The sequence below is a fragment of the Marinoscillum furvescens DSM 4134 genome, assembly GCF_003386095.1.
GTDB classification, from domain to species: Bacteria; Bacteroidota; Bacteroidia; order Cytophagales; family Cyclobacteriaceae; genus Marinoscillum; species Marinoscillum furvescens.
In genome coordinates this window covers 56,462-159,593 of the sequence record NZ_QREG01000008.1, presented here as the reverse complement: position 1 = coordinate 159,593, position 103,132 = coordinate 56,462, and the positions used below count along the sequence as shown (strand labels likewise).

Sequence of the window (103,132 nt, the reverse complement as noted above, 5' to 3'; positions counted from 1 at the left end):
AGAAGTGGTATATGAGGGGGGATCGTTTTATGGTTATGGCATATCATTTGGCAACAACACCGTTCATCGATTAAGCTTTGGATCATCGCTAATGCAGAATCCTATTTCTATGGATAGTTATGCATTTACTGAGTTAGATGGTCCGTTGGATATTGCCTTGGCTAATGAGGGGTCATTTTACTACGGGTTAGTGACAAGCAGCAATGGTGGTGATTTGGTCAGATTATCGTTAGGGGAGGTATCAGCAGAAGAAGATGTGTCTGTGACAGCTATTCCATCCAGTCCGGCATCTCAATCTATAACGATAGTCGAAAACGGCACCTCATACATGGGTTTTTCGGTTGATGGTTCAGCTACATTGTCATCATTGTCCTTTGATGCAGGTTGCACATCTAACGTATATACTTCATCAGAATTTGAACCAACAGATGTTTATTATTCAGGATCAGGAGGGTTTGTTATTGCTTTAACAGCCACAGATGATGTAGGGGTTAGACGAACATCACTGGATACCGTAACGGTCATATCAGATACAGCGCCAGATGCGAGCTTTACTATTGATGAAAACAGATGTATATCCAATGCCAACACCTTCACTCCAGCCATTACAGGTCTTACTTCTTACTCGTGGGATTTTAATAATGACGGGATCGAAGACAGCAATTCGGAGAGCCCTCAGGTTTTATTTGACACATTGGGAGGAACAGGAACATACACAGTCAGATTAGATGTGATTGATGGAAGCTGTGATAATTTTCATGAAGAGGAGATTACCATTTACCCGGAGCCACCTGTTCCAAGTTTTACTGTTACCACTTCCGGAGCCTTTTGCACGAACAACGAATTTACACTAACAAACACTACTGATGAGACGGGATATGATGATGTTCTTACCTATCAGTGGGTGATTGATGGAGATGTAGTGAATCAAAAAGATACGGTTTATACGTTTTCAACATCGGGGATCAAGACGATCACATTACAAAGCTTTTTACCAGGATGCAGTTCTACGGTTACTAGTGAAGACATAACTATCGATGAAGGTCCTGAAGTAAGTTTTAATTTTACTAATAATTGTTTTGGAGAAGCCATATCGTTCACAAGTGAGGTTGTAGGGGAGAATATCACTAGATATGTCTGGGATTTTGGTGATGGAGAAGGGACAAGTACTGCACAAGATACGGCGTATCAATATTCAACCGCAGGTGTCTATACGGTTAGTTTATCAGTAACGAATGCGAGCGGATGTACAACCACATTTACCCGCGAACTTGAGGTAAATAATCAGCCATTGGCGGACTTCACATTTGGAGAAGCAATAGAAAACCTGCCGGTGGATTTTAATGGTACGGATTTGACCTTAACATATGACTCAATTGTATCCTGGGAATGGGATTTTGACGGATTGGGGTCAGCTACAGAACGATCTACTTCCTTTACATTTAATACTGGTATTTATGATATAACTCTTTCGGCTGAGACGGTTCAGGGTTGCTTAGAAGTAATAACGAAATCTTTGGAGGTTGTAAATGCGTCTTACCCTACACCACAGTTTTCTGTACAATCGTCATTGTGTTCAGAGGAACGTCTTTTATTGTCAAATGAATCGGTCAATGCGGTTAGTTATGAATGGGATTTTTGTTTCGGGGACTTAGCCTCTACTCCAACAGTATCAACATTAATGAGTCTTAGTGGTGTTAACAATCCTCAGCGGATAAAAATCGTAGAAGATTCGGGGAAGTGGTATGGGTTTGTAACTTCCAGGAATCAAAATTCATTGGTGCGTATTTCATTCGGTGAAGCACTTGATAATCCATCTTTAGTAGTTACCAGCATCCCGATCAGCGGTCTTAGTAATGGAGATGGATTTGTTCTTGAGGAAGAATCAGGCGAGTGGGTAGGTTTCTTGTTGAGTTCAGGTAATAATAAGCTTTTTCGGTTGACCTTTGGTTCAGACCTTGCTAATTCGCCCTCCATAGAAGATTTAGGAGGGATAGGTTCAATCAGTTCACCACGAGGGTTAGATTATGTAGCGGCAGAAGGAGTTCATTATCTGATAGCTTCTAATATCGCCACTGATACTTACACTATTTTAAATTTCGGGTCAAGCGTAACCACGGATAGTGCTAATATAACATCCTTTACATCAGATGCTCTTGCAGGCGCAGATTTATTAGCAGACCTGGAAGTGGTATATGAGGGGGGATCGTTTTATGGTTATGGCATATCATTTGGCAACAACACCGTTCATCGATTAAGCTTTGGATCATCGCTAATGCAGAATCCTATTTCTATGGATAGTTATGCATTTACTGAGTTAGATGGTCCGTTGGATATTGCCTTGGCTAATGAGGGGTCATTTTACTACGGGTTAGTGACAAGCAGCAATGGTGGTGATTTGGTCAGATTATCGTTAGGGGAGGTGTCAGCAGAAGAAGATGTGTCTGTGATAGCTATTCCATCCAGTCCGGCATCTCAATCTATAACGATAGTCGAAAACGGCACCTCATACATGGGTTTTTCGGTTGATGGTTCAGCTACATTGTCATCATTGTCCTTTGATGCAGGTTGCACATCTAACGTATATACTTCATCAGAATTTGAACCAACAGATGTTTATTATTCAGGATCAGGAGGGTTTGTTATTGCTTTAACAGCCACAGATGATGTAGGGGTTAGACGAACATCACTGGATACCATAACGGTCATATCAGATACAGCGCCAGATGCAAGCTTTACTATTGATGAAAACAGATGTATATCCAATGCCAACACCTTCACTCCAGCCATTACAGGTCTTACTTCTTACTCGTGGGATTTTAATAATGACGGGATCGAAGACAGCAATTCGGAGAGCCCTCAGGTTTTATTTGACACATTGGGAGGAACAGGAACATACACAGTCAGGTTAGATGTGATTGATGGAAGCTGTGATAATTTTCATGAAGAGGAGATTACCATTTACCCGGAGCCACCAGTGCCATCATTTACGGTCACTGCGTCTACTTTCTGCGAAGGCAGCACGATCAATATTTCCAATACTACTGACGATTCGGCTTACGGAGAGGCTATTAGCTACCATTGGACGGTCACGGGTATTGGTGACACCACTACATCTGCAGATCTCAATCTGGTATTTGATCAGTCTGGAGAAAAGGTGATCACCGTCTACTCGTCAATTCCAGGGTGCAGCTCAGATACCTTCTCCGATACTATCACCATACAGGATCAGCCACTCGTTGCATTTGATGCATCGGCTACTTGTGATGGCGAACTTACCACCTTCACGAATACTTCTGAAGGCGTGACCTTCTCGTGGAATTTTGGAGATGGTTTTACCTCCACCGCCAAGAGCCCCGATCATTTATATGATGCTGCCGGGAGGTATGATGTCGTTCTGAATATTGTAGACGCGAATGGGTGTACCAATCAGCTTGTCAAAGAGGTGGTAGTGGATGCCTTGCCACAGGCGGAGTTTGAATACAGCATAGTGTGTGAGGAAAATACTACCACGCTTCGTGACGTCTCTTTAGTAAATGGTGCTGATATCGTGGCCTGGGAGTGGTATGTGGAGGATGAACTCGTGACCACTGGTGAGAGTAGTCCGGAAATCACTTTTGCGGAAAGCGGAAAGCAAATTGTACGTATGGAAGTCTATGCCTCCAATGGCTGTGATGCTTCTTATTCAGAAGTGGTAGAAGTTCTGGCTAAACCAGTGATAAACTTCGGTATTACGCCAGACTGCATAGGTCAGCCTACCACATTTGAAGATTTCACGGCACCCGAAGAAATTTTAAACAGAGTTTGGGCGGTAAATGGAGAGGAGCTAGGCGATACAGGAGATGAAGTATCGATGGTGTTTGATCAGCCGGGCACCTATGAGGTTTCTCTGATGGTAGAAAACGAAAATTTCTGTTCGGATCAGCTTACAAAGACATTCGAAATACTACAGGCACCATCGCTTGGCTTTTCGGTGGAGGGGAACTGTGCCAATGAAAACATTGTGGTTTCGGATACATCTCTTGTTTACAATGACTCCATTGTTTCTCGCAGCTGGTATTTGGATGGAGCGCTTGCGGGTAATGGCCGGGAGGCATTGTTGCCAATAAGCGGCAACGGCACCGCCAACGTAGAGTTGCGAGTAGCCACCGAAAGTGGGTGTGCTTATTCGTCGGAGCAGCTCTATGACATTTACGAAGTGCCAGTCCCAGCATTTACTCCGTCCAATGATTTTGGTGTACCGCCTTTTAGCCTTGATTTTACCAACCAATCAGAAGGAGCTTCAGCTTTTCGCTGGCTGGTAGATGGAGAGGAAGTCTCTACAGAGCACTCACCTACCTTATTTTTTAATGAGCCAGGCACACGAGAGGTTGTGCTTGAGGCCATTACCGACAGAGGGTGTGTCGCAACCACCTCCACTACAGTCTTGTCCGCCCTGCCAGACGTAGACCTGTCTATTGAGAAAATGCAGCTGGTAGAAGATAAGTTCGGCCAGCAAATACTACTCGAAATTCAAAATGAGAGTAACCTGCCCATAGAACAAATCAGAGCCGAGGTTGAATTGCAAAATGAATACGTGATCGGTGAAATCATTTCAACACGTATCAACCCAGGGAGCTCTGCTGTGGTTACGATGCAGGTTACACTGCCGCTGGTTACCGAGGTGCAGTATGTGTGCGTACGCATAGCATCTGTGTACAACTCTACAGATCGAAGCCCGGACAACAATGAAAACTGTATCGCTGTGCAGCCGGAGGCCACCTTAGAGCCCGCCTTTCCAAACCCTACAAGCAATCGGAGCACAGTGCGTGCCATTTTGTCAAAGCCTGGCAATGTCACTATGACAATTCTGGATTTAGCCGGACAAATTTTGGAAACTAAAAAAATTACAGAACTTCCTGCGGGTCTCAATTCATTTACCATAGACTTGTCCACACTAGATGCAGGAACCTATTTCGTTCAGATGGAGCATCCAGATGGCATTTTTCAGTTTCGCGTAACAAAACAATAACCATCTATAATTAAGGGTTTTAAGCAAAGAGATTGTTTGGGATAATAGAATTCTTGGAATGAATCCAAATATTTATAATTGTTATTACCTTTGCAGCAAATAAAATTTGGAATGAAGTTAAATTCACTACACTTAAAGTTAGACGAGATCGATCGCAAGATTTTGGAGATCCTCCAGTCAAATGTAAAGATCACTAACGCACAGTTGTCAAAAGATATAGGGCTCTCCCCGGCTCCCACTTTAGAGCGAGTGAAGAAGCTGGAAAACTCCGGCATCATCAAGAGCTATCATGCCAAGCTGGACACCGAGCGTATCGGACTTGGAGTACATACATTCGTACAGGTAACCCTTAAAGGACACAACAAGAAAAACATTGACCTATTTTTAGCTGAGATCAACCAAATCCCAGAAGTGATCGAGTGTCATCACATCACAGGGTCGGGAGACTTTATCCTAAAGGTGATCTCTAAAGACATTACGTCCTATCAGCGTCTCATGCTCGAAAAAGTAAGTGAGATCGAAGTGGTAGATGGTCTACAATCTATGGTGATTCTTTCTACCTTTAAGGACAGCAAAGTAATGCCCATACCCAATACATGAACGAGCAAAAACTCATCCTTGAAGCAAGTCAGGTAACACAAATCATTCGAAGAATAGCCTTTGAGATCTATGAAAACAATTTTGAAGAAAGCGAAATTGTCGTAGTAGGTATATATGACAAAGGCTATTTCCTCGCTGAAAAGTTGCAAGCAGAGCTTACTAAGATTGTAGATGGAGTGACCATTTCACTTGTTCGTCTGGAGATCGACAAATCCGACCCGGCAGCCTCTGATGTAAAACTTGGACAACCCGTGGATTTTCTGGCTGGTAAGACAGTGGTATTAGTCGATGATGTGCTCAATACAGGCAAAACGCTGGTGCACAGCATGAAAGCGCTGTTGGATGTAGACCTGAAAAAGTTGCAAACAGCAGTACTGGTCAACAGGAGTCATAAACAGTATCCTGTGCTGGCCAACTACATGGGCTATGAGCTGTCTACCACACTAGATGAGCATGTAGAAGTAAAAATGGAAGACTCTCCAGAGGTCTACCTGTATTAGGGTTTGTGTTCTTTATAGAGGTCAGGTTTGCGAGTGAGCATGTCCAGGCTCAGGGATACTAGCTCACCCATACTTTGGCAGGCCAAAAACTCACGCTCCTCATAAAACTCCGCCAATTCTACGCCCAGTTGTTTTACGTTGGTGTCGGTGGATAATTCATCGTGTACCATGGCACTCAGCAGGTCATCTATACGTATGCGCTCCACTTTCACCCGGTTGGCGATCAGTGACCTTTCTTCTCGCTGGTATTGCCGGACGGTTTCAGAGGTCATGGATTTGAGCCCTATTTGGATGATGGGGTTGTTTTGTTTGAAGTACTGAGGCAAGTAGATATTTCTTCTGCCTTCGTATGATTGCTGGTCAAAATCTATGGCTCTAAGTCGATAGTCTACTTCTTCGAAATCTGGAGTGACATCTATCACAAAGTTGCTCGAGTGCATATCCCCCAGAAGTCTGACGAAACATCGTTCGTTAAATTTTACAAACTCTTTGGCCAGGCGCGTAGGATTTAGATTAGGGTCATCCAGGTGGTTTTTTATAAACTGCTCTGCAGGTATGCCTACTATGTGCTCCTCTATCAGGGTGTGATCATCCACCAGGTAGCTTAAGCGATTAGGTGAAAGGAGGTGTTCGAGTTCCAGGCCGTAGATTCTGGAAGCATCTGCATTCTTTATATAGAAATAGTCAAAGTTGTCATTGATTCGGTTTACTACTCGTACTCGAAACGGCTGTGTGTTGCCATAGACACACAGGTCCACACGATCTATAAACAGATGGTCCATGACACCTACATCTCCATCTGCTTTCATGATAGAGTATATTTTTTTCAGGGCGTGATAGATATCATCCATATCATCCTGTGGGTAAAAGACCGTCTCCCATAGGGTGTCTTTTCCGTTTCGGTCATACAGCGGAATGGAATTGTTGTACCTAAGCAAATCACTGTAAGCTATGGGGAGTGAAATGCTCCGGTCATAGTTGATGAGGTATTCGCGTAGGCGCGAACTGATTTTATACGGTATTTTTTTCTTGCTGATAATTGCCATAACCCCGGGTTATGTTAGGTGCTGTAAAAAATACGTTTTGGCCTGGTCTGCCCACTGCTGAAAACGATCCGAAATGTCTACATGTTCAGGTAGATATTCATAGAGCTTTTCTATGGTGAAATTTTCGCTGGTGATTCCTGCACCAGCTTTCACTGCGTCTACGGCATTGCAGGCTTGCTCATAATGACCTGCTACTGGCACCATGAGCACAGGTTTACCCAGGTACATGGCTTCACATACACTCTCGAATCCCGCAGTAGTCACATAACCTTTTGCGGTAGCCATTTTTTTAATGAATTTTTGATCATCGAGCTGATGAAAGGTCAGGTGGTCATCTATGCGATGTACGGCAGGCATGTCTTTTTTGTCCCAAAAGCAATGGAGCGGTTGATGGGGGTGTTTTTGGTGAAATTGCTCTACGTCCTCTGCATAGCCGGGGTTTACCATGTACACCAGAAAGTGATCTTCCTTCGCAGTAGGCATATTCTTCACTTCTTCTCGCAGTAGTGGGGGTACTACATAAAGTTTTTTGCGAGGCTGATCGTCAAAATGCTGAAACGACAAACACAAAAGCTTGTCTGCTCCAAGGCTAGCTATTTTATTCCCAATCTTCAATGAGAGTTTGTCCAGGTGCCGCTTTGGCGGAAAATCAAAATCAGGGTGACCAATGAGAAATTGGTGGGCTACACAAACGAACCTTGCCTTAGGTCTTTTGGAAAAATTGTATAGCCCGCCTAAAAAGTCGTAAAAATTAATAATGACATCAGGGCGATCTTCAGACACGATGCGGTCTATCCTGTCTATCGATTTTTTGTACCGCGGCGCCTTCAAGAAGGAGTAGATAATTGTGCGGAGGGGTTTTACAGACTTTTGGTTTTTATCCGTTTCGAAATTCGGACTGTCCAGATGTTCTATAGGAGCACCAATTTTATTGGTAAAAAACGCAGGGATACTACGTCTTTTGCTTTTGCCCACGATCACTCTACTAATCTCATGGCCGCTATCTCGGAGCATGCCGGCCAACGATAGCGCTTGAGTCATGTGTCCGCGACCCTCGCCCTGAATGATGAAAATGTACCTCACACTTTAGCTTTTGATCCGATGACAATTTAAAGGATTGGGCTCTTTTCCATAGTAGGAAAGCAGCATTTTAGTGCCAAAGGCTATGATGAAAATCGCAGGGTAAACTCTGTACCCTCGTTGATGACAGATTTTACAGAAATGTTGCCCCGGTGATTGCGCATGATTTGTTTGGAAAGACTCAAGCCTATGCCTGATCCACTTTTTTTAGTAGTAAAAAACGGGATGAAGATCTTTTTGAGCGCTTCCTCTTCTATGCCAGGTCCATTGTCTTTTACCGAAATGGTGGCTCCTCCATTTTCTCTTGGTATAGACCTGATCCATAGTTTTTTAGGGCGCTCCATGTCATCATTTTCTGTTAAAGCTTCAGAGGCATTTTTTACCAGATTGATGAGCACCTGCTCTATTTGCTGCTCGTCTATGTCTATACAGATTTCTTCTGCTATATCCACGTTTACAGTGATTTCAGCTTCTTGTAAATTGTTTCGGAGCAGGTTGAGCACGTGTTCTACAAGCTCTTTTACACACACTTTGGAGAGGTTGGGGAGTGTGATACGAGTCATGTTCCTAAAGTCGTTGACGAACTTGATCAGGCTTTCGCTGCGCCGGTGGATGGTATGGAGAGCCATGTGAAAATCCTCTACCTGGTCATTGGTGATTTGATTGATGTCCTGACCGTTTTCCAACCACTCTTCCATTTCGGCTTCTACAGTTCGCGCGAGTGATGAAATGGGTGTTACTGAGTTCATGATTTCATGTGTAAGTACACGAATCAGGTTCTGCCAGGCTTCCATTTCTTTTTCTTCCAGCTCACTCTGGATGTTTTGAATACTGATGAGTTTAAACTCTTTGCCCTGAAGGGAAAGCTCTATGGCATAAACTGCCAATTGGATTTCATCTTCGTCACTTTTAGTGATTTTTACCAGGTCTCTACCACCTGTGCGTAGTTCCTTGAGCACCTGCACCAATGGCTCGCTGATGACTCTGAGCTGCTTGATGTTTTTGAGGTGTTTTACCCCGAGCAGTGATCTGGCTGCGGAGTTGATGATTTGCACTTCACCAGATTTTTCAAAAGTGATGATGCCTATGCCCACATGCTGAACAATAGTTTTCAGGTACTGGTAGTGAGCTTCTTTTTCGGCTCTGATCTCACGAAATTTCCTGATTACGCTGTTAAATTCAGCATAAAGTTCATCCAGAGAACTGCCTTCTCTCCGTTCGGGGTAGGTGTGCGAAAAATCATCCCACTCGATGCTTTGTAGAAAGCCGATTATTTCACGGTTTGACTTTTCTAAAAAATGGTAAAGGTAGTACCCCTGTACTACCACCAGTCCCAATATGAGCAGCTTAGTGAAGGTATAGCTGTCCGTGTAGTAAAGCGTAGCTAGCAAAAAGATACTTGCTGCCAGAAGCGCAATACGACCGATAAGCTGGTATCTGAATTTCTTAGAGCCCATATTTTTCTAACCTGCGATATAGCGACGCACGGGTGAGTCCGAGCTCCTTGGCAGCTTTGGAAATGTTGCCGTTGTGTTTATTTACTGCACGTTGAATTACGGTTTTCTCTACTTCGTCCAGGTTATAGCTGTCTGTTTCCATGGTGCTACCACTGTCGGGCTTTTGCGACAAAAAGAAAAAATCATCGGGCTCCAATGTTTCATTGTCCGTCATGATGATGGCTCGCTCCAGGGCATGTTGTAGCTCGCGGATGTTGCCAGGCCAGCTATATTGTTGGAGTTTTTTGATAGTGGCCGCAGAAATTTTGGAAACGTTTTTACGGTATTTCTGATTGTAGAGTTTTAAGAAGTGATTGGCCAATAGCGGGATGTCACTTAGTCGGTCCCGCAGTGGAGGGAGGTGGATTTCTACGGTGTTTACGCGGTAGACCAAATCCTGGCGAAAAGTGTTTTCGGCTACCATATCATAAATCGGCATGTTGGTGGCACAAATTAGCCGAATGTCTATCGGCATGGCTTTGTTGGAGCCAATGCGTGTCACTTCCCTTTTTTGTAGAGCCGTCAGTAGTTTGGACTGAAGCGGAAGGCTTAGATTGCCTATTTCATCAAGGAAGAGGGTTCCATTATTGGCTATTTCAAACCTTCCTGCACGGTCCTCCTTGGCATCAGTAAATGCTCCTTTTTTATGGCCAAATAGCTCGCTTTCGAAGAGGGTTTCGGTAATTGCGCCCATATCTACACCAATAAAAACCTTTTCTTTTCGCAGGGACTTTTGGTGAATGGCGCGGGCAATGAGCTCCTTTCCCGTACCGTTTTCCCCTAATATCAAGACATTGGCATCTGTGGCGGCTACTTTGTCTATGATTTTAAACACATCTTTGATAGCGTTGCTTTCACCTATGATGTTCTTAAAAGCAAGGTTGCTATCCTCCTGTAGCTGTTTGCTGGTTTGCTTCAGTTGAGTGACTTCCTTGTAGGATTCCTTGAGCTTTGCAGCACTGTTGAGGGTAGCGATAAGTTTTTCGTTTTGCCACGGCTTCAAGACAAAGTCTGTGGCTCCTGCTTTGAGCGCTTTCACGGCCATCTCTACATCACCAAAAGCAGTGATCAATATCACCACGGCCTGGGGGTCTTTATCCAGGATTTGTTCTAGCCAGTAAAACCCTTCTTTTCCTGATGTTATGTCTTTGCTGAAGTTCATGTCCAGCAGGATCAGATCATATGTGTCGTTGTTGAGGAGAAAAGGGATTTTTTTTGGGTTCTTTTCTATCAGTACTTCTTTTGCGTGTTTTTTTAGGAGCATTTTCGCTGCTAATAAAACATCCTCATCATCATCTATGATTAGTATTTTGCCGAGTTGTTTTTCCACTTGATTTATCATTTGAGGTGCAGGGGTTCAGAAATGATGCCAACCCGCTCATTTGGCATTCCAAGTGAGTTTTCACTTGGAAGTGTTCGTAAATGTACACCTTATTCCGTAGATATTGTTCTTATTCGTACACCTGCAAATAGGATAAATCAGGCAGTCCGGCCGTGTAGGGTAGTTGTACTTTTTGCTTTTCAAACTTGACATAGGCCTCCAGGTATTTGATGTTGGCCTCCAGTAATTTGTTCTGCTGAATGTTAAGCTTGAATAGGTCGCTTTCGCCATTTTCCAGGTTGATGATTTCAGCCTGGTAAAGACGCTGGTAGTTTTGTGACATCAGCTGGTACTGGGTACGGAGGGTTTGTAAGGTGAGCAGTTCGTTGTATTCAGCCAATATTTGATTTTCGACAGCTTTTCTCGTTAGCTGCAGGTCCAATTCTACTTGCTCTTTATATACACGGGTTTTTTGGAGTTTTCCTCGCTCTTTGCGTAAGAGCAGTGGAAAGGAAAAGTCCATGCCTAATTTGTAGTTTTCGTCCCATTTAGGCGTGCTGATGCCATCCTGACTAAACGGCGCATCAATTAAAGAGTAGCTCAGGTTTATTTCAGGCTTAAGGCTTTCCTTGTTCCATGACTGTTCTACATCCAGTTGGCGGGATTTCCCGGCTAGTTTGATTACTTCAGGGTGGTTTTCAGTAGCCCAGGATACGAGCCGTTGTACTGAGGTGTCTGAAGGAACCACACCAAATGTCTGGTTAGGAACTGGAAAAGCCAATTCTGATAACTCGAGGGGGATGCCTTCGGCTCCCCACAGGTGAATGGAAAGTGCCAGTCTGGTTTGGTTCCAGTCGAGCTGGGCTTTGGTGTAGTCGGCCTGACGGGTCTGAAAAGTTATCAGAGCCTGAACAGTGTCCACCACTGCCGCCTCACCATATTCGTAATCTGTAAGTACTCGATCATAGATGTCAGCGGCCAGTTCCTGAGCAGAGATGGCTAGCTTGAGCTTTTCGCTGGCCAGGTACCAGTCCCAGTAGCTTTTGATGATGGTAAATAAGGCCTTGTTGGCGAGTTTGATCTGCTCTGCTTCTGCCAGGCTTCCGTAGATTTTGGCTTGCTTGATAAGCATTCGTCGTTCGTCTATAAACAAACCCTTGCCTACAGGCAAGCTGACGCCTGCAGTGACTTGCCAGTGGTCTGTAGCGGAGCTTACGTATGATTCTGGGTTCAGGTAGGAGCCTTCATTTCTGTATACTTCCACTTTTGGGTCAATTGGAAACCATACAGGGATTTTGAGTGCATTGTAAAATTTGTCGTAGTAGGTTTTGTCTTTGAAGTTTTTGAGCTGATAACTAGACTCTATTTTAGGGTCGAGCGTGCCTCGGGCCGTACGCAGTTGAGCATCAGCTAAATCTGACTGGAGTCTGGCCTGCGCCAAAAGTGGATGGTTCGAACGGGCCATTTCCAGTACTTCCTCCAGAGCAAGGTAGACGGTGTCTGTTTGGGCGGTAGCCACATTCACTATGAGCAAGAATAAGATTCCTACCAGTTTTTTCATATGCTATTTATTGAGCTCTGAATTGTCATTTTGTAGCAGACGTAATTGCACTATTTTTTCTTTTTGGCGTCTTTTGGAGGAGTATCCTCAGCAAAGTTGTAGATGTTCGGAGGGAATCCATTGAGTTGTCTCCAGAGTTCGTACCAGATAGGAACATCGTCTAGCATCACCCATCCTTTTACTCCCGAGCCCATGCGTAGTTTTTGAGGCCATGGCTCTTCTCCTTCTTCTGGAGTAACCAATATCCTAAACGTACCAGGCTTGGACTCTACTCGGTCTATGACTTTTACCTCACCTCCAAATGTACCTACCGAGACAGTAGGCCAGCCAGAAAACTGTAATGCTGGCCATCCATCAAACTCGATGCGGACTTTTCTGCCTTCTGAGATAAAGGGCAGGTCCATAGCCTTGATGTAGATTTCGGCAGCTTTGTCATTGGTCTCCGGCATGATGGTTACTACGGCTTCAGTTTCTTTGATGGTCTCCCCAATACCTGCGCGTAGGGCTTTTACCACATACCCAGACTGTGGAGCTATGATTACATATTGCTCCTGTCGTATTTCCATGTTGGCAAACTCATTTTGGAGTTTGGCTATCTGAGCTTCACTATCGGCCAGGTCTGAGAGTGTAGTAGATATCGAGCCTTCTGTTTTGGCAATTTTATCCTGATACTCTGCATCTACAGCAGAGAGCTCTACTCGCATATTAGCTACTTCCATTTTGCTTTGATTGTACTTATTGGAAGCGCTCAGTAGTTTGGCTTTGCTTTGTTCGTATTTGCTTTCTAACTCCTGAAACTTCGTTAGCGGAATGTTCCCAGCCTCGAATCTCCTTTTGTTTCGCTCGAAAGTATTCTCTGTATTGGCAAAATTTATTTTTTGAGCTACATATGCCATGCTATCGCTCTCTCGCTTTAGGAGTGTTTGCTCTAGTTTGGTCTGTGTTTGTTGTAGCTTGAGTCTACGCCCTTCTTGCAGTGCTGATAGCTGGTTTTTGGTTGCCGCTAGTTTGGCTTCTTTTGCCACAAGGCTTCTCTTTTTGGCTTCTAGCTGCTCACCCAGGCGCATCATTAGCTGCGGGTCGAAGTATTTTTCTTTGATCTCAGTGAGTACCAGCAGCGAATCTCCGGCCTCTACGTATTCACCCTCTCTTACCTTCCAGTCGGCGATGCGTCCTGCTATCGTCGTGTTGACGGTTTGCGGGCGGTTCTCAGGATTGAGTGCGGTGAGTTTTCCGGTGCCACGGATGTTTTGCTGCCAGGGCAAAAACAATGAGGTCACCAATATGAAAAACACGACCATCAGCACCCGGGCGAGTAGGCGACCCATTCCGGGAGTTTTGAGTGTATGCAGGGAGTAGAGCTGATGCTTCTCCAGCAAGTCTTCGGTCTTATTGTCGGAGATGTTTAGCATGTCAATAGATGTTTTTTACTACCTGTTCTAGTTTTATTACTTCTTCAAAGCTGCCATCAGCCAGTACCTTGCCGCTTTCCAGATATATCACTCGATCTACCGCAGCCATTACCATGGGGTCATTGGAGACTACTATGAGCGTCCAGTTGTTTTCTGGATGAGTTAGCATTTCGATCAGTTTCAGCCTTTCATGTTTTTGAAAGTTGCTAAAGAAGTCATTGAGTATGAGCAGACTCGGTTTTTTTGCCAAACATCTCGCCAGGATCATTTTATTGATAAACGAGCTGCTAAATCCCTTGCCAGCACTTAGAATCTGTGTTTCCAGTCCTTTTTCCAGCTGGTATACTTCCTCAGAGAGTCCTACTTTTTCGATTGCCTGTATGGCCGCATTCATGTCTGAAAAGGGCTTGCCTACCAGGATGTTGTCCAGGATAGACCCTTCAAAAATATCCTCCTGCGATACGTTCTTGCCTATCTTATCCCGAAGATGTGTCATGTCGAGATCTTTCAGGTTGTATCTGTTGTAGGTAACGATACCGTCGTATTGGGTGTGAATCCCTGAGATCATCGAGGTTAATGTGCTTTTACCCGAGTTGTTCCCTCCAGAGATACATATGAGTTCCCCCGCGTTGATTTTGATGTTGATATCTTCCAGTGCTGGTTTTTTAGCATCCGGGAAGGTATACGTGAGGTTCTTTAGTTCTACAGTTAGTCCTTTTTCCTGCAGCTGACTTTCAGGAATGTCGATCCCACCAGAGTCTTCCAGCGGGAGGTCTGTGACATGTGCTATTTTGTCCACGGCTGTGAGCATGTCGTACACCACATCCATGTACATGATGATTTTTTCTACTGAGTTGAGAATCAGGATGATGATTACCTCTGATGCTACAAACTGCCCCAGGGTGATTTCTCTATTGACCACCAAAATGGTACCGATGATGAGTAGACCGCCGGTCACTACGGCTTTGAAAAGTAACACATAGGCGTACTGACCGATTAGTACTTTGAAGTGTGTGCTACGGTTTTTAAGGTAATTGTTGACATTGTAGTCTGTTTTCTTAATTGGCAGGCTGGTATTGCCTGACAATTTGAACGAATACAAGGTGCGCGCCATCTCCTCTAGCCAGTAAACGACTTTGTACTTGTATTTAGACTCTGTGATAGAGGAGCGCAGGCCTTTGGGGCCGGTGAGGTAAAAAATGGTAAATAGAATGGCGAGCAAAAAGATGCCAAAGAATACGAAGAACGGGTGGTAAAAGGACAGGAGCAGTAGCCCGAAAATTATCTGAATTACGCCTGTAGAAAGGTCTATCAGTAGTTTTGGTAATCCTTTTTGAAGTGTGAGAACATCAAAAAAGCGGTTCATGAGCTCCGGCATGTGTAGGTTGAGGACCGATTCCATACGGATACGCGGCACCCGATATGCAAACTCAAAGGCGGCTTTGGTAAAAACCCTTCGTTGTAGGTACTCTACTATGGTAACCTGAAAAACCTGTAGTGCTCCTGTGCCCATTACGGCCAGAATGATGAATGCTATCAGCACATATACCGAACTGAAAACTACTCCACCACTGATGAGCTCTACTGCGGCTTGAATACCCAGCGGCAAAGTCAAACTCAAGAGTCCGATCAGCAGTGCGTATACATATACATAAAAAATGTCCTTCTTTTCGGCTGCAAGCAGTTTATAAAGTCGCAGTACTGGTGATATTTTTTTGTGCTCACCATTTATTTTTTCATCACTTACCAGACTCTGGTATTCAAATACTGATAAGAAAATCACTTCCAAATGCTCAGTGCATGCCAGGTCGAGCTTATTGAGGTCCGGGTGGTTCCAACGCTCTATTTCATTTTCCCGAATTTTAATAAACTCATAGTGTTTGCCCTTTTTTGTGATCAAAACAGGACAAAGCTCATCATCCTTGTCAAAGACTACTACCGGAGATTCGTGGTTGGCAACAAACTGATGAAAAGCTTCCTCTTTTAGGTGCTTTTCAAATAGAATCATACCACATTCACTGCTCGCCTCTACCAGATCTCTTACAAACTCTACCAGTTCTTCATTGGCATAATGTCTGTCAAACCGGTCCAGGCTAGCAATAGCATCACTATCGATCTCCACCTTGATCAGGCGGGCACATTCATAGAGCGTATCAATGATTTGTTGGTTTTTCATGCGGACGTATCGATGGTTTGGAAGATTAGCTCTTGCAGAAAATTATAATTTGAAACATACGGGTCTTTGGACTGGCTGACTTCAGATAGCGAAGGTAAATGCTCCGCGAAAAATAATTGCTGTGTTGACGCCTCTAAAACTGTGCTGGCGAGTGCATGAGGGTATTTATAACTGGGGTTTATCTCTGAAATGAGTCTGGCCAGATAGCTGCACAGTGACTTGTAACCCCGAAAGAGCCCATCTTCATTGTACTGATCTACTTGTTTGATCCGATAGGTCTTGTCCGATTCGGCTATTACGATTCGGTTGAGTGCATTTTCATCAATATCCGGAAAGCTGTCATCTTGCTGGTGCCTGTTGGTGATTTCTTTTAAAACAGCCTTTAGCCGGTCAGTAGGCTCGGGTAGGTTTTGAGTGACTAGCTGTATCCTGTATTCTAGCCAGCTCCAATACCAGGTGATCAGATAGATCAATAAGCGATGTTTGTTTTCGAAGTAACGATAGATCGAAGCCTCTGTAGAGTGAATAGCCAGCGATAGCTTTCGAAAAGTAAATGCCTCAAAACCCAGCAGGTCTATTTGCTTAATAGCCTCTGCGACTATTTTTTTACCAAGAGTTGAGCTTTGAGGGTCCTTTATGTAGAGGTTTTCATGTATACGGAGCTGTAGAACCGTCATTTAGCTAGGATTGCTATGATTTATGATAGTATTACTATCAACGTACGAGCGCACTCAATGTTATGTTTCCTTTGATTTCTCATAAAAAATCTTAATTTTGATTATCTATTAGTCCTTTTATTTTGAGTTTTTGACCTTTAGGTTCGGCCCGGGAGCGGGTTGAACCTTTTTTATTTTCTGCCGGTCTTATTTTTCTTCCTTGTACTGTCCGTTTATGTACACTTCTTGTACCTTTCTGTACAAGAACCAACTGGTTTAGCATAGAGAGTAATGTGTATCACGCTGGTATTCAGTGTGATAACATCATTGGCACCTTAATTGGCATAAGGAGTGCAGATTCGAAATAAACTATGGACCGAAAGATTAAAAAGAAGAAATGGACGCTCAAGCGTATACTGACCTGGGGAGGCGCAGGTTTATTCCTACTGTTTATCCTTTACAGTTTTGTTTTTGCGGACGGAGGATCGCGGCTCAATGTGGAGCGTGAAAAAGTAAATATTGCTACTGTTCGCGAAGGAGAGTTTCGAGAGTTTATCCCCGTGGATGGATCTGTTTTGCCTATCAAGACTATCCGGCTAGATGCCATAGAAGGAGGAGTGGTAGAACGCAAATACTATGAAGGAGGGATTTTGGTGGACAAAGGAGATACAATCCTTAAGCTTTCCAACAACGACTTGCTGCAAAATTTTGTACGCGAAGAAACTCAGGCCTTTATACTCGTCAATAACCTCGAAAACACGAAGCTGAGCCTAAAAAGAAATCAATTTGATCTAAAAAGGTCGTTGATAGAGCTAGACTACCAAATAGATCAGGCCAAAGATGCCTACGAACGTGGAAAGGAGCTTTACAAAGAAAAAATCATCTCAGAGCAAGAGTACCTAAACCTAAAGCGGGAGTTTGACCGATTGACGGACAGCAGGGAAATACAGATAGAGTCTACGAGGTTTGATTCGCTCAATGCCCGCCTTCAAATAGCTCAGGCAGAGGCCACCCTTCAGCGAACACGAGACAATCTGGAGATGATTAAAAAGAACCTGGACAACCTCTACATAAAAGCCCCAATTTCTGGACGATTGAGTACAGTGAATGCAGAAGTAGGAGAGTCCATTTCTACCGGTCAGAATATCGGACAGATCGATGACCTCAATGGCTTCAAAGTAAGAGCGTCCATAGATGAACACTACATAGCTCGTATATACGAAGGCCTGAAGGGTACTTTTGATTTCGCTGGAGGTACTTACGAGCTGGAAATTGCTAAAATATATCCGGAAGTGGCAAATGGTCTTTTTGCGGTAGATATGGCATTTACGGACACCATCCCAGACGGCATACGCCGTGGACAGACACTCCAAATCCGTTTGCAGCTGAGTGAAAATATTCGTGCGGTACAGATACCACGCGGTAGCTTTTACCAAACTACAGGTGGCAATTGGATTTTTGTAGTCACAGAAGGTGATGGGATGGCTGTGCGCCGGAACATCCGCCTGGGGAGACAAAACCCTCGCTACTATGAGGTGCTGGAGGGACTAGAGCCAGGAGAAAAAGTGGTGGTGTCTTCTTATGAAGGCTACGCTGATAAAGACAAACTGATTTTCAAATAAATACTGCTGACCTTAAAATCTAACAAAATATGGAAAATGCCAAAGCATTAATCAAGACGGTAGGACTTAAGAAGTTTTACTACACAGACGAAATTGAAACTACTGCACTGGCAGGAGTAAACCTGGAAGTGAAAACCGGTGAATTTGTAGCCATCATGGGACCTTCAGGATGTGGCAAGTCTACTTTGCTCAACATCGTAGGCCTTCTGGATAATCCATCTGAAGGAGAGTTTCACTTTACCGATTTGGAAATTTCATCCTACTCAGAGCGCAAGCGTGCAGAGCTTCGAAAGGCCAACATTGGTTTTGTGTTTCAAAGCTTCAACCTCATCGATGAGTTGACGGTATATGAAAACATCGAGCTTCCGCTGATCTACCTTAAATACTCATCAGCTGAGCGTAAAAAACGTGTGGAAGAGGTGATGGAGCAGATGAAAATCATGCATAGAAGAAACCATTTTCCTCAGCAGCTTTCTGGCGGGCAGCAGCAGCGTGTGGCCATTTCCAGAGCCGTGGTGGCCAAGCCAAAACTGATCCTTGCCGATGAGCCTACAGGAAACCTGGACTCAGCAAATGGGCAAGAGGTAATGAACCTCCTTACCGAACTCAATGAAAATGGAACTACCGTGGTAATGGTGACGCACTCACCGATAGATGCTGAGTATGCGCACCGGGTGATTCATCTTTTTGATGGCCAGATTGTATCTGAAAATAAAAACGCTAGAGATAACGCTCTGGTGTAATGACGAACCCTGACTCGGGAGAAACTTCTCCCGGGGCTTTAGACAATCATACAATACAACTCAAAATGAGGAATTTGATTTTTGTAATGCTGGCATTAGTGTGTCTTGGGCTTCAGGCTCAGAGCCCTGAAGTGCTCACGCTGGACGCTTGTATTTCTACTGCTTTAGAGCGAAATATTGAAGTGCAAATGGCCAAAAACAATGCACAAATTGCCAGATCCAATAAGGTGCGAGCCATGATGAGCTTTATGCCAAATTTGCAGGCTCAGTGGAACTATAATTTGTTGTTTGGCACGTTTTGGGATAATGTGGCGGCCCGTCAGGTTACACAGCAGCGCAGCTCTAACCCCAATGTAAGTTCTTCTGTTGGTTTGTTTCAGGGGATGAGCCGCATCAATGATATAAAGCGAAGTACTTATGCAGAGCAGGCAGCGACTCAAGGCATAGAAAGCACAAAGCTCAATGCCAAAACCAATGTGCTGTCTGCATTTTTGGCAACAGCTCTTGACAAAGAAAACATCAAGATATCAGAGGAAAGAATTGCTCTACTTGAGCAGCAGTTGGAGCGTGAAGTAAAACGTGAGTCTGTAGGAGTAGGCAATATGGAAACGGTTTATAACTTTCGCTCGCAAGTTGCCAATGAACGTCTCACACTTACGAATCTGCGCAATCAGTATCGGAGTGACTTACTGCGCCTGGTGCAGTTGCTCAGAGGGGACGTGGGTAAGGAGTATGTGATTGAGGATGTTGCCGTTTCTGAAGAGCAGCTCTCTGTAGGGATGGCGTCTTTTCAGGAAGTGCTGAGTGAGAGTTTTGCTTATGCACCAGCAGTAAAAAGTGCTGAAGCAGCTCGGATGGCGAGCATTCATGAGTATAAGTCTTCCAGGGCCAATGTATTGCCATCTGTAAACTTATATGGGGAGTTGGGTTCTAGGTATTCTTCCCAGGGGGCAGCCAACCCCAATAATGACCTGATCCCGGAGAAAGCGCCCTATTTTGATCAGATGAACTGGAATCAATATGAATTTATCAGTTTGTCAGTGAATGTCCCCATCTTTTCCAGATACCAAAACAGTAACGTAATCCAAAACGCCAAGCTGAACATGCTCAATGCTGAGTTGGCAGAAGAACAGGCGCGTCAGCAGTTTACCAATGCGGTGCAGCAGGTTTATCTGGATTTAGTAGCGTCTCAGGAAAACTACCGGACAGCTGTAGAGAACCTGGAAGCTCTTGAGCAATCGTTCGATTTTGTGAAAAAACGATACGAAACGGGGAATACAGATTTCTATACCTATATGGAAAGCCTCAACAACAAAAACAGAGCTGAACTTCAGCTGGCAAATGCCAGACTGAGTATTGTTTTCAGAAAAAAAATCCTGGATCTCTACAAAGGCGAATAAAGCGCTATTTGATCAGGGCTTATAAAAGCATAGTTACCAACCAAATCTAAAACTGCACTAAAAGCTCCTTCTGGAGCTTTTAGTCTTTCATGGCTATAGGGCTGAAATAAGTCTACCCTGTGTACTTGCCCCTTTGCATAAAAAAGTAGTTGTCCGTCTATGATTTGAAAATGGTGTACGCCCTTTTGGTTGATTTTGTGTTGGAGGTTGGCATATTGGTCAAAAATGAAAATGCCAGTTTCTTTATCCGAGACAAGTAGTAAGTTTTGATATGCCCTAATATGAGTGACTTCTTTAAGGCTTTGCTGCAGCGGTAGCGCTGTGATCAGTTCACGTGTTTGGAGATTGTATTTTCTTAGTTCGTGGTAAGCAGTGCTCAGTGCCCAGAGACTATTGTCTATGCCCGGGCTACACTGCCAGATCAGGTCATGAGTATAGCTTTCTAGCTGATTGATTTTGGGCTGAGCCGTAAATCGATCTAGAAAAGCGAACTGCTGGTCGTCTTGAAAAAAGACAAAAACCCTCAACCTGTTCCAAGCAGCTATTGAGGTTACCGGGAAATTGGCCAAATCGCTGTAGAGCTCTCGGGACAGCAGCGACGGGGCGTATTTTATCACATTGCCAGCAGCAGTACCTACATACAGATTTCCTTGAGGGTCTGCGTCAAATGCGGTAATTGGCACGTCCGTTTTTATAGAAATCACCTGCCTCCACTCCTGTGCCTCTGTGAAATGGACGATAAGTGCCAGTATTATGGTCCAACTAGCTTTCAAATGATCTAAGTTTTATTGCCTCATTACTAATCTCCAAATAGGGAGCATCAGTCATCCACTCCCCCAGATTGTAGTAAGTAGCACCCTCGTCTATGGGCATCTCCAGTTTGAGATGTCGGTGGCCAAATACATACGCATCATGTGAGGTGTGGCTGTGCACGTCCCGCGCATACTGCAAGATGCGCTCATTTTCACCAGCAAAAGGTTCGTCCTCGCGTTCTTTACTGCTACCACTCCAGGTTTGAGCTATGGCCACACCTATGTCTGGGTGTAGCCACCTAAATGCCCATTTAGCCGCAGGGTTAACAAATATTTTTTTGAAGAATTTAAACTTTCGGTCTCCCGGACCTAAGCCATCGCCATGGCCCACATGCACGCGATGTGGACCTATTACAAACGAAGTAGGACGATACAGTACTGGGATGTCTAGCTCTTCTGGGAAGTAATCAGCTAGCCACAAGTCGTGGTTTCCAGCGAACAACAGGATAGGTATGCCACTGTCACGTAGTTCGGCTAATTTGCCCAAAAAACGGACATATCCTTTTGGGATTACTTTTCTATACTCAAACCAAAAGTCAAATACATCTCCCACCAGCATGATGCCAGCTGCATCTGGCGCAATGGTGTCCAGCCAGCGGATGATTTTGCGTTCCCGCTTCAGACTGCTTTCCTGATTAGGGACACCGAGGTGAAAGTCACTTGCCAGGTAGACTTTCTGGTCGTCAGCTAGCTGAGCAAATTGTGAATCCATAGAATCGAAGTAGCCTTGTGGTTTAAAATGGCCTTCAATTTATAGAGATACTACGACTTGTTCCGATTTTAATCAAACCTTAGCGTCCGAGTGGGTTTGCCAGCCTGATAAAAAGTAACTTTAGCTACATGTGATGTCGCGGCAATTGTGCGTGAGGATTGAGAAAAATACCCCGAACCATAGGGCAGTTCTCGCCGTTCGGTTTTGCCATTTTTATAATTGATTATGGCTACAGACTCTAAGGGTTTGGCGTGGATTATCTTTTCAAATTTCGAGGAGGTAAGGTGACTTTTGAGGGAATCATTGTTTTGAGATGCCAGTACCAAAAGCCTTTGATCGGGCATGGTGAGCTTTACCAGGGCTTTAGCATCTCCACGCAGGTAGAGTCCAGATTTGTTGGCGGTTGAGGTTTCGTAGCTTTTTGAGTCTGTTCTGCGAATTACGGTGCCCGTAAAGGCATCTTGCCACCCAGAAAAGATTTCTTGAGCAAACGAATTGCCGATCAGGGCCACTTCATTGTGTGGGTTTCCAGAGAGATTTTCGGCCAGACTACCATAGACAGGTCCGACTTGCGCGTGGTTGGGCAGCGCCTCTAATGTAAACCCAGATTGTCCATCATTGATTAGCAGTGCGTTTTGCAGATAGGTACATGTGAGCACCAAAGCATCATTGAGTGATTCCTCTGGAAATAGGTCTTGAATGGTTGCATGGGCATATGCTTCGTATGTTTTTACCCGCTTTTTTAGTTTTACCAACTGGCGGATCAAATCGTCTCGCAGGTGGGTAGGTACTTCACGTCCATCCCGTATTTGAGTCATGATGGGGTCTATTTCGCCATTCTCATCAAAGTCCTTCGCATAGAGGCGTAGCGGCTCAGAGGCTGAGGCCTTATAGCGGCTATTAAGCCCCATGTTTCCCAATACATAATCCATGTCACCATCTTGGTCTATGTCGGTGCTTGTTATGCTATTCCACATTCCCGTTTGGTCGGGTAGGTGGATGTCTTTATTGCGGAGAAGTGCTCCTGCTTCGTTTTTGAAAACGATTATGGGCGTGTATTCTCCCACTACAAATAGGTCTTCCCACCCATCATTGTTGTAGTCTGACCACAGAGCGCTCTTGATGATACCCAGTGTACCCAGAGGCTCAATGATAAAGTTTACCGCCTCTGCAGTACTTTCATTGATTAGCAAATAGCTTTCGTGGCTTAGTGGATACTCATTGGGTTTGGATGCGCCACCTACAAAAAGATCGAGATCTCCATCCTGGTCAAAATCAGCGGCCACTACGGCAGAAGTATTTACAGAAGGGAGCTGCCCATTGTAGCGCACAAAATCGGACCCCTCGTTTAGATAGAGTCGATCTTCATAATATCGGCTTTTTTTACCGTAGGCCACTCCGCCGCTTGCCACGTAGAGGTCCAGGTCATTGTCTCCATCTACATCAAGCCAGAGGCTGGCACCATCCTCATAGGGCTCGCTATCTGGTAGTGGCATAGGCCGAAAGGATGATCCTTCATTGAGAAGGAGCTGGCCTGGGAATCCTTTAGAGCCACCCATATAGACATCCTCCAGTCCATCACCATTTGCATCGCCAACAGCCAGGCACGGGCCTGCCTGAGAAAGCTTGTGAGGGAGGAGGCGTTGGTGATCAAAATCGTTGAAATAATTCTCATCGTGTTTCGCCAATATGAGTTGGTCAGGGGCTTTGTCCAATATTGGCTGGGTAGTTGTCTTGGGTGTTGGAGGAGGTGATGCCTCTTTGTAGATGTGATGTTTTTTATTGACTGAAAGCTCCGGGTAGGTTTGAAATGAGACATCTGGCCAACGTATGGTTACGTCCCTTATGAGCGTATCTGTACCAACCCCGAAATGCATCACTGGGCTGATGGCTGACATGAAGCCACGAGTCAGGTAGTTTTCGTGAGACTGGATGCCTGCTGAGCATGCAAAAGAGACCTTGGCACCGATGGCTCTCAGATTGGGTTTTTCGCCGTGGAGTTCTATTTCTACCCAGTTGGCTGATGTGTTGTTTTGATAGACAAAGGCAGGGGCATTGATATTGCTTATGACAAGATCCAGATCACCGTCATTGTCCAGGTCGGCATAGGAGGCACCATTCGAATAGCTCGCATCTTCAAAGCCCCATGAGGCGCTTTGATTGGAATAGGTCAGGTCTTGCTCATTTCTAAATATGTAATTGGGCAGGTGGATGCCTTGCTGATCCTCCAGGGACTCCACATAGGATGCTCCATCAAAGCCCTGGCGCTCAAAAGGAGAGGAGGAGGTTTGGTAATTGATAAAGTCCAGATCATTGACATCTTTAGTAAAGCCATTGGTAATGAATACATCACGCCACCCATCCATGTCAATGTCAGGCATCAAGGCTGACCAGCTCCAGTTGGTGCGAAAGACGCCAGCCATTTGCCCTATTTCACTAAATCCTCTGTTTGTTCCATTGTTGAGCTGTAAAGTGTTTCTGAAGTACTGGTCCACATAGTTGGATTTTTGCATAAACTCATGGCTGATATTGTGCGAAGCAGCGTACATGAGTTTCATTTTATCGTCTTTTTCTGGTAGCATATCCACTACCAGGATGTCTTGTAGTCCGTCATTGTTTGCATCCGCTATGTCAATGCCCATGCTTGAGTAGCTCGTGTGATTTACGAGGCTACGGATGTTGTCGGTAAAAGTGCCATCGCCATTGTTGATGTAGAAAATATCATTGGTTACGTAATCGTTAGCTACGTAGATGTCAGGGTATTGATCGTCATTGATGTCGGTGATGGCAAGTCCCAGGCTGTAGCCTTCGAGGGTAATTCCTGCTTCTGTAGATACTTCGGTAAATGTTGGGTGTCCGGCTGTAGAAATGCCGTCATTTCTATAGAGTCTATCGGTACGGTTTCTGTCACCAATTTTTTTAAGTGCTACGATCCTGTTTGCCTCGGCATCCAAATATCCCACGGGATAATTTACAATCATAAAAAGGTCCAGGTCGCCATCCAGGTCATAGTCAAAGAAGGCGGACTGTATGGTATGTGTGGTATCGGCTATACCGTATGGTTTTGCGCTTTCGCGAAAAGTAGGAATACCAGACTCATTCACACCTTCATTGATAAACAATAGGTTTCCCCTGTCGGAGCCTTTACCATTGGCTACACTGCAGTAGATGTCTACCAGCCCATCCTGGTTGATATCCACGGTAGTCACACCGTTTACCCATTTATTGGTAGCAAATCCACTACGCTCGTCAATGGCTTTAAACGCAGGTTTATTGCTATTACCAGTATTTAGGTAAAGCTGACTGCTCACCATATTCCCTCCAAAGACAATATCCTGAAATCCGTCGTTGTTGAAGTCAGCTACGGCTACTCCCGAGCCGTTGTACATATTTACATAATCCAGGATGTTTACAGACTTTTCATCTATAGCATTGGTAAAGTCTACACCGCTGGACTGAGGAGATAGCAGCGTTAGTTGCTTTGGAGACTTACTGCAAGCAAAAGAAAGGAGTGCGAAAAGGGTAAGGTAGCGTAGTGCAGTCATGACAGTTTGCGTTTAGCGTTAAGCAAAAAAAGCTGCCTCGAAGTGAATGATTTATCGAGGCAGCTCCCGGTTGGTTAGATAGGGCTAGTATCCTGGTTTTTGATCATCAGCACTTAGTGCAGGGTTGTTATCGATTTCGTCAATAGGGATCGGCATAAACTCATGTTTGGATTCATAGTTTTCATGAGGTTTCGTGGTGATTTTTCCCTCTCGATACCATCTTTTTACATCTCGAGCGCGGCACTGCTCAGAGCATAGCTCTACCTGGCGCTCGTGCACGATGGCGGCAAAAAGCTCCTCTTTGGTGGATGTAGGGTATTCTGCCGTAGGCAAAGGAGGCATATCTACACGATCTCTTACCATGTTCACATAGTTGATCGCAGTGGCAGAAGGACCGTTGAGTTCATTTTCGATCTCGGCCATCATCAGCAGTACGTCCGCATAGCGAATGACACGGTGATTGATACCCGACCACAGCGACTCGGTAAGCTGCTTGTAGGCATTGCCATATTTCCGCCAGTGCGTATTCTCCTCACTGTTACCTTGTGCTACCTTTTCTGCCGTGAAGACTGAGTCTACTCCCGGCCCACCATAGGTGTCTCCGTACTCTATAAAGCACAGTTTGTAGCGTGGGTCACCCGACTCAAAAGCAGCCTTGAGTGTTTCCGAAGGAAGGGTGTTGTGCCAGTCGAATGGCGAATACTCCTGGCCACGCATGGCTTGAAGTTTGAATCCATCTCCATTTCCAATCCATCCTTGCCAATCTCCGCCATCTCTCAATAGCATAAACTGGATTTCCCAGATAGACTCCACGTTGTTCTCATTCTCTTCTCTGTGGTTGACTTCATAGTTATCGGCCAGGGCATACTCTCCCGAGTCTATCAGGCGCTGCAATACGTCTCTGGCCGCGGTATAGTTGCCACGAAATAGCTCCACACGGCCTAGCAAGCCCTGAGCTGATCCTTTGGTAGCTCTGCCTAAATTGGAAGTACCTCTATAGGCAGATGCCAGCGGCAGGTTTGCTTCCGCTTCTGTGAGGTCTGCTACGATCAGGTTGTAGATGTCTTCTACAGATTCAGCAAGCGGCACACCTTCAGTGTTGGTGACGGGCTCGGTGCTAAATGGCACATTGCCAAAGTAGGTCACCAGCTCAAAATAACAGTAAGCTCTCAAAAATTTAGCCTCGGCTACTATCAGGTCAATAGACTCCTGTGAGAGTTCTGGATTGGCCCGTCCTGGCAATGTATTGATCACCAGATTGGCTCGGTGAATCACACGATACACTCCTTTGAAAACAGCTGAAAAGAGTGGGTTGGTCGCATCAATATTGTAATTGAGCAATGCGGCTCTGTGTGCTTCCAGGTTAGCTCCGGCTGTTTTGGTTTCGTCTGAAAGCATATCCGGCAGCCACCAAAACTCTCTGGCCCAAAAGTCATTGGACTGAAAGCCAGAATAAGCAGCATACAGCCCTTGCAGAGCTTCTACTTCAGTATTGAAGGAATTCTCCACGCTCGCGGCAGTAGGATTACCTTCTGTCAGGAATTCATTGTCGCAGCTAAAGGTCATGAACATCCCCATGACCAGCAGAACGAGAATTTTATGGTCCATAAAACGTACGTTTTGTTTATTGATTTTCATAATGAGTTTTGATTAGAAGGTTACTTCAAGACCGAGAATAAACGTGCGAGGATTTGGGACCATACCATCATCCACACCATTGTAGAAAATAGGGTTGTCTCCATTCTCACCGGCATTGGAATTGTAGCTTGGCTTACCCTGCACTTCTGGGTCATACCCGGTGTACTTGGTAAAAGTCAGCAGGTTTTGTGCCTGGCCGTAGATACGGATGGTAGAAGTACCCGGGATCTCTGGTAGTGTATAGCCTACCGTCAAAAACCTTAAGCGGACATAGTCACCTTTCTCTACCCAGCGATCAGAAAGTCGGGCATTGTTGGTGCCCGCCTCAGCATTGGCTCTTGGGATGTTGGTGTTTTTGTTATCCTCAGACCAGGCATCGAGTACTTCTGTACCCATATTGAAAAGCCTCGTCATGCCTTCCGTATAGTAGCGATTGGCGTGTAGTAGCTCAAAGCCGAACGCGCCGGTGATGTTCATGCTCACGTCAAAGTTTTTGTAGCTAGCTGATCCATTGATGCCCAAAGTCCAATCTGGCAAATAGTGTCCGATGTTGGTTCGGTCATCACCATCGATGATGCCGTCTCCGTTGAGGTCTTTGAATCTGATATCACCAGGAGCAATGTCCGGCCCCTGTCGCGTAGCACTAGCATCTCCTGTTGCATCAGCAGCAGCCTGATTGTCTGCGTTGATTTCTGACTGATCCTGATAGATTTTATCCACTTTCCATCCGTAGTAAAAGCCGAGCGGCTCTCCAGCCTCAGCACGCGTGGCGGGTGAGGAGGTGTTCCAAAATACAGGTCCAGAAACGTTGGCCTCTTCATCCACACCGATTTTCTTCACCTCATTACTGATATAGGATGCGTTTACATCAAGATTCCATTTTACGATGCTTTTTTGATCGGTTATCCCAAACGCTACTTCAAATCCCTGGTTGTCCACATCACCGATATTGGATAATGGGCTTACCTCTATCCCTGTGGAGTAGGAAACTGGAACACGAACGATGAGCCCGTCAGTTGATTTTCTGAACCACTCCAGTGATCCATAGATGCGACCCTGAAGCAATTCAAAATCAAGACCGATGTTGGTCATTTTGGTTTCCTCCCACCGCAGACGCTCATTGAAAATTGCATTGGTAGTGAGTCCTTGTACTATTTGATCATCAGCCAGGTTGTAACGGATGTCAGTAAATGTAACCGGATCCCAGGTATAAGCCGGAAGGGCGGTGTTTCCTGTGATACCCCAACTAGCTCTAAACTTTAGGTCAGAGAACAGGCCGCTGGCTGGCGTGAAAAAGGACTCTTCGCTTACTCTCCAGCCAAAGGAGGCCGAAGGAAAGTAGCCTACATTATAATCCGGAGCAAATACCGATGATTGATCCCTTCTGATGGAAGCACTCAGTAAGTATTTGTCTTCAAAGTCGTAGTTTACTCGTGAAAACCAGGAGATGATTCCTTTGCGTTGTACATATCTGCTAGAGGTCTGGCTCTCTATCGGAGCAATCGCCGGGTTCAAGATGCTCTCGTTGGGAAGGAGGTTGGTGCCTGAAGAAATGGACTCCAGGTCCTGAATTTGACGTTCGTATCCAGCCACAGCATTAATGGTATGGCTACCAAAACTCTGGTTGTAATTGAAAGTACCAGTGAGTATAGGCGACAAATAGATCTGGTCGGTTCGTCCAAATCTGGCGGACTCATTTACATTAAAAAGCACCTGACCTGCATCAAATGTTGGCACAAAATTGCGCTTTTGGGTCAGTGAGTTTTCGAGTCCCGCCTGAAACCTAAAACTTAAAGGCTCGAGAATTTTGAAATCCGCAAAAGCCGTAGTGAGTAGCTTGGTAGCTGTCTCTTCATCATCTACGATTGATGAGTGTAGCACTGGCTGGAAGGGGTCTGCATTCTCCGCAAAATCAGGACCTCTAAAACCTCCTTTTCGGCTAGCATCATATACGGGTATGTAAGGCATCATTTGTATGGCCTCAATCACCGGTGTGCGAAAATCCTGATTGCTGACGCTTCTTGACAAAATCATGGATTGACCGATTTTTAATCTGTCGTTCACTTTAGCCTGGATATTGGTGTTTAGTGAAGCTCTGCGGAAGTAGGTGTTTACGAGCATCCCATCCTGATCGAAATATCCACCACCTACCGAGTAAGAGATCTTTTCAGTGCCTCCTTGATAATTGAGGTAATAGTCCTGAATCGGCCCGCCAGGGAGTACTGCATCCTGCCAGTCTGTTTCCACACCGATAAATTCTTCGCTAGGTGTGCCAGGTTTGAATGACTTGCTACTAAAATCATAATCGTCAAAACGAGGAGCAGAAATACCATAAGTATTTTGTGCAAAATTGATGTATTGATCTGTATTCAGGAGGTCGTATTTCTTTGACTCTGGGAGGCTTTGCCATCCGTAGTATGCGCTAATAGATAGCTTGCTCATGCCTGGAGTTCCCTTTTTGGTAGTGATCAGAATCACACCATTTGCTCCTCTAGATCCATAGATTGCTGTACTCGCGGCATCTTTGAGTACCGAGATGTCTTCGATGTTATCCGGGTGGATCTCATTCAAAGCATTTTGCCCAACAATGATTCCATCTACGACAAAGAGAGGATCACTCCCCAAGGCAGAACCAATACCTCTAATTCGTACGGTTGGGTTTCGGCCTGGTGCACCTGAGCCAGAGATAAACACACCACTTACTCTCCCCTGCAGGGCCTGGTCTGCACTCGTGACGGGCAGCTTTGCCACGTCTTCACCGGCCATCCGCGACACAGCAGTGGTGACCTTGCTGCTTTTTTGGGTACCATACCCTACCACTACTACCTCGTCGAGAGACTGCACATCGGTTTCCAGCTTTACATCTATCACCGAACGCTGGTCAATGGATACTTCCAGTGTATTAAACCCAATGAAGCTAAACGTGAGGAGATTGGCACCCTCAGCTACACGTATGGAGTATTGACCATCAAGATCAGTGACTGTACCCGTAGCTGTGCCGGGTACCGCTACCGTGGCTCCAGGAAGGGGTGAGCCTGTGTCATCGAGGACTGTACCTGTGATCTCCCGCTCCTGAGCAGTAGCTGCAAAGGAACTTATCGCTAATACCATCGATAGCAGAAAATTCTTGCTTCGATGTTCGTTTAAATCAAAGATTAAACGTTTAACCAAATGGAAAAGTTTGATCATAATGTGACTAATTAGTTAGTGAAAATTCAAATGAAAAATACTGTTGTTACATCGTGTGTTGTCGTCTACTGTTACCAGAAGCTTGCTACTGGTCTATGTGCCCCATTTCTCACTATGTTTCCACCTGACTGGTGTGGGCGGAATTTTTCATAATGTGATCTTAAATGTATGATTAATCGTTTAAATAAAAAAATTAAATTGCGAATTGAGCTCGAAAATGGGATAGTTGGGCATAAAAAAAGGTGCCTGGTAGGGCACCTTTTATATGATTTATGGTGGAGTAAGCTTATTTCTTGTCTTCTACTTCCTCTTCCTTAGGAGAGTCTTCTGTTTTATCTTCTTGCTCCACTTCTGATTTTACGCTGCTTTTGAGCTTGTCTAGCTCACCGTCTGCAGCAGCTTCTTTGTCCTTTGCTTCTTGCTCGTCTTTTTCGTCATTCGCGTTGGTGTTGTTGGTAAACCGCTGATAAGTAGTTTCATTTTCAAACGGGCGTTTACCAATCAAACGCTCCAGGTCATTTTGGAAAATAATTTCTTTTTCCAGCAGTTCCTTGGCCACGGTTTCGAGCTCATCACGACGAGCAATCAGTAGCTCTTTTGTGCGCTCATATGCCAGCTCCACAAGTGCCTTTACTTCCTTATCTATCAGCTCCGCTGTAGCGTCAGAGTACGGTTTGGTAAAGTTGTACTCAGACTGCTTGCTGTCATAGAAGGAGACATTACCTATTTTGTCATTCATACCGTAAACAGTCACTATGCTGTAGGCCAGTTTGGTAATACGCTCCAGGTCGCTGAGTGCTCCAGTAGAAATTTTACCGAATATCAGATCCTCTGCAGCACGTCCACCCAGCGCCATGCACATCTCGTCCATGAGCTGCTCCGTCTGGTAGAGAAACTGCTCTTTAGGTAGGTATTGGGCATAGCCTAGCGCCGCAACTCCTCGAGGTACGATACTTACTTTCACCAATGGATCTGCATGCTCTAAAAACCAACCTGCCACAGCGTGACCAGCCTCATGATAAGCCACAATTTTCTTCTCCTCAGGAGAAATGATCTTGTTTTTCTTTTCTAGTCCGCCAATCACCCGATCTATCGCATCCTGAAAGTCCTGCATATCCACACTTTTCTTGTTGCGACGTGCGGCGATGAGGGCAGCTTCATTACATACATTGGCTATTTCAGCACCGGCAAATCCCGGCGTTTGTGCGGCCAGTTTTTTAGGGTCTACATCCTCATGTAGTTTGATAGGCTTCAAGTGTACCTTGAAAATAGCTTCACGCCCTACAATGTCCGGCTTGTCTATACTAATCTGTCGGTCAAATCGCCCGGGTCTTAGTAGTGCCGAGTCCAATACATCTGGACGGTTGGTAGCTGCCAGTATGATCACACCAGAGTCGGTGCTGAATCCATCCATTTCCACCAATAGCGAGTTGAGCGTGTTTTCACGTTCATCGTTAGAACCAGGCATTTGTCCTTTTCCTCTTGATCTACCGATCGCATCGATCTCATCGATAAAGACTATACAAGGAGCTTTTTCTTTCGCTTGCTTGAAAAGGTCTCGTACCCGAGCGGCACCTACACCTACAAACATTTCTACGAAATCAGAGCCCGACAAAGTGAAAAACGGAACGCCCGCTTCTCCTGCCACGGCTTTCGCTAATAGGGTTTTACCTGTACCAGGAGGGCCCACAAGTAAGGCGCCTTTTGGAATTTTACCACCCAGGTTGGTAAACTTGCCAGGGTTTTTCAGGAATTCAACTATTTCTTTGATCTCCTCTTTTGCTTCTTCCAGCCCGGCAGCATCATTAAAGGTTATTTTTACTTTATTTTCCGCATCAAAAAGGGCAGCACGGGATTTTCCGATATTGAAAATCTGCCCGCCAGGGCCTCCGCCGCCAGTCATTCTTCGCATCAAAAACCAAAAACCAAAAATGATCAGGAATAAGAATCCCCAGTTGAAAATGATGGAGGTGAAATCCTGCCGTTCATCTACCTCATATCCCACACGCTGGTCTTCTGGGAGTTCAGACATCAGCTGGTTAAACTCCTCATTGAAAATGGTAATATCTACAATGTTAAACTTGTAGTGTGGTCCTGTGTTGGTGGAGAATGGAGATTGCTCTTCCAGCTCTATCTTATATTTTGTGTTTTGCAAAGCCTCTGGCTTTAGCGTAACCTCTACCTGGTCTTGATTTTTGATCAACACAACGCGTTTTACGTCGTTGGCCAAAATCATCTGCTCAAATCGCTTTTTAGAGATAGTGATTGCAGAGTTGGTTCTGCTAAAGTATGTGAAACCAAACACCACAGTGATCAATGCTACGATCACCATTAGCTGGTAATTCGGCTTGTTTGGCTTGCCGCCACCCATGATGGGTTTTTTCTGTCTCGGTTTATCCGCCATTATTTATTTTCCTCAAGTTTAAATCTTACAACGCTGTAGGAGTGAATTAGTTCTCGCTATCGAATCTAGTGATTTTAGCATCACCCCAAAGCTCTTCGAGTGCATAAAATGCACGCTTGTCTTTGTTGAAAACATGTGCCACCACATCCACATAGTCTATGATGATCCATTCGTTGTTTTCTTTCCCTTCTCGTCTCCAGGGGTTTTGTTGGGAGTGCTTGTGGACTTGTTCTTCTATAGAATCGGAGATAGCATCAATTTGTGTGTCCGAATTTCCTGAGCATAGTACAAAAAAATCTGCGATGGCATTTTTTACCTCTCGCAAGTCCATTACCACGACATCAGAAGCCTTCTTTTCTAACATTCCCTGCACCACTAACTCACTCAGCTTTTTAGAATTAATTGCTTCTTTTGCTACTTGCTGCATTCATTCACGTTTTATCCTAGTTTTAACTTCAAAAATACGAATATACTTTGCATAAATACTTTGCCAAAACACTATTTCTGGCCAAAAAGATTGAATTCCTGCCAGAATGTCAGAGTACCAATGATGAATTGATGCGCAGAGCACGCCAAGGCACTGTGTCTGAAGGCTTTTTGCTGTGGGCAGATCATCAGACGGGAGGCAAGGGCCAAAGAGGCAATACGTGGGTGAGCCCAAAAGGGCAAAACCTGCTCTTTTCTCTTTTGCTAAAACCCCGGAAACTTCTGCCAAAAGAAGCGTACCTGATCAATGTCCTGGCGGGTTTGGCTGTACACGAAGCATTAGAGAAATTTTTGGACCTCAAAAATGTGTCCCTAAAATGGCCAAACGACATTTACCTTGGCGGGAAAAAAGCAGGAGGAATACTACTGGAGGCTGGTGTGACCAATTCTACTATCGACAAGCTGGTGATAGGCATAGGTCTCAATGTCAACCAAACCGATTTCGAATTAGACACAGCAACTTCTCTGAAAGGAGTGATGGGATACGATGTGAATAGGGAAGAACTGCTTGAGCAAATCATTTGCGCGCTCGAACGATACTACCTACTGCTCAATGCAGGAAGTAAGGACACCATCCTGCGTAAATACCATGATGTGATGATGTGGAGGGGAGAAGTGCACTGGTTTAGATCAGGTGACGAAGACTTTGCAGGAGAAATCATCGGGATCGATCAGCAAGGTCGGCTGGTTGTCAAAACAAACGAACAAACACGGCGTTTTGAGGTGAAAGAAATCTCATTTGTGCGCTAGCAACTAGAAAAAGGATTATTTGACTAATTTTGCGCTTAATAAATCTAACGACATGATCGAGGAAAAATTGAATTACAAAGTCAAAGACATTAACCAGGCCGAATATGGCCGAAACGAAATTAAATTAGCTGAGGCTGAGATGCCTGGGCTGATGGCTCTTCGCGAAGAGTATGGCGAAAGCAAGCCGCTAAAAGGAGCACGTATAGCTGGATGTTTGCACATGACGATCCAGACCGCAGTTTTGATAGAAACGCTCGTAGAACTAGGAGCAGAAGTAACCTGGTCTTCATGTAATATTTTTTCCACCCAAGATCATGCAGCTGCAGCCATAGCAAAGGCAGGGATACCTGTATATGCATGGAAAGGCCTTACAGATGAGGAGTTTGATTGGTGTATAGAGCAGACTTTGTTTGCTTTTGAAGGTGGTAAGCCACTCAACATGATTTTGGATGATGGGGGAGACCTTACCAATATGGTGTTAGACAAATACCCTGAGCTAGTCAAAGACATCAAAGGGCTTTCTGAAGAGACTACAACGGGTGTGCACAGATTGTACGAGCGCATGAGAAACGGGACACTGCCAATCCCAGCCATCAATGTAAATGACTCAGTTACCAAGTCTAAATTTGATAACAAATACGGATGTAAGGAGTCTTTGGTAGACGCTATCCGCAGAGCTACAGACATTATGCTCGCTGGTAAAGTGGCGGTGGTTGCCGGGTACGGCGATGTAGGAAAAGGATCAGCAGCATCACTTCGCGGAGCTGGTGTGCGTGTCATTGTGACAGAGATAGACCCTATTTGCGCCCTTCAAGCTGCTATGGATGGCTATGAAGTAAAGAAAATGGTAGATGCAGTGCCGAGAGCAGACATCATCGTAACAGCGACTGGTAACAAAGACATCATCCGAGGCGAGCACTTCAAGTTGATGAATGACAAAACGATCGTTTGTAACATTGGCCATTTTGATAACGAAATAGATGTAGCATGGCTCAATGACAACTTCGGTGCCTCTAAAGTAGAGATCAAGCCTCAGGTAGACCTTTACAATGTGGATGGCAATGAAATCATCCTATTGGCAGAAGGTAGACTAGTAAATCTGGGATGTGCTACCGGACACCCTTCGTTTGTTATGTCCAATTCCTTTACGAACCAAACATTGGCTCAGATAGAGCTTTGGAACAACTCGGACCAGTACGAAAATGCAGTGTACACGCTGCCTAAGCATCTGGACGAGAAAGTTGCAGCACTGCACCTCGCCAAAATTGGTGTGGAGTTGGATGTGCTTTCAGAGGATCAGGCTTCTTACATAGGAGTGACTCCTCAGGGACCTTTCAAGCCTGAGCATTACAGATACTAATTATTTTAAGAATAGTATTCACAGACAAAAGCTGCCATATTGGTGGCTTTTGTTGTTTCTAACCCCATGAAGATACTCTTTACCACCCATCAGGGGAATCTGGCAGGAGCCACTTTTTCTCTTTTTTACCTGGCTACTGGCCTGGCCAAAAGGGGACATGAGGTGAGCTGTGCGTGTGGTGAAGACACATTGCTGAGGCAGATGCTTGCCAAGCAAGGTATTGTAAAAACCCATGATATCTCATTTAAGAGTTATCTGGACTTCCGTTCCTTTCAGATGTTGGGATCTTTAGCAACAGCGGAAAAATATGATGTAATATGTGCGCAAGGCGGAAGAGACCGTAACCTCACCATCATGGCCAAGTGGATCTACCGGCTGCAGAGTTTTATCATCTTTACGCGCAGGCAGCGCCCCAGAAATGAGCCCTGGATCAAGCGATGGTATCATATAAAGGGTACAGCGGCCATCGTGATGGTCAGCCATGGACTGAAAAAGCTATTTGTGAGCAAAGGCTATCCACCTAAGCACTTGCCAGTAATTCACAATGGTGTGGCTGATGAGCAGGTAGACCCTGATCTCGTGGAGCTGCTACGCAAAAAATATCAGTTGAATGGAAGGTTAATAGGCTGTGTAGCTCGAAAAAAGCGTCAAATTGATCTGATACGTGCACTCGAGTATTTACCCGAAGCATGTAAGTTACTGCTGGTAGGTGTAGATGAAAAAGACTTCTCAGATGTGGATGCTTTTGTGAACAATAGAGGCAGAATCGTTTGTACTGGGTTGGTGTCCAACACTGAAGCCAGAGCTCTACTTTCACTTATGGATGTTCATGTGCTCCCTTCGCACATGGACGGTTTTGGGCTGTCTACGGTAGAGGCTATGCTGCTAAAGGTACCGGTCATTGGTTCTGATTTTGGGGGTATCCCTGATGTAATTAATGACGGAAAAACGGGATTGCTTTACCAGAATGGCGATGTAGAAGGCCTTGCGTCTAAAATAAACTCCCTTCTAGGTGATATAGAGCTGAAAAAGAGGTTGGTGGAGGAGGCTTATGTAGCAGCCAAATCTTCATTTAATCTGACCAAAACCGTGACGGCTTATGAAAGCCTGTTTCAATCGCTATTGAGTACTTCACGGTAAAGGTGCATGTATTTTTCTGCCATTTTATCAGCTGCAAAATTCTCCACTTGATTTCTGGCGTTTTTAACCAGACTTTGTCTCAACTCCTGATGATCTGTCAACTGGAGGGAGTAGGAAATCATGCTTTTAAGATCTTCCGCCGGACATAATAGTCCGGTTTTTTCATGTGAAATAAGCTCCGGAATCCCACCAGTATCAAAGGCAATAACCGGCACTTCATGATAAAATGCATCCAAAATAGTGGTGTTGAGTCCTTCTGACCTGGACGGTACAAGGAGACAGTAAAGTGAATACCAAAGTGCTGAGAGATCATTTCGAAAACCGAGGAAACTCACATTTTCGCCCCACTTGGTGGAGCTGCACTTTTGCTTTAGGCTGTGACCGAGAGGCCCTTCACCGATCACCACAAAATGTATGGCTGATCGTTTTTGACTAAGAGTTTGAGCTACTTTAAGGAAAAGGTCAGGTCCTTTTTCAGCAGAAAGAGCACCCACAAAAGCAAATAGTTTAGTTTCATATGGGATTCTCAGTTCGCTGTGCAGGTCAATGGTGTGAGCTGCAGGTGCCAACTTCACACCGCTATAGATCGTCTCGATGTGCTGCGCAGGGGCAATGGTTTTTAACTTTTCCTGAATCGCTTGAGATATCCCCACTAATCTTTTTATCTGAGGGTGTTGGTATTTCCAGCGTTGGAGTAAACCACCAATACGAGGCATGGATCTTCTCGTGACCACCATGGGGATAGACATTCCCAGGAGTGAAGCAAGCAGGCAAACCAAGTGCGCTCTGGAGTCGTGAGCATGGATGATGTCAAAGTCTGTTTTTTTGATGACTTTCAGTAAGTGTAAAACGTGCGCTGATTTTCTTTTGGATTTGAAAGGACGCATTTTATTGTGCGTCGTTTTTTGAAACAGCGAACTATCGCCAGGGCAAAGCAAATGCGAATTCCATTGGTTGGATAGGAGACTTTCGTGTAGCAGGTGTACTTGTCGCTCACCGCCCCGCCAGTCCATTTCTGTACTCACATGCAGTATGCTATTGCCTCTTGTTGAGCTCATACAGCTTTTTGTATTTCAGGTACTTACCTTTCATGGAATACCACGCGATCAGCCATCCCGACTTTCCATCCCGAAAACCACCTCTGAAAATATAGTCTCGGATACCTTTTATCAATGCGCTCAGCACACCTCGTAGTATTGAGCTAGATTTTCCTTCAGCATACAAAGCCTCAGCACCAATTTCGGCATAATTAGTTATCCGTTGTTTATGCTCCGCTATCGTTTCAAACCCATAGTGCAACAAGTGCCCTTGCAACCGTTTCACTTCCTTTATTTCTTTTGGGAAAACCTGGTCATGGGGATTTCTACCACCCCATTTAGCTTTGGATTTATTCCACAGCCGTAACTTCCAGTCCGGATACCACCCCCCATGCTTGATCCACGTGCCAGCGTAGTAAGTGATTCGGTTCATTTCATATACGCCTGCAGGAAACCCCTGCTTTTTTTCTCTAGCTATAGATTGAATTAACTCCTCTGTGAGTTGCTCATCAGCATCTAGTGCCAGCACATGCTGATGGCTGGTTTTGGTCAGAGCAAACTGTTTTTGCTCTACTTGCCCCTTGTACGCATGTTCAAAAACGATTGCGCCATGACGTAATGCAATGTTTTTGGTGTCGTCAGTCGAGAAAGAATCCACAACGATGAGCTCATCAGAAAGACCAGCAACGCTCTGCAAACATGCTTCGAGTCGGAGTTCTTCGTTATGCGTAATCACTACTACAGAAAGTGGAGTATCCATGCTAATAAGCGCAAGCTAATAGAATTTTATCCATTTGGGAGAAGTTAAGCCCAGTAGGCGAAAAACTCTAGTCTTAAGTCCAACTAAAGAATGATAATAACGTAAAACTATGTGCATACATGTAGTTGAAAAACAATCTGGATGTATTATTCCTTTTAATAAGAGAGCATGCGAGAGGTGATAAATAAGACAATGGAGGAGGATAAGCCAATAAGACGTAAGTATACAGACCTGGAGCGAAAAGATATTTTTGACAATGAATTTTTGCCCCACCTGGATGCCATGTACAATTTTGCGTACAGGCTCACATTCGATCAGGATGATGCTAAGGACCTGGTACAGGATACCTATATGAAGGCTTATCGCTTTATCAACTCCTTCCAGCAGGGGACTAACGCTAAAGCCTGGCTCTATAGAATTCTGAAAAATAGCTTCATAAATGACTTCAGAAAGAAAAGTAAGGAGCCCGGAAAGGTAGATTATCAGGAAGTAGAGAACTTCTACAATTCAGATAATGTTGATGAAAGCAAGACTGTAGATTTGCGGATAGATACGGTGAAAGACATGATTGGTGATGAGGTCACCAATGCATTAAACTCACTGGCAGTAGACTTCCGCACAGTGATTATTTTGTGTGACCTGGAAGGTTTTACTTATGAGGAAATGGCCAAAATTCTAGACATACCCATAGGTACAGTTCGGTCGCGTTTACACAGGGCAAGAAATCTTCTAAAAGAAAAACTCAAGTCCTATGCGGAAACTATGGGCTACAAGTAAATTTTATTTATTTAGTTTGTGAATTAATACCAACAAACCATGTCGGAAACCCCTGCTAAGAAAGGAAAAAGTGATTGCGTAGAATTTGACAAATGCTTGAAAATACTTCACCTGATGCTGGACAATGAAGCTAGCTTGGAGCAGGAAAATTACCTCAAGCAGCACATCGAAAAATGTATGGTCTGCTTTGAACAATATGAAGTAGAGCGGCAAATTAGGCAATTGCTAAGAAACAAACTGACTAATCAGCAGGTGCCCTCCGACCTGGCACAATCTATTAGAAATAAAGTATTCGAATCAGCCTAATATGACTGGCAAGGCCATTATTTTTTGTGCACCCTCAGGTGCCGGCAAGACGACCATTGTAAAACACCTTATTAAAACCATTCCTTCACTTAAGTTTTCCATCTCAGCTACCACCAGAGCACCACGTGGAGGAGTAGAAGAGCATGGGAAGGATTATTACTTCCTTAGCGAACAGGAATTTCAATCTAAACTTGCTCAAAATGAATTGCTGGAATGGCAAGAAGTCTATGAGGGTACCTATTATGGCACGCTCAGGTCTGAAGTAGAGCGTATTTGGCTGGCGGGAAATCATGTGATTTTTGATGTGGATGTAATCGGCGGTATCAACCTTAAAAAGGCGATTGGTGATCGGGCACTTTCTGTGTTTGTAAATGCTGAAAGCGTGGAGGTTTTGCGTGAGCGGTTAGAAAATCGAAACACCGAATCGGCTGAATCTCTGGAAAAGCGAGTGGGAAAGGCGGCCGAGGAAATGAAATACGCGGACCAGTTTGACTATGTCCTTATCAATAGAGAGCTCACTGACGCATTTGCAGAAGCCGAACAGGTTGTCAATCAGTTTATCTCCTCTTGATGCGATAAAATAGCTTAAAACGATGAAAGTAGGACTCTTTTTCGGATCGTTTAATCCCATACACATGGGGCATCTGATCATAGCCAATATCGCCCACCAAAGCACGGACATGGATGAGGTCTGGTTTGTAGTTTCTCCTCAAAACCCCTTCAAGAAAAATAACAACCTACTGCATGAGTTTGACAGATACAACCTGGTGCAGGCTGCTATAGCTGATGATTTTCATTTTCGCGTGTCAGATGTTGAGTTTAACATGCCACGCCCGAGCTATACAGTGGATACCTTGGCGGTTTTGTCAGACAAGTATGATCATGAGTTTTCATTGATCATAGGCGGAGATAACCTGGAGTCTTTCAAAAAATGGAAGAATTACCAGGTGATACTTGAAGAGTTTGGGCTGGTGGTATATCCTCGTCCCAGTTCTTCGTTAAACGAGCTGGCAGATCACCCCAATGTTCAGGTAATAGAAGCTCCGGAAATGGATATTTCCGCTACACTGATCAGAAAAATGATTCGAGCAGATCAGTCTGTGAAGTACCTGGTTCCGGAGCCTGTAGAAGCTCAAATTCGAGCTCAAAATTTGTTTAAATAGGAGTCAACACTGACGATTAAATCGTCATAATGTCTTTTTCTTTTGTCTCCAGCAGTGCGTCGAGTTTCTTGGTATGCTCATCAGTGATTTTTTGCACCTCTTCCTCGGCACCTTTGATCGCATCTTCAGGAGCTCCATCTTTCAAGAGTTTTTTGAGAGCATCCATCACTTCTTTTCGTGCATTACGAACACTTATTTTCCCATTTTCGGTTTCCGCTTTGGCTTGCTTTACCAGACCCAGTCTACGCTCCTCAGTCAATGGTGGGATATTGATGCGTATGAGCTCTCCATCATTCTGAGGGTTGAGTCCCAGGTTTGCATTGATAATGGCACGCTCCACATCAGGAATGATCTTCTTTTCAAAAGGCTTAACACTGATAGTACGAGCGTCAGGTGTAGATACAGAAGCTACCTGGTTTAGAGGTGTCATGGCTCCATAGTACTCCACTTCCACACCGTCAAGCATACTAGGCATTGCTTTTCCAGCACGAATCTTCGCCAATTCAGCATTTGTATGAGAGATGGCCTTGTCCATCAGCTCCTGGGCATGTTCGAGATAAAAGTCTATATCTTCCATTCTATTTATTTACTTAATTAAAGTACCTACTTCTTTTCCTTCTACAATGCTTTCCAGATTGCCAGGCTTGTTCATGTCAAACACTATGATAGGCAGGTCATTTTCCATACATAGGGTAAAAGCCGTCATATCCATAATGCTGAGCCCTTTTTCATAAGCTTCCTGGAAAGTTACATTGGAATATTTCTTCGCATCTGGGTCTTTTTCAGGGTCGGCAGTGTAAACACCATCTACCCGGGTACCTTTTAGTACTACATCGGCCTCTATTTCAATAGCACGCAGGCTTGCTGTAGAATCAGTCGTGAAATACGGATTGCCAATCCCGGCACCAAAAATCACTACTCTACCTTTTTCCAAATGCCGAATGGCCCGTCTACGAATGAAAGGTTCGCATACCTGCTCCATTTTAAGACCAGACATGAGCCTTGTGTACATCCCGTGTTTTTCCAGTGCACTTTGCAAAGCCATGGCGTTGATTACAGTCGCCAGCATGCCCATGTAGTCACCTTGCACCCGGTCTATGCCAGACTTTTCTCCATCCACTCCTCTGAAAATATTGCCACCACCTATGACAATCGCGAGCTCCAGGCCCATATCTCTTACCTTTTTGATTTCTTGGGCATATTGTTCGAGCCTGTTTGAATCAATGCCATGTTGTTTATCACCCATTAGGGCTTCACCACTTAGCTTGAGGAGTATCCTTTTGTATTTCATGCAGAGGTTGCTATTGTTTTATCAGTTAAAATCTCACAAAAATATAAAGTTTCATCTACGATGCTTTGTCACTTATCAAAAAGATATGAGGAGTTGGTTTTTTTCTACATTATCACCCTTGCCAACATGTACTTCAGCGATTGTTCCTGCTACCGGAGATTTAATAATGTTTTCCATTTTCATAGCCTCCAGGATCAGTAGTGCATCACCTTCGTGTACTGTATCTCCGGCCTTCACATTAATATCGATGATACCTCCGGGCATGGGAGCAGTTATTTCATTCACCTGAGCACCTTCGCTCACATCCATCCCCAATTCTTCTAATATTTGGGTAATGTGATCTTTGATTTCCAAATGCACTGGCGCACCATTGATAGACAACTCTAACTCGGCACCTGCATCGTTAAGGACATTTATTTGATAAGCCTTTTGGTTATAGTGTAATACAAATTCGTCCTTTGCTACTTGTTTTAACGAATAGTCAATAGAGGATTCATTTACCAGAAGAGTACCATTACGGTCCTTCACTTCAAATAAATGATCGTTGTTTACAGAAATTTTCAGATTCATTTTAGGGTTATTTTTGGAGCCACTATTATAAATAAAATAAGCCATGTGTATGGCTTTCAATGACTTGAATCGGGTGACTTTTTGGTGATAAAAAATCATTGTGAAAATCATTTCCAGATTTAGTGGTAAAAATTTGATTAAAATAAAAAAGCGTATAATTTTGCATTCCCTTTTTCAGGGACAACCTGACGAAAGGAATACTTTGAGAGAGTGAAAAATCTAGTTGGGGGGATACCAAAGCGGCCAACTGGGACGGACTGTAAATCCGTTGACTTATGTCTTCGCAGGTTCGAATCCTGCTCCCCCCACTTCTACTCGTAACAGTGCGAGACATCAGAAAATGATCTGGTGGTTTTGAATATAATGAAATAAGATTCATACTGGAGGCTTCCAGTATAGAAGCGGGTGTAGCTCAGTTGGTAGAGCGACAGCCTTCCAAGCTGTAGGTCGCGGGTTCGAGCCTCGTCACCCGCTCTGAAATTCAGAGCGGACAGTTTCGTTGCTGAAAAATCGGGTTTAATCCTGAGTTGTCAGGAGCGATACTCGTTCGAGAGATTTAAAGCTCTTTGATTTCCCAGAAGCCGATGTAGCTCAGGGGTAGAGTGCTTCCTTGGTAAGGAAGAGGTCACGGGTTCAAATCCCGTCATTGGCTCTTGTTTTGTCAAAGGGGACTTGGGGTGGCTTGGACATCCCGGAAAGAGTATTAATTTTGATTAAACTATAATTATTTATTTAGGAATTAAACCGAGGATTATCAGACATGGCTAAAGAAACCTTTGATCGTTCAAAACCGCACGTTAATATCGGTACTATTGGTCACGTTGACCATGGTAAGACTACATTGACTGCTGCAATCTCTGCTGTTCTTTCTTCTAAAGGACTTGCTGAGATAAAAGACTTTTCTTCAATTGACAATGCTCCTGAAGAAAAAGAAAGAGGTATTACTATCAACACCTCTCACATCGAATACCAAACAGAAAACAGACACTACGCACACGTTGACTGTCCAGGTCACGCCGATTACGTGAAAAACATGGTAACTGGTGCTGCGCAGATGGATGGTGCTATCATCGTAGTTGCTGCTACTGATGGTCCTATGCCACAAACGCGTGAGCACATCCTTCTTTCACGTCAGGTAGGTGTACCTGCTCTTGTTGTTTTCATGAACAAAGTAGATTTGGTAGACGATCCTGAGCTTCTAGAGCTTGTAGAGATGGAAATCAGAGAGCTTCTTTCTGATTATGACTTCCCAGGTGACGATATCCCTGTAATTCAAGGTTCTGCCCTTGGTGCACTTAATGGTGAGCCTAAGTGGGTAGAAAAAGTAGACGAGCTTATGGCTGCTGTGGATGAGTACATTCCTCTTCCTGAGCGTGCTGTAGACAAAGACTTCTTGATGCCTGTAGAGGATGTATTCTCTATCACAGGTCGTGGGACTGTTGCTACTGGTAGAATCGAGCGTGGTGTGATCAACTCTGGTGACCCTGTAGATATCATCGGTATGGGTGCTGAAGATCTTAAGTCTACTATCACTGGTGTGGAAATGTTCCGTAAGATCCTCGATAGAGGTGAGGCTGGTGATAACGTAGGTCTACTTCTTAGAGGTATTGAGAAGAGCGAGATCAGAAGAGGTATGATCATCTGTAAGCCTGGTTCTGTAACTCCTCACGCTCACTTCAAAGCTGAAGTTTACGTATTGTCAAAAGAAGAAGGTGGACGTCACACTCCATTCTTCAACAAATACCGTCCTCAGTTCTACCTAAGAACGACTGACGTAACTGGTGAAATCAAACTTCCTGAAAACGTGGAAATGGTAATGCCAGGTGATAACGTAACCATCGAAGTAAACCTGATCAACCCTGTTGCCCTTGAAAAAGGTCTTCGATTTGCGATCAGAGAAGGTGGACGTACAGTAGGATCAGGTCAGGTAACTGAAATCCTTGACTAAGACTAACAAACAATGCGATCTAAATTAAATTTAGGTCGCATTTGTTTATAAATATTGATTCATCTAACTTTGCAGTCCTTTTGGGGACTGCATGGTTTTTATACGGGTGTAGCTCAATTGGTAGAGTAGTGGTCTCCAAAACCATTGGTTGGGGGTTCGAGTCCCTCCTCCCGTGCAATCTTATAACTAACGATGGATAAAGTAGTATCTTTTTTCAAAGAGGCGTATGACGAGTTGCTTCACAAAGTGACCTGGCCTAAGTACTCAGAGTTACAAAACAGCAGTATTTTGGTGTTAGTAGCTTCTTTGATCTTCGCTCTGATGATTGGTCTTTTCGATCTTGGTTTCGAAAACGCCATGAAATGGTTTTATAACGAATTTTAGAGAATGTCTGAGTTCAAGTGGTATGTAGTGCGGGCAATTAGTGGTCGTGAAAAAAAGGTAAAGAACTATCTGGAGCAGGAGGTAGCCAGAAATGGTATAGAACAGCTCGTACCACAGGTGCTAATCCCATCGGAAAAAGTTTACGAAATGAGAAACGGGAAGAAGCGAGTTCGTGAGCGCAACTTCTTTCCTGGATATATACTCATCCATGCTGACCTTAGTAACGGTGAGACTCAGCATATTATAACCAATACACCTGATGTAATTGGTTTCCTTGGTGAAGGCTCTACCAGTGCTTCCAAAGATCCTGTGCCACTTCGTCAAAACGAAGTGAATCGAATCTTAGGTAGAGTAGACGAAGCTGAGGAGTACGAAGAGAAACTTGATACACCTTTTATTGTCGGAGAATCTGTTAAAGTAATGGATGGTCCGTTCAGTGGTTTTACAGGTACTGTAGAAGAGGTGTTCGAGGATCGTAAGAAGCTAAACGTTACAGTTAAAATTTTCGGAAGAAATACTCCTGTAGAGTTGAATTACATACAGGTAGAAAAACAAGAATAATCTAATGGCTAAAGAGATAACAGGTTATTTAAAGCTCCAGGTTAAGGGTGGAGCGGCTAACCCTTCTCCACCAGTAGGACCGGCACTTGGTGCCAAAGGTCTGAACATTATGGAGTTTTGTAAGCAGTTCAACGCGAGAACTCAGGAAAAGCAGGGTCAATTGCTTCCAGTAGTAGTTACAATCTACTCTGACAAGTCATTTGATTTTGTAATTAAAACTCCTCCAGCGCCAGTGCTGATCATGGAGAAAGCGAAGATCAAGAAGGGATCATCTGAGCCAAATCGTGCTAAGGTAGGATCTATTTCTTGGGACCAGGTAAAAGAAATAGCAGAGATTAAAATGCCTGATTTGAATGCTTTCAAATTGGAGTCTGCTATGAGACAAGTAGCTGGTACAGCACGTAGCATGGGAGTAAAAGTTTCTGGTAAAGCGCCTTGGGCTAACTAAGATAGTACAATGGGAAAGATTACAAAAAATCAAAAGAAGGCTGCAGAACTCGTAGATAGCGAAAAGCAATACTCATTGGAGGAAGCTGCTGAGCTAGTGAAGAAAATCACGTTTACGAAGTTCGATGCATCTGTAGATATTGATGTACGATTAGGAGTAGATCCACGAAAAGCTGACCAAATGGTTAGAGGTGTGGTGGCCCTTCCTAATGGTATTGGTAAAGATGTACGTGTATTGGTACTTTGTACTCCAGACAAAGAGGAGGAAGCCAAGGCTGCAGGAGCAGATCACGTAGGACTTGATGACTACATAGCTAAAATTGAAGATGGATGGACTGATATCGATGTGATCATCACCATGCCTACAGTTATGGCTAAGGTAGGACGCTTAGGTAGAGTGTTAGGGCCAAGAGGTCTTATGCCAAACCCTAAGTCTGGTACGGTAACTATGGATATCGCTCAGGCGGTAAAAGAAGTTAAAGCCGGTAAAATCGACTTTAAAGTAGATAAAACTGGTATCATCCACACGAGTATTGGTAAAGTGTCTTTTGATGCGCAAAAGATTCAAGAGAATGCTGCTGAGATGATTCAGACTATTGCAAAGCTAAAACCAGCTTCTGCAAAAGGAACGTACTTTAAATCAATCTCTATCTCTAGTACAATGAGTAAAGGGATTGCAATTGATAAAAATAGCATAGCTGGACTATAAGACGTTATGACTAGAGAAGAAAAAGCACAATTGATAGCTGGTTTAACTGAGAAGTTCCAGCAGACAGATCACTTCTACATCACTGACACTTCAGGACTTACTGTTGCAGAAATCAACAAGTTCCGTGAGATGTGTTTCAACAAGGGTGTTGAATACAAAGTGGTAAAAAATACTTTGATCAAAAAAGCATTGGATGGCATAGAAGGAGATTACTCCGAGCTGGACAATGTACTTAAGGGATTTTCAGGCGTTATGTTCGTCAATGAAAATGCTAACGTTCCTGCAAAAGTCATCAAAGACTTTAAAAAGGAAGACAAGGATCAAAGACCTAAGTTTAAGGCTGCTTCCATAGATTCAGATATATTCATCGGTGAGGATCAATTAGACGCATTGAGCAAGCTCAAGTCTAAGCAAGAACTTATTGGTGAGGTTATCACTTTACTACAGTCACCTGCTAAGAACGTAGTTTCTGCCCTTCAGAGTGGTGGAGATACCTTGGCTGGCTTGGTAAAAACACTTTCAGAGAGAGAATAAGATTATTAACAAAATTAATTGACGATTAAAATGGCAGATTTAAAAGAATTCGCTGAACAACTAGTAAACCTTTCAGTAAAAGAGGTAAATGAGCTAGCTACAATTCTTAAAGATGAATATGGTATTGAGCCTGCAGCAGCAGCAGCTCCAGTAATGGTAGCTGGTGGTGGCGCAGAAGGTGGCGACGGAGCTGAAGAGAAATCTTCTTTCGACGTTGTATTGAAGTCTGCTGGTTCTGCTAAGCTTGCTGTAGTTAAGCTTGTAAAAGAACTAACAGGTCTTGGACTGAAAGAAGCTAAAGAAATGGTTGATGGTGCTCCTAGCAACGTAAAAGAAGGAGTAGCAAAAGACGAAGCTGAGGCATTGAAAAAGCAGCTTGAAGAAGCTGGTGCCGAAGTTGAGTTAAAGTAATTGCAATATTTATCAACTAAGGTATAGGCCTGGCCTCCGATACGTATCGGAGTCAGGTCTTTTCCTGTTTGTATCTACTTCACATTGTTCTGACCCATATTTCGAACTAAAACAGATAAAGCTTTGGCTAATAATACATCTGAGAGAATTAATTTCTCTTCCATAAAGTCAGTAATCGACTATCCGGATTTTCTGGACGTTCAGCTTAAGTCTTTCGAAGATTTCTTCCAATTGGACACTCCTTCAGAGAAGAGAAATTCAGAGGGCCTCTATAAGGTGTTTATGGAAAACTTTCCAATCACCGATTCTAGAGAAAATTTCGTACTGGAATTTGTTGATTACACTGTTGATCCACCTAAATACTCTGTAGATGAAAGTATCGAGCGTGGCTTGACTTATTCTGTTCCTCTAAAAGCCAAGCTTCGTTTGCTTTGTAACGACGAAGAAAACGAAGATTTTGAAACCATTGAGCAAGAAGTGTTCTTGGGTAATATCCCATACATGACCGCCAAAGGTTCTTTCGTAATTAATGGTGCAGAGCGTGTGATTGTTTCACAGCTTCACCGTTCACCAGGAGTGTTCTTCGCACAAAGCAAGCACACGAATGGTACCTTGCTTTATTCTGCAAGAATTATCCCTTTCAAGGGATCATGGATTGAATTTGCTACTGACGTAAATAACGTTATGTACGCATATATCGATCGAAAAAAGAAATTCCCAATTACTACCCTATTGCGTTCAATAGGTTATGGTTCGGATAAGCAGATCCTTGATTTATTCGGATTATCTGAAGAAATAGAGGCTACTGATTCAGAACTCAAGAAAGTAGTTGGTAGAAGATTGGCTGCGCGTGTTTTGCGTACCTGGACGGAAGATTTCGTTGATGAAGATACTGGTGAGGTAGTATCAATTGATCGAAATGAAGTAATTCTAGAGCGTGACAGCATAATCAGTGAGGATGACATTGAAACTATCCTCGACTCTGGAACAAAGTCCATTATCCTTCATAGAAAGGATGTGAACATCACAGATTACTCTATCATTTATAATACGCTTCAAAAAGATAACTCTAACTCAGAGAAGGAAGCAGTAGAGCAGATCTATCGTCAACTTAGAAACACCGACGCTCCTGATGAGCAGACGGCAAGAGATATCATCCAAAACTTGTTTTTTAGTGACAAGCGATATGATCTTGGTGAAGTTGGACGTTACAGAATCAACAAAAAATTAGGCCTTGAGCTTGGATACGACAAGCGTACTTTAACAACTGAGGACATTATCCTTATTGTTAAGTATTTGATAGGCTTGATCAACTCTAAAGCCGTGGTTGATGATATTGACCACCTTAGTAATAGACGTGTAAGAACAGTTGGAGAACAACTATACGCACAATTTGGAGTAGGACTTGCTCGTATGGCAAGAACCATCCGTGAGCGTATGAACGTTCGTGATAATGAAGACTTTAAGCCCGTTGATTTGATCAACGCGCGTACACTTTCTTCAGTAATCAATTCGTTCTTTGGTACGAATCAGCTTTCTCAGTTCATGGATCAAACCAATCCATTGGCGGAGATTACGCACAAGCGAAGAATGTCCGCGTTGGGTCCTGGTGGTCTGTCACGAGAGCGTGCTGGTTTCGAAGTTCGTGATGTTCACTATACACACTACGGACGACTATGTACTATTGAAACACCTGAAGGTCCAAATATTGGTCTGATTTCATCACTTTGTGTTCACGCCAAAGTGAACCAGATGGGATTCATCGAGACACCTTATAGAGATGTGAATGAAGGTGTGGTAGATATGACTGGAAACGTGAAATATCTGACTGCAGAAGAAGAAGATACTCACAATATTGCTCAGGCGAATGCGCCGTTGGATGATTCAGGTACTTTCCTAAATGATAAGGTAAAGGCTCGTTTCGAAGGAGACTTCCCAGTGGTAGATCCTAAAGAGCTGAAATACATGGATGTTGCTCCAAACCAGATTGTTTCGGTTGCGGCATCAATGATTCCATTCCTTGAGCATGATGATGCAAACCGTGCTTTGATGGGGTCAAACATGCAACGTCAGGCGGTTCCTTTGTTGCGTCCACAAGCACCTATTGTGGGTACAGGATTGGAAAAACGAGTGGCTATTGACTCGAGAGCGCTTGTAGTAGCAGAAGGCGATGGTGAAATTGAATATGTAGATGCCAAAAAGATCGTTGTAAAATATGAGCGGTCGGAGGAAGATCTACTTATTTCTTTCAACAGTCCTAGTGTTACTTATGAATTAACCAAGTTCCGAAGAACTAACCAGGACACATGCGTTAACCTTAAGCCTATTGTGTACAAAGGACAAAAGGTGGTGAAAGGGGAACCTTTATGTGAAGGTTTTGCTACAGAAAAAGGTGAATTGGCCTTAGGTCGAAACCTGTTGGTAGCTTATATGCCTTGGCAAGGATACAACTTTGAGGATGCGATAGTTATTTCTGAAAAAGTTGTTCGTGAAGACATATTCACTTCTATCCATATCGATGAGTATGAGCTAGAAGTTCGTGATACAAAACGAGGTGAAGAAGAGTTGACTTCAGAGATACCTAACGTTAGCGAAGAGGCGGTAAAAAACCTTGACGAAAATGGTATCATCCGAACTGGAGCAGAGATTCGTGAAGGAGATATTCTGATAGGTAAAATCACTCCTAAAGGAGAAACAGATCCAACTCCTGAGGAGAAACTCCTGAGAGCGATATTTGGTGATAAGGCTGGTGATGTGAAAGATGCGTCTCTGAAAGCTTCTCCGTCACTTCGAGGAGTGGTGATTGATACAAAACTATTCTCGCGTCCTAAGAAAGATAAAGATCTACGAGCACGTACTAAGAAAGAAGTTGAACTTCTGAAGAGTCGCTATAGCAAAGATCTTACTGATATTCGTAACCAAATGATCGATAAGCTGGCTACTCTCCTTGAGGGGAAAACTTGTCAGGGTATCAAACACAAGTTTGGTGACGAAGTAATGTCTAAGGGTACGAAGTATTCTAGAAAGAACATCGAAGCGAATCTTTTCCCTGCTAAGAACATTTACAGAGATGAGAGTAACTACAATGTTCCAGAGGAAGCCAACTTGATTTCCGACCTTATTATTGAGGGTTGGGCGACAGACGAGCATACCAATGATCTCATATTCAAGATGGTGAAAAATTACATCAACAAGAGAAATGAGGTTTCAGGGATCTTCAAACGTGAGCGATTTACGCTAGAAGTAGGAGATGAATTACCTGCTGGTATTGTTCAGTTGGCTAAAGTTTATGTAGCTAAAAAGCGTAAACTAAAAGTAGGTGATAAAATGGCAGGTCGTCACGGTAACAAAGGTGTTGTGGCGAAAATCGTTAGAGAAGAGGATATGCCATTTATGGAAGATGGTACTCCGGTAGATATCGTTCTAAACCCACTGGGTGTACCATCTCGTATGAACATCGGACAGATCTACGAAACAGTTCTAGGATGGGCCGGTCTGAAACTTGGAAGAAAATATGCAACGCCAATATTTGACGGTGCTACTGAAGACGAGGTTCAAGCAGAATTGAAAGAAGCAGGATTGCCATCATTCGGACGTTCATATCTCTTTGACGGCTTGACTGGAAAACGCTTCGACCAGCCTGTAACTGTAGGGGTGGCATATATGCTGAAACTTGGTCACCTGGTGGATGACAAGATGCACGCTCGTAGTATTGGACCATACTCACTAATCACACAGCAACCACTAGGAGGTAAAGCTCAGTTTGGTGGTCAGCGATTTGGTGAGATGGAGGTTTGGGCACTTGAGGCATTCGGTGCAGCCAATGTTCTCCAGGAGATCCTGACGATAAAATCTGATGATGTAATCGGACGAGCGAAGGCTTACGAAGCTATCGTAAAAGGTGAAAATATGCAGAAGCCGAACATTCCGGAATCATTCAACGTACTCGTACACGAGTTGCGTGGACTGGCACTTGAAATCACCTTAGACTAATAAATTGGATATCAGCCCCTTTCTAACGGAAGGGGCTTTACATAGATCATTTAATTATGGCATTCAGAAAAAATAAAAAACTGACTAACGACTTTTCCAAAGTTACGATTAGCTTGGCTTCACCTGAGTCTATTCTCGAGAGCTCTCATGGTGAAGTTACTCAGCCTGAAACCATCAACTACAGAACATACAAACCTGAGATGGGTGGATTGTTTTGTGAGCGGATCTTCGGTCCGGTGAAAGACTGGGAATGTCATTGCGGAAAATATAAAAGAATACGCTACAAAGGAATTATATGTGACCGATGTGGTGTGGAAGTAACTGAAAAGAAAGTACGTAGAGAGCGTATGGGCCACATCGAATTGGTGGTTCCTGTAGCGCACATCTGGTATTTCAGATCACTTCCTAACAAAATAGGTTACCTCCTTGGTTTGCCAACCAAAAAGTTGGACCAAATCATTTACTACGAACGCTACGTGGTAATTCAGGCAGGTATCAAAGAAGAAGACGGTATCAATCAAATGGACTTCCTCACAGAAGAGGAATACCTGGATATACTTGACAAGTTGCCTCGTGAAAACCAGATGCTTGACGATGATGACCCGCAGAAATTCATCGCCAAAATGGGTGCTGAGGCATTGGAAATGCTACTTTCAAGAACTAAACTTGATGAGCTTTCTTACGAGTTACGTCATCAGGCGGCTACTGACACATCTCAACAGCGTAAGGCTGAGGCACTCAAGCGATTGAGAGTGGTTGAAGCATTTAGAGATGCCAAAACGCGTATCGAAAACAAACCTGAGTGGATGATCATTAAAATGGTCCCTGTTATTCCACCAGAACTTCGTCCGTTGGTTCCTCTTGATGGTGGTCGATTTGCTACATCTGATTTGAACGACCTCTATCGTCGAGTGATTATCAGAAACAATCGTCTTAAAAGACTAATAGATATTAAAGCACCGGAAGTAATCCTTCGAAATGAAAAAAGGATGCTTCAGGAGGCTGTTGACTCGTTGTTTGACAACTCGCGAAAAGTCAATGCTGTAAGGTCAGATGGTAATAGAGCTTTGAAATCTTTGAGTGATATGCTGAAAGGTAAGCAAGGTCGATTCCGTCAAAACCTTCTTGGTAAACGTGTTGATTATTCAGGTCGTTCGGTAATCGTTGTAGGCCCTGAGCTGAAAATGCACGAATGTGGTTTGCCAAAAGATATGGCTGCTGAGCTTTTCAAGCCATTTATCATTCGTAAACTCATCGAACGAGGAATTGTAAAGACGGTAAAGTCAGCGAAAAAAATCGTTGACCGTAAAGATCCTGTAGTTTGGGATATATTGGAAAATGTACTGAAAGGACATCCAGTACTGCTCAACCGGGCTCCTACGCTTCACAGACTAGGTATTCAGGCATTCCAGCCAAAACTGATTGAAGGCAAAGCCATTCAGCTGCATCCATTAGTATGTACGGCATTCAACGCCGATTTCGATGGTGATCAGATGGCTGTTCACGTACCTTTAGGTCATGAGGCAATTTTGGAGGCGTCACTCTTGATGCTTTCAACTCACAATATCCTTAACCCTGCGAATGGTGCGCCAATTGCTGTACCATCTCAGGATATGGTATTGGGTCTTTACTATATCACAAAAGGACGTAGAAGCACACCGGAAAAGCCTGTTCCAGGTGAAGGTCTGACCTTCTACAATGCCGAGGAAGTAGTAATTGCCCTTAACGAAGAGAAAATCTCTCAACACGCCTATATCAAAGTGAGAACGAAAGTTCGTAATGAGAAAGGTGAGCTCGAGACTAAGATAATTGAGACCGTTGCAGGACGAGTATTGTTCAACCAGCACGTCCCTGAGGCCGTTGGTTTCGTGGATGAGTTGCTTACTAAGAAGAAGCTCCAAAAGATCATCTCTAATGTATTCAAAATCACAGGAATGGCTACCACAGCGCACTTCCTGGATGACATCAAAGAGCTTGGTTTCCAAATGGCCTACAAAGGTGGTCTTTCAATGGGTCTTGACAATATTCAGATTCCTGAGGAAAAAGAAGGCCTAGTAGCTCAGGCGAAAGAAGAGGTAGAGGGCGTATGGAACAACTACCTGATGGGTCTGATCACAGACAATGAGCGTTACAACCAGGTGATTGATATCTGGACACGTACCAATACATTGTTGACCAACACCCTGATGCAACAACTAGAGGAAGATGATCAAGGCTTCAACTCTATCTATATGATGATGCACTCTGGTGCACGAGGTTCTCGTGAGCAGATTCGTCAACTTGGTGGAATGAGAGGTTTGATGGCTAAGCCTCAAAAGAATCTTCAGGGTAGTGTAGGTGAAATTATCGAAAACCCGATTCTTTCCAACTTTAAAGAAGGACTAGATGTCATCGAGTACTTTATCTCTACACACGGTGCACGAAAAGGTCTTGCAGATACAGCACTAAAAACTGCAGATGCAGGATACTTGACCCGTCGATTGGTAGATGTGGCTCAGGATATGGTTGTTAATGAAGAGGATTGTGGCACACTTCGTGGACTGAGAGTGCAAGCACTTAAGGATAATGAAGAAGTTGTTGAGTCACTTTCTGAGCGTATCCTCGGTAGAGTCTCTGTTCATGACATTCATGATCCTATTTCAGAAGAATTGATCGTTGAAGCAGGAACAGAAATCACTGAAGAATTAGCTGAACGTATCGAGGAAACAAGTATCGAAGAAGTAGAAATTCGTTCGGTACTCACTTGTGAAACCAAGCAGGGAGCTTGTGGTAAATGTTACGGACGTAACCTTGCTACTGGACGCATGGCACACATGGGTGAGTCTGTAGGTGTAATCGCTGCTCAGTCAATTGGTGAGCCGGGTACTCAGCTGACTCTCCGTACATTCCACGTAGGGGGTACTGCTTCTAACATCGCAGTTGATGCAAACATCAAAGCGAAGTTTGACGGTGTAATTGAGTACGATGAGCTTCGTACTGTAAATGCCGAAGATGAAGACGGTAATAAAATCAAGAAAGTGATGGGCCGTTCAGGTGAAATCCGAATTCTTGATCCAAAGAAAGAACGCATACTAATTACCAACCATGTACCATATGGTGCGGTACTAAAAGTTGAAGACGGGCAAAAAATTGCCAAAGGTGATGAAATCTGTAGCTGGGATCCGTACAACGCAGTGATCATGGCTGAATTTGACGGAAAAGCTGAGTTTGACTCCATCATTGAGGGGGTTACTTTCAAAGAAGAGTCTGATGAACAGACTGGTCACAGAGAGAAAGTTATCATAGACACCAAGGATAAGACGAAAAACCCTGCAGTAGTTGTTGCGGGTAAAGATGACACCAAAGGATATAACATTCCAGTAGGTGCTCACCTTGCTGTTGATGAAGGAGATCCAATTAAAGCAGGACAAGTTCTTGCTAAGATTCCAAGATCTACAGGTAAGTCTAGAGATATTACAGGGGGTCTGCCAAGGGTAACAGAACTCTTCGAAGCTAGAAACCCTTCTAATCCTGCGGTAGTAAGTGAGATAGATGGTGTAGTAACCTACGGAGGAATCAAACGTGGTAATCGTGAAATTTTCATCGAATCTAAGGATGGAGTGAAAAAACGATACCTGGTGCCTTTGTCTAAACACATCCTGGTTCAGGATAATGACTTTATTAGAGCTGGAGATGCCCTATCTGATGGAGCCATTACACCTGCTGATATATTGTCTATCAAAGGACCTACAGCAGTTCAGGAATATCTGGTAAATGAAATCCAGGAAGTATACCGTCTGCAAGGGGTGAAGATCAATGACAAGCACATTGAAGTGATCGTTAGGCAGATGATGCAGAAAGTGTTAATTCTTGATGCTGGAGACACAAGCTTCCTTACCAATCAAACAGTTGATCGTTTTGCCTTCATGGAAGAAAACGACAACATTCTGGATAAGAAAGTGGTCACTGATCCGGGTGATTCTGAGACTCTAAAAGCTGGTCAGATTATCACTACCAGAAAGCTGAGAGATGAGAATTCTAACCTGAAAAGACGTGACATGAAACTCGTTCAGGTAAGAAATGCTGAAGCAGCAGTATCTAGACCTATCCTTCAGGGGATTACACAAGCATCTTTGGGTACCGAAAGCTTTATTTCGGCTGCTTCCTTCCAGGAAACGACCAAAGTGTTGAGTGAAGCTTCTATCCGAGGAAAAGCTGATTACCTGTCTGGCTTGAAAGAAAATGTGATTGTTGGGCACCTGATTCCAGCTGGAACCGGAAACCGAAATTTCCAGAACCATATCGTAACCTCTAATGAAGATTACGAGAATCTGGTTGCGGCAAAAGAACAGTTTGAACGATCTAAAGAATTAGAATCTTAGGATGGATCAGAAAGACGACAATCAGGAAAATAAGTCAAATCAAATCAACATTGAGTTGTCTGAGGAGACGGCAGAGGGAGTTTATGCAAACCTTGCAATGATTGCACACTCTAGTAGTGAGTTTGTTATTGACTTCATCCGTCTAATGCCAGGAGTACCCAAGGCTAAGGTGAAATCTAGAGTGGTTATCACTCCAGAACATGCCAAAAGGCTTCTTAAAGCACTAGAAGACAACATCAATAAGTTTGAAAATACTTACGGAGAAATCAAAAGTGTTGATGAAGCTCCGAAATTTCCAATGAATTTTGGAGGTACCATGGGAGAGGCATAAAAATCTCCCATGATATTTCCTAATTAGATTGTGATATAAAATCAATATTTCTATCTTTGCGTCCCGATTTGTCGGGACCGATATTTGAATAATAAGTAAAAGCATAATGCCAACTATTCAGCAATTAGTAAGAAAAGGCAGAAAGAAGCTGACTTCTAAGTCAAAATCTCCGGCTCTGGATTCTTGTCCACAGCGCAGAGGAGTATGTACAAGAGTATATACTACCACGCCTAAGAAGCCAAACTCTGCCATGAGAAAAGTAGCCAGAGTGAGACTCACCAATGGTAAAGAAGTGAACGCATACATCCCTGGTGAAGGTCACAACCTTCAGGAGCACTCTATTGTGTTGATCAGAGGTGGTCGTGTGAAAGATCTTCCTGGTGTGCGTTATCACATCATTCGTGGTGCACTGGATACTGCCGGAGTAAATGGCAGACTGCAACGACGATCGAAATACGGAGCTAAAAGGCCAAAGGATAAAAAGTAATCTGAGAAATGAGAAAAGCTAAGCCAAAGAAAAGATACATCCTTCCTGATCCTATTTATCAGGATACATTGGTTACAAAGTTTGTAAACAACCTGATGTTGAGAGGCAAAAAGAGTATTGCTTATACAGTATTCTACGGTGCCATCAAATTGGTAGAGGACAAGACTGGAGAAAATGGTCTTGAAACATGGAAAACTGCATTGAATAATGTTTGTCCTGCAGTAGAGGTGAAAAGTCGTCGTGTTGGCGGTGCTACCTTTCAGGTTCCTGTTGAAGTAAGACCTGAGCGTAAGCTTTCATTAGGGATCAAATGGATGATCAAGTATGCTCGTCTTAGAGGCGAAAAGACTATGATGGAACGTTTGGCAGGCGAAATCATGGCTGCTGCGAAAGGAGAAGGCGCTTCTATCAAGAAGAAGGACGATACACATCGTATGGCTGAAGCCAACAAAGCATTTTCTCATTTCAGATTCTAAAAAACAAAATCACTAATGGCTAGAGATTTAAAGTACACCAGAAATATAGGTATCGCTGCTCATATCGATGCGGGTAAAACCACAACCACTGAGCGTATTCTTTTTTATTCTGGGGTAAACCACAAAATCGGAGAAGTTCACGATGGTGGTGCTACCATGGACTGGATGGAGCAAGAGCAAGAAAGAGGTATTACCATTACTTCTGCTGCTACCACTGTGTTCTGGAAATACAAAGAACAAGAGTATCATATCAATATCATTGATACTCCTGGTCACGTTGACTTTACAGTGGAAGTGAACCGTTCATTGCGTGTGCTTGATGGTTTGGTATTCTTGTTTAGTGCTGTTGATGGTGTAGAACCGCAGTCAGAAACTAACTGGAGACTTGCTGACAACTATAAAGTGGCTCGTATCGGGTTTGTAAATAAGATGGACCGTCAAGGTGCTGATTTCCTTAATGTGTGTAAGCAGGTAAAGGAAATGTTAGGTACCAAAGCAGTGCCTCTACAATTACCAATTGGAGCTGAAGAAAACTTTAAAGGTGTTGTGGATCTCGTTTCTAACATCGCTATGGTGTGGAACGAAGATGATTTCGGAATGACATGGGAAGAGATTCCTATTCCGGAAGACATGCAAGATGAAGTAAATGAATACAGAGAACATTTGCTTGAATCTGTAGCCGAGTACGATGAAACTCTATTAGAAAAATATTTCGAAGACCCTGAGTCAATTACAGAAGCTGAGATCATCGCAGCTCTCAGAGCAGCTACTATAGATTTGGCTTTTGTGCCAATGACATGTGGTACCGCGTTCAAAAACAAGGGTGTTCAGACCATGCTCAACTATGTGATGGAATTGCTTCCTTCACCTCTGGATAGAGATAACATCGTGGGTACTGACCCTGATACCGAAGATAAAATTACTAGAAAGCCATCTCCTGAGGATCCATTCTCAGCACTTGCTTTTAAGATCGCTACAGATCCTTTCGTAGGAAGATTGTGCTTCGTAAGATCATATTCTGGAATGCTTGATTCTGGTTCATATGTTTATAATATGAGAACTCAGAAGAAAGAACGTATTTCACGTATTTTCCAGATGCATGCCAATAAACAAAACCAAATTGATAGCCTTCATTGTGGAGATATTGGTGCGGTTGTTGGATTCAAAGACATTAAGACGGGAGATACACTTTGCGATGAAAATGGCAAAATTGTACTGGAGTCAATGGTGTTCCCTGATCCGGTTATTGGTTATGCAATCGAGCCTAAAACACAGGCAGATGTAGATAAGCTTGGAATGGCTATCTCTAAACTTGTGGAAGAGGATCCTACCTTGCAGGTTGAAACAGATCATGACACTGGACAAACCATTCTTCGAGGTATGGGTGAGCTTCACCTGGACATTATCATTGATCGACTTAAGCGTGAGTTTAAAGTAGAGATCAATCAGGGTGCACCTCAGGTCGCATACAAAGAAGCTGTGAACAGTTCTGTTGAACACAAAGAGGTTTACAAGAAGCAGTCAGGTGGTCGAGGTAAATTCGCAGATATTGTCTTCGAACTCGGGCCAGTTGATGAAGATTTCGAAGGTGAAGGCTTGCAGTTTGTCAATCAAATTGTAGGTGGTGTAATTCCTAAAGAGTTTATCCCTGCGATCGAGAAGGGATTCAAAGATGCCATGAAAAATGGTCCTTTGGCTGGATTCCCTATTGATTCCTTGAAAGTAAGATTGTTCCATGGATCATTCCACGATGTGGATTCCGATGCACTATCTTTCGAATTGGCTGCTAAGATGGGATTCAAGGCTGCTGCTGCTAAAGCTAAGCCTGCATTGCTAGAGCCAATCATGGCGGTAGATGTTGTGACTCCTGATGAATATACCGGATCAATCACTGGTGACCTTAACAGAAGAAGAGGAATCATGAAAGGTATGGATACCAAAGGTACCTCTACTGTAGTGAAAGGTGATGTGCCTTTGAGTGAGCTATTTGGATATGTAACTGATCTTCGTACTATGAGTTCTGGTAGAGCTACTGCTTCACTGACGTTCTCACATTATGATCAGGTTCCTAATAACCTGGCTGAGACGGTTATTGCTAAAACAAAAGGAGAAGCGGTTTAATAATTATAGATCATGAACCAAAAAATTAGAATCAAACTTAAATCTTACGACCATAATCTGGTAGACAAGTCATCAGAGAAGATCGTTAGAGCTGTAAAAACCACTGGAGCAGTAGTAAGTGGACCTATTCCGTTACCTACTGTAAAAGAGAAGTTCACAGTGCTGCGTTCACCACACGTGAACAAAAAGTCAAGAGAGCAATTTCAGCTTTGCACATACAAAAGACTGGTAGATATCTACTCTAATAGTGCAAAAACTGTTGATGCGCTTATGAAGTTAGAACTTCCAAGTGGCGTTGATGTAGAGATCAAGGTATAACTACCTGATACATAAATATAAAAGAACCAATAGCACCTGCTATTTGGTTCTTTTTTTATGTTAAAAAGTAAACTAAATCTTTTGTTCGGATTAAGTAATTGCTATCTTTGCAGTCCTTTTTACGAAAAGTTTATCCGGAAACGGGAAAAGAATAAATATTAAGCAAAATGCCTGGAATAATTGGTAGAAAAATAGGGATGACTAGTGTATACAATGAGGAGGGTAAAAATATGGCCTGTACTCTCATTGAAGCTGGTCCTTGTGTGGTTACACAAGTAAAAGATAAAGAGTCTGATGGCTATCGAGCTGTCCAGTTAGCTTATGGTGAGCGTAAAGAAAAGAACACACCTAAAGCATTGAAAGGACATTTTGCAAAAGCTAAGACTACCCCTAAAAGCAAGATTGTTGAATTCCGTGATTTCAGAGAGGAATTTGAAGATAAGGTGAAGTTGGGTAATTCTATTTCCCTGGATGATGTATTCGTAGAGCAAGACTTTGTTGATGTTATAGGTACTTCAAAAGGTAAGGGCTTCCAGGGTGTGGTTAAACGTCACGGTTTTGGTGGTGTTGGTCAGGCTACACATGGTCAGCACAATAGGCTGAGAGCTCCCGGAGCTATCGGTGCTTGTTCGTTTCCTTCACGAGTTTTCAAGGGCTTGAAAATGGCTGGAAGAACTGGTGGAGAGCGAGTGAAAGTGATCAACCTGAAAGTGGTGAAGATCTACTCTGATAAAAACCTGGTATTGGTAAATGGTCCAGTTCCTGGCGCGAAAAATTCTTACGTAATTCTAGAAAAATAACAATGAAACTTTCAGTTTTCAATATCAAAGGAGAAGAGACCGGTAGAGAGGTTAGCCTTGACGAGAAAGTTTTCGGTATAGAGCCTAATGAGCATGCTGTATATCTGGAAGTGAAGCAATTTCTTGCTAACAAAAGACAGGGTACGCACAAGGTTAAGACCAGAAATGAAGTAACTGGTTCTACGAAGAAAATCAAGAAACAAAAGGGTACAGGTACAGCTAGAGCTGGTAGTATCAAGTCTCCAATCTTCAGAGGTGGAGGAACCATGTTTGGACCGGAACCTAGAGATTACAGTTTCAAGCTGAATAAAAAGATGAAGCAATTGGCAAAGAAGTCAGCGCTTTCATCAAAGCTTAAAGACAAGCAGATTAAGGTTCTTGAAGACTTCAAATTGGATGCACCTAAGACTAAGGATTTTGTGCAAATTCTTGAAAGTCTTAAACTATCTGATAAGAAATCGTTGATCATTTTCGCTGAAGGTAATCAGAACGTTTACTTGTCTTCTAGAAATATACAAAACACAAAAATCTCTACTGCTGATGAGATTAGCACTTACGATTTGGTAAATGCTGATGAATTAGTACTGATAGAAGGTTCTGTAGAGTTGATCCAAAAAAGATTGAACTAAGATGGGAGTATTGATAAAACCATTGGTAACAGAAAAGGCCTCTGCACTAAATGAGCATGGCAAGTATGGCTTTGTTGTAGATAAGAAAGCCAATAAAGTGCAAATCAAAAAAGAGGTAGAGAAGGTATATGGCGTCACTGTGGAAAGTGTACGCACCATGATTCAACCGGGAAAAAGCAAAAGCAGATATACAAAATCCGGTGTGATTGATGGTAATACGCCTTCATATAAGAAAGCTATTGTTCAAGTAGCTGAGGGTGATATTATTGATTTTTATAGCGGAATATAAAAAAGCAGATAGATGGCTGTTAAGAAATTAAGACCGGTTACCCCCGGACAGAGATACAGAATTGCTCCCGTTTTCGATAAGATTACGAAGAGCACACCTGAGAAGTCTCTTTTGACCAGTAAAGGTAAAAAGGGAGGAAGAAATAATCAGGGACGTATGACTATCCGAAATGTAGGTGGTGGTCACAAACAAAAAATTCGTATCATTGATTTTGCTCGTGATAAGCACGGTATTCCTGCTACAGTAAAATCTATCGAGTATGATCCAGGAAGAACTGCTCGCATTGCATTGCTTAATTATGCAGACGGTGAGAAGCGCTACATTTTGGCACCTGCAAACCTTGAAGTAGGTACTGAGATCATCAGCGGACCTGGTGTAGCTCCAGAAGTAGGAAATGCACTTCCTCTATCTGATATTCCTTTGGGTACAATCATTCACAATATTGAGTTGAAACCTGGTAAGGGTGGAGCTATGACTCGTAGTGCTGGAGCTTATGCACAGCTAGTAGCGAGAGAAGGCAAATACTCAACAGTGAAGTTGCCATCTGGAGAAATGCGAATGGTACTTAACACCTGTTATGCAACTATTGGTACTGTATCTAACAACGATCACATGAACGTTCGTTTGGGTAAAGCCGGTAGAAATAGATGGAAAGGTAGAAGACCAAGAGTTCGTGGTGTAGTAATGAACCCTGTAGATCACCCGATGGGTGGTGGTGAAGGTAGATCATCTGGTGGTCACCCACGTTCACGAAACGGTCTATATGCTAAAGGTCAAAAGACCCGTAAGCCAAATAAATATTCTGATAAGCTGATTATAACGAAGAGAAAATAATGGCAAGATCACTAAAAAAGGGACCTTACATAGATTTCAGACTTGAGAAGAAGGTGGATGCCATGACTGAGTCTGGAAAAAAGTCAGTAATTAAAACATGGTCACGTAGATCCATGATTTCCCCAGACTTTGTAGGTCATACATTCGCAGTACACAATGGGAATAAATTTATTCCGGTTTTTGTAACTGAAAACATGGTGGGTCACAAACTTGGTGAATTTGCACCTACAAGGAACTTTAGAGGGCACATTGCCAAAAAAGATAAAGGTAAACGATAATAAAAGATGGAAACTGCAGAAAAGAAACTGAAAAAATCAGTCAGGATTCGTCTTCAGAAAGAAGCGATCAAAAAGCATAAAGAGGAAAACTCAGGTAAACTCGGTGCGGTAAAAGCTTCTTTGAGAAATGTGCCTACTGCTCCTCGTAAAATGAGACTTGTTGCTGATATGATCAGAGGTCAGAGAGTAAATCTTGCTTTGAACATCCTGAAATTTGACAACAAGCATGCTTCTAAAACAATGGAGAAGCTTTTGATGACTGCCATTGCTGATTGGCAAGCTCAGAATGAAGATGTTAGCATTGAAGATGCTGATTTGGTAGTGAAAGAAGTATTCGTGGATGGAGGTAGAATCCTTAAACGTCTACGTCCTGCACCTCAAGGTCGCGCACATAGAATAAGAAAGCGTTCCAATCATATTACGATTACCGTAGCGGACGCTAATGAAAATAAAGTTCAGTCTGAAGAAAAAGAAAGTAAATAAATGGGACAGAAGGTAAATCCAGTAGGTCTTAGACTCGGAATCGTTAAAGGTTGGGATTCAGCCTGGTTCGGCGGAAAGGATTTCTCCGACAAAATTGTCGAAGACCAAAAAATCCGTGAATATATCAGTGCCCGTATACCTAAAGGTGGTATTTCAAGAGTAGTGATAGAGCGTACTCTGAAGCGTATCACTTTGACCATCCATACTGCACGTCCCGGTGTAGTTATTGGTAAGGGAGGTTCTGAAGTTGATAAGATCAAAGAGGAGTTGAAAAAACTCACTGGTAAAGATCTTCAGATTAACATTTTTGAAATTAAAAGACCTGAATTGGATGCCCGCCTTGTAGGTGAATCCATTGCTCAGCAGCTTCAGGCTAGAATTTCTTACCGTCGTGCAATGAAACAAGCTATTGCATCTGCAATGCGAGTTGGTGCGCAGGGTATTAAAATAAAAGTATCAGGGCGTCTCGGTGGAGCTGAAATGGCGAGATCAGAGCAGTATAAAGAAGGTAGAATTCCTTTGCATACTTTAAGAGCTGATATCGATTATGCTATTTCTGAGGCCAATACGGTTTACGGTAAAATAGGTATAAAAGTGTGGATCTTCAAAGGTGAGGTATTTGGCAAAAGAGATCTTTCACCTAATGTAGGACAGTCTGGAGGAAATGGCCCTGGACAAGGTGGCCCACGAAGAAGAAGAGGGGGCGAAGGTCCTAAGAGAAGACGTGATCGCAAATAATCTCATTAACGCTATTTGAAATGTTACAGCCAAAGAGAACAAAATTTAGAAAGAGACAAAAAGGAAGAGTTAAAGGTATAGCTCAAAGAGGTCATAGATTGGCATTCGGAAACTTTGGTATCAAAGCTATGGAGCCAGGATGGATCACTTCCAGACAAATTGAAGCTTCCCGTATCGCTGTAACAAGAGCGATGAAGAGAGAAGGTCAGGTTTGGATTAGAATTTTCCCAGACAAGCCTGTGACTAAGAAACCTGCTGAGGTACGGATGGGTAAGGGTAAAGGTGCTCCTGAATATTGGGTAGCAGTTGTTAAACCTGGTACTATCTTATTTGAGGCATCTGGAGTAACGTCTGATAGAGCTAAAGAAGCTCTGAGATTGGCGAGCCAAAAGCTTCCTATTAAAACCAAATTTGTTGTAAGACGAGATTATACAGGAGAATGAAAAGTTCAGAATTAAAAGGATTGAGCCTGGACGAGTTGAAGTCTAAACTCGAAGCAGAAAAGGACAACTACGGTAAGTTAAAGTTCGCTCATAGCATTACTCCTATCGAGAATCCTATGAAGATCAGAGAATCTCGACGATTGGTTGCGAAGATTCAGACCGAAATCAGAGCCAAAGAATTAAGTAAATAAACGCATCGATGGAAAGAAATTTGCGAAAAGAGCGTATCGGACAAGTAGTCAGCAATAAAATGCAGAAGACTATTACCATCGCGGTGAATCGAAAAATGAAACACCCAATGTATGGTAAGTTTATCCGAAAAACGACAAAGTTTACTGCTCATGACGAAAACAATGAATGCAATATCGGAGATACGGTACGCATCATGGAAACTCGTCCGCTGAGTAAGAACAAAAGGTGGAGATTAGTTGAAATAATCGAACGAGCTAAGTAAGATGATACAGCAGGAATCAAGGCTAAACGTAGCAGATAATAGTGGAGCAAAGGAAGTTCTTTGTATCCGAGTATTGGGTGGTACTAAGAAGCGCTACGCTTCTGTAGGAGATACCATTGTTGTAACAGTGAAGTCAGCACTTTCTTCAAGTAGTCTTAAGAAAGGAACTGTATCTAAAGCTGTGATCGTTCGCACTAAGAAGGAAGTTAGAAGAAAAGATGGTTCTTATATCCGATTTGAAGATAATGCCGCTGTTCTTCTAAATACTAACGACGAGCCAAGAGGTACCCGTATTTTTGGTCCTGTTGCTCGAGAGCTTAGAGAGCGTCAGTTTATGAGAATTGTGTCACTAGCACCTGAAGTACTTTAAAGATGAGCAATCACGAGACAAATAAATTTCACATACGTAAAGGCGATACCGTCCAGGTAATTGCTGGAAACGATAAGGGTAAAACAGGCAAAGTCCTTGAGATTGTTGCCGATAAATACCGTGCCATCGTAGAAGGAGCTAATGTGGTTACAAAACATGTTAAGCCTTCTGCTACAAACCCTGAAGGTGGGAGAGAGCAAACTGAGGCTTCTATCCATATGAGTAATCTTAAGCTTGTGGATCCTGCATCTGGTGAAGCAACAAGAGTTGCACGTAAGCTGAATGATGACGGGAAATTACAGAGGTATTCAAAGAAAACCGGAGAATTTATCACGAATGGCTAGACCAAGACTAAAAGAAAAATATTTGGCAGAAATTGCTCCTGCGCTAAAGGAGAAATTCCAGTACAAGTCTGTAATGGAAGTGCCTAAATTGGTGAAAATTTCTGTTAACAAGGGTATCGGTGCTGCAGTAGCAGACAAGAAACTCGTAGACGTAGGAGTAGAAGAGCTTACTACCATTACTGGTCAAAAAGCTGTGCCTACTAAAGCTAAAAATTCTATCTCCAATTTCAAGTTGAGAGAAGGAATGCCAATTGGCGCTAGAGTTACACTTCGTGGTGATAAAATGTACGAATTTCTGGATCGTCTGATGACGGTAGCACTTCCTCGGGTACGTGACTTTAGAGGGATTAAAGAAAAAGGATTCGATGGTAGAGGTAACTATAGCCTTGGTATCGAAGAACAAATCATCTTCCCTGAAATTTCAATAGAAAAGGTATCTAAGATTTCAGGTATGGATATCACATTTGTTACCACAGCAACAACTGACGAAGAGAGTCTTGCACTTCTGAAAGCATTCGGTATGCCGTTTGTTTCAGGTAAAAAATAATTGATATGGCAAAGGAATCAATCAAAGCTAGAGAGCGTAAAAGAGAAAAATTGGTGGCAAGATATGCTGAAAAAAGAGCAGCATTGAAAGCGGCAGGCGACTATGACGCACTGGACAAGTTACCAAGAAACTCTTCACCAGTACGTTTGCACAATCGTTGTAAGCTTACAGGTAGACCTAAGGGTTACATGAGAAAATTCGGTATATCTAGGGTTACTTTCCGAGAAATGGCGAATGAGGGTAAAATACCTGGAGTAACTAAAGCGAGCTGGTAATCTTTATTTCATCTCAGCTTAGATATTTAAAAATTTTCATTAATTTTGCACCCCGTTTTCGGGGTATTTAATTGTATAAAGATAATGGTAACAGATCCGATAGCAGATTTCCTTACAAGGATCAGAAATGCGATAAAAGCAAATCATCGTATTTTAGAGATTCCTGCTTCTAATTTGAAGAAGGAGATGACTAAGGTATTGCATGACAAAGGCTTCATCCAGAACTATAAGTTTGAGGATGACAGCAAGCAGGGTATAATCAAGATTGCCTTGAAATATAACCCTCAGACAAAACAGTCTGCAATTACTTCTTTGGAAAGAATTAGTAAGCCTGGGTTGAGAAAGTACGCTGATGCTGATAACCTTCCTCGTGTATTGAACGGGTTGGGGATTGCGATCTTGTCTACTTCGAAAGGCGTGATTTCTGATAAGGAAGCTAGAAAAGAGCATGTCGGAGGCGAAGTGCTGTGTTACGTATACTAATAAATTGATTCTGAAATGTCAAGGATAGGCAAAGCACCCATATCATTACCATCAGGAGTTTCACTTTCAGTGGACAAAACCGTGGTGACTGTAAAAGGACCAAAAGGGGAATTGAAACAAGAGATTCACCCTGATATTAAAGTAAGTGTAGAAGGAGATACTGTGACTTGCGAGCGCCCTACAGAACAAAAGCGTCACAAAGCGATGCACGGTCTTTACAGATCACTTATCTCTAACATGGTGTTAGGAGTGAGTGAAGGCTACAAAAAAGAATTGGAGCTAGTAGGGGTAGGTTATAAAGCTACTGCTCAGGGTAAGGTTTTGGAGCTCAACCTTGGCTATTCACATAGTATATATTTTGCAGTACCAGAGGAGATTTCTATTGCAGCTGAAACTGCAAAAGGGCAAAATCCTAAAGTGACTATCGAAGGTATTGACAAGCAATTAGTTGGTCAGGTAGCTGCTAAGTTGAAGTCACTCAGAAAAGTTGAGCCTTACAAAGGAAAAGGTATTAGATTCCTGGGTGAGCAAGTACGTAGAAAAGCTGGTAAAACTGCTGCTAAATAATTGAAAAATGGCTGTAACTAAATTACAACGACGTAAGCGAATCAAACTTGGGATTCGAAGAAAAATATCAGGGACGAGTACACGTCCTAGAGTTTCAGTATTCCGTAGCAATAAAGCAATTTATGCTCAAGTGATTGATGATATCAAAGGAGTGACTCTCGCGGCAGTATCATCTTATGAACTGGGTAAAGAGAAAAATAATGTAGAGGTCTCTAAGGAAGTAGGTCAAAAACTTGCCGAGAAGGCAAAAGCTGCAGGCATTGAGTCTGTTATTTTTGACCGAAACGGATACCCGTACCACGGTAAAGTTAAAGCCCTTGCAGAAGGTGCTAGAGAAGGAGGCCTTAAATTTTAAGATATCATTATGTCACAGAGTAATATAAAAGCCGTAAAAGCCAGCGAAATTGACCTTAAAGAAAAGGTTGTTGCGATAAAGCGTGTGGCTAAAGTTGTAAAAGGTGGTAGAAGATTTAGTTTCTCAGCCATTGTAGTAGTGGGTGATGGTAATGGTGTAGTTGGTTACGGTTTGGGTAAAGCCAACGAAGTAACTGATGCAATTACTAAAGGTGTAGATGATGCTAAAAAGAACCTGGTAAGAGTACCAATGTTCAAATCTACAGTGCCTCACGAAGCTATCGGTAAGTTTGGCGGTGGCCTGGTGTTACTCAAACCTGCGTCTCCTGGTACGGGAGTTATCGCTGGTGGTGCCATGCGTGCAGTATTAGAGAGTGCTGGTATTCACGATGTACTTGCAAAGTCAAAAGGATCTTCTAATCCACATAACGTGGTGAAGGCAACTTTTGACGCTTTGAATCGCATGAGAGATCCTTATGCGGTAGCTAAGCAAAGAGGTGTTGCACTTGATAAAGTATTCAACGGTTAGAGAGATGGCAAAAGTATTAATCACACAGACCAGAAGTACCATTAAAAGAACTCAACGTCAAACGAAGACTATTCAGGCGTTAGGTTTAGGTAAGATCAACAAAAGCGTTGAAAAGGAATTAACTCCTCAAATCGCAGGTATGATCAATAAGGTTCAGCATTTAATCGAAGTAAAAGAACTTTAAGATGAGACTACAATCATTAAAACCTGCACAAGGTTCTACAAAAAATAGAAAACGCATAGCTAGAGGTCAAGGTTCAGGTAAAGGCGGAACAGCTACACGTGGACATAAGGGAGCTCAGTCTCGTTCAGGTTACTCTAAGAAAGTTGGTTTCGAAGGTGGTCAAATGCCTTTGCAGCGTAGAGTTCCTAAGTTTGGATTCAAAAACAACAATAAAGTTGTGATGAAGCCAATCAACCTTGACGACCTACAAGCTTTAAGTGAGGCCAAAAAACTTACCGAGATCACTCCTGAAGTACTACGTGAAAATGGAATGATCGGTAAGGGTGATGTAGTGAAAGTATTGGGTAGAGGTGAATTGAAGGCCAAGTTGACAGTAAAGGCGCATAAATTTTCTAAAACCGCACAAGAGGCTATCGAAAAAGCTGGTGGTTCTGCATCTGTAGAAGAGTAACCTAATGAAAAAGTTTATACAAACGATAAAGAATATTTTCTCCATAGAGGAGCTCAGGGTAAGAATCCTAAACACCATAGGATTCCTTATCATTTTTAGATTGGGTTCTTTTGTGGTACTCCCAGGAGTAGATCCCTCCCAGTTGACACAAGACGCGGGGGGTATTTTTGGTTTACTCAATACGTTTTTGGGAGGAGCTTTTAGTCGAGCATCTGTTTTTGGTTTAGGTATCATGCCCTATATCTCTGCATCCATTGTGTTGCAATTGATGACCGTGGCAGTTCCATATTTCCAAAAGCTTCAAAAAGAGGGTGATAGCGGTCGTAAGAAGATCAATCAAATCACTCGTGTGCTCACTATCTTTATCTGTTTGGCACAATCTATAGGTTATCTCACGGCAACCATTCCGGCCGAAGCTATCATATTAGAGAATCAAGTCTTGTTTCAGGTTTCATCAATGGTGATTCTGACTGCTGGTACGATATTCTGCATGTGGTTAGGAGAGAAAATTACTGATAAGGGTATTGGCAACGGAATTTCAATGCTCATTATGATTGGCATTATTTCTCGATTCCCTGGAAGTATTGTAGCTGAGGCAATGTCTAGAGGCATGAGTCAGGCGCTGATCTTAATTCTGGAGTTGGTAGCATTGTTCCTAGTAGTAATGGCTACAGTGGCATTGGTGCAAGCGGTACGAAGAATACCTGTGCAGTACGCAAAACAAGTGGTAGGCAATAAGGTGTACGGTGGCCAAAGACAATACATTCCATTGAAGGTCAACTCATCAGGAGTGATGCCTATTATCTTTGCACAGAGTTTAATGTTTTTACCTGCATTGTTGGCAGGTATCTGGAGCGAAGAAAGTGATATAGCCCAGTACATTGGTACTACCTTCTCAGATATTCAATCATGGCAGTACAACTTGTTGTTTGCTGTGTTGATTATACTTTTCACTTTTTTCTATACTGCTATTACGATTAACCCTAATCAAATAGCTGACGACATGAAGAGAAACGGCGGTTTTGTGCCTGGTATCAAACCAGGAAAACAAACAGCTGAATTCATAGATACTGTACTAACGCGCATTACACTCCCTGGATCTGTATTCTTGGCAGTGATAGCGATACTACCTGCTTTTGCAATGATGGCGGGGGTTAGTACTGGATTCGCCCAGTTTTACGGTGGCACTTCTTTACTTATTATGGTAGGGGTGATACTAGATACCCTTCAGCAAATCGAGAGCTACTTGCTCATGAGACATTATGAAGGTATGATGAAATCTGGTCGTGTAAAAGGAAGAACTCAAAATACTGCAGTAGCGTAATGGCAAAGCAATCATCCATAGAACAGGACGGAACTATTGTTGAAGCATTATCGAATGCAATGTTCAGAGTAGAATTGGAGAACGGTCATCAGGTAGTGGCCCATATCTCAGGTAAAATGCGTATGAACTACATCAAGATTTTACCAGGAGATAAGGTGAAGCTGGAGATGTCTCCATATGATTTGACAAAAGGAAGAATAGTATATCGCTATAAATAAGAAATCATGAAAGTTAAAGCATCCATAAAGAAGCGAAGCGCTGATTGCAAAGTGATCCGAAGAAAAGGAAAGCTTTACGTGATCAACAAAAAGAACCCTAAGTTTAAACAAAGACAAGGATAAGAAATGGCTAGAATTGCAGGCGTTGATATACCCGATAACAAGAGAGGTGAGATAGCTCTTACCTATATATTCGGAATTGGTAGAAGCTCAGCTCAGAGCATTCTGGCTCAGGCTGGTGTTGATCCTAATAAGAAAGTTCAAGACTGGAACGATGACGAATCGGGTGCGATTCGGACCATCATCAGTGAACAGTTCAAAGTAGAGGGTGTATTGAAATCAGAAGTTCAGCTCAACATCAAACGTTTGTTGGACATTGGATGCTATAGAGGTCTAAGACACCGTAAAGGTCTACCTGTAAGAGGTCAAAAGACTAAAAATAACGCACGTACACGTAAGGGTAAGCGTAAGACTGTAGCGAATAAGAAGAAAGCGACTAAGTAATCATAGAGATGGCGCAAAAGAGAAAAGATAAGGCTAAAAAGAGAGTAGTAGCTGTTGATGCTCAGGGACAGGCCCACATCCAGGCTACATTTAACAACATCATTATTTCCATGACAAATGCTACAGGACAAGTGATTTCTTGGGCATCTGCTGGAAAGATGGGTTTCAAAGGCTCCAAAAAGAATACTCCTTACGCTGCTCAGGTAGCTGCACAGGATTGTGCTTCTAAAGCATACGAGCAGGGCCTTCGTAAAGTGGAAGTGTTTGTAAAAGGACCAGGTGCAGGACGTGAGTCTGCTATCAGAAGCATTCAGAATTCTGGTATCGAGGTTACGGTAATTAAAGACGTGACTCCACTACCACATAATGGATGTCGTCCTCCAAAAAGAAGAAGAGTTTAATAGTTAAATACTGGATAAAAAATGGCAAGATATACAGGGCCTAAGACTAAGATATCTAGGAAATTCGGAGAACCTATCTTCGGATCTAGCAAAGCATTGCAGAAAAAGAACTATCCTCCGGGACAGCACGGAAGAGGTAGAAGAAGAAAGCAATCTGAATATGCCTTGCAGCTTGCAGAAAAGCAAAAAGCAAAATATACCTACGGTGTGTTGGAGCGTCAATTCTCGAATATTTTTGAGAAAGCTTCAAGAAGAAGTGGTATTACAGGAGAGATCCTATTGCAATTGCTAGAAGCAAGACTGGATAACACAGTATACAGACTAGGAATTGCTCCTACAAGAAGAGCTGCGCGACAGCTGGTAGGTCATAAGCATATCACTGTAAATGGTGAAATCGTAAATATCCCTTCTTACACGTTGAAGGAAAATGACCTGATCGGTGTAAGAGAAAAATCAAAATCTCTAGAGGCAATTACAGATAGTTTGGCTTCTAATGCTAAACGTTTTTCTTGGCTAGAGTGGGATTCTACAAACATGGTAGGCAAATTCCTTAACGCTCCAAACAGGGACGAGATTCCTGAGAACATCAAGGAGCAGCTTATAGTCGAATTGTACTCTAAGTAAGATTTTAACAACCCTAAAGAAAACAATATGTCAATTCTAGCATTTCAAATGCCGGAGAAAGTGGTGATGGAGAAGGCGGATGATTTTCACGGCCTGTTTACCTTCAAGCCACTAGAAAAGGGCTACGGTGTTACCGTTGGTAATGCACTAAGAAGAATTCTACTTTCATCGCTTGAAGGTTATGCAATCACTGCGATGAAGATTCCTGGTGTATTGCACGAGTTTTCCACTATTGAAGGGGTAGTAGAAGATGTTAGCGAAATCATCTTGAACCTGAAAATGGTTCGTTTTAAGAAGATTGCAGATGTAGTGGACAATACCATTACTATTCCTGTGAGCAATACACGTCAGTTTACTGCTGGCGATATTGCTAAAGCTACAAATTCATTCGAAATTTTGAATCCGGAATTAGTAATCTGTAACCTTGATGAGAAAGCTCAGTTTGAGCTTGAGATCAACGTAGAGAAGGGTAGAGGTTACGTTACTGCAGAGGAAAACAAACCTGCGGATCAAAACTTCGGTTACATTGCCATTGATTCTATTTTCACGCCAATTAAGAATGTGAAATATAGCGTGGAAAATACCAGGGTAGAGCAAAAAACGGATTATGAGCAATTGATCATCGATATTGAGACTGATGGCTCTATCCACCCTGAAAACGCATTGAAAGGTGCAGCGAATATCCTGATCAAACACTTCATGTTGTTCTCAGATCAGAATATGATCCTCGAATCACAAGAACAAGGTGAGCCAGAGCAAGTAGATGAAGAGCTTCTACACATGCGCAAGCTCTTGAAAACTTCTTTGAACGATCTGGATCTTTCTGTAAGAGCTTACAATTGCTTGAAAGCAGCAGATGTAAGAACACTCGGTGATTTGGTTACACTAGAGATTTCTGACATGATGAAATTCAGAAACTTTGGAAAGAAATCACTTGCTGAACTAGAGCAGTTAGTAGCTGACAAAGGATTGACATTTGGAATGGATCTTTCGAAATATAAATTGGAAGAAGAATAATGAGACACGGTAAGAAATTTAATCATCTTGGAAGAACAGCATCTCATAGAAAGGCGATGTTGTCAAATATGGCTTCTTCCTTGATCCTTCACAAGAGAATCAACACTACAGTAGCCAAAGCGAAAGCACTTAGAAAGTATATAGAGCCTTTGATCACACGATCAAAGACGGATACTACGCACTCTCGAAGAATGGCTTTCTCATACCTGCAAGACAAAGAGACTGTAAAGGAGTTGTTTGGTCCTGTAGCAGAGAAGGTAGCTTCTAGACCTGGAGGATATACAAGAATCATCAAAACAGGTATTCGTCTTGGAGATAATGCTGAGATGTGCATGATGGAGCTTGTAGATTTCAATGAACTACTTCTTCAAGATGGTGATGCTGGTAAAGCTAAAACTACAAGAAGATCGCGTAGAGGATCTAAAAAGAAAACTGAGGCTAAGGAAACTACTGCTGTTGAAGAAACAGCGGCAGCTTCTGAAGCGGCTGAGGAGACTAAAGCTCCTGAAGCTGAGGCCAAGTCAGATGACACTGAAACCAAAGAGGATTCGGAAGATTCTAAAAAGAGTGAATAATTATTTTACTATAGATATTAAAAAGGGGTTAGATGTTGGTCTAATCCCTTTTTTTATGTCTTATTTCTGATAGATATTTTCTTATTTTTGCAAGCCATGAAGCAACCGGAAAGAAAAAAAGCCATACTGTTATTAGAAGACGGATCCGTCTTCGAGGGGTATTCCATAGGTAAACAAGGCACCTCTGGAGGAGAGATATGTTTTAATACTGGTATGACTGGATACCAGGAGATTTACACTGATCCATCGTACACAGGACAAATCATCGTCAATACCACTGCACATATAGGAAACTATGGTGTGCATGAGGATGAAGATGAATCTGCGAGCCCTACGATCAAAGGTATTGTCGTAAATGATTTTACCTATCAGTTTAGTAGAAACACTGCAACTGAAGGTTTGAATGAGTATTTGGAGCGTCATAATACTGTAGGGATCTCTGGTTTGGATACGCGTAAAATCGTACGTCATATTCGCACAAAGGGAGCAATGAACGCTATCATTTCGTCTGAAATTTTTGATATTGACGAGTTGAAGGCGGAATTGGAAAAAGTGCCAAGTATGGAGTCGTTGGAGCTGTCTAGCCAGGTGACTACTAAAGAAGCTTATGAGCTGGGTAGTGACAACACCGGCTTGAGGGTAGCAGTGATCGATTATGGTATCAAACGCTCTATTCTGCAAAATTTTGTGAAGAGAAACTGTCAGGTGAAAGTTTTTCCTGCTAAAACTGCTCTGTCCGATATTGAGGCCTGGAAACCTGACGGATACTTTTTGTCTAATGGCCCTGGTGATCCGGCAGCCATGGATTATGCCGTAGATAGTGTGAAAGAGCTACTGAATAATAATAAGCCACTTTTTGGCATTTGCCTCGGAAACCAACTTCTGGCAAGGGCAGTTGGGATCGATACCTTTAAGATGCACCATGGGCACCGAGGACTAAACCACCCTGTTAAGAATTTGAAAACAGGCAAAAGTGAAATCACTTCTCAGAATCATGGATTTTCTGTGGATATGGACTCACTGAAAAACAACAAAGCAGCAGAACTTACCCATCTTGATTTGAATGATAATACTGTGGAAGGATTGCGGCTGGTAGACAAGCCAGCTTTTTCTGTGCAGTATCACCCGGAATCATCCCCAGGACCCCATGATTCCACTTACTTATTTGACGACTTTATACAACTAATCAAAGATCAGAAATCATGAGTATTATCGAAAGTGTACATGCAAGACAAATATTAGACTCGCGTGGAAACCCTACCATCGAAGTAGATGTAATCACTGAAAACGGATTCTTAGGACGGGCTGCTGTCCCTTCTGGAGCGTCTACAGGTGAAAACGAAGCTGTCGAGCTTAGAGATGGTGATAAATCAAAGTACCTGGGTAAGGGTGTTTTGAAAGCAGTAGAAAACGTAAATGAGGTTATTGCTCCTGAAGTGATCGGACATTCTGTATTTGAGCAGAAGAGCATTGATGAAGTAATGATCGAGCTGGATGGTACTGAGAATAAATCTAAGCTAGGTGCTAACGCCATACTGGGAGTATCATTGGCCGTAGCCAAAGCCGCAGCTGAAGAGGCTGGGCAGCCTTTGTTTAGATATTTAGGTGGTGTAAATGCACACGTATTGCCTGTACCGATGATGAACATCATCAATGGTGGATCGCACTCCGATGCGCCTATCGCATTCCAGGAGTTTATGATTCGCCCATTAGGTGCTCCTACCTTTAGCGAAGCACTAAGAATGGGCGCTGAAGTATTTCATAGCCTGAAAAGCATCATTAAAGAGAAAGGGCTTAGCACCGCAGTAGGTGATGAAGGTGGTTTTGCACCTAATTTCTCAGGAGGTACTGAAGAGGCACTTGATAGTGTACTTAAGGCAATTGATAAGGCTGGCTACAAAGCTGGATCTGATATCACGATTGCTATGGACTGTGCTTCTTCTGAGTTTTATGAAGAAGGCAAGTACAACTATGCAAAGTTTGAAGGTGAGGGTGGTCAAGTAAGAAGCCGTGAAGAACAAGTGGCATACCTTGCTGAGCTCGTAGAAAAATACCCTATTGACAGTATCGAAGATGGCTGTGATGAAAACGATTGGGAAGGCTGGAAGCTTCTAACTGAGAAGATTGGTGATAAGTGCCAGCTTGTAGGAGATGACCTACTAGTAACCAATGTGAAGTTTTTAGAGAAAGGTATCAAAGAGAATGCAGCAAACTCTATCCTTATAAAAGTAAATCAGATAGGAACGCTTTCAGAAACCTTTGCAGCTATCGAAATGGCTCACAAGGCTGGCTGGACAGCTGTGGTATCTCACAGGTCTGGTGAAACTGAGGACAACACAATCGCAGATATTTCTGTGGCCTTGAATACTGGTCAGATCAAAACTGGATCACTTTCCAGATCTGATAGAATGGCGAAGTATAATCAATTACTTAGAATAGAAGAAATACTGGCTGAAAGCGCTGTATATCCTTCTTCCAAGTAAGAAAATACATACAAATCTGATGAAAGCCGGAGCAATTTGTTCCGGCTTTTGTTGTTTTTAGCAACCTTTGCAATAGGATAGCCGTCAGGTAAAATGATGTGTATTGGTTATCTTTAGATTCAGATATGAAGAACTTCATCCAAAAAGTCCCCCCAATTTTTAAGAATTTCTATTTCTTATGTGGTTTGTTTTTCCTGATATGGATGCTATTTTTTGACTCCAATGACCTCATTACGCAGATGAAGCTCAGTAGTAAACAAGCGGAGCTGGAAAATGCAAAGGAGTTTTATGAGGATAAGATTGTAGAGGTGAAAAATGACCGGGAAGCGCTTCTCAATAATGAAGAACTACTCGAGAAGCTTGCACGGGAGAAATACCTAATGAAAAAAGAATCTGAAGACATCTATATTATTGTAGAAGAGGAATGAAAGTGAAACTTGTTGCTGCATTCGTGCTGTGTCTGGTGTGTTTTTTAGATGCAAGCGCGCAGTATAGACAATCTAAGAGACGTCCTTCAGCTAGCAATGGAGGCTTAAGCGACCGTATTTATTTTGGTGGAGGCGGAGGCTTTAGTGGAGGCACTCAGTTTTTGAATGTGTCCGTTTCACCATTGGTGGGGTATAAGTTTACAGAGAAGTTTTCTGGTGGAGTGCAACTCGTATATCAATACGTGAAATTCGGAGACGTGTCAGCCAATAACTACGGTGGAGGGCCATTCGTGCGTTATAATTTTGCGCAAAAGCTGTTTGGCTATACCCAGTACGAGTACCTCAACTATGGGATGACCACTGGAGCTATGAGTAATAGTAACGAGCGCTTAGATTTTACGAGCTGGTTTGTAGGGCTGGGGTATACGGAGCCTATCAGTGATCGGGTTGCTTTTAATATCACGGCACTGTACAACTTACTCTATCGTGATGGGTCTAATTCTCCTTACCGGAGTCCTCTGCAGTTTAGAGTGGGGATAGTGGCTGGATTGTTTTAGCTCACAAACAATCTGGCAAGTCGGATTTCCTCGTAATCCAGGGAGCCGTTGGTAGCTTTATAAATAGCGCCCAGTTTCACTCGACCGTCTTTATCGAGGTACTCTTCATTGTGTTGCTTTTTGATGGCTTCTATAGCTTTTTCTACTTTGGAAATGGTCTTCTGATCTGGTCGGTGAGCCGAAAGATCAAGATCCGGGTCGTCTAGAAGCAACTGCTCTAAATGCCCAATGATGGTTCCCATAGACAAGTCTCTATCAAAAGCGACCTCATCCAGTCCTTTTCCAGCCTTGAGCAGTGCAAGGGTCTTCTTGTAAGTACTTACTTTCTTTTCTTTTTTATAATACTTTTTCTCACGCTGCTGATTACTGGCTATGACATCAGGATCGTTGGTGCCTCCACAGCGTGTGATGAAGTCTTTGAACCGGATGTCTAGCTCGCCTTCACTAAATACATTGATCCAGTCTTCACTTTCCTCTGAAAGCTCTTGAAAGCGCTTGTCGGCTTTTACGGCCAGTGTGTCCAAACGCAAAGAGGAAGGATTGATACCTAGGAGTGAGAGTCCGTCCCAGCTTTTTAGCCTGGAAAGTGCTACATACCCTTGCCCGGCCTCAAACGTTTTAGATAAGTCCATTTCGGCATGATCGAGCGTCATTCCCTGGCTTTTGTGTACCGTGATGGCCCAGGCGAGTCTGAGGGGGACTTGCTTTAAAGAAGCCAGTATGGTTTCTTTTTCATCGGTTACAGTCCATTCTTCTGGCCTAGCTACTATGGTTCGATCATTTTCTAGTTTCACCAGTGGGTAGCCTTCTTCAGTGTCATAGCCTACTACAGTGCCTATGGTTCCGTTGAAATAACCTTTTTCAGGGTTGTTTTTGACAAACATCACTCGCGCGTCTTGCTTGAGCTCTACGATAGGAGCTGCCAATACGGAAGACTTTAAGCCCTCTACCAGTTTGGATTGCCCTTTGGTTTCTGCATAAAATGTCTTTAGCCGGTTGGGGTTTTCTTTCAGTTTTTGAGCGTTCATGGCATCTACATCCGCATTGTGCGTGTAGAGCTTCAAGGCTTGCTCATTCGAGTTGTCTTCTTCCAGTTTTTCGCGAATGCGATCCAGAGAGTCATCGGTTACATCCTGAGAGCGAATCTCAGATAAGATAATGGAAAGCGCATCTCTGCCCTGACGATATTGGGTGGTGAGGTAGCAGATTTTTAGTCGGGCTTCTACCCATACTGGTGCCATAAAGGCAAACTTCTCTCTGTTGGAAAGAGGCTCTCGTGAAACCGGAGGTAACTGAAAAAAGTCACCGGTTATGACCACCTGTACACCTCCAAATGCCTCCTGACTTTTACGGAAATGCTTTAGGATGGTGCTGATCCCCATGAGCACTTTGCCCGAGAGCATAGAGATTTCGTCTATGATCAGCACTTTTACGCTAGTGAGGCGCGAAACTGTCTGCTTGTTTAGAGCAATCTTTTCCAGGTCTTTTGGGCCTATCGAGTCACGTATGCCTATCCCTGACCAGGAGTGAATGGTTTGCCCGCCGATATGGGTGGCAGCTATGCCTGTGGAGGCTGTGACTGCCAATGGTACCTCTCGTGTACGCAGGTATTCGATGTATTGGTTTAGAAGATAGGTTTTTCCGGTACCCGCAGACCCGGTGAGGTATACATTTTCTCCTGACTTGAGTATGGCAAGTGCGGTCTGCTGATCCATGATTCTTACGTAGGGAAGTTAACTTCAAATCTACTGCCAAGTTCTTTAAGATCCTCAACAACGGGATCTAAAAGTGGTACGCCTTCTGTTCTGTATTTTTGTTCCAGTTTACGTTCTGGATCTCCGGGGATTAGTACGTCATGTCCCTTAATAACGGGTTCTGCATTTCGAAAGCGGCTGATCCAGTTGTCCATGTGGGACTTAAACTCACCACCAGGTCTGAAGGCATCTATGCGCATGGCTCCGAAGAAATGGCCGATACCTTTACCTACGGGGTCTGCTGCGGGTTCCATAAAAGCCACAAACGGAGGCACCCATGGGCCATAGTTGGCTCCAGAAAGAACTGCCGAAAAGATATCCACCACCGAAGATAGTCCATAGCCCTTGTGGGATCCGTGCTCCCGGTCACCACCGAGGGGTAGGAGTGCTCCACCATTTTTCACACCTAGAGGATCTACCGTAGGGTTGCCATCAGCATCCTGTACCCAGCCTGACGGAGCTTCTGCCTTTTTTCGCTGCAGTACTTCCAGCTTACCATTGGCGGCAGTGGTGGTGGCCATGTCTAATACAAAAGGCGGTTCTTTGTCCGCTGGAATGGCTACTGCTATAGGATTGGTGCCAAGGAGGCGCTCTTTGCTAAATGTAGGTGCCACCAGCGGGCTGGCGTTGGTCATAGAGATACCGATGCAGTCATCCTTTAGTGCAAGCATGGAGTGGTAGCCTGCTATCCCAAAATGGTTGGAGTTGCGCACTGAAACCCAACCGGTGCCCACTTGCTTTGCTTTGTCTATGGCCAGGCGCATGGCTTCAGGTCCTACTACCAGTCCCAGTCCGGCATCTCCATCGAGTACGGCTGTGCTGGGAGTCTCATGAATCACTTTGGTTTCTGGTTTTGTGTTTACTCTTCCTTTGTCCATCAGTCTGATGTATCCTTTGAGCCGAGCCACCCCGTGAGAATCTACCCCCCGGAGGTCTGCGCTGAGTAGTACTTCAGCGGCGAGTCTGGCTTCCTTTTCAGGGCAGCCTGCAGCGATAAGTACTGATTTGGTAAACTGGAAAAGTTGTTCGTGGGCTATTACCATGCTATATCCTTTAATCTCGCGATGCACTGAGTTGTGGGTGGCCAGGCTTTTAGTCCATTGGCCCGTTTTCAATGCGGATGCAATTATAGCAATTAGCGATGGTTAATGGGTAGACTCCTTCTTGAAGTTTTGGAGTGTGTTGAGCAAAACGCCTTCTTTTAGAGCGTATGCTGAAACACGTATGTCTTTGATGGCTAGTTTGTTGATGATAAAATTGACCAGAGTGCATGCCACTACAATCATGTCTACACGTAGCGGGATCATGCCTGGTATTTTTAGCCTTTCATCGCGGCTTTTTACTAGCAATTCTGCATAGATCTCTTTAAAGGCTTCTACGGTGAGTGGATATTCCGTGGCATCAGGTGCTTTTTCTTCCTCTCGCTGCATGCGGAAGATATCGCTGAGGGTATCAAATGTGCCGGAAGATCCAATGAGTACAGCCGGCTGAAATTTTTGGTGGGCCTCAAAAAGTTCTGTGAGTTTTTCTGATAAGTAGCTTTCCAAAGCACTTACTTCCTCAGGTAAGATTGGGTCATGCTTTTGAAACATTTCTACCATGCGCTGGCCGCCAATTTCGAAGCTCTGTTTCCAAAAGATTTTGTCCTGGGTGCCAATAATAAACTCTATGCTGCCACCACCTATGTCCATGATCAGGCTGGTTTTATTGCCTATATCCAATGCTTTTTTTACGCCAAAGTAAATGTACTCTGCTTCCTGAAGGCCAGAGATGACTCTGGTTTCAATGCCTGTTTCTTCTTTGATTCGGCTGACGAGTTCGGAGCCATTTTTTGCATTTCTGATGGCACTGGTGGCTGTGGCAAATGTGTGCGCAACATCTTCGGCTTCTATGACTTCTTTGAAACGATGGAGGGCCTTCAGTGCTCGTATGCTGGCTTCAGGGGTGATCATTCCCTGGTTGATGCCTTTTTCTCCAATTTTCACAGCTGTTTTTTCACGATAGACTACCTGAAAATCACTTTTTTTCACCTCAACAATTAGCAGGTGAAACGTGTTGGTACCCATATCAATAACGGCAATTTTCATAGTCGCTCAAATTTCCCCGCGCAAGATAGCACAATCTCCAAATAGAATATGCTGAATCTTAAGTCTAACAAATTCTTAATGAGAAAGATGCCTTGTCAAAGGCTTACAAACAGAGAGCATCATTTATTAACTTACCCCTCTTTTTAACAACAGACCTAAAAAACCCTACAATGAGTACAGAAAAGCCAAAAACAGCATCTTTTGTAAAAACCACTCATGAGAAAATAGAGGAGCTGGAACGCCTCAATGAAGAGGCGATGTTGGGCGGAGGCCAAAAACGAATCGATAAACAGCACGACAAGGGGAAATTAACTGCTCGTGAGCGTATAGATCTCCTGCTGGATGAAGGTTCATTTCAGGAAATTGGCAAGTTTGTCGTACATCGAGGAAAGGACTTTGGTATTGATAAGCAAAAGATTCTGGGCGATGGAGTTGTGACCGGATATGGCACTGTGGCAGGAAGATTGGTTTACGTTTTTAGTCAGGATTTTACGGTATTTGGCGGTTCCCTGTCGGAGACCTATGCTGAGAAAATTGTGAAAATCATGGATATGGCCATGAAAAACGGGGCACCAGTGATCGGGTTAAACGACTCTGGAGGTGCACGGATCCAAGAGGGAGTCAACTCATTAGGAGGATATGCGGATATATTTTATCGAAATACCAGAGCTTCGGGAGTGATTCCTCAGATATCTGCGATCATGGGACCATGTGCAGGTGGGGCTGTTTATTCGCCTGCTATCACGGATTTTATATTTATGGTAGAGCGTACCAGCTACATGTTTGTCACTGGCCCCAATGTGGTGAAAACGGTAACACAGGAAGACGTTACTTCCGAGGAGCTGGGAGGAGCGAGCGCACATGGAGCGAAAAGTGGTGTTACGCATTTTACATCAACGAATGAGGCCACCTGTATACAAGATATCAAGCGTCTGCTGAGCTATGTGCCCTCCAACTGTGAGGAAGAGCCTCCAGCTCTACCTTATGAGGTAAATGGCGATGAAGTGCGGATGGAGCTGGATGAGATATTGCCAGACAACCCCAACCAGCCCTATGACATCAAGGAAGTCATCAACGGCATTGGAGATAAAGACTCGTTTTTCGAGGTGCATGAAAACTATGCCGACAATCTTGTAGTAGGCTTTTTGCGAATAGCAGGTAAGAGTGTGGGCGTAGTAGCCAACCAGCCTATGAGTCTGGCCGGAGTATTGGACAATGATTGTAGTAAGAAGGGTGCGCGATTTGTGCGTTTTTGTGATGCATTCAATATCCCACTCCTTGTGTTGGTAGATGTGCCAGGATTTTTGCCGGGTACTGACCAGGAGTGGAACGGGATTATTTCCAATGGAGCCAAGCTATTGTATGCGTTCAGTGAAGCCACAGTGCCAAGGATTTCGGTGATTACCCGTAAGGCTTATGGTGGTGCCTATGATGTGATGAACTCTAAGCATATAGGGGCAGATATGAATTTTGCCTGGCCGACAGCAGAAATCGCTGTAATGGGTGCGCAAGGTGCCGCAGAGATTATTTTCCGTAAGGAAATCACAGAGGCAGATGATCCGAATCAAAAGCTTCAAGAAAAAATAGATGAGTACACCGAAAAGTTTGCCAATCCGTATAAAGCTGCTGAGCGTGGGTTTATAGATGAAGTAATCTTGCCACACAATACGCGTGCAAAGCTCATCAGAGCTTTTGCGATGCTCGAAAACAAAGTGGATAACATGCCACGAAAGAAACACGGAAATATTCCTTTGTAAAACAGAAAGATCAGATGCAAAAGAAAGTAGCTGTAGTAACTGCCGCAAGTAAAGGGATGGGACTGGCAATTGTAAGGAAGCTGCATGCTGAAGGGTATCAGTTGGCCATTATGGCACGAGGTGCTGAAGTTTTAGGTCTGGGGAAAGAGCTAGGTGCAGTGGCACTTCAAGGCTCTGTTGCAGAAGCTTCGGACTTGAGGAACCTGGTAGATACGGCAGTGCGGACCTATGGTAAAGTGGATGTGGTAGTCAATAATACCGGTCACTCGGCTAAAGGCGAGCTTTTAGGGCTTTCCGATCAGGATTGGCACGAAGGGGTGGATTTGCTTTTGATGAATGTCATCCGAATGAGCAGAATGGTTACCCCCATATTTGAGCAAAATTCTGGAGGTTCTATTATCAATATTTCCACTTTCGGAGCTAAAGAGCCTTCACTGTCTTTTCCGATCAGCTCAGTGTTGCGAACTTCTCTCACTAGCTTTACCAAACTCTATGTGAAGCAGTTTGCAGCACAGCAGATTCGAATGAACAATGTTTTACCAGGGTTTGTAGATTCTTATCCGGTAACCGAACAGGTTCTATCTGACATACCTGCCGGACGAGCTGCTACCACGCAGGAGGTGGCAGAGTTGGTGGCGTTTTTATCATCTGATAAATCTTCCTACATCAATGGTCAGGATATACTGGTTGATGGTGGGCTGACAAAAGGAATTTAAAATTCGATAAATCAAAGAATAAGTATGGATACGAAAAGCAGGGATTTTTTATTTAAGTATTTGAATAATGCATCTCCTACGGGGTTTGAGGCTAGTGGACAAGAGATCTGGCTGGATTATATCAAGCCTTACGTGGATGATTACTTTACAGATACCTATGGATCTGCAGCAGCGGTGATCAATCCTGACGCTCCTTACAAAGTGGTGATTGAGGCTCATGCTGATGAGATCAGCTGGTTTGTCAACTACATCAATGAAAAAGGCTATATCTACGTAGTGCGAAATGGTGGTTCTGATCACCAGATAGCCCCATCCAAACGCGTAAATATTCACACCAAAAAGGGTGTGGTGAAAGGGATATTTGGCTGGCCGGCCATTCACGTACGTGATAAATCCAAAGAAGAAACACCCTCTCTCAAAAACATTTTTATAGATGTAGGAGCCAGTTCTAAAGAGGAAGTGGAGGAGATGGGAATCCATGTGGGTAGCGTCATCACCTTTGATGATGAGCTGATGGAGCTCAATGATAAATATCTGGTAGGGCGTGCGCTGGATAACCGCATAGGTGGCTACATGATTGCTGAGGTAGCCCGCCGCATCAAAGAAAACAATGTTCAGCTGCCCTTTGGGCTGTATGTGGTGAATGCTGTGCAGGAGGAAATTGGGCTGCGTGGAGCTGAGATGATTGCTCATAGGATTAAGCCTAATCTGGCCATTGTCACAGATGTGACGCATGACACCAATGCACCGATGTATGATAAAATCGCTAGCGGTGATATTGCCTGCGGTGATGGACCGGCAGTATGTTATGGACCGGCCGTGCAAAACAATGTGCTGGACATGATTTTGGATGTAGCAGAGGCCAAAGGGATTCCTTTTCAGCGCAGAGCAGCTTCCCGGTCTACGGGTACAGATACCGATGCCTTTGCTTATAGCAACGAAGGGGTGGCTTCAGCATTGATTTCTATTCCGCTAAAATACATGCATACCACGGTGGAAACATGCGCTAAGGAAGATCTCGAAAACACCATCAAACTGATCTACGAAACAGTAGTGCAGGTAAAAGATGGGCAGGATTTTCGCTATATCAAATAGTGGCACTACAAACACATACCGATCAGATGGGGCGGGAGGTTACCTTTAACTTTCCGCCTCGTCGGGTGGTGTCTTTGGTGCCTTCTCTTACTGAAATGCTTTGCGATCTAGGGGTGGAGCTGGTGGGACGCACACGATTTTGCATACATCCTACAGAGCAGGTAAAGAAGCTTCCATCCGTTGGTGGGACTAAGGATTTTAAAGTGGACCGCATTGTAGACCTTCGGCCTGATCTCGTGATTGGTAATAAAGAGGAAAATTACCGCGAAGGAATTGAGGCACTGGAGCAGCATGTGCCCGTATGGATGACCGACATAAATACCATTTCGGACTCTTTGCAGGTTTGGACGGACTTTGGAGAAATCACCAACACGACTCAGGAAGCGAAAAAAATACGCTCTAGTGTAGAGCAGAAATTAGCATCCCTGAAAAGCACTAAGACGGGAGAGGTACTATACCTCATCTGGTATAAGCCATGGATGGCCGCAGGCAGTCAAACCTATATTGACGAGTTTTTGTCTCATCTGGGGTATAGCAATGTGATAACTGATAGTCGCTATCCAGAACTGACGCTGGAGCAAATGAGGGATCTGTCACCAGAAAAAATCTTGCTAAGCTCTGAGCCTTTTCCGTTTAAAGCGAAACACCAACGGGAGCTGGAGCTACTCTTTCCAGAAAGTAAAGTGGAACTGGTGGATGGTGAAGCTTATAGTTGGTATGGCAGTAGGTTGCTAAAAGTAGGGATATGAAAAAGGGAGCCGAGGCTCCCTAAATTTTTTACAACTTGGCTATCAGCTCCATGTGTTCGCCGCTGGCCACATAGGCCGTAGCCACCAACACCACAATCAAAATAGCCAGATTTCTAATAAACCGCTTAGATTTCGAACTCATAATATAAACTAGGTTGGTTGAGTAGGCTGAATTTACAAAAACTTCTTAGAAAATTAAAAAGCTATTTCAGGTCTCTGCGTGTGAGTAGGAAAATAATGCCACTCAGATAGCTTAAAAGCCATGCGGTAGTGATAATAAGCTGTTTGACGGGGACAAAATCGGTGATTTCGTGAAACAGGTAGCGACCAAAGGGTAGCTGAATGAGGCCATTTAGAGCACTTACGGGAAAATAGTCAGGTAGTACAACCCATGCAGTGTCTCGCAGGTCAGGGTGGTTTCTCAAAATGGCAGCTGCTATAGGTTCGAACCATATAGTATAGAGCGCAAGGGCCATGATGAGAAAGCCGGGTTTTTTGATGAGTAGTGCAAGCAAAAAAGCCAGACAGCAGTAGACCAAGGCATCGAATGCATATGCAACAAGAAATGTCGCCCCCTCAATCATTAGCTGGTGTGACGCAGGATGGGCGTACAGCTTGCCATTGATCAATACAGCAAGGCCAATGAAGGCTGTGCTCAGAACCGATAAGCTCACGATCAATGCTATTTTACTGGTGAGGTATTGCGTTTTGCTGATTCCGTCTATTACATTTTGACGTAAAGTCTGCGTGGTAATATCATTGGTCACCGATATGATCACGATGAAGGCCGGAAAAACTCGAAGTAAACTGGCCAGCGAGGTGACGTTTTGCCAGATGTCTGGGAAGTCATAGATCGGAAGCAGAGTAGGGTCCAGGCCATGAAAGTCTTCGCCTTCATACTTGAGCCATTCCAGGAAAAACGTGCCACCAAAGCACAGAATAGTCAGGGCGAGGAGGTACATCCCAAACAGTATCCAGATGAGGGGATGGTATTTTACTTTTAGCCATTCGAGTTTTAGTGATTTGATCATTGGTTGGCTTTTAGGATAGTGAGAAACTCTTGCTCCAGGGTGCGATTGACAGGTTGCAGTTTGCTGAGCGTGATGCCTTGTTCGAAGCAAAACCGGTTGATGTCAGCAGTGGTGGTGCCCGGCTGTAGGTCAGCTATAAGTTCTGGTCCATCTGTTGCGAGATTGCTAAGACCTGGATGTTGTTGCAAGGTGGTCTTGAGAAGGCTTAGGTCTTGCGAAGTGATTCGGATCTGACGCGTGGTGCCAGTGATGTCATTTACCAGCCCTTCGTGAACTTTGTTTCCATTTTTTAAAATACAAAAATGCGTACAGACCTTTTGGACCTCATCCAGTAAGTGGCTTGCAAGGATAATGGTCTTTCCCTGCTGTGCAATTTCCTGAATGAGGGTTCGGATTTCAGCAATCCCTTCAGGGTCCAGTCCGTTGGTGGGTTCATCCAAAATCAATACCGGTGGATCTGCCAGTAGAGCTGCTCCTATAGATAGACGCTGCTTCATGCCGAGGCTATAGGTTTTGAATTTGTCCTTTCTGCGTTCAAAAAGTCCCACTTGCTTCAGCACCTCGGAAATTTTGGCTGCAGAGCATTCTTTGATGTGAGCGCTTATGCGAAGGTTTTGCTCGGCAGTCATGTAGGGGTAAAAGCAAGGGGTCTCCAGAATTGCACCGATCTGTTGCCTGGCTTTGATTGGCGACATCCCTCCAAACCAGCGATAATCACCGCTCGATGGCGCCACCACGTCCAGTATCATGCCCAGGGTGGTAGTTTTTCCACTACCGTTTGGCCCCAGAATACCGTATACCTGCCCTTGTTGTATTTGTAGGTTTAGCTCGTTTACGGCTAGTAACTTGCCGTACTGTTTGGTGAGGCCATTCAGCTCGAGTATGTTCATAGGTTTCGATTAGTTGGGGCTTAGTATGTTGGCGATTTCTCCGTCTTGAAATGCTTCCATGATGTCCGGGAGTTTCATCCAGTCAATATTACCGTTGATGTAAAAAGCAAAAGTTTCGTCGGTAGCTGACCAGTAGCCTACCAACGTAGATGTCCTGGTTTCACTGAGGCCAAAAAGTGCTGCACGCGCTTTGCCTCCATCGATGGTCAGGTACTCCTCGAAACCCAGCGATTGATATTGATCAGGAATTTTTAAATGCTTTTTTTTAGCTATTGCCGTGCTATCTAGCCGAAAGATCAGAAGCTTGTTGATGTCAGAGGCCATAGAGTCGATCTCATCATTGTTGGCAATATTGACCATTCGCAATGTGCTCGGGTAGAAGGCATAAGTTCGTACCTGATCACTCTGGAGTAGCTCTTTAATCGGTGACTCATAAGCTGCTGAGGGTTTGCACGCCCCCAGCAGTATGACCAATAGTCCTGTGTATAATAACTTACTCACTGATTTTGCTCAGTTTGTCAAGGCCCTCTACTTTCATTGCCTGGCCGATTTTAGAAATGTTTTTCAGGTCTATCTCACCGTATAGGCTTAGCAGGATGAAATGCTTTTTCCCACCTACCAGCATCAGTAGCTCTTCGATTTTGCCGCTTTTCTCTTTGATGGAAAATCGCATGTTTTCTTCTGCATCCAATACGGACATGAGCTCTTCGTACCCTGCTTTGGAAATGTCTGTTATGGCTTTGTTGTACATTTCGGCTGCATTTCCGATGCTGTCGGCCACTATGATTTTTAGGCCTTTCAGTTTGCTTACAGCTTTTAGGAATTCCTCCTCAGCTGCACTGCCTGCTTCCAGTTCGGTGAAGAGGGAGAACATTTTGCTGCTCACCGATACTTTGGTGTAGGTATCATCTCCTGCAAGTTTTTCAAAATATGAGTTGACGAGCTGCCCTTGAGCTGTGGCCGATCCGGCGACTAGTACTATGACTAGTAGTGTGAATAATTTCTTCATGATATTAAAGTTTTTAGTCCTCCTGTTTTAGTTGCAGGTAGGTCTGAGCTTTGTTAATGTTTGACAATTCTGTGGTGTACGATTTTCCTTCATTGAGACCAGAGGAGACCATCAGCAATGCCTTTTGTGTGATCTCAAAGGCTTCTTTAGGGTCATCCACTGTGAAATCATGCTGTTTTCTTGCGTCCTGGACCACTAAGGCGGTTGTCAGTAGGCCGGCTGTTACAGCTGCAGCCACATACCAGCGTGTCTTTTGTGATGTTTTGCCAGGATGCTGAAAAGAAGTCTTTGGAGGTGTTTGCATTTTTTGCAGGCCTCTGAAGTAGGAGCTCTCTGGTGATAATGAGGGGTTCTCTTGAAAATAGGCTTTTAATTCCTGCTCCTCACTCACAGTAGATTCACCTTTCCAGTATTTCTCCTGTAGTTCTTTAATTCGCGACTCCATAAGCTTCGATTTTTTCTAGTTCAGCTTTGATTTTCGTTCTAGCCCGATGAAGGTTTACTTTGACCTCTGACAGAGAAAGGCCCATTACTTCGGCAATGTCTTGATAGGACAGCTCTTCCACTTCGCGTAAATGATAGATTTCATGCTGCTTAGGGGAGAGCAAAGCTAAGATCCGAGTGAGCCAAAGCTGTTGATCAGCCATCAGCGTCTGCAAATCAGAGCTTTCGTTGCCTGGGGTATTGTGTTCTTTGTCAGAGATCAGTTGGAACCGATTGGCCTTAGACCAATCGTAGCATTGGTTTCGGGTGATGCGCATCGCCCATGCCTCTGGGTTTTTGATTTCATGCAGCTTGGCACGAGAAGACCAGATCTTCACCAAACACTCCTGAACAGCATCCTGTGCCTGTGCTCCATCTTTGAGGAGGGAGTAGGCATATCGGTACATTTTATCTGTAACCGGAAGGATGTACGTTTCAAAGCGTTTGGATGGTGACATTTCAGTAGGGAGACGCCCGGGGTGAGCGAAAGTTACAAGCCTACTTGAAATTTAGTCAAATTTTCTTGCGAAGTGCTGAAAGGAAAAAGTAAGGCTATCGCAACAAAAGGCTAATTGGCGGATGCTGCGATAGCCAAAGAATGATGGAGACTATCCTCCTATAAACAATGAGTCGTATTGGAACTGAACATCTTCAAGTCGAAGGTTAAGGCCAGCAGATCCTCCGCTTCCTTCAGAAGGTACTGTCACATAAATCTGCTTGATGAAGTTTCGTTTAAAAAGTATGCTATTGTCATAAATGGGGTTGGTGACTGTATCTCCATTCACCACTTTCTCGTGAAAGATCGTCGTGTACACATATTCTTCATAGTTATCAGGTGCGTTTTGTAGGTTCCATAAATTTCTAAACTGAAGTATTTTTAGATCCGAAAAAGTATTACTAGTGGTGAGTTCGATGGAGGGAGCCGATTGTAGGTTCACTACCAACTTGCCTTCATTTAAGCTATCCGCATAGATTTGTACGCCGAAGTTGGCCCGATAGAGGTCTACATCCAAAGTAGTACTTTCAGCTCCAATGAATTGGTCGTATTGAGAAAGATATCGATCTATTTCTGGTCTTTGATGCCACGCCACACTTGAGCTGTCACTCTTAGTAAAAGTGGAGGTATAGCTGTCGTATATGGAGATACTACTGTTATTCTGGTAGTCAAAGGAATTTGTCAGCTCACGGTAAAACGGTGAACTAAAATAAATGCTGCCGTCATAATTGGAGCTAGAATACAGCCCAAATCCGGTGCCTTTTTGAAAAGCCGTAGCGGATACTTCGTAGGTATTGCCACTGATCACTGATATTTCAAACCCCGTGGTATCATCGAATACGCCGTGAGCATAAGGTTGTGTGCCTGTATTAGTAACTGTATTTACCTGTATACCATAAACGGTATATTCTGTAGCACTGGCTACTCTGCCATCAGAAAAAGGAATGTCTCTGGTCTTCAGCTCGTCAGAAAGGTTAAGTTTCATTGTGACCAACTCTCCTTCCGGAGCATCTGGTACGTCTTGCTGGCAAGACATCATGAGTAATGCAATCACTGCAAGCAGTGAAAGAGGTTTTAATAGTGTTTTCATTACGAGTAACTTTAGGTGATAAAAAATTTCTTGAATCTAAGAAAATATTCGGTACCTGACACCGTCCACTATTAAATTAATAATTTGCTAACCTTGCCGGTTAGTACAAATTTACTAGTTGATCTACCTGATCTATACCATCCTGAGTGATTTGCACCCTTACTTCGTAGCCTTCAAACTGGGAGATGTCTATTTTTTTAGAAGGCATTTTAGGGTTTGGCTCCCAATAAAACATTTTTAGTAATTGCTCATCTGTGGTGTATACGAAGATATTCATGGGCTTCATGTTATATTCAGCCACATTGATGTAAAGCGAGGGGTAGTCATTTTGGAGCGTGATGCTCTCTTCCTTGATTTGTTTTTCGCTTTTTAATTCTATTTTTTCTCGGAAGGTATAGTCTGGAATGGACACTTCAAAGGTGTACTCGCCTAGCTTAAGGTCCGCCAGGCTGAATCGTTTGGAAAACCCGCGTCCAGTCATAGATTGCTCTAAAAGTACGGTGCCTCTGTCGTCTTTTAGTTTGATGTCTACCGTTTGTTCTATGGTGTCGGCAAAAAATACAGAGTAAACTTTCCCTATATCATCTTTATAGAGTCGAATGATCGCACTGCGTTCTTTTTCTGACTGAGCAGATAGCTGTAGGCTAGCGCAGAGCACTGCCAAGCAAAGAATAATTTTCATAACTAGTTTAGGCTGGATGGACCAACAATATAACATGATGCTACTCAAATCCAACACACTACAGGTAGCGAGTCGGTTGAATCATGAGACGAATTGGGATAATGTCGGTGTAAGGATTGTAGCAGAAGGAGAGCTGCTAATCTGCTTAGCTAAAATTCTCAGCTACGATTTCTTCTATCATCTCGATCGTTAGCGGTTTAGACCGAAAATTTGAAACTCCATACTCTTTAGCTTTTTGCTTATCTAGAGGGCTCATAGAGCTGGTAAGCATGACCACTACTACTTCCGCTTGATTAGTAGGGCTGAGCTTATTATATTCATCCAAAAATTCCCAACCATTCATTCCGGGCATATTGATGTCCAGTAAAATCAAGTCAGGACTAGGGTGGTCATCTTTGGATGACTGATTCAAATAGTCGAGCGCCTCAAGTCCATTCGAGGCTGTTATGACGCTTTCAGTAACACCCGCCCGGTCTATGATGATTTTATTAGCGAAATTTGTTGCATGGTCGTCATCGACGAGCATGATGAGATTAAGTTTTTTTGGCATATTATTAATTGCTAATGGTACAAATACTTCTCCTTGACGATAGTCAGGTGGCACTTTTTACACTTCAGGTAATGCTCAACAAGTTACGTCAGGGTTTAAAGATCCATACCTGCCTTACATATGATGCGGCACTAAAAGTAGTGAAAAATTATGAGGTTGATATAGCATTTTTAGATTTACAGATACCTGACAAAAACGGAGCGGATTTTGTACATCTGCTGAACCAATCTCCAGAATATGCCGAAATCAAAAAGGTAATCATCACAGGCACCAGTGAATCTTCCCTACTGAAGGCGAGTCTGGAGCAACACGTAGACGGTTACCTACATAAGGGGTTGAGCATCCAGGAGTTGGAAGAGGTGTTGGAATCGCTCCTGGCCAGCAAGCTGGGAATTGATCTGGAGGCTGTGAAAGTTAACTATGGGGATGCGTTTAGGGAGGTCTTTAAAGCGTATAAGGAAGAAAATGACAGCTCATTTGGTCTCCTACAAAAGGCAGTTGAACAAAAGGCATATGCCGATGCTCATCAGCTTTTTCATAAAATGAAGGGAGGGTTTAAGTTTATAATGCACGAGGCTATGAGCAACCTGGCGAATGAGCTGGAGCTGCAAGCCCAGGAAGGTAAGCTATACACTGAAAAAGTGAAAGAATTTGAGGCGGCTTATAAGGCACTGTCTGATAAAATATTGTTCATCTAATTATGTTGGAAAATCAACTCGATGGAGACCTTGGGAAAGTACTTCAAAACTCTGGGGTTAGCTTATGGACCTTTTCGCCTTCAAGGGGATGGAAAATGGATTCTTATTTTTGGACCCTTTTAGGCGAAAGCCCTCAAAACAACTGGTCTGCTCCTCAAGCATTACAGGCCTGGGCAAATCAGCTGCTCCAGGCGTCATCTGCGGCCCCTTTCCGATGGTCTCACGGAGAGGTACGCCTTCTTTTTCAGGGTATGCGTAAAGAAGATGGCTCGCTGATTGGTACGGCCATGAGGGAGCCTGATCTATCCAAAGCCAAAGAATACGTGACTTATGTAGAACATTCGCCACGTGCGCTGGCAATGTTTGACCGGAAAATGCATTATTTGGCTGTGTCGGATCAGTGGCTGGAGGACTACAAGCTAACTCGAGAGGCTGTGATAGGTCAAAGTCAGTATGATGTATTTCCTCAGCTAGAGCCTCGATGGAGTGATATATACCGTAAGTGCCTGGCTGGATCCGTGATAAAGTCTGATGGTGAGCGGTCCCGGAATGAACAGGGCGAAATACAATGGATGAGCTGGGATATTAGGCCCTGGTATTCGGAAGCCGGAGCTGTGGGCGGGCTGCTCATCATGACCGAAGATATTACAGCTCAGAAAAAGGCCGAAGAACAAATCCGTCTAAGTGAAGAAAAATTTAGAGGGGCATTTGATTACGCTAGCATAGGTATGGCTTTGGTGGGGTTGGATGGTGGCTGGATTCGGGTGAACAAGGCGATCTGCGATATGGTGGGGTACACCGAAGAAGAGCTGCTGGACTTGACTTTTCAGGACATTACACATCCAGAAGATCTGGATAAAGATCTTTCATTGCTGCAGGAGTTAGTAGCGGGTGCCAGAGACACTTACCAGATGGAAAAACGCTATTTTCACAAAGATGGAAGTGTAGTGTATATCTATCTGGCAGTGTCTAAGGTGACAGATGCTAATAATGAACCTTTGTTTTTCATCTCTCAAATTACGGATATCAGTGAGATGAAGCGCTCGCAGCATGAGCTTCAAGCTAAAAATAGTCAACTGGAGCAATATGCATATATAGCTTCGCATGATCTCAGGGAGCCGTTAAACACTGTGCGAAGTTTCCTCAATATCATGAGTGATGACTATAAAGGAAAGGTTGATGAGCAGTTTGATACGTATTTGGCCTTTATGCAAGAGTCTTCGCATCGTATGAGTGAGCTGATTCAGTCGTTGTTGGCGCACAGCAGGTTGTCCGAACCTAGTATTAGTTTGGAAGAAATCGACCTCAATCGGCTGGTAAGTGATGTAGTGATGGATCTCAATCATGTAATCGAAAAATCGGGGGCAGAGGTGAAGGTGCTGGATCTGCCTCATGTGAGAGGAGATGCGATGCAGCTGCGTATGCTTTTTCAAAACCTGATCACGAACGGGATCAAGTTTCAAAGTGGAGACACTACGCCTGAAGTGATAGTCGGTGTTAAAGGGGATTCATTCTTTGTAAAAGACAATGGAATAGGTATTAGCAAGCAGCACTACGAGCGAATATTTCAACTATTTCAGCGACTGAATGCTCGGGAGCGATTTGCGGGTAGTGGAGTAGGCTTGTCTAACTGCCGAAGGATAGTGGAGCATCATGAGGGAGAGCTTTGGTTGAAATCTACTCCAGGCATGGGGTCCACTTTCTATTTTACACTGTGGCAACATAGCAAAAAAGGGGCATTTGTGAATGCTGGTTCATAACGAGCGCTCAGCGGTGCGAAGCAGGTCTTTATAGGCTGAAAGTTCCTCAGATAGCATATATTGTGAGGCAGTACCGTCTCGGAAAACACCGTATTCTAAGGTGATTTCATCTAGTTGCCATTTGAGTCGGTAGCGTATCAGTCGTTTACTTACGTGATGCATACTTTTGCCTTGATTAAGTATGGGTGTGGAATTTGCGATGGATTGATAGCTCACATTAGGAGGTGTGAACTTGAAAGGGCTATAGGTGAGAATGAGTTCTGGTCCTATAAAAAAGGGCCCCACAGCAGTGCCATGGAGCCCTGGACCGAAGACTAGTTGTTTTTAATCGCGTTCTACTTTACTCATGCCTTCTTCTCTGATAGACACATTGTTGGTGCCACGGTATTTCACTTTGCTCACCCCTACGGCTTCTATATCTAACTCACCCGAGGCAAAAACCTCTGCTGTGGAAGCTCCTGCTGCTGTTACTTCAGCACGCTCGGCTTCAAGGCTGTGTGCCTGTAGTTTGCTTGCACCTACTACGTTTGCTTCCAGGTACCTACTGCTCCCGCGTACCTCCATCTGAGAGGCTCCCATCAGGTTGATTTCTAGTTCTTCAGGATTTACATTGGCATATAGCTTAGAGGCACCTACAAGGTTAAAACTCATCTCTTTGTTGGTAAACCCTTTTACCTCGCCTTCACAAGCTCCTGTAAGCTCCAGATACTCCAACTCAGGCATGGTTACTAAAAGTGAGATTTTTTCCACTCCCTGGTCATTCCACCATTTCCAGTTGTCTTCCCGAAACTTCACTTCCAGGGCATCTCCGATTTGGTTGAGGTACACATCATCGAGCTCATCATCACCTCCACGCAAGGTCACCTGCCAGTTTTCACCCTGTATGATCTCTACATCCATGAGTGAGGCCACTTTGATTTCATCAAAATTTTCGAATGGATAATCAATACGGTCTTCATATGCCCGTGGGCGCGACGAGCGCTGATCGTCTTCGTCATCATCTAAGTGGCTACGGCCGGTATTGCAAGTCACGCATTTTAGTCCTGTTCGTTCAAATACCCACGTATTGTTTTGGCGCAAGTGCCGTGAAGAGTACCCGTTGGTATGAAGTGTGTTGATGAGGATTTCTTTTAGCTCATAGTCCATTTTAAACTCTTTGCCATATGGGATATAAAACACCGCATAGGCATTTTGAAAACGGTATATCGCACTGTCAGAGAAGGTAACGTTGGAGTCGAATATGAAGTCATCGGCCTTTTGCTGGACATTGTATGAAACCATGCTGGCGTTTTGTTTAGCTTCATCACGACTACTTCCTCGGCTCTCCAATGAGAGCAGCAAAGAATAGGTGCTATCAGCATGTCCGCGGAGTTTTAGCCGCACATTGTCCAGGTGCCTTGCTTCGGACAGTTCGTTCAGGCGTAGTGTTGGGGTGCCATTGGTGAGTGGAAATGTCAGCTCTGAGCGGATTTCCTCTTCTGAGGTAAACTGAGCAACAAAACTCGGGATGGCAAAAGCCGAAAAGATCAACGAAAACACCCAGATGCCAAAGAGTGACCACCCTACATAAGCTTTGGTGACAGCTCTTTTTATGATTACACTTACGCCTGCCAGTGCTATAGCCAGAGCAGGGATAAAGCTGATGAGGAAAATAGATAAGATGGCCCAGCTGTCTATAGATCGTTGGATCAGCTCAATAGGAATACTGCCCATCTGCATGAAGTGGCTCCAGCTAGTCAGCCCAAAGATGGTAAGTATAGCACTTACAAATGCGAGCATCATGCTAAACCCTATAATCACCAGAATCACACCAAAGGCTATGCGAATGAGTTCTACTAGAAACTTCAGTGCGGGACCAAGGATCTTACCAAGGCCATTGATGATCAGCGCTATCAGCCTGAACGGGAAGAGCAAAACTTTTACAAGTGGACTTTCTTCACCCTCTCTCACGTTGAGCCCTTTTTTTACATTGTCTTCAATATTGGAGAGGGTAACGGGCTCCCCCTGCATTTGCATTTTTTCGGTGATGGTGCGCGCTTCAGGCGTGATGAGCCAAAGGATGATGTATAATATAATGCCTGCTCCGCCCAGGAATATGGACAGGACAAATAGCAATCTAATGACACTTTTGTCGGTGCCAAAATAAGAAGCTATACCACTAGATACACCACCAATTACTCGATCTTCAGTATTTCGAAATAGTTTTTTGATCTTTTTGTCATCTTCTAACTCATCGCTTGGAGGCAATACAATCCAAAGGATGATGTATGCAAGAAATGTGGCCCCACTAAAGCCCGGAAAAAGCAAATTGATAAACAAGATCACAAAGAGCAGCCTTACCCAAAGTGGGTCTATGCCGAAATAATGAGCCATGCCTGAGGCTACCCCTCCAAGAATACGTCGCTTGCTATCTCTGTAGAGTTTTTTAGGTTTACTTTCGCCAGCAGAAGCAGCATCAGGCTCATCTTTGGGGCTTTCCTTTTCTTCTTGATCGGCAGGTTCTTCTTGAGGTTCAGATTCTATGGTAGCCTCAAAATCGCTGGTAGTACCCATAGTAGCGATGAGGTCATTAACGTCTTCCAGATTGACAGTTTGTCTGCCGTCTGCAAGTTTTTCCAGAAATATTTCGGCTATACGGGCTTCTATATCTGCGATGATCTCTGCGCTATCATCAAAAGAGGAAAAGTAGGCGTTTACTGAGTCCAGGTAGCTTTTGAGCTTTTCAAAGCCATCTTCCTCTATATGAAAGATTATACCACCAATGTTGATACTTATAGTCTTCTTCATGATTGTGTTGGATTCTTTTTGACGGAAATGATTTTTTGGGTGGAGGAGACCAATTCTTCCCATGTTTGGCTGAGTCCATCCAGAAATTCCCTGCCCTGTTCAGTGAGGGTGTAGTATTTGCGGGGTGGTCCAGAGCTGGACTCTACCCACTTATAGTCTACCAGACCTGCTTTGCGCAGGCGGGTGAGTAGCGGATATAGGGTGCCTTCCACCACCATGATCCTGGCTGAGGTGAGCTCGTCTAGCATATCTGATGCATAAACTTCTCCCCGGGCTATGATATGGAGGATGCAAAACTCAAGGATGCCCTTCCGCATTTGTACTTGTGTATTTTCTATGTTCATGAGTCCATGAGTTTTATTATTTATTGGTAGTGTATACGGAAAGGTACTGTGTATGGCCGAGTACTAGGTGGTAAATATTGCCTGAACAGCTAATAAACTTTATTAAATGCAATTAAATATTTGATAAATAATATTTAAGTTTAATAAACGACAGATTTTTGTGTGTTGTCGAATTACATTTTAAGATGCTGAAATGTTGCTCTAAATTACGTTGACAAATCACGGTTCATGAATTTTCGATTTTGGTTCCTTTGGTTCGGTCTAATGTGCTGTGAGTTATTAGCTCTCGGTCAGGACAACACACCAAAATATAGCAATGAGTTTTTAGCGATTGGTGTGGATGCACGCGCGTTTGGTATGGCCAATAGTATGGTGTCCCATACCTCAGATGTGTCTGCTGGCTATTGGAACCCTGCCGGTCTTGTGGGGATGAGTCCTAATTATCAGCTGGGGCTGATGCACTCCTCGTATTTTGGAGGCATTTCCAATTATGATTACGGAGCATTTGCCATGAAGCTGGAAGATAGTGCCGCCCTCAGTGTTTCTATTTTACGATTTTCTGTAGATGATATTGCTGACACACGATTTTTGTTTGATGCCAATGGGAGCGTCAACTATGATAACATTCGTTTTTTTTCGGCTTCAGATTATGGTTTCCTCACAAGCTACAGTCGCCAGCTGGCGTTTTTGCAAGGATTGCGAATAGGTGGTTCTGCCAAAGTGATCAGGCGCATTGTTGGGGATTTTGCTACTTCCTGGGGGTTTGGCCTGGATGTAGGCGCCCAGCTAACCTGGAAGCAATGGAATTTTGGGCTGGTAGGTCGTGATTTGTTTGGGACATTCAATAGCTGGGCAATAGCCGATGATGAGCTGGCTGATACATATGCGCAAACGGGAAATGCACTTACCTCTCAATCTTTAGAAATTACGCTTCCTCGGTTTATCCTTGGAGCAAGCAGGACTTTTTCATTAATAAATGACTTCACGGTGTTGGCATCCGTAGATATTACTGCTACAACGGATGGTAAACGTAACACCCTATTGAAAAGTGAGGTCCTTTCTCTAGATCCGGCCTTCGGTTTGGAGGTGGGATACAAGTCAATCGCCTACTTGCGCGGAGGTGTTGGCCAGATTCAGGAGGTAAAGGACTTTAACGGGAGCAAGTCTTGGACCTATCAGCCAAATGTAGGTCTGGGCTTTCGGATTCGGGAAGTAGCCATTGATTATGCCTTTACGGATATAGGTGATCATGCTGCGGCATTGTATTCACATGTGTTTTCGCTAAAAGTAGACTTTGATGTGGAAGATTAAGCTATGCATTTTGATATTGTGTCTTTCTGTGGGATCGATGCTGTTTGGTCAGGGCACTGGCAATGAATGGATCAACTATGCTCAGGACTACTACCGATTAAAAGTAGCAGAAGATGGGTTGTATAGAGTGACAGCCACTGAACTAGCCCGGGTGGGTGTGCCGGTGAACAATATTGCAGCAGGCAGGTATCAGGTTTTTAGAAATGGACAAGAGGTAGCTATCAGCTCAAGGGATACGAATGGAGATGGTAGGCTAGATTATCTGGAGTTTTTCGGAGAGAAGAATGATGGTACTTCCAATACCTCACTGTATGATACGCCCAGTGATCAGCCACATACTTACTACAACCTCTATACGGATACGTCTACCTATTTTCTTACCTGGAAATCTACAGGCACTGGTAGCCAAATGGCTTTTTCTTCATTCAAAGATGCGAGCGGACTTACACGCCAGCCGTATCATTTAGGTGAGGACCTCCACCTACAAACAACGCACTATTTACATGGTACCCGGTTTGGTTCGGGGTTTGACATACAGTCTCCCAAATACCTGGAAGGCGAGGGGTGGAGCGGTAGCAGAATTGCCAAGGGAGGAAAGCAGGCGTTTTCGCTGACTTTACCCAACCCGGAGCGTACCGGCCCGATACCCACTCTGGAAGTAGGGCTGGTAGGAGTCAGTAGTTTTAATCATGTATCACAGATTTATGCTGGTCCTGACGCAGGCTCATTACGCCTGGTGGGTAAGGCGCAGTTTGAAGGGCATGGGCATTTCACCTTCGATAATAATTTGCAATGGTCAGATGTGCGTTCGGACGGACAGCTGATTGTAGAGGTCCGTGTAGTAGGGGTATCAGGTCAAACGGATGGGCAAAGTATCTCCTATGTGCGTGCCGAATTTCCACAACAGCTTATCGCCAGTGATCAGAAAATGCTCACCATTCCAGATATCACTGCTTCCAGAGGGTATGTAGTGGCTACAACCAGTTCTGGTGCTTCATATCGGGTGTTTGATGTTACGGATCCGTATGCGCCTGCTCAGGTAGCAGCTACAGCTTTTACTGATAGATTAGAGTTTGTTTTTAATGACTCTCTGGCCGAGAATCGTGCGTTTTTGTTGGTTGCTTCGCCCAAAACCGTGCCCGTGATAGAGCCTGCGGCCATGGAAGAGATTACTACCGAAGGGAAAAATTACCTGATCATTTCTCATCCAGAGCTCAATGAGCTAGTAGATGGCGTAGCCCCTGTAGATGGGTTTGAAGCTTACAGGTCTAGCGCTGCAGGAGGAGGTTTTCAGGTAGAAAAAGTCTATGTAGATCAGATTTTTGATCAGTTTGGATATGGAGACCCGGGGCCTGAGGGCATCAGGAGACTCATCCGAGCGATGGTAGCGGCAGGATCACTAGAGTATGTTTTTATCATAGGAAAAGGAACCACTGTAGATAAAGGCTATTACCGAAACCCGGACAGCTTTACGCATTATGTACCCACATTTGGTTTCCCGGGTTCGGACATGTTGTTGGCGGTGCCATCTTCAGGATTGGTGCCAGAGGTGCCCGTTGGCCGGCTCAGTGCGCTTACCTCTGTCCATGTAAAAAACTACCTGGACAAGGTGAAAATTATGGATGCGCTGCCTTTTGATCAGCTGTGGAGAAAAAACATCCTTCAGCTGAGTGGAGGTCAGACCACAGGAGAGCTACGCACGTTTGAGACTTACGTCAAAAACTTTAAGCAAGTGGCAGAGGGGGATTACCTGGGCGCCAGTGTCGTAAACATAAGCAAGAACAGTACAGAGACCGTGAAATTCATCAACGTGGCCAATGAAGTGAATGGCGGAGTGGGGCTGATTACTTTTTTTGGGCACTCCAGTGGGGTGGTAACTGATATGGAGATAGGCCGGGCTTCAGATCCTGATGCAGGGTATGCGAATCAAGGGAAATACCCTACAATACTGGTGAATGGGTGTAATGCAGGAGGGATTTTCAATAGTGGAAGCTCGTTCACTTTTGGTGAAGATTGGATGGCTACCCCTAACGCGGGAGCCGTGGCCTTTTTGGCCAATTCTGATTTTGCGTTATCACTAAACCTAAAGAGGTATTCGGATTTGTTTTACAAGTTCGCTTTTGCTGAAGAAAGCACTTTTGGTTGGGCATTGGGTGACATCATGTTGGAGGTTAGTCAGCGCTATTTTTCCAATTACGGAACCGACGATGTGGCTCAGTCGCAAGTATTTCAAACACTGCTGCAGGGAGATCCGGCAGTAGCCGTATTTGGTGCCCAAAAACCAGACCTGGCTATAGCTACTGGAGAGATATCTGCTTCCCCTATTCAGGAGGCTAAGATCCTGGCAAGCTCTGATTCTTTTGCATTACATATTCCTGTTAAAAACTTCGGTAAGACTAATGCTGACTCCATACGTATTTCGGTGGTACGATCTTTTGCAGACGGTAGCCAGACTACCAGTAGTCGGTCTTTTGGTAGGATCTGGAGCCTGGACACCTTGCAGTTTACGGTGAGTAACCCGGAAGGTACTGCTGTGGAGGGTGATAATGTATTTACCATAACGATCGATCCTGAGAATGAACTAGAAGAGCTCAATGAGTCCAACAATCAGGCGACCTTTGCGCTGTTTATACCAAAAGGCAATACGATTCCGCTCTACCCACTGACTTACGGGGTGATAAGCGATCCCAACCCTTCGTTGAAATGGCAGTCGGCTAACCTTCAAGAAGAAACCAGGACGTTTAGTCTTCAGGTAGATACATCCTTTCACTTCAGTAGTCCTTTTTCGCAATCGATCAGCCTGGAAGGTGCGGCATATCTGGAGTATCCGTTGGACCTCAGCGGCATGCCTGACAGCACTACGGTCTATTGGCGTACACGATTTGAAGAGCCCAGAGAAAATGAGGATACTACCTGGGTAGAGGCCTCATTTACATATACACACCATGCGATGACAGGTTGGGGGCAGGTAGGTAATGGGCAGTTTCGGGAAAACACGCTTGCAGGGGTAAACTATGACGCCAGTGCGGGGAGTTGGACGTTTCTGGAGTCTGTTACACCGATTCAGATCAACACCCATGGCCCCGAATTTCCCGGGGGATATGATGACTATCAGGTCATAATAGACGGCTTGGACTTATTGCTCACGGACAATGCCGCTGATCCCAGATGTAAGCGTACCAATGCTATCAATGCTGTGGTCTTTGACAAGGCCAGTGGAGTGCCCTATCGTCCATTCGGCGCACAAGGAGCCGATGTGCAAAATGATCTGGTTTGTGGGCGGTTGCCGCAAATGATACACAACTTTCATGAACAGGATGTATTGGGTGAACGGAGATATCTGGATAGCCTGATAGGAACAATGCAAAATGGAGATCATGTGGTGCTGTTTTCGTTTGGTGATATGGCTTATTCCAATTGGGATGCACAGCTAAAAGCATCTTTGGAGCAAGTGGGAATTTCGTCTGGAGTAATAGATGCTTTGGAGGATGGTCAGCCAGTTATCATTCTGGGCCAAAAAGGATGGTCTATCGGACAAGCCGAGGTGGTAACTTCTAATGGTAGTGCAGAGCCTTTGCGTGAGCAAGCTATAGAGCTCATTAGCCAGGTCAATAGTAAATTTACCTCAGGGGCAGTGCTGTCTACAAGGGTGGGGCCAGCCGTAGATTGGGAGCGGCTGTACTACGATGTGCAGGCAGAAGCTAGTGACTCCTGGTATATAGATGTGACGGGCGTGACACCTGATGGTGATAAAAATCGGGTTTATTCCAATGCACGTATAGATGAGGTTACTCTGGACAATGTGGATGCTACGACCTATCCATTTTTAGATTTGGAATTGTCTTTTGGTGATTTTGATAATCAGACGCCTCCCCAGTTAGCCTCGTGGGGAGTGGAGTACGAATTGCCACCAGAAGGAGTGCTAAGTTTGGTGGCGCTGCCTTCAGAGACGCTACAGGAAGGACAAGAATTTCAGAGTCGATTCGCTTTTGCGAATGTAGGCGAATCTTCCTTTAGTGATTCACTCACGGTGCGTGCCGAGCTCTATAATGTGAACGCTGCCAACACGGAGGTAAACACCTTTCATATATCTGCTCCATTAGAAGGCGATACCACCTATTTTGATGTGAGCTTTGGTACTATAGGTAAGCTGGGGGCCAATCACCTGTCTGTACGGGTAGATGCCGCCGGCCCAGAGCAGTACACTGCCAATAACAGTCTGCAGCTTGCCGGAGCGGCTACCGTGGTGGCCGATGATGTTAACCCCGTATTGGATGTCACTTTTGATGGAGGTTACATTTTAGATGGAGATATCGTTTCTCCCAATCCCTCAATACTCATTCGGTTTAAAGATGAGAACATACACCTTTATAAGCAGGATACCTCTGGAATATCTGTGGATCTGAAAGCTCCTTGCGAGGATTGTGACTTTGAGCGTATCCATTTTACAGATCCTAAACTTTCATATGTGCTTGCGTCTGAGGATCAGGATTTTGAAATTAGCTACCAGCCCGGCCCGCTGACTGACGGGAGGTATACGCTCCGGGTGCAGGGCGAGGATGCTAGTGGGAATGCTTCAGGTGTGCAGCCGTATGAAATTTCCTTCGAGGTAATCAACGAGTCTACCATCACCCATTTCTATCCTTACCCTAATCCATTTTCTACATCTACTCGTTTTGTGTTTACGCTCACAGGGAGTGAGTTGCCGGATGAAGTGAAAATCCAAATACTTACGGTGTCTGGTAGGGTGGTTCGGGAGATTACACAAGATGAGCTAGGCCCATTGCGAATAGGCACCAACATTTCTCAGTATGCCTGGGATGGCCGTGATGAGTTTGGGGATCTACTTGCTAACGGGGTATACCTGTATAAGGTAGTGCTGCGTCAGGGGGGCGAGGCTATTCAGCATCGCTTCACTTCTGGAGATCGGTCGTTCAAAAATGGATTTGGCAAAATTTACATTTTACGCTAGCCGGATTTAGAATAATGAGGCTAGTTTCATGGCTACTCCTTTG

At 43.8% G+C, this 103,132-nt stretch carries 103 protein-coding genes and 4 tRNA genes (1 of these 107 only partly in view); 71 read left to right on the top strand and 36 right to left on the bottom strand.

Annotated features, from left to right (window positions below; genetic code table 11):
* Positions 1 to 91: 91 nt before the first annotated feature.
* The 3 genes from C7460_RS10580 (at position 92) to C7460_RS10570 (ending at position 6,111) form a co-directional block, all read left to right on the top strand.
* Entirely contained in the window at positions 92 to 5,011 is a 4,920-nt protein-coding gene (locus C7460_RS10580) for a PKD domain-containing protein (RefSeq protein ID WP_115868072.1), read from the top strand.
* 111 nt (positions 5,012 to 5,122) lie between these two features.
* Positions 5,123 to 5,611, top strand: coding sequence for an Lrp/AsnC family transcriptional regulator (locus C7460_RS10575; protein ID WP_115868071.1), 489 nt, complete (start codon positions 5,123 to 5,125; stop codon positions 5,609 to 5,611).
* Positions 5,608 to 6,111, top strand: a complete 504-nt coding sequence (locus C7460_RS10570) for a phosphoribosyltransferase family protein (protein WP_115868070.1) — start codon at positions 5,608 to 5,610, stop codon at positions 6,109 to 6,111. The genes C7460_RS10575 and C7460_RS10570 overlap by 4 nt, the downstream gene beginning before the upstream one ends.
* Here C7460_RS10570 and C7460_RS10565 read toward each other — a convergent pair.
* The 8 genes from C7460_RS10565 to C7460_RS10530 form a co-directional block, all read right to left on the bottom strand.
* Entirely contained in the window at positions 6,108 to 7,157 is a 1,050-nt protein-coding gene (locus C7460_RS10565) for a hypothetical protein (protein WP_115868069.1), read from the bottom strand. The genes C7460_RS10570 and C7460_RS10565 overlap by 4 nt on opposite strands.
* A 9-nt stretch (positions 7,158 to 7,166) precedes the next feature.
* Positions 7,167 to 8,240 carry a glycosyltransferase family protein gene (locus C7460_RS10560; protein WP_147302910.1) on the bottom strand — a complete coding sequence of 358 codons (1,074 nt, stop codon included), beginning with the start codon at positions 8,238 to 8,240 and terminating at the stop codon, positions 7,167 to 7,169.
* An 80-nt stretch (positions 8,241 to 8,320) separates the two neighbouring features.
* A complete protein-coding gene (locus C7460_RS10555; protein ID WP_115868067.1) occupies positions 8,321 to 9,694 on the bottom strand; it encodes a sensor histidine kinase in 1,374 nt (457 codons plus the stop codon).
* On the bottom strand, positions 9,684 to 11,063 hold the full coding sequence (locus C7460_RS10550) for a sigma-54-dependent transcriptional regulator (protein WP_185148297.1): 1,380 nt from the start codon (positions 11,061 to 11,063) through the stop codon (positions 9,684 to 9,686). The genes C7460_RS10555 and C7460_RS10550 overlap by 11 nt, the downstream gene beginning before the upstream one ends.
* Positions 11,064 to 11,184: 121 nt before the next feature.
* Positions 11,185 to 12,615, bottom strand: a complete 1,431-nt coding sequence (locus C7460_RS10545) for a TolC family protein (RefSeq protein WP_115868065.1) — start codon at positions 12,613 to 12,615, stop codon at positions 11,185 to 11,187.
* 50 nt (positions 12,616 to 12,665) lie between these two features.
* Positions 12,666 to 14,027 carry an HlyD family secretion protein gene (locus C7460_RS10540; protein ID WP_115868064.1) on the bottom strand — a complete coding sequence of 454 codons (1,362 nt, stop codon included), beginning with the start codon at positions 14,025 to 14,027 and terminating at the stop codon, positions 12,666 to 12,668.
* A 1-nt stretch (position 14,028) separates the two neighbouring features.
* Positions 14,029 to 16,203, bottom strand: coding sequence for a peptidase domain-containing ABC transporter (locus C7460_RS10535; protein WP_245986301.1), 2,175 nt, complete (start codon positions 16,201 to 16,203; stop codon positions 14,029 to 14,031).
* On the bottom strand, positions 16,200 to 16,880 hold the full coding sequence (locus C7460_RS10530; RefSeq protein ID WP_115868063.1) for a TetR/AcrR family transcriptional regulator: 681 nt from the start codon (positions 16,878 to 16,880) through the stop codon (positions 16,200 to 16,202). The genes C7460_RS10535 and C7460_RS10530 overlap by 4 nt, the downstream gene beginning before the upstream one ends.
* Before the next feature lie 350 nt (positions 16,881 to 17,230).
* Here C7460_RS10530 and C7460_RS10525 point away from each other — a divergent pair, with 350 nt between their 5' ends.
* The 3 genes from C7460_RS10525 (at position 17,231) to C7460_RS10515 (ending at position 20,624) form a co-directional block, all read left to right on the top strand.
* On the top strand, positions 17,231 to 18,481 hold the full coding sequence (locus tag C7460_RS10525) for an efflux RND transporter periplasmic adaptor subunit (protein WP_115868062.1): 1,251 nt from the start codon (positions 17,231 to 17,233) through the stop codon (positions 18,479 to 18,481).
* 29 nt (positions 18,482 to 18,510) lie between these two features.
* Positions 18,511 to 19,224 carry an ABC transporter ATP-binding protein gene (locus C7460_RS10520; RefSeq protein ID WP_115868061.1) on the top strand — a complete coding sequence of 238 codons (714 nt, stop codon included), beginning with the start codon at positions 18,511 to 18,513 and terminating at the stop codon, positions 19,222 to 19,224.
* 65 nt (positions 19,225 to 19,289) lie between these two features.
* Positions 19,290 to 20,624, top strand: a complete 1,335-nt coding sequence (locus tag C7460_RS10515) for a TolC family protein (protein ID WP_170147962.1) — start codon at positions 19,290 to 19,292, stop codon at positions 20,622 to 20,624.
* Here the strand turns inward: C7460_RS10515 and C7460_RS10510 are convergent.
* The 7 genes from C7460_RS10510 to rsfS form a co-directional block, all read right to left on the bottom strand.
* A complete protein-coding gene (locus tag C7460_RS10510; RefSeq protein WP_115868059.1) occupies positions 20,609 to 21,397 on the bottom strand; it encodes a hypothetical protein in 789 nt (262 codons plus the stop codon). The genes C7460_RS10515 and C7460_RS10510 overlap by 16 nt on opposite strands.
* Positions 21,387 to 22,148: a UDP-2,3-diacylglucosamine diphosphatase gene (locus C7460_RS10505; protein WP_115868058.1), complete on the bottom strand. Its 762-nt coding sequence runs from the start codon at positions 22,146 to 22,148 to the stop codon at positions 21,387 to 21,389. The genes C7460_RS10510 and C7460_RS10505 overlap by 11 nt, the downstream gene beginning before the upstream one ends.
* Before the next feature lie 68 nt (positions 22,149 to 22,216).
* Positions 22,217 to 25,693, bottom strand: a complete 3,477-nt coding sequence (locus tag C7460_RS10500; RefSeq protein WP_115868057.1) for a VCBS repeat-containing protein — start codon at positions 25,691 to 25,693, stop codon at positions 22,217 to 22,219.
* An 84-nt stretch (positions 25,694 to 25,777) separates the two neighbouring features.
* A complete protein-coding gene (locus C7460_RS10495) occupies positions 25,778 to 27,331 on the bottom strand; it encodes a RagB/SusD family nutrient uptake outer membrane protein (protein WP_115868056.1) in 1,554 nt (517 codons plus the stop codon).
* Between the two features lie 12 nt (positions 27,332 to 27,343).
* Positions 27,344 to 30,442 (bottom strand): SusC/RagA family TonB-linked outer membrane protein, encoded by a 3,099-nt coding sequence (locus C7460_RS10490; RefSeq protein WP_170147961.1) that lies wholly within the window; start codon positions 30,440 to 30,442, stop codon positions 27,344 to 27,346.
* Between the two features lie 364 nt (positions 30,443 to 30,806).
* Complete coding sequence (ftsH, locus tag C7460_RS10485; RefSeq protein ID WP_115868054.1) at positions 30,807 to 32,924, bottom strand: ATP-dependent zinc metalloprotease FtsH; 2,118 nt, start codon at positions 32,922 to 32,924, stop codon at positions 30,807 to 30,809.
* 46 nt (positions 32,925 to 32,970) lie between these two features.
* On the bottom strand, positions 32,971 to 33,351 hold the full coding sequence (gene rsfS, locus C7460_RS10480) for a ribosome silencing factor (protein WP_115868053.1): 381 nt from the start codon (positions 33,349 to 33,351) through the stop codon (positions 32,971 to 32,973).
* A 47-nt stretch (positions 33,352 to 33,398) separates the two neighbouring features.
* Here rsfS and C7460_RS10475 point away from each other — a divergent pair, with 47 nt between their 5' ends.
* The 3 genes from C7460_RS10475 to C7460_RS10465 all read left to right on the top strand — a co-directional run bounded on the left by C7460_RS10475 (position 33,399) and on the right by C7460_RS10465 (position 36,660).
* On the top strand, positions 33,399 to 34,160 hold the full coding sequence (locus C7460_RS10475) for a biotin--[acetyl-CoA-carboxylase] ligase (RefSeq protein WP_115868052.1): 762 nt from the start codon (positions 33,399 to 33,401) through the stop codon (positions 34,158 to 34,160).
* 52 nt (positions 34,161 to 34,212) lie between these two features.
* On the top strand, positions 34,213 to 35,520 hold the full coding sequence (ahcY, locus tag C7460_RS10470; RefSeq protein WP_115868051.1) for an adenosylhomocysteinase: 1,308 nt from the start codon (positions 34,213 to 34,215) through the stop codon (positions 35,518 to 35,520).
* 66 nt (positions 35,521 to 35,586) lie between these two features.
* Positions 35,587 to 36,660: a glycosyltransferase family 4 protein gene (locus C7460_RS10465; RefSeq protein ID WP_115868050.1), complete on the top strand. Its 1,074-nt coding sequence runs from the start codon at positions 35,587 to 35,589 to the stop codon at positions 36,658 to 36,660.
* Here the strand turns inward: C7460_RS10465 and C7460_RS10460 are convergent.
* Positions 36,633 to 37,718, bottom strand: coding sequence for a glycosyltransferase family 4 protein (locus C7460_RS10460; protein WP_115868049.1), 1,086 nt, complete (start codon positions 37,716 to 37,718; stop codon positions 36,633 to 36,635). The two genes, C7460_RS10465 and C7460_RS10460, sit on opposite strands and share 28 nt — an antisense overlap.
* The gene (locus C7460_RS10455; protein ID WP_115868048.1) at positions 37,696 to 38,457 is read right to left on the bottom strand and encodes a glycosyltransferase family 2 protein; all 762 of its coding nucleotides are present in this window, start codon (positions 38,455 to 38,457) and stop codon (positions 37,696 to 37,698) included. The genes C7460_RS10460 and C7460_RS10455 overlap by 23 nt, the downstream gene beginning before the upstream one ends.
* A gap of 192 nt (positions 38,458 to 38,649) precedes the next feature.
* On the opposite strand from C7460_RS10455, the gene C7460_RS10450 reads away from it, so the two are divergent.
* The 4 genes from C7460_RS10450 to nadD are packed head-to-tail and all read left to right on the top strand — an operon-like array spanning position 38,650 to position 40,703.
* Positions 38,650 to 39,234, top strand: a complete 585-nt coding sequence (locus C7460_RS10450) for a sigma-70 family RNA polymerase sigma factor (protein ID WP_115868047.1) — start codon at positions 38,650 to 38,652, stop codon at positions 39,232 to 39,234.
* A gap of 39 nt (positions 39,235 to 39,273) precedes the next feature.
* A complete protein-coding gene (locus C7460_RS10445) occupies positions 39,274 to 39,540 on the top strand; it encodes an anti-sigma factor (protein WP_115868046.1) in 267 nt (88 codons plus the stop codon).
* Between the two features lies 1 nt (position 39,541).
* Positions 39,542 to 40,111 carry a guanylate kinase gene (gene gmk / locus C7460_RS10440; RefSeq protein ID WP_115868045.1) on the top strand — a complete coding sequence of 190 codons (570 nt, stop codon included), beginning with the start codon at positions 39,542 to 39,544 and terminating at the stop codon, positions 40,109 to 40,111.
* A 22-nt stretch (positions 40,112 to 40,133) separates the two neighbouring features.
* Positions 40,134 to 40,703, top strand: a complete 570-nt coding sequence (gene nadD, locus C7460_RS10435) for a nicotinate (nicotinamide) nucleotide adenylyltransferase (RefSeq protein WP_115868044.1) — start codon at positions 40,134 to 40,136, stop codon at positions 40,701 to 40,703.
* Positions 40,704 to 40,719: 16 nt separating this feature from the next.
* On the opposite strand, the gene frr is transcribed toward nadD, so the two are convergent.
* The 3 genes from frr to C7460_RS10420 all read right to left on the bottom strand — a co-directional run bounded on the left by frr (position 40,720) and on the right by C7460_RS10420 (position 42,564).
* The gene (frr, locus tag C7460_RS10430) at positions 40,720 to 41,280 is read right to left on the bottom strand and encodes a ribosome recycling factor (protein ID WP_115868043.1); all 561 of its coding nucleotides are present in this window, start codon (positions 41,278 to 41,280) and stop codon (positions 40,720 to 40,722) included.
* 9 nt (positions 41,281 to 41,289) lie between these two features.
* Entirely contained in the window at positions 41,290 to 41,994 is a 705-nt protein-coding gene (pyrH, locus tag C7460_RS10425) for a UMP kinase (RefSeq protein ID WP_115868042.1), read from the bottom strand.
* A gap of 75 nt (positions 41,995 to 42,069) precedes the next feature.
* Positions 42,070 to 42,564 (bottom strand): acetyl-CoA carboxylase biotin carboxyl carrier protein subunit, encoded by a 495-nt coding sequence (locus C7460_RS10420; protein ID WP_170147960.1) that lies wholly within the window; start codon positions 42,562 to 42,564, stop codon positions 42,070 to 42,072.
* Positions 42,565 to 42,789: 225 nt separating this feature from the next.
* Between C7460_RS10420 and C7460_RS10415 the strand changes: the two genes are divergently transcribed.
* The 50 genes from C7460_RS10415 (at position 42,790) to C7460_RS10170 (ending at position 76,828) form a co-directional block, all read left to right on the top strand.
* Positions 42,790 to 42,872 (top strand) — tRNA-Tyr (locus C7460_RS10415).
* Positions 42,873 to 42,965: 93 nt separating this feature from the next.
* Positions 42,966 to 43,038 (top strand) — tRNA-Gly (locus C7460_RS10410).
* Positions 43,039 to 43,144: 106 nt separating this feature from the next.
* Positions 43,145 to 43,216: transfer RNA gene (locus tag C7460_RS10405), tRNA-Thr, on the top strand.
* A gap of 108 nt (positions 43,217 to 43,324) precedes the next feature.
* Complete coding sequence (tuf, locus tag C7460_RS10400; protein WP_115868040.1) at positions 43,325 to 44,512, top strand: elongation factor Tu; 1,188 nt, start codon at positions 43,325 to 43,327, stop codon at positions 44,510 to 44,512.
* A gap of 102 nt (positions 44,513 to 44,614) precedes the next feature.
* Positions 44,615 to 44,687: transfer RNA gene (locus C7460_RS10395), tRNA-Trp, on the top strand.
* 17 nt (positions 44,688 to 44,704) lie between these two features.
* The gene (gene secE / locus C7460_RS10390) at positions 44,705 to 44,896 is read left to right on the top strand and encodes a preprotein translocase subunit SecE (protein WP_115868039.1); all 192 of its coding nucleotides are present in this window, start codon (positions 44,705 to 44,707) and stop codon (positions 44,894 to 44,896) included.
* A gap of 3 nt (positions 44,897 to 44,899) precedes the next feature.
* Entirely contained in the window at positions 44,900 to 45,457 is a 558-nt protein-coding gene (nusG, locus tag C7460_RS10385) for a transcription termination/antitermination protein NusG (RefSeq protein ID WP_115868038.1), read from the top strand.
* A gap of 4 nt (positions 45,458 to 45,461) precedes the next feature.
* On the top strand, positions 45,462 to 45,905 hold the full coding sequence (rplK, locus tag C7460_RS10380) for a 50S ribosomal protein L11 (RefSeq protein ID WP_115868037.1): 444 nt from the start codon (positions 45,462 to 45,464) through the stop codon (positions 45,903 to 45,905).
* 9 nt (positions 45,906 to 45,914) lie between these two features.
* Complete coding sequence (gene rplA / locus C7460_RS10375) at positions 45,915 to 46,613, top strand: 50S ribosomal protein L1 (protein WP_115868036.1); 699 nt, start codon at positions 45,915 to 45,917, stop codon at positions 46,611 to 46,613.
* A gap of 6 nt (positions 46,614 to 46,619) precedes the next feature.
* On the top strand, positions 46,620 to 47,147 hold the full coding sequence (gene rplJ, locus C7460_RS10370) for a 50S ribosomal protein L10 (RefSeq protein ID WP_115868035.1): 528 nt from the start codon (positions 46,620 to 46,622) through the stop codon (positions 47,145 to 47,147).
* Between the two features lie 30 nt (positions 47,148 to 47,177).
* Positions 47,178 to 47,558 carry a 50S ribosomal protein L7/L12 gene (gene rplL, locus C7460_RS10365; protein ID WP_115868034.1) on the top strand — a complete coding sequence of 127 codons (381 nt, stop codon included), beginning with the start codon at positions 47,178 to 47,180 and terminating at the stop codon, positions 47,556 to 47,558.
* Between the two features lie 96 nt (positions 47,559 to 47,654).
* Entirely contained in the window at positions 47,655 to 51,551 is a 3,897-nt protein-coding gene (gene rpoB / locus C7460_RS10360) for a DNA-directed RNA polymerase subunit beta (protein ID WP_115868033.1), read from the top strand.
* A 56-nt stretch (positions 51,552 to 51,607) separates the two neighbouring features.
* Complete coding sequence (gene rpoC / locus C7460_RS10355; protein WP_115868032.1) at positions 51,608 to 55,912, top strand: DNA-directed RNA polymerase subunit beta'; 4,305 nt, start codon at positions 51,608 to 51,610, stop codon at positions 55,910 to 55,912.
* A gap of 1 nt (position 55,913) precedes the next feature.
* Positions 55,914 to 56,243: a DUF3467 domain-containing protein gene (locus C7460_RS10350; RefSeq protein WP_115868031.1), complete on the top strand. Its 330-nt coding sequence runs from the start codon at positions 55,914 to 55,916 to the stop codon at positions 56,241 to 56,243.
* A 106-nt stretch (positions 56,244 to 56,349) separates the two neighbouring features.
* The gene (gene rpsL / locus C7460_RS10345) at positions 56,350 to 56,730 is read left to right on the top strand and encodes a 30S ribosomal protein S12 (RefSeq protein ID WP_068221218.1); all 381 of its coding nucleotides are present in this window, start codon (positions 56,350 to 56,352) and stop codon (positions 56,728 to 56,730) included.
* A gap of 8 nt (positions 56,731 to 56,738) precedes the next feature.
* Entirely contained in the window at positions 56,739 to 57,206 is a 468-nt protein-coding gene (rpsG, locus tag C7460_RS10340) for a 30S ribosomal protein S7 (RefSeq protein ID WP_115868030.1), read from the top strand.
* A gap of 15 nt (positions 57,207 to 57,221) precedes the next feature.
* The gene (fusA, locus tag C7460_RS10335) at positions 57,222 to 59,327 is read left to right on the top strand and encodes an elongation factor G (protein ID WP_115868029.1); all 2,106 of its coding nucleotides are present in this window, start codon (positions 57,222 to 57,224) and stop codon (positions 59,325 to 59,327) included.
* A 12-nt stretch (positions 59,328 to 59,339) separates the two neighbouring features.
* The gene (rpsJ, locus tag C7460_RS10330; RefSeq protein WP_115868028.1) at positions 59,340 to 59,645 is read left to right on the top strand and encodes a 30S ribosomal protein S10; all 306 of its coding nucleotides are present in this window, start codon (positions 59,340 to 59,342) and stop codon (positions 59,643 to 59,645) included.
* 167 nt (positions 59,646 to 59,812) lie between these two features.
* The gene (rplC, locus tag C7460_RS10325) at positions 59,813 to 60,445 is read left to right on the top strand and encodes a 50S ribosomal protein L3 (protein WP_115868027.1); all 633 of its coding nucleotides are present in this window, start codon (positions 59,813 to 59,815) and stop codon (positions 60,443 to 60,445) included.
* A 2-nt stretch (positions 60,446 to 60,447) separates the two neighbouring features.
* The gene (rplD, locus tag C7460_RS10320) at positions 60,448 to 61,074 is read left to right on the top strand and encodes a 50S ribosomal protein L4 (protein ID WP_115868026.1); all 627 of its coding nucleotides are present in this window, start codon (positions 60,448 to 60,450) and stop codon (positions 61,072 to 61,074) included.
* 1 nt (position 61,075) lies between these two features.
* Entirely contained in the window at positions 61,076 to 61,363 is a 288-nt protein-coding gene (gene rplW, locus C7460_RS10315) for a 50S ribosomal protein L23 (protein ID WP_115868025.1), read from the top strand.
* A gap of 12 nt (positions 61,364 to 61,375) precedes the next feature.
* Complete coding sequence (rplB, locus tag C7460_RS10310) at positions 61,376 to 62,197, top strand: 50S ribosomal protein L2 (RefSeq protein WP_115868024.1); 822 nt, start codon at positions 61,376 to 61,378, stop codon at positions 62,195 to 62,197.
* Positions 62,197 to 62,475 carry a 30S ribosomal protein S19 gene (gene rpsS, locus C7460_RS10305; RefSeq protein ID WP_115868023.1) on the top strand — a complete coding sequence of 93 codons (279 nt, stop codon included), beginning with the start codon at positions 62,197 to 62,199 and terminating at the stop codon, positions 62,473 to 62,475. Before rplB ends, rpsS begins: the two co-directional genes overlap by 1 nt.
* Before the next feature lie 6 nt (positions 62,476 to 62,481).
* Positions 62,482 to 62,958, top strand: coding sequence for a 50S ribosomal protein L22 (gene rplV, locus C7460_RS10300; RefSeq protein WP_115868022.1), 477 nt, complete (start codon positions 62,482 to 62,484; stop codon positions 62,956 to 62,958).
* Positions 62,959 to 63,696 carry a 30S ribosomal protein S3 gene (gene rpsC, locus C7460_RS10295; RefSeq protein WP_115868021.1) on the top strand — a complete coding sequence of 246 codons (738 nt, stop codon included), beginning with the start codon at positions 62,959 to 62,961 and terminating at the stop codon, positions 63,694 to 63,696.
* Positions 63,697 to 63,716: 20 nt separating this feature from the next.
* Positions 63,717 to 64,139 (top strand): 50S ribosomal protein L16, encoded by a 423-nt coding sequence (rplP, locus tag C7460_RS10290; RefSeq protein WP_115868020.1) that lies wholly within the window; start codon positions 63,717 to 63,719, stop codon positions 64,137 to 64,139.
* On the top strand, positions 64,136 to 64,330 hold the full coding sequence (rpmC, locus tag C7460_RS10285; RefSeq protein ID WP_115868019.1) for a 50S ribosomal protein L29: 195 nt from the start codon (positions 64,136 to 64,138) through the stop codon (positions 64,328 to 64,330). Before rplP ends, rpmC begins: the two co-directional genes overlap by 4 nt.
* Before the next feature lie 8 nt (positions 64,331 to 64,338).
* Positions 64,339 to 64,593 carry a 30S ribosomal protein S17 gene (rpsQ, locus tag C7460_RS10280; protein ID WP_115868018.1) on the top strand — a complete coding sequence of 85 codons (255 nt, stop codon included), beginning with the start codon at positions 64,339 to 64,341 and terminating at the stop codon, positions 64,591 to 64,593.
* Between the two features lies 1 nt (position 64,594).
* A complete protein-coding gene (gene rplN, locus C7460_RS10275; protein WP_115868017.1) occupies positions 64,595 to 64,963 on the top strand; it encodes a 50S ribosomal protein L14 in 369 nt (122 codons plus the stop codon).
* 2 nt (positions 64,964 to 64,965) lie between these two features.
* The gene (rplX, locus tag C7460_RS10270) at positions 64,966 to 65,307 is read left to right on the top strand and encodes a 50S ribosomal protein L24 (protein ID WP_115868016.1); all 342 of its coding nucleotides are present in this window, start codon (positions 64,966 to 64,968) and stop codon (positions 65,305 to 65,307) included.
* Entirely contained in the window at positions 65,300 to 65,854 is a 555-nt protein-coding gene (gene rplE / locus C7460_RS10265; RefSeq protein ID WP_115868015.1) for a 50S ribosomal protein L5, read from the top strand. Before rplX ends, rplE begins: the two co-directional genes overlap by 8 nt.
* Before the next feature lie 5 nt (positions 65,855 to 65,859).
* Positions 65,860 to 66,129, top strand: coding sequence for a 30S ribosomal protein S14 (gene rpsN / locus C7460_RS10260; RefSeq protein WP_115868014.1), 270 nt, complete (start codon positions 65,860 to 65,862; stop codon positions 66,127 to 66,129).
* Between the two features lie 84 nt (positions 66,130 to 66,213).
* Positions 66,214 to 66,612, top strand: coding sequence for a 30S ribosomal protein S8 (gene rpsH, locus C7460_RS10255; protein WP_115868013.1), 399 nt, complete (start codon positions 66,214 to 66,216; stop codon positions 66,610 to 66,612).
* A 15-nt stretch (positions 66,613 to 66,627) separates the two neighbouring features.
* Complete coding sequence (gene rplF / locus C7460_RS10250; protein ID WP_115868012.1) at positions 66,628 to 67,179, top strand: 50S ribosomal protein L6; 552 nt, start codon at positions 66,628 to 66,630, stop codon at positions 67,177 to 67,179.
* Between the two features lie 7 nt (positions 67,180 to 67,186).
* Positions 67,187 to 67,534: a 50S ribosomal protein L18 gene (gene rplR / locus C7460_RS10245; RefSeq protein ID WP_115868011.1), complete on the top strand. Its 348-nt coding sequence runs from the start codon at positions 67,187 to 67,189 to the stop codon at positions 67,532 to 67,534.
* Between the two features lie 9 nt (positions 67,535 to 67,543).
* On the top strand, positions 67,544 to 68,062 hold the full coding sequence (rpsE, locus tag C7460_RS10240; protein ID WP_115868010.1) for a 30S ribosomal protein S5: 519 nt from the start codon (positions 67,544 to 67,546) through the stop codon (positions 68,060 to 68,062).
* 4 nt (positions 68,063 to 68,066) lie between these two features.
* Positions 68,067 to 68,246, top strand: a complete 180-nt coding sequence (rpmD, locus tag C7460_RS10235) for a 50S ribosomal protein L30 (protein WP_115868009.1) — start codon at positions 68,067 to 68,069, stop codon at positions 68,244 to 68,246.
* Position 68,247: 1 nt separating this feature from the next.
* Positions 68,248 to 68,697 (top strand): 50S ribosomal protein L15, encoded by a 450-nt coding sequence (rplO, locus tag C7460_RS10230; protein WP_115868008.1) that lies wholly within the window; start codon positions 68,248 to 68,250, stop codon positions 68,695 to 68,697.
* Between the two features lie 4 nt (positions 68,698 to 68,701).
* Complete coding sequence (gene secY, locus C7460_RS10225; protein ID WP_115868007.1) at positions 68,702 to 70,021, top strand: preprotein translocase subunit SecY; 1,320 nt, start codon at positions 68,702 to 68,704, stop codon at positions 70,019 to 70,021.
* Positions 70,021 to 70,239: a translation initiation factor IF-1 gene (infA, locus tag C7460_RS10220; RefSeq protein ID WP_115868006.1), complete on the top strand. Its 219-nt coding sequence runs from the start codon at positions 70,021 to 70,023 to the stop codon at positions 70,237 to 70,239. Before secY ends, infA begins: the two co-directional genes overlap by 1 nt.
* Before the next feature lie 6 nt (positions 70,240 to 70,245).
* Positions 70,246 to 70,362, top strand: a complete 117-nt coding sequence (ykgO, locus tag C7460_RS10215) for a type B 50S ribosomal protein L36 (RefSeq protein WP_009053196.1) — start codon at positions 70,246 to 70,248, stop codon at positions 70,360 to 70,362.
* A 3-nt stretch (positions 70,363 to 70,365) separates the two neighbouring features.
* Positions 70,366 to 70,743: a 30S ribosomal protein S13 gene (gene rpsM / locus C7460_RS10210; RefSeq protein ID WP_115868005.1), complete on the top strand. Its 378-nt coding sequence runs from the start codon at positions 70,366 to 70,368 to the stop codon at positions 70,741 to 70,743.
* 8 nt (positions 70,744 to 70,751) lie between these two features.
* On the top strand, positions 70,752 to 71,144 hold the full coding sequence (gene rpsK / locus C7460_RS10205; protein ID WP_115868004.1) for a 30S ribosomal protein S11: 393 nt from the start codon (positions 70,752 to 70,754) through the stop codon (positions 71,142 to 71,144).
* Positions 71,145 to 71,165: 21 nt separating this feature from the next.
* Positions 71,166 to 71,768 (top strand): 30S ribosomal protein S4, encoded by a 603-nt coding sequence (gene rpsD / locus C7460_RS10200; protein WP_115868003.1) that lies wholly within the window; start codon positions 71,166 to 71,168, stop codon positions 71,766 to 71,768.
* A gap of 27 nt (positions 71,769 to 71,795) precedes the next feature.
* The gene (locus C7460_RS10195; RefSeq protein ID WP_115868002.1) at positions 71,796 to 72,785 is read left to right on the top strand and encodes a DNA-directed RNA polymerase subunit alpha; all 990 of its coding nucleotides are present in this window, start codon (positions 71,796 to 71,798) and stop codon (positions 72,783 to 72,785) included.
* Positions 72,785 to 73,360: a 50S ribosomal protein L17 gene (gene rplQ, locus C7460_RS10190; protein WP_115868001.1), complete on the top strand. Its 576-nt coding sequence runs from the start codon at positions 72,785 to 72,787 to the stop codon at positions 73,358 to 73,360. Before C7460_RS10195 ends, rplQ begins: the two co-directional genes overlap by 1 nt.
* A gap of 96 nt (positions 73,361 to 73,456) precedes the next feature.
* Complete coding sequence (gene carA, locus C7460_RS10185; RefSeq protein WP_115868000.1) at positions 73,457 to 74,566, top strand: glutamine-hydrolyzing carbamoyl-phosphate synthase small subunit; 1,110 nt, start codon at positions 73,457 to 73,459, stop codon at positions 74,564 to 74,566.
* Positions 74,563 to 75,843, top strand: coding sequence for a phosphopyruvate hydratase (eno, locus tag C7460_RS10180; protein WP_115867999.1), 1,281 nt, complete (start codon positions 74,563 to 74,565; stop codon positions 75,841 to 75,843). Before carA ends, eno begins: the two co-directional genes overlap by 4 nt.
* A 125-nt stretch (positions 75,844 to 75,968) precedes the next feature.
* Entirely contained in the window at positions 75,969 to 76,271 is a 303-nt protein-coding gene (locus C7460_RS10175; protein ID WP_115867998.1) for an FtsB family cell division protein, read from the top strand.
* Positions 76,268 to 76,828 carry a hypothetical protein gene (locus C7460_RS10170; RefSeq protein WP_115867997.1) on the top strand — a complete coding sequence of 187 codons (561 nt, stop codon included), beginning with the start codon at positions 76,268 to 76,270 and terminating at the stop codon, positions 76,826 to 76,828. The genes C7460_RS10175 and C7460_RS10170 overlap by 4 nt, the downstream gene beginning before the upstream one ends.
* Here C7460_RS10170 and C7460_RS10165 read toward each other — a convergent pair.
* The 3 genes from C7460_RS10165 to C7460_RS10155 all read right to left on the bottom strand — a co-directional run bounded on the left by C7460_RS10165 (position 76,825) and on the right by C7460_RS10155 (position 80,669).
* Positions 76,825 to 78,543, bottom strand: coding sequence for a helix-turn-helix domain-containing protein (locus C7460_RS10165; RefSeq protein WP_115867996.1), 1,719 nt, complete (start codon positions 78,541 to 78,543; stop codon positions 76,825 to 76,827). The genes C7460_RS10170 and C7460_RS10165 overlap by 4 nt on opposite strands.
* Before the next feature lie 5 nt (positions 78,544 to 78,548).
* Positions 78,549 to 79,625, bottom strand: a complete 1,077-nt coding sequence (locus C7460_RS10160; protein ID WP_115868116.1) for an Ldh family oxidoreductase — start codon at positions 79,623 to 79,625, stop codon at positions 78,549 to 78,551.
* 102 nt (positions 79,626 to 79,727) lie between these two features.
* Positions 79,728 to 80,669 (bottom strand): Ppx/GppA phosphatase family protein, encoded by a 942-nt coding sequence (locus tag C7460_RS10155; protein ID WP_115867995.1) that lies wholly within the window; start codon positions 80,667 to 80,669, stop codon positions 79,728 to 79,730.
* A 170-nt stretch (positions 80,670 to 80,839) separates the two neighbouring features.
* Between C7460_RS10155 and C7460_RS10150 the strand changes: the two genes are divergently transcribed.
* From C7460_RS10150 to C7460_RS10135, 4 genes are read left to right on the top strand one after another with little or no spacing between them, the layout of a single operon-like run.
* Positions 80,840 to 82,426, top strand: a complete 1,587-nt coding sequence (locus C7460_RS10150; protein WP_115867994.1) for an acyl-CoA carboxylase subunit beta — start codon at positions 80,840 to 80,842, stop codon at positions 82,424 to 82,426.
* A gap of 14 nt (positions 82,427 to 82,440) precedes the next feature.
* Positions 82,441 to 83,142 (top strand): SDR family oxidoreductase, encoded by a 702-nt coding sequence (locus C7460_RS10145; protein ID WP_115867993.1) that lies wholly within the window; start codon positions 82,441 to 82,443, stop codon positions 83,140 to 83,142.
* Positions 83,143 to 83,166: 24 nt separating this feature from the next.
* On the top strand, positions 83,167 to 84,237 hold the full coding sequence (locus C7460_RS10140) for a M42 family metallopeptidase (RefSeq protein WP_115867992.1): 1,071 nt from the start codon (positions 83,167 to 83,169) through the stop codon (positions 84,235 to 84,237).
* Positions 84,237 to 84,986 (top strand): ABC transporter substrate-binding protein, encoded by a 750-nt coding sequence (locus C7460_RS10135; RefSeq protein WP_245986296.1) that lies wholly within the window; start codon positions 84,237 to 84,239, stop codon positions 84,984 to 84,986. The genes C7460_RS10140 and C7460_RS10135 overlap by 1 nt, the downstream gene beginning before the upstream one ends.
* A 203-nt stretch (positions 84,987 to 85,189) precedes the next feature.
* Here C7460_RS10135 and C7460_RS10130 read toward each other — a convergent pair whose 3' ends face one another.
* The 9 genes from C7460_RS10130 to C7460_RS10090 all read right to left on the bottom strand — a co-directional run bounded on the left by C7460_RS10130 (position 85,190) and on the right by C7460_RS10090 (position 91,217).
* Positions 85,190 to 86,017: a hypothetical protein gene (locus C7460_RS10130; RefSeq protein WP_115867991.1), complete on the bottom strand. Its 828-nt coding sequence runs from the start codon at positions 86,015 to 86,017 to the stop codon at positions 85,190 to 85,192.
* Positions 86,014 to 86,907 carry an ABC transporter ATP-binding protein gene (locus C7460_RS10125; RefSeq protein ID WP_115867990.1) on the bottom strand — a complete coding sequence of 298 codons (894 nt, stop codon included), beginning with the start codon at positions 86,905 to 86,907 and terminating at the stop codon, positions 86,014 to 86,016. The genes C7460_RS10130 and C7460_RS10125 overlap by 4 nt, the downstream gene beginning before the upstream one ends.
* A 9-nt stretch (positions 86,908 to 86,916) precedes the next feature.
* Positions 86,917 to 87,408 (bottom strand): hypothetical protein, encoded by a 492-nt coding sequence (locus C7460_RS10120; RefSeq protein ID WP_147302909.1) that lies wholly within the window; start codon positions 87,406 to 87,408, stop codon positions 86,917 to 86,919.
* The gene (locus C7460_RS10115; protein WP_115867988.1) at positions 87,401 to 87,916 is read right to left on the bottom strand and encodes a DUF4252 domain-containing protein; all 516 of its coding nucleotides are present in this window, start codon (positions 87,914 to 87,916) and stop codon (positions 87,401 to 87,403) included. Before C7460_RS10115 ends, C7460_RS10120 begins: the two co-directional genes overlap by 8 nt.
* A 13-nt stretch (positions 87,917 to 87,929) precedes the next feature.
* Positions 87,930 to 88,361 carry a hypothetical protein gene (locus tag C7460_RS10110; protein ID WP_115867987.1) on the bottom strand — a complete coding sequence of 144 codons (432 nt, stop codon included), beginning with the start codon at positions 88,359 to 88,361 and terminating at the stop codon, positions 87,930 to 87,932.
* A complete protein-coding gene (locus tag C7460_RS10105; RefSeq protein ID WP_115867986.1) occupies positions 88,345 to 88,857 on the bottom strand; it encodes an RNA polymerase sigma factor in 513 nt (170 codons plus the stop codon). The genes C7460_RS10110 and C7460_RS10105 overlap by 17 nt, the downstream gene beginning before the upstream one ends.
* Positions 88,858 to 89,007: 150 nt before the next feature.
* Complete coding sequence (locus C7460_RS10100; protein WP_115867985.1) at positions 89,008 to 89,985, bottom strand: hypothetical protein; 978 nt, start codon at positions 89,983 to 89,985, stop codon at positions 89,008 to 89,010.
* Positions 89,986 to 90,085: 100 nt separating this feature from the next.
* The gene (locus C7460_RS10095; RefSeq protein ID WP_115867984.1) at positions 90,086 to 90,667 is read right to left on the bottom strand and encodes a hypothetical protein; all 582 of its coding nucleotides are present in this window, start codon (positions 90,665 to 90,667) and stop codon (positions 90,086 to 90,088) included.
* 145 nt (positions 90,668 to 90,812) lie between these two features.
* Positions 90,813 to 91,217, bottom strand: coding sequence for a response regulator (locus C7460_RS10090; protein WP_115867983.1), 405 nt, complete (start codon positions 91,215 to 91,217; stop codon positions 90,813 to 90,815).
* A gap of 14 nt (positions 91,218 to 91,231) precedes the next feature.
* Between C7460_RS10090 and C7460_RS10085 the strand changes: the two genes are divergently transcribed.
* Both C7460_RS10085 and C7460_RS10080 read left to right on the top strand, forming a co-directional pair.
* Positions 91,232 to 91,915, top strand: a complete 684-nt coding sequence (locus C7460_RS10085) for a response regulator (protein WP_115867982.1) — start codon at positions 91,232 to 91,234, stop codon at positions 91,913 to 91,915.
* Between the two features lie 2 nt (positions 91,916 to 91,917).
* Positions 91,918 to 93,675 (top strand): sensor histidine kinase, encoded by a 1,758-nt coding sequence (locus C7460_RS10080; RefSeq protein WP_115867981.1) that lies wholly within the window; start codon positions 91,918 to 91,920, stop codon positions 93,673 to 93,675.
* Here the strand turns inward: C7460_RS10080 and C7460_RS23735 are convergent.
* The 3 genes from C7460_RS23735 to C7460_RS10065 all read right to left on the bottom strand — a co-directional run bounded on the left by C7460_RS23735 (position 93,670) and on the right by C7460_RS10065 (position 96,806).
* The gene (locus C7460_RS23735) at positions 93,670 to 93,837 is read right to left on the bottom strand and encodes a hypothetical protein (protein WP_170147959.1); all 168 of its coding nucleotides are present in this window, start codon (positions 93,835 to 93,837) and stop codon (positions 93,670 to 93,672) included. The two genes, C7460_RS10080 and C7460_RS23735, sit on opposite strands and share 6 nt — an antisense overlap.
* Positions 93,838 to 93,999: 162 nt before the next feature.
* Positions 94,000 to 96,462, bottom strand: coding sequence for a PspC domain-containing protein (locus C7460_RS10070; protein WP_170147958.1), 2,463 nt, complete (start codon positions 96,460 to 96,462; stop codon positions 94,000 to 94,002).
* Positions 96,459 to 96,806: a PadR family transcriptional regulator gene (locus C7460_RS10065; RefSeq protein ID WP_115867978.1), complete on the bottom strand. Its 348-nt coding sequence runs from the start codon at positions 96,804 to 96,806 to the stop codon at positions 96,459 to 96,461. The genes C7460_RS10070 and C7460_RS10065 overlap by 4 nt, the downstream gene beginning before the upstream one ends.
* A 228-nt stretch (positions 96,807 to 97,034) precedes the next feature.
* Between C7460_RS10065 and C7460_RS10060 the strand changes: the two genes are divergently transcribed.
* Together C7460_RS10060 and porU2 are read left to right on the top strand one after the other, a co-directional pair.
* Positions 97,035 to 98,117: a putative type IX sorting system protein PorV2 gene (locus tag C7460_RS10060; RefSeq protein ID WP_147302908.1), complete on the top strand. Its 1,083-nt coding sequence runs from the start codon at positions 97,035 to 97,037 to the stop codon at positions 98,115 to 98,117.
* Entirely contained in the window at positions 98,104 to 103,089 is a 4,986-nt protein-coding gene (porU2, locus tag C7460_RS10055; RefSeq protein ID WP_115867976.1) for a putative type IX secretion system sortase PorU2, read from the top strand. Before C7460_RS10060 ends, porU2 begins: the two co-directional genes overlap by 14 nt.
* A 6-nt stretch (positions 103,090 to 103,095) precedes the next feature.
* Here porU2 and C7460_RS10050 read toward each other — a convergent pair whose 3' ends face one another.
* Positions 103,096 to 103,132 carry the 3' portion of an SCP2 sterol-binding domain-containing protein gene (locus C7460_RS10050; RefSeq protein WP_115867975.1) on the bottom strand. 260 nt of this gene lie beyond the right edge of the window, so 37 of the gene's 297 nt are visible here — the last part of the coding sequence; its start codon lies beyond the right edge, outside the window — the gene reads right to left on this strand; its stop codon occupies positions 103,096 to 103,098.

Coding starts and splice junctions, on each gene's coding strand:
- C7460_RS10580 (WP_115868072.1), top strand. CDS start 92: ATGCAGAATCCTATTTCTATGGATAGTTATGCATTTACTGAGTTAGAT.
- C7460_RS10575 (WP_115868071.1), top strand. CDS start 5,123: ATGAAGTTAAATTCACTACACTTAAAGTTAGACGAGATCGATCGCAAG.
- C7460_RS10570 (WP_115868070.1), top strand. CDS start 5,608: ATGAACGAGCAAAAACTCATCCTTGAAGCAAGTCAGGTAACACAAATC.
- C7460_RS10565 (WP_115868069.1), bottom strand. CDS start 7,157: ATGGCAATTATCAGCAAGAAAAAAATACCGTATAAAATCAGTTCGCGC.
- C7460_RS10555 (WP_115868067.1), bottom strand. CDS start 9,694: ATGGGCTCTAAGAAATTCAGATACCAGCTTATCGGTCGTATTGCGCTT.
- C7460_RS10545 (WP_115868065.1), bottom strand. CDS start 12,615: ATGAAAAAACTGGTAGGAATCTTATTCTTGCTCATAGTGAATGTGGCT.
- C7460_RS10540 (WP_115868064.1), bottom strand. CDS start 14,027: ATGCTAAACATCTCCGACAATAAGACCGAAGACTTGCTGGAGAAGCAT.
- C7460_RS10535 (WP_245986301.1), bottom strand. CDS start 16,203: ATGAAAAACCAACAAATCATTGATACGCTCTATGAATGTGCCCGCCTG.
- C7460_RS10530 (WP_115868063.1), bottom strand. CDS start 16,880: ATGACGGTTCTACAGCTCCGTATACATGAAAACCTCTACATAAAGGAC.
- C7460_RS10525 (WP_115868062.1), top strand. CDS start 17,231: ATGGACCGAAAGATTAAAAAGAAGAAATGGACGCTCAAGCGTATACTG.
- C7460_RS10520 (WP_115868061.1), top strand. CDS start 18,511: ATGGAAAATGCCAAAGCATTAATCAAGACGGTAGGACTTAAGAAGTTT.
- C7460_RS10515 (WP_170147962.1), top strand. CDS start 19,290: ATGAGGAATTTGATTTTTGTAATGCTGGCATTAGTGTGTCTTGGGCTT.
- C7460_RS10505 (WP_115868058.1), bottom strand. CDS start 22,148: ATGGATTCACAATTTGCTCAGCTAGCTGACGACCAGAAAGTCTACCTG.
- C7460_RS10500 (WP_115868057.1), bottom strand. CDS start 25,693: ATGACTGCACTACGCTACCTTACCCTTTTCGCACTCCTTTCTTTTGCT.
- C7460_RS10495 (WP_115868056.1), bottom strand. CDS start 27,331: ATGAAAATCAATAAACAAAACGTACGTTTTATGGACCATAAAATTCTC.
- C7460_RS10490 (WP_170147961.1), bottom strand. CDS start 30,442: ATGGTATTAGCGATAAGTTCCTTTGCAGCTACTGCTCAGGAGCGGGAG.
- ftsH (WP_115868054.1), bottom strand. CDS start 32,924: ATGGCGGATAAACCGAGACAGAAAAAACCCATCATGGGTGGCGGCAAG.
- rsfS (WP_115868053.1), bottom strand. CDS start 33,351: ATGCAGCAAGTAGCAAAAGAAGCAATTAATTCTAAAAAGCTGAGTGAG.
- ahcY (WP_115868051.1), top strand. CDS start 34,213: ATGATCGAGGAAAAATTGAATTACAAAGTCAAAGACATTAACCAGGCC.
- C7460_RS10465 (WP_115868050.1), top strand. CDS start 35,587: ATGAAGATACTCTTTACCACCCATCAGGGGAATCTGGCAGGAGCCACT.
- C7460_RS10460 (WP_115868049.1), bottom strand. CDS start 37,718: ATGAGCTCAACAAGAGGCAATAGCATACTGCATGTGAGTACAGAAATG.
- C7460_RS10455 (WP_115868048.1), bottom strand. CDS start 38,457: ATGGATACTCCACTTTCTGTAGTAGTGATTACGCATAACGAAGAACTC.
- C7460_RS10450 (WP_115868047.1), top strand. CDS start 38,650: ATGGAGGAGGATAAGCCAATAAGACGTAAGTATACAGACCTGGAGCGA.
- C7460_RS10445 (WP_115868046.1), top strand. CDS start 39,274: ATGTCGGAAACCCCTGCTAAGAAAGGAAAAAGTGATTGCGTAGAATTT.
- gmk (WP_115868045.1), top strand. CDS start 39,542: ATGACTGGCAAGGCCATTATTTTTTGTGCACCCTCAGGTGCCGGCAAG.
- nadD (WP_115868044.1), top strand. CDS start 40,134: ATGAAAGTAGGACTCTTTTTCGGATCGTTTAATCCCATACACATGGGG.
- frr (WP_115868043.1), bottom strand. CDS start 41,280: ATGGAAGATATAGACTTTTATCTCGAACATGCCCAGGAGCTGATGGAC.
- pyrH (WP_115868042.1), bottom strand. CDS start 41,994: ATGAAATACAAAAGGATACTCCTCAAGCTAAGTGGTGAAGCCCTAATG.
- C7460_RS10420 (WP_170147960.1), bottom strand. CDS start 42,564: ATGAATCTGAAAATTTCTGTAAACAACGATCATTTATTTGAAGTGAAG.
- tuf (WP_115868040.1), top strand. CDS start 43,325: ATGGCTAAAGAAACCTTTGATCGTTCAAAACCGCACGTTAATATCGGT.
- secE (WP_115868039.1), top strand. CDS start 44,705: ATGGATAAAGTAGTATCTTTTTTCAAAGAGGCGTATGACGAGTTGCTT.
- nusG (WP_115868038.1), top strand. CDS start 44,900: ATGTCTGAGTTCAAGTGGTATGTAGTGCGGGCAATTAGTGGTCGTGAA.
- rplK (WP_115868037.1), top strand. CDS start 45,462: ATGGCTAAAGAGATAACAGGTTATTTAAAGCTCCAGGTTAAGGGTGGA.
- rplA (WP_115868036.1), top strand. CDS start 45,915: ATGGGAAAGATTACAAAAAATCAAAAGAAGGCTGCAGAACTCGTAGAT.
- rplJ (WP_115868035.1), top strand. CDS start 46,620: ATGACTAGAGAAGAAAAAGCACAATTGATAGCTGGTTTAACTGAGAAG.
- rplL (WP_115868034.1), top strand. CDS start 47,178: ATGGCAGATTTAAAAGAATTCGCTGAACAACTAGTAAACCTTTCAGTA.
- rpoC (WP_115868032.1), top strand. CDS start 51,608: ATGGCATTCAGAAAAAATAAAAAACTGACTAACGACTTTTCCAAAGTT.
- C7460_RS10350 (WP_115868031.1), top strand. CDS start 55,914: ATGGATCAGAAAGACGACAATCAGGAAAATAAGTCAAATCAAATCAAC.
- rpsL (WP_068221218.1), top strand. CDS start 56,350: ATGCCAACTATTCAGCAATTAGTAAGAAAAGGCAGAAAGAAGCTGACT.
- rpsG (WP_115868030.1), top strand. CDS start 56,739: ATGAGAAAAGCTAAGCCAAAGAAAAGATACATCCTTCCTGATCCTATT.
- fusA (WP_115868029.1), top strand. CDS start 57,222: ATGGCTAGAGATTTAAAGTACACCAGAAATATAGGTATCGCTGCTCAT.
- rpsJ (WP_115868028.1), top strand. CDS start 59,340: ATGAACCAAAAAATTAGAATCAAACTTAAATCTTACGACCATAATCTG.
- rplC (WP_115868027.1), top strand. CDS start 59,813: ATGCCTGGAATAATTGGTAGAAAAATAGGGATGACTAGTGTATACAAT.
- rplD (WP_115868026.1), top strand. CDS start 60,448: ATGAAACTTTCAGTTTTCAATATCAAAGGAGAAGAGACCGGTAGAGAG.
- rplW (WP_115868025.1), top strand. CDS start 61,076: ATGGGAGTATTGATAAAACCATTGGTAACAGAAAAGGCCTCTGCACTA.
- rplB (WP_115868024.1), top strand. CDS start 61,376: ATGGCTGTTAAGAAATTAAGACCGGTTACCCCCGGACAGAGATACAGA.
- rpsS (WP_115868023.1), top strand. CDS start 62,197: ATGGCAAGATCACTAAAAAAGGGACCTTACATAGATTTCAGACTTGAG.
- rplV (WP_115868022.1), top strand. CDS start 62,482: ATGGAAACTGCAGAAAAGAAACTGAAAAAATCAGTCAGGATTCGTCTT.
- rpsC (WP_115868021.1), top strand. CDS start 62,959: ATGGGACAGAAGGTAAATCCAGTAGGTCTTAGACTCGGAATCGTTAAA.
- rplP (WP_115868020.1), top strand. CDS start 63,717: ATGTTACAGCCAAAGAGAACAAAATTTAGAAAGAGACAAAAAGGAAGA.
- rpmC (WP_115868019.1), top strand. CDS start 64,136: ATGAAAAGTTCAGAATTAAAAGGATTGAGCCTGGACGAGTTGAAGTCT.
- rpsQ (WP_115868018.1), top strand. CDS start 64,339: ATGGAAAGAAATTTGCGAAAAGAGCGTATCGGACAAGTAGTCAGCAAT.
- rplN (WP_115868017.1), top strand. CDS start 64,595: ATGATACAGCAGGAATCAAGGCTAAACGTAGCAGATAATAGTGGAGCA.
- rplX (WP_115868016.1), top strand. CDS start 64,966: ATGAGCAATCACGAGACAAATAAATTTCACATACGTAAAGGCGATACC.
- rplE (WP_115868015.1), top strand. CDS start 65,300: ATGGCTAGACCAAGACTAAAAGAAAAATATTTGGCAGAAATTGCTCCT.
- rpsN (WP_115868014.1), top strand. CDS start 65,860: ATGGCAAAGGAATCAATCAAAGCTAGAGAGCGTAAAAGAGAAAAATTG.
- rpsH (WP_115868013.1), top strand. CDS start 66,214: ATGGTAACAGATCCGATAGCAGATTTCCTTACAAGGATCAGAAATGCG.
- rplF (WP_115868012.1), top strand. CDS start 66,628: ATGTCAAGGATAGGCAAAGCACCCATATCATTACCATCAGGAGTTTCA.
- rplR (WP_115868011.1), top strand. CDS start 67,187: ATGGCTGTAACTAAATTACAACGACGTAAGCGAATCAAACTTGGGATT.
- rpsE (WP_115868010.1), top strand. CDS start 67,544: ATGTCACAGAGTAATATAAAAGCCGTAAAAGCCAGCGAAATTGACCTT.
- rpmD (WP_115868009.1), top strand. CDS start 68,067: ATGGCAAAAGTATTAATCACACAGACCAGAAGTACCATTAAAAGAACT.
- rplO (WP_115868008.1), top strand. CDS start 68,248: ATGAGACTACAATCATTAAAACCTGCACAAGGTTCTACAAAAAATAGA.
- secY (WP_115868007.1), top strand. CDS start 68,702: ATGAAAAAGTTTATACAAACGATAAAGAATATTTTCTCCATAGAGGAG.
- infA (WP_115868006.1), top strand. CDS start 70,021: ATGGCAAAGCAATCATCCATAGAACAGGACGGAACTATTGTTGAAGCA.
- ykgO (WP_009053196.1), top strand. CDS start 70,246: ATGAAAGTTAAAGCATCCATAAAGAAGCGAAGCGCTGATTGCAAAGTG.
- rpsM (WP_115868005.1), top strand. CDS start 70,366: ATGGCTAGAATTGCAGGCGTTGATATACCCGATAACAAGAGAGGTGAG.
- rpsK (WP_115868004.1), top strand. CDS start 70,752: ATGGCGCAAAAGAGAAAAGATAAGGCTAAAAAGAGAGTAGTAGCTGTT.
- rpsD (WP_115868003.1), top strand. CDS start 71,166: ATGGCAAGATATACAGGGCCTAAGACTAAGATATCTAGGAAATTCGGA.
- C7460_RS10195 (WP_115868002.1), top strand. CDS start 71,796: ATGTCAATTCTAGCATTTCAAATGCCGGAGAAAGTGGTGATGGAGAAG.
- rplQ (WP_115868001.1), top strand. CDS start 72,785: ATGAGACACGGTAAGAAATTTAATCATCTTGGAAGAACAGCATCTCAT.
- carA (WP_115868000.1), top strand. CDS start 73,457: ATGAAGCAACCGGAAAGAAAAAAAGCCATACTGTTATTAGAAGACGGA.
- eno (WP_115867999.1), top strand. CDS start 74,563: ATGAGTATTATCGAAAGTGTACATGCAAGACAAATATTAGACTCGCGT.
- C7460_RS10175 (WP_115867998.1), top strand. CDS start 75,969: ATGAAGAACTTCATCCAAAAAGTCCCCCCAATTTTTAAGAATTTCTAT.
- C7460_RS10170 (WP_115867997.1), top strand. CDS start 76,268: ATGAAAGTGAAACTTGTTGCTGCATTCGTGCTGTGTCTGGTGTGTTTT.
- C7460_RS10165 (WP_115867996.1), bottom strand. CDS start 78,543: ATGGATCAGCAGACCGCACTTGCCATACTCAAGTCAGGAGAAAATGTA.
- C7460_RS10160 (WP_115868116.1), bottom strand. CDS start 79,625: ATGGTAATAGCCCACGAACAACTTTTCCAGTTTACCAAATCAGTACTT.
- C7460_RS10155 (WP_115867995.1), bottom strand. CDS start 80,669: ATGAAAATTGCCGTTATTGATATGGGTACCAACACGTTTCACCTGCTA.
- C7460_RS10150 (WP_115867994.1), top strand. CDS start 80,840: ATGAGTACAGAAAAGCCAAAAACAGCATCTTTTGTAAAAACCACTCAT.
- C7460_RS10145 (WP_115867993.1), top strand. CDS start 82,441: ATGCAAAAGAAAGTAGCTGTAGTAACTGCCGCAAGTAAAGGGATGGGA.
- C7460_RS10140 (WP_115867992.1), top strand. CDS start 83,167: ATGGATACGAAAAGCAGGGATTTTTTATTTAAGTATTTGAATAATGCA.
- C7460_RS10130 (WP_115867991.1), bottom strand. CDS start 86,017: ATGATCAAATCACTAAAACTCGAATGGCTAAAAGTAAAATACCATCCC.
- C7460_RS10125 (WP_115867990.1), bottom strand. CDS start 86,907: ATGAACATACTCGAGCTGAATGGCCTCACCAAACAGTACGGCAAGTTA.
- C7460_RS10115 (WP_115867988.1), bottom strand. CDS start 87,916: ATGAAGAAATTATTCACACTACTAGTCATAGTACTAGTCGCCGGATCG.
- C7460_RS10110 (WP_115867987.1), bottom strand. CDS start 88,361: ATGGAGTCGCGAATTAAAGAACTACAGGAGAAATACTGGAAAGGTGAA.
- C7460_RS10105 (WP_115867986.1), bottom strand. CDS start 88,857: ATGTCACCATCCAAACGCTTTGAAACGTACATCCTTCCGGTTACAGAT.
- C7460_RS10100 (WP_115867985.1), bottom strand. CDS start 89,985: ATGAAAACACTATTAAAACCTCTTTCACTGCTTGCAGTGATTGCATTA.
- C7460_RS10095 (WP_115867984.1), bottom strand. CDS start 90,667: ATGAAAATTATTCTTTGCTTGGCAGTGCTCTGCGCTAGCCTACAGCTA.
- C7460_RS10090 (WP_115867983.1), bottom strand. CDS start 91,217: ATGCCAAAAAAACTTAATCTCATCATGCTCGTCGATGACGACCATGCA.
- C7460_RS10085 (WP_115867982.1), top strand. CDS start 91,232: ATGGTACAAATACTTCTCCTTGACGATAGTCAGGTGGCACTTTTTACA.
- C7460_RS10080 (WP_115867981.1), top strand. CDS start 91,918: ATGTTGGAAAATCAACTCGATGGAGACCTTGGGAAAGTACTTCAAAAC.
- C7460_RS23735 (WP_170147959.1), bottom strand. CDS start 93,837: ATGCATCACGTAAGTAAACGACTGATACGCTACCGACTCAAATGGCAA.
- C7460_RS10070 (WP_170147958.1), bottom strand. CDS start 96,462: ATGAAGAAGACTATAAGTATCAACATTGGTGGTATAATCTTTCATATA.
- C7460_RS10065 (WP_115867978.1), bottom strand. CDS start 96,806: ATGAACATAGAAAATACACAAGTACAAATGCGGAAGGGCATCCTTGAG.
- C7460_RS10060 (WP_147302908.1), top strand. CDS start 97,035: ATGAATTTTCGATTTTGGTTCCTTTGGTTCGGTCTAATGTGCTGTGAG.
- porU2 (WP_115867976.1), top strand. CDS start 98,104: ATGTGGAAGATTAAGCTATGCATTTTGATATTGTGTCTTTCTGTGGGA.